112 protein-coding genes and 3 rRNA genes (2 of these 115 only partly in view) are annotated in these 113,754 nt (G+C 49.3%); 74 read left to right on the top strand and 41 right to left on the bottom strand.

Translation table 11 applies throughout. The annotated features are described in order from the left end of the window. From DYD62_RS14065 to DYD62_RS14040, 6 genes are all read left to right on the top strand, one after another. On the top strand, positions 1-247 hold the 3' portion of the coding sequence (locus DYD62_RS14065) for a head decoration protein (RefSeq protein WP_115227919.1). The gene continues 101 nt to the left of window position 1, outside the view; only the last 247 of its 348 coding nucleotides appear in the window; the start codon falls outside the window, past its left edge; it ends in the stop codon at positions 245-247. Between the two features lie 64 nt (positions 248-311). Continuing rightward, positions 312-1,307, top strand: a complete 996-nt coding sequence (locus DYD62_RS14060; RefSeq protein ID WP_115227918.1) for a major capsid protein — start codon at positions 312-314, stop codon at positions 1,305-1,307. Positions 1,308-1,310: 3 nt separating this feature from the next. After that, the gene (locus DYD62_RS14055) at positions 1,311-1,610 is read left to right on the top strand and encodes a head-tail joining protein (protein WP_115227917.1); all 300 of its coding nucleotides are present in this window, start codon (positions 1,311-1,313) and stop codon (positions 1,608-1,610) included. After that, complete coding sequence (locus tag DYD62_RS14050) at positions 1,603-2,154, top strand: hypothetical protein (protein ID WP_115227916.1); 552 nt, start codon at positions 1,603-1,605, stop codon at positions 2,152-2,154. Before DYD62_RS14055 ends, DYD62_RS14050 begins: the two co-directional genes overlap by 8 nt. Then, positions 2,154-2,654: a hypothetical protein gene (locus DYD62_RS14045; protein ID WP_115227915.1), complete on the top strand. Its 501-nt coding sequence runs from the start codon at positions 2,154-2,156 to the stop codon at positions 2,652-2,654. The genes DYD62_RS14050 and DYD62_RS14045 overlap by 1 nt, the downstream gene beginning before the upstream one ends. A gap of 11 nt (positions 2,655-2,665) precedes the next feature. Continuing rightward, complete coding sequence (locus tag DYD62_RS14040; protein ID WP_115227914.1) at positions 2,666-3,283, top strand: phage baseplate assembly protein V; 618 nt, start codon at positions 2,666-2,668, stop codon at positions 3,281-3,283. 77 nt (positions 3,284-3,360) lie between these two features. Here DYD62_RS14040 and DYD62_RS14035 read toward each other — a convergent pair whose 3' ends face one another. Both DYD62_RS14035 and DYD62_RS14030 read right to left on the bottom strand, forming a co-directional pair. Beyond that, a complete protein-coding gene (locus DYD62_RS14035; protein WP_207916829.1) occupies positions 3,361-3,633 on the bottom strand; it encodes a HigA family addiction module antitoxin in 273 nt (90 codons plus the stop codon). A 12-nt stretch (positions 3,634-3,645) separates the two neighbouring features. Beyond that, on the bottom strand, positions 3,646-3,927 hold the full coding sequence (locus DYD62_RS14030) for a type II toxin-antitoxin system RelE/ParE family toxin (protein ID WP_115227912.1): 282 nt from the start codon (positions 3,925-3,927) through the stop codon (positions 3,646-3,648). 138 nt (positions 3,928-4,065) lie between these two features. Between DYD62_RS14030 and DYD62_RS14025 the strand changes: the two genes are divergently transcribed. The 26 genes from DYD62_RS14025 (at position 4,066) to DYD62_RS13900 (ending at position 28,294) form a co-directional block, all read left to right on the top strand. Next, on the top strand, positions 4,066-4,269 hold the full coding sequence (locus tag DYD62_RS14025) for a hypothetical protein (protein WP_115227911.1): 204 nt from the start codon (positions 4,066-4,068) through the stop codon (positions 4,267-4,269). A 37-nt stretch (positions 4,270-4,306) separates the two neighbouring features. After that, the gene (locus DYD62_RS14020) at positions 4,307-4,600 is read left to right on the top strand and encodes a GPW/gp25 family protein (RefSeq protein ID WP_207916827.1); all 294 of its coding nucleotides are present in this window, start codon (positions 4,307-4,309) and stop codon (positions 4,598-4,600) included. After that, positions 4,597-5,562 carry a baseplate assembly protein gene (locus DYD62_RS14015; protein ID WP_115227909.1) on the top strand — a complete coding sequence of 322 codons (966 nt, stop codon included), beginning with the start codon at positions 4,597-4,599 and terminating at the stop codon, positions 5,560-5,562. The genes DYD62_RS14020 and DYD62_RS14015 overlap by 4 nt, the downstream gene beginning before the upstream one ends. After that, entirely contained in the window at positions 5,559-6,188 is a 630-nt protein-coding gene (locus DYD62_RS14010; RefSeq protein WP_115227908.1) for a phage tail protein I, read from the top strand. The genes DYD62_RS14015 and DYD62_RS14010 overlap by 4 nt, the downstream gene beginning before the upstream one ends. Then, positions 6,185-6,709, top strand: a complete 525-nt coding sequence (locus DYD62_RS14005; RefSeq protein WP_115227907.1) for a phage tail-collar fiber domain-containing protein — start codon at positions 6,185-6,187, stop codon at positions 6,707-6,709. Before DYD62_RS14010 ends, DYD62_RS14005 begins: the two co-directional genes overlap by 4 nt. Continuing rightward, on the top strand, positions 6,699-7,802 hold the full coding sequence (locus tag DYD62_RS14000) for a carbohydrate binding domain-containing protein (RefSeq protein WP_115227906.1): 1,104 nt from the start codon (positions 6,699-6,701) through the stop codon (positions 7,800-7,802). Before DYD62_RS14005 ends, DYD62_RS14000 begins: the two co-directional genes overlap by 11 nt. A gap of 30 nt (positions 7,803-7,832) precedes the next feature. After that, a complete protein-coding gene (locus DYD62_RS13995) occupies positions 7,833-8,306 on the top strand; it encodes a DUF4376 domain-containing protein (RefSeq protein WP_165928799.1) in 474 nt (157 codons plus the stop codon). Between the two features lie 117 nt (positions 8,307-8,423). Continuing rightward, a complete protein-coding gene (locus DYD62_RS13990) occupies positions 8,424-9,599 on the top strand; it encodes a phage tail sheath subtilisin-like domain-containing protein (RefSeq protein WP_115227904.1) in 1,176 nt (391 codons plus the stop codon). 12 nt (positions 9,600-9,611) lie between these two features. Next, on the top strand, positions 9,612-10,115 hold the full coding sequence (locus tag DYD62_RS13985; RefSeq protein ID WP_115227903.1) for a phage major tail tube protein: 504 nt from the start codon (positions 9,612-9,614) through the stop codon (positions 10,113-10,115). Between the two features lie 41 nt (positions 10,116-10,156). After that, on the top strand, positions 10,157-10,414 hold the full coding sequence (locus DYD62_RS13980; RefSeq protein ID WP_115227902.1) for a phage tail assembly protein: 258 nt from the start codon (positions 10,157-10,159) through the stop codon (positions 10,412-10,414). A 144-nt stretch (positions 10,415-10,558) separates the two neighbouring features. Next, complete coding sequence (locus DYD62_RS13975; protein ID WP_115227901.1) at positions 10,559-14,017, top strand: phage tail tape measure protein; 3,459 nt, start codon at positions 10,559-10,561, stop codon at positions 14,015-14,017. Positions 14,018-14,028: 11 nt separating this feature from the next. Then, positions 14,029-14,850 (top strand): phage tail protein, encoded by an 822-nt coding sequence (locus tag DYD62_RS13970; protein WP_165928798.1) that lies wholly within the window; start codon positions 14,029-14,031, stop codon positions 14,848-14,850. Continuing rightward, positions 14,825-15,031, top strand: coding sequence for a tail protein X (locus DYD62_RS13965; protein WP_046352239.1), 207 nt, complete (start codon positions 14,825-14,827; stop codon positions 15,029-15,031). The genes DYD62_RS13970 and DYD62_RS13965 overlap by 26 nt, the downstream gene beginning before the upstream one ends. A gap of 3 nt (positions 15,032-15,034) precedes the next feature. Next, a complete protein-coding gene (locus DYD62_RS13960; RefSeq protein WP_115227899.1) occupies positions 15,035-16,099 on the top strand; it encodes a phage late control D family protein in 1,065 nt (354 codons plus the stop codon). 69 nt (positions 16,100-16,168) lie between these two features. Next, the gene (locus DYD62_RS13955; RefSeq protein WP_132038769.1) at positions 16,169-16,384 is read left to right on the top strand and encodes a hypothetical protein; all 216 of its coding nucleotides are present in this window, start codon (positions 16,169-16,171) and stop codon (positions 16,382-16,384) included. Further along, positions 16,377-16,841 (top strand): lysozyme, encoded by a 465-nt coding sequence (locus tag DYD62_RS13950; RefSeq protein WP_115227897.1) that lies wholly within the window; start codon positions 16,377-16,379, stop codon positions 16,839-16,841. The genes DYD62_RS13955 and DYD62_RS13950 overlap by 8 nt, the downstream gene beginning before the upstream one ends. After that, entirely contained in the window at positions 16,838-17,179 is a 342-nt protein-coding gene (locus DYD62_RS13945; protein ID WP_115227896.1) for a hypothetical protein, read from the top strand. The genes DYD62_RS13950 and DYD62_RS13945 overlap by 4 nt, the downstream gene beginning before the upstream one ends. A 308-nt stretch (positions 17,180-17,487) precedes the next feature. Beyond that, positions 17,488-20,115 carry a type VI secretion system Vgr family protein gene (locus DYD62_RS13940; RefSeq protein WP_115227895.1) on the top strand — a complete coding sequence of 876 codons (2,628 nt, stop codon included), beginning with the start codon at positions 17,488-17,490 and terminating at the stop codon, positions 20,113-20,115. Between the two features lie 18 nt (positions 20,116-20,133). Continuing rightward, positions 20,134-22,401, top strand: coding sequence for a M23 family metallopeptidase (locus DYD62_RS13935; RefSeq protein WP_115227894.1), 2,268 nt, complete (start codon positions 20,134-20,136; stop codon positions 22,399-22,401). 2 nt (positions 22,402-22,403) lie between these two features. Continuing rightward, positions 22,404-23,147 (top strand): hypothetical protein, encoded by a 744-nt coding sequence (locus DYD62_RS13930; protein WP_115227893.1) that lies wholly within the window; start codon positions 22,404-22,406, stop codon positions 23,145-23,147. 180 nt (positions 23,148-23,327) lie between these two features. Then, complete coding sequence (locus tag DYD62_RS13925) at positions 23,328-24,056, top strand: zinc-ribbon domain-containing protein (RefSeq protein ID WP_115227892.1); 729 nt, start codon at positions 23,328-23,330, stop codon at positions 24,054-24,056. Between the two features lie 112 nt (positions 24,057-24,168). Beyond that, a complete protein-coding gene (locus tag DYD62_RS13920) occupies positions 24,169-24,363 on the top strand; it encodes a Com family DNA-binding transcriptional regulator (RefSeq protein WP_115227891.1) in 195 nt (64 codons plus the stop codon). Continuing rightward, positions 24,326-25,126: a DNA adenine methylase gene (locus tag DYD62_RS13915; RefSeq protein ID WP_115227890.1), complete on the top strand. Its 801-nt coding sequence runs from the start codon at positions 24,326-24,328 to the stop codon at positions 25,124-25,126. The genes DYD62_RS13920 and DYD62_RS13915 overlap by 38 nt, the downstream gene beginning before the upstream one ends. Positions 25,127-25,304: 178 nt before the next feature. Further along, on the top strand, positions 25,305-26,546 hold the full coding sequence (locus tag DYD62_RS13910) for a Fic family protein (RefSeq protein ID WP_115227889.1): 1,242 nt from the start codon (positions 25,305-25,307) through the stop codon (positions 26,544-26,546). Positions 26,547-26,687: 141 nt separating this feature from the next. Beyond that, the gene (locus tag DYD62_RS13905; RefSeq protein WP_115227888.1) at positions 26,688-27,026 is read left to right on the top strand and encodes a helix-turn-helix domain-containing protein; all 339 of its coding nucleotides are present in this window, start codon (positions 26,688-26,690) and stop codon (positions 27,024-27,026) included. Further along, positions 27,026-28,294, top strand: a complete 1,269-nt coding sequence (locus tag DYD62_RS13900; protein WP_115227887.1) for a type II toxin-antitoxin system HipA family toxin — start codon at positions 27,026-27,028, stop codon at positions 28,292-28,294. The genes DYD62_RS13905 and DYD62_RS13900 overlap by 1 nt, the downstream gene beginning before the upstream one ends. A 504-nt stretch (positions 28,295-28,798) precedes the next feature. On the opposite strand, the gene DYD62_RS13895 is transcribed toward DYD62_RS13900, so the two are convergent. Next, entirely contained in the window at positions 28,799-30,268 is a 1,470-nt protein-coding gene (locus tag DYD62_RS13895) for a hypothetical protein (protein ID WP_115227886.1), read from the bottom strand. A gap of 356 nt (positions 30,269-30,624) precedes the next feature. Further along, positions 30,625-31,416, bottom strand: a complete 792-nt coding sequence (locus DYD62_RS13890) for a transporter substrate-binding domain-containing protein (RefSeq protein ID WP_115227885.1) — start codon at positions 31,414-31,416, stop codon at positions 30,625-30,627. 632 nt (positions 31,417-32,048) lie between these two features. On the opposite strand from DYD62_RS13890, the gene fliW reads away from it, so the two are divergent. The 3 genes from fliW (at position 32,049) to tilS (ending at position 35,141) form a co-directional block, all read left to right on the top strand. Continuing rightward, the gene (gene fliW / locus DYD62_RS13885) at positions 32,049-32,465 is read left to right on the top strand and encodes a flagellar assembly protein FliW (RefSeq protein ID WP_115227884.1); all 417 of its coding nucleotides are present in this window, start codon (positions 32,049-32,051) and stop codon (positions 32,463-32,465) included. Positions 32,466-32,759: 294 nt separating this feature from the next. Continuing rightward, complete coding sequence (locus DYD62_RS13880; RefSeq protein WP_115227883.1) at positions 32,760-33,728, top strand: acetyl-CoA carboxylase carboxyltransferase subunit alpha; 969 nt, start codon at positions 32,760-32,762, stop codon at positions 33,726-33,728. Between the two features lie 93 nt (positions 33,729-33,821). Next, complete coding sequence (tilS, locus tag DYD62_RS13875; RefSeq protein ID WP_115227882.1) at positions 33,822-35,141, top strand: tRNA lysidine(34) synthetase TilS; 1,320 nt, start codon at positions 33,822-33,824, stop codon at positions 35,139-35,141. Positions 35,142-35,187: 46 nt separating this feature from the next. Here the strand turns inward: tilS and DYD62_RS13870 are convergent, their stop codons facing one another. Together DYD62_RS13870 and DYD62_RS13865 are read right to left on the bottom strand one after the other, a co-directional pair. Beyond that, on the bottom strand, positions 35,188-36,456 hold the full coding sequence (locus tag DYD62_RS13870; protein ID WP_115227881.1) for a L,D-transpeptidase family protein: 1,269 nt from the start codon (positions 36,454-36,456) through the stop codon (positions 35,188-35,190). Positions 36,457-36,462: 6 nt separating this feature from the next. After that, positions 36,463-37,515: a L,D-transpeptidase Cds6 family protein gene (locus DYD62_RS13865; RefSeq protein WP_115227880.1), complete on the bottom strand. Its 1,053-nt coding sequence runs from the start codon at positions 37,513-37,515 to the stop codon at positions 36,463-36,465. 71 nt (positions 37,516-37,586) lie between these two features. Here DYD62_RS13865 and DYD62_RS13860 point away from each other — a divergent pair, with 71 nt between their 5' ends. The 3 genes from DYD62_RS13860 to DYD62_RS13850 all read left to right on the top strand — a co-directional run bounded on the left by DYD62_RS13860 (position 37,587) and on the right by DYD62_RS13850 (position 40,004). Beyond that, on the top strand, positions 37,587-37,937 hold the full coding sequence (locus DYD62_RS13860) for a DMT family protein (protein WP_115227879.1): 351 nt from the start codon (positions 37,587-37,589) through the stop codon (positions 37,935-37,937). Between the two features lie 140 nt (positions 37,938-38,077). Next, the gene (gene upp / locus DYD62_RS13855; protein WP_046352806.1) at positions 38,078-38,707 is read left to right on the top strand and encodes a uracil phosphoribosyltransferase; all 630 of its coding nucleotides are present in this window, start codon (positions 38,078-38,080) and stop codon (positions 38,705-38,707) included. 79 nt (positions 38,708-38,786) lie between these two features. Then, on the top strand, positions 38,787-40,004 hold the full coding sequence (locus tag DYD62_RS13850) for a uracil-xanthine permease family protein (protein WP_115227878.1): 1,218 nt from the start codon (positions 38,787-38,789) through the stop codon (positions 40,002-40,004). A gap of 53 nt (positions 40,005-40,057) precedes the next feature. Here the strand turns inward: DYD62_RS13850 and DYD62_RS13845 are convergent, their stop codons facing one another. Next, entirely contained in the window at positions 40,058-40,495 is a 438-nt protein-coding gene (locus tag DYD62_RS13845; protein WP_132038764.1) for a DUF6841 family protein, read from the bottom strand. A gap of 159 nt (positions 40,496-40,654) precedes the next feature. Then, complete coding sequence (locus tag DYD62_RS13840) at positions 40,655-41,713, bottom strand: ABC transporter substrate-binding protein (RefSeq protein ID WP_115227876.1); 1,059 nt, start codon at positions 41,711-41,713, stop codon at positions 40,655-40,657. Positions 41,714-41,919: 206 nt separating this feature from the next. Here DYD62_RS13840 and DYD62_RS13835 point away from each other — a divergent pair, with 206 nt between their 5' ends. The 4 genes from DYD62_RS13835 to DYD62_RS13820 all read left to right on the top strand — a co-directional run bounded on the left by DYD62_RS13835 (position 41,920) and on the right by DYD62_RS13820 (position 47,637). After that, positions 41,920-43,605 carry a glutamine--tRNA ligase/YqeY domain fusion protein gene (locus DYD62_RS13835; RefSeq protein ID WP_115227875.1) on the top strand — a complete coding sequence of 562 codons (1,686 nt, stop codon included), beginning with the start codon at positions 41,920-41,922 and terminating at the stop codon, positions 43,603-43,605. Next, positions 43,602-43,979: a hypothetical protein gene (locus DYD62_RS13830; RefSeq protein WP_115227874.1), complete on the top strand. Its 378-nt coding sequence runs from the start codon at positions 43,602-43,604 to the stop codon at positions 43,977-43,979. The genes DYD62_RS13835 and DYD62_RS13830 overlap by 4 nt, the downstream gene beginning before the upstream one ends. Positions 43,980-44,085: 106 nt before the next feature. Beyond that, positions 44,086-45,159 (top strand): uroporphyrinogen decarboxylase, encoded by a 1,074-nt coding sequence (gene hemE, locus DYD62_RS13825; RefSeq protein ID WP_115228311.1) that lies wholly within the window; start codon positions 44,086-44,088, stop codon positions 45,157-45,159. A gap of 291 nt (positions 45,160-45,450) precedes the next feature. Continuing rightward, the gene (locus DYD62_RS13820) at positions 45,451-47,637 is read left to right on the top strand and encodes a primosomal protein N' (protein ID WP_115227873.1); all 2,187 of its coding nucleotides are present in this window, start codon (positions 45,451-45,453) and stop codon (positions 47,635-47,637) included. Between the two features lie 81 nt (positions 47,638-47,718). Here the strand turns inward: DYD62_RS13820 and DYD62_RS13815 are convergent, their stop codons facing one another. The 6 genes from DYD62_RS13815 to radC form a co-directional block, all read right to left on the bottom strand. Further along, positions 47,719-48,492, bottom strand: a complete 774-nt coding sequence (locus DYD62_RS13815; RefSeq protein WP_479686912.1) for an amino acid ABC transporter permease — start codon at positions 48,490-48,492, stop codon at positions 47,719-47,721. A 120-nt stretch (positions 48,493-48,612) separates the two neighbouring features. Beyond that, positions 48,613-49,359 carry a basic amino acid ABC transporter substrate-binding protein gene (locus DYD62_RS13810; RefSeq protein ID WP_166829569.1) on the bottom strand — a complete coding sequence of 249 codons (747 nt, stop codon included), beginning with the start codon at positions 49,357-49,359 and terminating at the stop codon, positions 48,613-48,615. A 252-nt stretch (positions 49,360-49,611) separates the two neighbouring features. Continuing rightward, the gene (locus DYD62_RS13805; RefSeq protein ID WP_165928797.1) at positions 49,612-50,439 is read right to left on the bottom strand and encodes an HDOD domain-containing protein; all 828 of its coding nucleotides are present in this window, start codon (positions 50,437-50,439) and stop codon (positions 49,612-49,614) included. Between the two features lie 150 nt (positions 50,440-50,589). Next, positions 50,590-51,798 carry a branched-chain amino acid ABC transporter substrate-binding protein gene (locus tag DYD62_RS13800; RefSeq protein WP_115227870.1) on the bottom strand — a complete coding sequence of 403 codons (1,209 nt, stop codon included), beginning with the start codon at positions 51,796-51,798 and terminating at the stop codon, positions 50,590-50,592. Positions 51,799-51,961: 163 nt separating this feature from the next. Then, positions 51,962-52,918 (bottom strand): SPM autocatalytic domain-containing protein, encoded by a 957-nt coding sequence (locus DYD62_RS13795; protein ID WP_115227869.1) that lies wholly within the window; start codon positions 52,916-52,918, stop codon positions 51,962-51,964. Positions 52,919-52,967: 49 nt separating this feature from the next. Then, positions 52,968-53,642 (bottom strand): RadC family protein, encoded by a 675-nt coding sequence (gene radC, locus DYD62_RS13790; protein ID WP_115227868.1) that lies wholly within the window; start codon positions 53,640-53,642, stop codon positions 52,968-52,970. A gap of 357 nt (positions 53,643-53,999) precedes the next feature. Between radC and leuB the strand changes: the two genes are divergently transcribed. The 3 genes from leuB (at position 54,000) to DYD62_RS13775 (ending at position 57,508) form a co-directional block, all read left to right on the top strand. Further along, a complete protein-coding gene (gene leuB / locus DYD62_RS13785) occupies positions 54,000-55,064 on the top strand; it encodes a 3-isopropylmalate dehydrogenase (protein ID WP_115227867.1) in 1,065 nt (354 codons plus the stop codon). Positions 55,065-55,271: 207 nt separating this feature from the next. Further along, positions 55,272-56,234 carry an Asd/ArgC dimerization domain-containing protein gene (locus tag DYD62_RS13780; protein WP_132038766.1) on the top strand — a complete coding sequence of 321 codons (963 nt, stop codon included), beginning with the start codon at positions 55,272-55,274 and terminating at the stop codon, positions 56,232-56,234. Positions 56,235-56,428: 194 nt separating this feature from the next. Further along, the gene (locus tag DYD62_RS13775) at positions 56,429-57,508 is read left to right on the top strand and encodes a metallophosphoesterase family protein (protein WP_115227865.1); all 1,080 of its coding nucleotides are present in this window, start codon (positions 56,429-56,431) and stop codon (positions 57,506-57,508) included. A gap of 91 nt (positions 57,509-57,599) precedes the next feature. Here DYD62_RS13775 and DYD62_RS13770 read toward each other — a convergent pair whose 3' ends face one another. Then, positions 57,600-59,918 carry an extracellular solute-binding protein gene (locus DYD62_RS13770; protein WP_115227864.1) on the bottom strand — a complete coding sequence of 773 codons (2,319 nt, stop codon included), beginning with the start codon at positions 59,916-59,918 and terminating at the stop codon, positions 57,600-57,602. Positions 59,919-60,497: 579 nt separating this feature from the next. Here DYD62_RS13770 and DYD62_RS13765 point away from each other — a divergent pair. From DYD62_RS13765 to DYD62_RS13715, 11 genes are all read left to right on the top strand, one after another. Next, positions 60,498-62,031, top strand: a 16S ribosomal RNA gene (locus tag DYD62_RS13765). A 304-nt stretch (positions 62,032-62,335) separates the two neighbouring features. Beyond that, positions 62,336-65,225, top strand: a 23S ribosomal RNA gene (locus tag DYD62_RS13760). A 148-nt stretch (positions 65,226-65,373) separates the two neighbouring features. Next, positions 65,374-65,487, top strand: a 5S ribosomal RNA gene (gene rrf / locus DYD62_RS13755). The 16S, 23S and 5S rRNA genes sit together here, the layout of an rRNA operon. A gap of 301 nt (positions 65,488-65,788) precedes the next feature. Then, positions 65,789-66,889 carry a chorismate synthase gene (aroC, locus tag DYD62_RS13750; RefSeq protein WP_115227863.1) on the top strand — a complete coding sequence of 367 codons (1,101 nt, stop codon included), beginning with the start codon at positions 65,789-65,791 and terminating at the stop codon, positions 66,887-66,889. Beyond that, complete coding sequence (locus DYD62_RS13745) at positions 66,889-67,524, top strand: DUF4136 domain-containing protein (protein ID WP_115227862.1); 636 nt, start codon at positions 66,889-66,891, stop codon at positions 67,522-67,524. The genes aroC and DYD62_RS13745 overlap by 1 nt, the downstream gene beginning before the upstream one ends. A gap of 92 nt (positions 67,525-67,616) precedes the next feature. Further along, positions 67,617-68,453 carry a presqualene diphosphate synthase HpnD gene (hpnD, locus tag DYD62_RS13740; protein ID WP_115227861.1) on the top strand — a complete coding sequence of 279 codons (837 nt, stop codon included), beginning with the start codon at positions 67,617-67,619 and terminating at the stop codon, positions 68,451-68,453. Further along, positions 68,429-69,760: a hydroxysqualene dehydroxylase HpnE gene (gene hpnE, locus DYD62_RS13735; protein ID WP_267896119.1), complete on the top strand. Its 1,332-nt coding sequence runs from the start codon at positions 68,429-68,431 to the stop codon at positions 69,758-69,760. The genes hpnD and hpnE overlap by 25 nt, the downstream gene beginning before the upstream one ends. A 14-nt stretch (positions 69,761-69,774) precedes the next feature. Then, positions 69,775-70,584, top strand: a complete 810-nt coding sequence (locus tag DYD62_RS13730; RefSeq protein ID WP_233702916.1) for an SDR family NAD(P)-dependent oxidoreductase — start codon at positions 69,775-69,777, stop codon at positions 70,582-70,584. 156 nt (positions 70,585-70,740) lie between these two features. Further along, on the top strand, positions 70,741-72,729 hold the full coding sequence (gene yoaA / locus DYD62_RS13725; protein ID WP_115227859.1) for a DNA repair helicase YoaA: 1,989 nt from the start codon (positions 70,741-70,743) through the stop codon (positions 72,727-72,729). A gap of 67 nt (positions 72,730-72,796) precedes the next feature. Then, on the top strand, positions 72,797-73,813 hold the full coding sequence (gene mltG / locus DYD62_RS13720; RefSeq protein WP_115227858.1) for an endolytic transglycosylase MltG: 1,017 nt from the start codon (positions 72,797-72,799) through the stop codon (positions 73,811-73,813). Between the two features lie 271 nt (positions 73,814-74,084). Further along, the gene (locus DYD62_RS13715) at positions 74,085-75,320 is read left to right on the top strand and encodes a hypothetical protein (RefSeq protein ID WP_115227857.1); all 1,236 of its coding nucleotides are present in this window, start codon (positions 74,085-74,087) and stop codon (positions 75,318-75,320) included. Positions 75,321-75,413: 93 nt separating this feature from the next. Here DYD62_RS13715 and DYD62_RS13710 read toward each other — a convergent pair whose 3' ends face one another. From DYD62_RS13710 to DYD62_RS13690, 5 genes are all read right to left on the bottom strand, one after another. Further along, on the bottom strand, positions 75,414-76,592 hold the full coding sequence (locus DYD62_RS13710) for a porin (RefSeq protein WP_115227856.1): 1,179 nt from the start codon (positions 76,590-76,592) through the stop codon (positions 75,414-75,416). Positions 76,593-76,895: 303 nt separating this feature from the next. Then, on the bottom strand, positions 76,896-77,711 hold the full coding sequence (gene trpC / locus DYD62_RS13705; RefSeq protein ID WP_115227855.1) for an indole-3-glycerol phosphate synthase TrpC: 816 nt from the start codon (positions 77,709-77,711) through the stop codon (positions 76,896-76,898). A 104-nt stretch (positions 77,712-77,815) separates the two neighbouring features. Further along, positions 77,816-78,838, bottom strand: a complete 1,023-nt coding sequence (gene trpD / locus DYD62_RS13700) for an anthranilate phosphoribosyltransferase (protein WP_115227854.1) — start codon at positions 78,836-78,838, stop codon at positions 77,816-77,818. A gap of 269 nt (positions 78,839-79,107) precedes the next feature. Next, positions 79,108-79,503 carry a lysozyme inhibitor LprI family protein gene (locus DYD62_RS13695; protein WP_115227853.1) on the bottom strand — a complete coding sequence of 132 codons (396 nt, stop codon included), beginning with the start codon at positions 79,501-79,503 and terminating at the stop codon, positions 79,108-79,110. Positions 79,504-79,583: 80 nt separating this feature from the next. Further along, positions 79,584-80,153, bottom strand: a complete 570-nt coding sequence (locus DYD62_RS13690; RefSeq protein ID WP_115227852.1) for an aminodeoxychorismate/anthranilate synthase component II — start codon at positions 80,151-80,153, stop codon at positions 79,584-79,586. 493 nt (positions 80,154-80,646) lie between these two features. Between DYD62_RS13690 and DYD62_RS13680 the strand changes: the two genes are divergently transcribed. Then, positions 80,647-80,898 (top strand): hypothetical protein, encoded by a 252-nt coding sequence (locus DYD62_RS13680; RefSeq protein WP_115227850.1) that lies wholly within the window; start codon positions 80,647-80,649, stop codon positions 80,896-80,898. Between the two features lie 11 nt (positions 80,899-80,909). On the opposite strand, the gene DYD62_RS13675 is transcribed toward DYD62_RS13680, so the two are convergent. The 6 genes from DYD62_RS13675 to DYD62_RS13655 form a co-directional block, all read right to left on the bottom strand. Then, complete coding sequence (locus tag DYD62_RS13675; protein ID WP_115227849.1) at positions 80,910-81,224, bottom strand: hypothetical protein; 315 nt, start codon at positions 81,222-81,224, stop codon at positions 80,910-80,912. A gap of 108 nt (positions 81,225-81,332) precedes the next feature. Further along, positions 81,333-81,998, bottom strand: coding sequence for a hypothetical protein (locus DYD62_RS13670; RefSeq protein ID WP_115227848.1), 666 nt, complete (start codon positions 81,996-81,998; stop codon positions 81,333-81,335). Positions 81,999-82,357: 359 nt separating this feature from the next. After that, on the bottom strand, positions 82,358-82,732 hold the full coding sequence (locus DYD62_RS13665; RefSeq protein WP_132038731.1) for a hypothetical protein: 375 nt from the start codon (positions 82,730-82,732) through the stop codon (positions 82,358-82,360). A 243-nt stretch (positions 82,733-82,975) separates the two neighbouring features. Further along, positions 82,976-83,197: a hypothetical protein gene (locus DYD62_RS13660; protein ID WP_115227846.1), complete on the bottom strand. Its 222-nt coding sequence runs from the start codon at positions 83,195-83,197 to the stop codon at positions 82,976-82,978. 168 nt (positions 83,198-83,365) lie between these two features. Next, complete coding sequence (locus DYD62_RS23450; RefSeq protein ID WP_132038730.1) at positions 83,366-83,821, bottom strand: hypothetical protein; 456 nt, start codon at positions 83,819-83,821, stop codon at positions 83,366-83,368. Between the two features lie 464 nt (positions 83,822-84,285). Continuing rightward, positions 84,286-84,585, bottom strand: coding sequence for a hypothetical protein (locus tag DYD62_RS13655; RefSeq protein WP_115227845.1), 300 nt, complete (start codon positions 84,583-84,585; stop codon positions 84,286-84,288). 363 nt (positions 84,586-84,948) lie between these two features. Here DYD62_RS13655 and DYD62_RS13645 point away from each other — a divergent pair, with 363 nt between their 5' ends. Together DYD62_RS13645 and DYD62_RS13640 are read left to right on the top strand one after the other, a co-directional pair. Then, positions 84,949-85,374 carry a hypothetical protein gene (locus tag DYD62_RS13645; protein WP_115227843.1) on the top strand — a complete coding sequence of 142 codons (426 nt, stop codon included), beginning with the start codon at positions 84,949-84,951 and terminating at the stop codon, positions 85,372-85,374. Between the two features lie 320 nt (positions 85,375-85,694). After that, positions 85,695-86,756, top strand: coding sequence for a substrate-binding domain-containing protein (locus tag DYD62_RS13640; protein WP_115227842.1), 1,062 nt, complete (start codon positions 85,695-85,697; stop codon positions 86,754-86,756). A 180-nt stretch (positions 86,757-86,936) separates the two neighbouring features. Here DYD62_RS13640 and DYD62_RS13635 read toward each other — a convergent pair whose 3' ends face one another. The 4 genes from DYD62_RS13635 to DYD62_RS13620 all read right to left on the bottom strand — a co-directional run bounded on the left by DYD62_RS13635 (position 86,937) and on the right by DYD62_RS13620 (position 90,759). Then, positions 86,937-87,134 carry a hypothetical protein gene (locus tag DYD62_RS13635; RefSeq protein ID WP_115227841.1) on the bottom strand — a complete coding sequence of 66 codons (198 nt, stop codon included), beginning with the start codon at positions 87,132-87,134 and terminating at the stop codon, positions 86,937-86,939. Positions 87,135-87,447: 313 nt separating this feature from the next. Then, positions 87,448-88,155 carry a glycine-rich domain-containing protein gene (locus tag DYD62_RS13630; RefSeq protein WP_115227840.1) on the bottom strand — a complete coding sequence of 236 codons (708 nt, stop codon included), beginning with the start codon at positions 88,153-88,155 and terminating at the stop codon, positions 87,448-87,450. A gap of 79 nt (positions 88,156-88,234) precedes the next feature. Continuing rightward, the gene (gene trpE, locus DYD62_RS13625; RefSeq protein WP_115227839.1) at positions 88,235-89,704 is read right to left on the bottom strand and encodes an anthranilate synthase component I; all 1,470 of its coding nucleotides are present in this window, start codon (positions 89,702-89,704) and stop codon (positions 88,235-88,237) included. A 317-nt stretch (positions 89,705-90,021) separates the two neighbouring features. After that, positions 90,022-90,759: a flagellar brake protein gene (locus tag DYD62_RS13620; protein ID WP_115227838.1), complete on the bottom strand. Its 738-nt coding sequence runs from the start codon at positions 90,757-90,759 to the stop codon at positions 90,022-90,024. Between the two features lie 241 nt (positions 90,760-91,000). Here DYD62_RS13620 and DYD62_RS13615 point away from each other — a divergent pair, with 241 nt between their 5' ends. The 13 genes from DYD62_RS13615 to rpoS all read left to right on the top strand — a co-directional run bounded on the left by DYD62_RS13615 (position 91,001) and on the right by rpoS (position 103,821). Continuing rightward, positions 91,001-91,720, top strand: coding sequence for an ABC transporter ATP-binding protein (locus DYD62_RS13615; RefSeq protein ID WP_115227837.1), 720 nt, complete (start codon positions 91,001-91,003; stop codon positions 91,718-91,720). Further along, entirely contained in the window at positions 91,717-93,093 is a 1,377-nt protein-coding gene (locus tag DYD62_RS13610; RefSeq protein WP_115227836.1) for an ABC transporter permease, read from the top strand. The genes DYD62_RS13615 and DYD62_RS13610 overlap by 4 nt, the downstream gene beginning before the upstream one ends. Positions 93,094-93,105: 12 nt before the next feature. Beyond that, positions 93,106-93,357, top strand: coding sequence for a hypothetical protein (locus DYD62_RS13605; RefSeq protein WP_115227835.1), 252 nt, complete (start codon positions 93,106-93,108; stop codon positions 93,355-93,357). An 87-nt stretch (positions 93,358-93,444) separates the two neighbouring features. Continuing rightward, entirely contained in the window at positions 93,445-94,200 is a 756-nt protein-coding gene (locus DYD62_RS13600) for an outer membrane lipoprotein-sorting protein (RefSeq protein WP_115227834.1), read from the top strand. A gap of 3 nt (positions 94,201-94,203) precedes the next feature. After that, positions 94,204-95,382, top strand: coding sequence for a hypothetical protein (locus tag DYD62_RS13595; RefSeq protein WP_115227833.1), 1,179 nt, complete (start codon positions 94,204-94,206; stop codon positions 95,380-95,382). Between the two features lie 139 nt (positions 95,383-95,521). Further along, the gene (locus tag DYD62_RS13590; RefSeq protein WP_115227832.1) at positions 95,522-96,562 is read left to right on the top strand and encodes a sensor histidine kinase; all 1,041 of its coding nucleotides are present in this window, start codon (positions 95,522-95,524) and stop codon (positions 96,560-96,562) included. Between the two features lie 13 nt (positions 96,563-96,575). Continuing rightward, entirely contained in the window at positions 96,576-97,304 is a 729-nt protein-coding gene (locus DYD62_RS13585; RefSeq protein WP_115227831.1) for a LytR/AlgR family response regulator transcription factor, read from the top strand. 404 nt (positions 97,305-97,708) lie between these two features. Then, positions 97,709-99,325, top strand: a complete 1,617-nt coding sequence (locus DYD62_RS13580; protein WP_115227830.1) for a methyl-accepting chemotaxis protein — start codon at positions 97,709-97,711, stop codon at positions 99,323-99,325. A gap of 69 nt (positions 99,326-99,394) precedes the next feature. Then, positions 99,395-100,273, top strand: a complete 879-nt coding sequence (locus DYD62_RS13575) for a DMT family transporter (RefSeq protein WP_233702915.1) — start codon at positions 99,395-99,397, stop codon at positions 100,271-100,273. Positions 100,274-100,368: 95 nt separating this feature from the next. Beyond that, entirely contained in the window at positions 100,369-101,112 is a 744-nt protein-coding gene (surE, locus tag DYD62_RS13570; protein WP_115227829.1) for a 5'/3'-nucleotidase SurE, read from the top strand. Continuing rightward, positions 101,097-101,768: a protein-L-isoaspartate(D-aspartate) O-methyltransferase gene (locus DYD62_RS13565; protein WP_115227828.1), complete on the top strand. Its 672-nt coding sequence runs from the start codon at positions 101,097-101,099 to the stop codon at positions 101,766-101,768. Before surE ends, DYD62_RS13565 begins: the two co-directional genes overlap by 16 nt. Before the next feature lie 83 nt (positions 101,769-101,851). Continuing rightward, on the top strand, positions 101,852-102,859 hold the full coding sequence (locus DYD62_RS13560; protein WP_207916761.1) for a peptidoglycan DD-metalloendopeptidase family protein: 1,008 nt from the start codon (positions 101,852-101,854) through the stop codon (positions 102,857-102,859). Then, a complete protein-coding gene (gene rpoS, locus DYD62_RS13555; RefSeq protein WP_115227827.1) occupies positions 102,856-103,821 on the top strand; it encodes an RNA polymerase sigma factor RpoS in 966 nt (321 codons plus the stop codon). The genes DYD62_RS13560 and rpoS overlap by 4 nt, the downstream gene beginning before the upstream one ends. A gap of 82 nt (positions 103,822-103,903) precedes the next feature. On the opposite strand, the gene DYD62_RS13550 is transcribed toward rpoS, so the two are convergent. From DYD62_RS13550 to DYD62_RS13510, 9 genes are all read right to left on the bottom strand, one after another. Then, entirely contained in the window at positions 103,904-104,323 is a 420-nt protein-coding gene (locus tag DYD62_RS13550) for a DUF3224 domain-containing protein (RefSeq protein ID WP_115227826.1), read from the bottom strand. A 9-nt stretch (positions 104,324-104,332) separates the two neighbouring features. After that, the gene (locus DYD62_RS13545; RefSeq protein WP_165928769.1) at positions 104,333-104,758 is read right to left on the bottom strand and encodes a GNAT family N-acetyltransferase; all 426 of its coding nucleotides are present in this window, start codon (positions 104,756-104,758) and stop codon (positions 104,333-104,335) included. Positions 104,759-104,785: 27 nt separating this feature from the next. Then, the gene (locus DYD62_RS13540; RefSeq protein ID WP_115227824.1) at positions 104,786-105,241 is read right to left on the bottom strand and encodes a GNAT family N-acetyltransferase; all 456 of its coding nucleotides are present in this window, start codon (positions 105,239-105,241) and stop codon (positions 104,786-104,788) included. A 9-nt stretch (positions 105,242-105,250) separates the two neighbouring features. Next, complete coding sequence (locus tag DYD62_RS13535; RefSeq protein WP_115227823.1) at positions 105,251-105,721, bottom strand: GNAT family N-acetyltransferase; 471 nt, start codon at positions 105,719-105,721, stop codon at positions 105,251-105,253. A gap of 212 nt (positions 105,722-105,933) precedes the next feature. Further along, the gene (dapD, locus tag DYD62_RS13530) at positions 105,934-106,755 is read right to left on the bottom strand and encodes a 2,3,4,5-tetrahydropyridine-2,6-dicarboxylate N-succinyltransferase (protein WP_115227822.1); all 822 of its coding nucleotides are present in this window, start codon (positions 106,753-106,755) and stop codon (positions 105,934-105,936) included. 70 nt (positions 106,756-106,825) lie between these two features. Further along, complete coding sequence (gene dapC / locus DYD62_RS13525; RefSeq protein ID WP_115227821.1) at positions 106,826-108,025, bottom strand: succinyldiaminopimelate transaminase; 1,200 nt, start codon at positions 108,023-108,025, stop codon at positions 106,826-106,828. Positions 108,026-108,239: 214 nt separating this feature from the next. Next, positions 108,240-108,764: a peptide-methionine (S)-S-oxide reductase MsrA gene (gene msrA / locus DYD62_RS13520; protein WP_115227820.1), complete on the bottom strand. Its 525-nt coding sequence runs from the start codon at positions 108,762-108,764 to the stop codon at positions 108,240-108,242. A 36-nt stretch (positions 108,765-108,800) separates the two neighbouring features. Next, entirely contained in the window at positions 108,801-109,628 is an 828-nt protein-coding gene (gene queF / locus DYD62_RS13515; RefSeq protein ID WP_115227819.1) for an NADPH-dependent 7-cyano-7-deazaguanine reductase QueF, read from the bottom strand. 109 nt (positions 109,629-109,737) lie between these two features. Beyond that, positions 109,738-110,325, bottom strand: coding sequence for a LexA family protein (locus DYD62_RS13510; protein WP_115227818.1), 588 nt, complete (start codon positions 110,323-110,325; stop codon positions 109,738-109,740). 191 nt (positions 110,326-110,516) lie between these two features. On the opposite strand from DYD62_RS13510, the gene DYD62_RS13505 reads away from it, so the two are divergent. Together DYD62_RS13505 and DYD62_RS13500 are read left to right on the top strand one after the other, a co-directional pair. Then, the gene (locus DYD62_RS13505; protein ID WP_207916759.1) at positions 110,517-111,449 is read left to right on the top strand and encodes a tRNA-dihydrouridine synthase; all 933 of its coding nucleotides are present in this window, start codon (positions 110,517-110,519) and stop codon (positions 111,447-111,449) included. 15 nt (positions 111,450-111,464) lie between these two features. Further along, positions 111,465-112,346, top strand: coding sequence for a mechanosensitive ion channel family protein (locus tag DYD62_RS13500; RefSeq protein WP_115227817.1), 882 nt, complete (start codon positions 111,465-111,467; stop codon positions 112,344-112,346). Between the two features lie 85 nt (positions 112,347-112,431). Here DYD62_RS13500 and DYD62_RS13495 read toward each other — a convergent pair whose 3' ends face one another. Both DYD62_RS13495 and DYD62_RS13490 read right to left on the bottom strand, forming a co-directional pair. Then, entirely contained in the window at positions 112,432-113,232 is an 801-nt protein-coding gene (locus DYD62_RS13495) for a substrate-binding periplasmic protein (RefSeq protein WP_115227816.1), read from the bottom strand. A gap of 236 nt (positions 113,233-113,468) precedes the next feature. After that, positions 113,469-113,754, bottom strand: the 3' portion of a protein-coding gene (locus DYD62_RS13490) for a substrate-binding periplasmic protein (RefSeq protein ID WP_115227815.1). The gene runs 539 nt beyond the window's last position; the window shows 286 of its 825 coding nt (coding positions 540-825); its start codon lies off the right edge, out of view; its stop codon occupies positions 113,469-113,471.

Genomic DNA, 113,754 nt, shown 5'->3' with positions numbered 1-113,754 from the left:
GCCTTCTGGGCAGATTCTTTCTTTTGATGAAAAAACTCAGCTCTATTCGGCCTATGCCACACCGGCTGAAGGCAGTAAGGCGGTGGTTAAAGCCACCGCCATCTTGTATGCGCCGGCAGGAGAACGCGAAGCGCCTTTGCAAGTGACGATTACGGCCCGGCTGGCCGAGGTCAGTGCGGCCGAATTGACCGGCTTAGATGCGCAGGTCACGGCGCAACTGGCTGAACTGCACATTATCGTCCGCTAAGGCCGATATCCCTCTCTACCCATAACCCAGCGCTGCTGGGTTTTTTCATTTAAGGAAGCCGCTCATGGCTAGCATCGATATTTTTAATGATGGCGCCTTTTCAATGTCCAACCTGACCTTGGCCATTAACAATATGCCGCATGTCCCTGGGCGGATTGGTGCGCTGGGTTTGTTTGAAGAAGAAGGCATCACGACGATCACTGTTCAGATTGAAAAAGACGGCGATAAGATCGCGCTGGTATCGGCGGGCGAGCGTGGATCCTCCGGCCAGACCGTGGGTGGCACCCGGCGTGAGCTGATCCCGTTTAATACGGTCCATTTGCCACAGCGTTCCGCTATCCGCGCCGATGAAGTGCAAGGATTGCGCGCGTTTGGCAGTGAAACAGAACTGGAAACCGTGCAAAACCTTGTTTCCAAACGCCTGGCTAAACATCGCCGCCAGTTGGATGCCACGATTGAGTTTCACCGCATTGGCGCCATCAAGGGCGTGATTCTGGATGCGGATGGTAAGACGCCGCTGCTTAATTTATATGACCGGTTTGGTATTAAACAGGTTGTGATTACGATGGATCTGGCTAAGCCGGATATGCATTTACGCAGTAAGTGTCTGGAAATCCATGAGGCGATCGAAGATGCGCTGGGCGCCCTGACGCATACAGGGGTGCGAGTGTTTTGCGGTAAGAATTTCTGGTCAGCCTTGCTCTCCAATGATTCGTTTGAAGCCACTTATTTAAATAGTGAGCTGGCTGCCGCATTGCGTGGCGAGCCGCGGGAAGTCATTGAATTTGGCGGCTGCGTCTTTGAGCGTTATCGCGGCAAAGTGGGGGGTGTTGCTTTTGTCGGTGATGACGAAGCCTATGCCGTGCCGGAAGGCGTACCGGAGTTATTTGTGACGCATTTCGCTCCGGCCGATCATATCGAAACCGTGAATACCAATGGCCTGCCGTATTACACCTCGCAAGAAATCATGCAGCATGGCAAGGGCATTGATCTCGAATCGCAATCTAATCCGCTCAATCTCTGCTCCCGGCCAGGTGCGGTGATTAAACTCAAGGTGTAAGCCATGTTTCGCGATCTGATTGCAGAAATGGATACGGCTGTTTTTGATTCGTTGGGGGATCAGGCGCTGATCGACGGGCAGCCGGCGCAAGGCATGTTTGCTGCACCTTGGCTGCAGCCCATGATTGGCAAATTAAATACCGGCCTGCGTGAGCCGCACTTTGTGGTGCGAGACGAGCGAGCCCGTGGCGTGATTAAAAACAGCCGTGTCAGTGTGGCGGGCCAGGGGGAATACAGCGTTGTGAATCTGGAGCCCGATGGCAGTGGGCTGACGGTACTGGTGCTAAGGGGGATTTATGATTGATATCAAGATCGACTTTGATGATGCATCACTTAAGGCACTAGCCTCCGGACTCAGCATTCATGCGCTGGAGCGAGCGGCAAAACGTGCAGTCCGAAAAACGGCCTTGTGGACGCGCACGCATTTGCTGCGGGAGCTGAAAGATAGCGGGATCCGCCGCAAAATGATTGTGCATCGCGTCCGGATCTACGACAAACAATGGCGGGAAGGCAGCGATGGCGGGCCAGCGGTCAAAATCTGGTTTGGGATTTCAGCCCTGAATGCGGATGAGCTGGGTAAACCCATCAAAACCGCCAGAGGTTATCGGGTGAAGTCGTGGCATTTTGAAGCCGCGTTTACGCCCTCTAAAAACTCACGTTATAACGGCAAGCTTTATCAGCGCACCTCAAAGGCCCGCTTGCCGATCAAGCGGGCCAAGGTAGAGGTGGATCTGATGGCCAATACGGCTTTTTCCAGCGTTTCGGGTTTGATACCCGGCCGCCTGCAGACCCTGATGCAGCAGGAATTAAATTATGAGCTGCATAAGTTGGCCGGTAGGGCGCGCTGATGGATATTGCTGATTTGCACCGGGCCATAGAGCAGCAGCTACAGGGCGTTTTTCCGAAGATGGAAGTGCTGACCTATCCGGATTTAGAAGGGCGGGTCAGCTTACCTTTACTGCTGATCGAGCTGGCTGAATTTAGCGATGGCACTCAGCCAGGGAATGGCGAGCTATCTTTAATTGCCCGCTTTGAAGCGCGGCTGGTGATGGATCCAACCCGCGCCGATGCCGAGTTACATATCCGGCAGTTAGTTTGCCGCCTGGCCGCCGCCATCCATTTTAAAACTTGGGGCCAGCCAGTGGGTTTGGCACGGATTCAAAGCGTTGCCCCTGATGGATTTAAAGGTGAGCTGGAAGGATATCTGGTTTGGTGCGTGACCTTTGAGCACGAGCTGCATGTAGGGGACGTAGAAGAATGGCCGATGCCTGAGTTGGGCGAGTTGTCACCTTATGATGACAACAGACCTGAACCCGCTGATGCCTATTTGAAACCGCAAGATCTATAAGGCAGGATGCGATGCGTTACGAGATATCAGAATTAGATCGCATGCTGTCCGGCTTGCTTATTCCTGGCGTGGTGTCTGCTGTTGATGCGGGCAAGGCCAGAGTGCGAATTGCCTCAGATGGCTGGGTATCGAGTTGGATTCCTTGGCTGGGCTTAGCAGCAGGCACAGCACGGCATTGGCGCCTGCCTTCGGTAGGCGAGCAAGCATTAATGCTGAATCCATCCGGCGAGCCAGACAACGGCTTTGCGCTGGTGGGTTTTTACACCGACGCGCTGGGTCATGATGGGCGAGCCAATGTGGTGGCGTGGCAGATGCCCGATGGTTGCAAAATTGAGTATGACTTTACCGCGGGCACCGCCCTGATCGATGGTTGTAAAACCGTGACCGTGAATGCGGCAGAGAGCGTCACGGTTAAGTCCACCACCATTACCCTGGATGCCGATGATGTCCTCGTGACTAAGAATCTGACGGTAGGCGCGGCCATCAATCACTTAGCCAATGGCGGCTCGAAAGCCAGCTTTGGTGGTGCAATTGAAGCCAAAGGTGACGTATGCGCGGGAGATATTAGCCTGATGAAACACGCGCACAGGGAACAGGGGGACGGGCAGATGACGGGTGAGGCGATTTGATTGATTGTGGGCAGGGCCGTGTTTTAATCATGGGGTCTTGATCTTTCACGTCCCTGCTGTGCCATTTGGCTTGGGGCTTAGGCAGCTAAGCGTTCGATGGGCGGTAAAGGCCGCTGTTCTGCCTGCCATAAGTCGTAATTCATTTGCATTTGCAGCCAGCTTTCTGGCGAAGTATTTAAGCAGGCGGCAAGGCGCAATGCCATTTCGGCACTGATGCCGGCATGGCCATTTAGAATCCGCGACAGATGGGCACGGGTAATTCCAAGCTTGGAAGCGGCCGTGGTTATGCTGACCTCGGCAAACCACTCTTTTAGAACTTCGCCTGGGTGAGGCGGGTTATGCATACGCATTATTTGGTACTCCTAGTGATAGTCTTGATAATTGACTAATTCCACGTTGCCATCCGGCAGGAAGCGGAAGGTTAAGCGCCAATTGCCATTTACCGTGACGGCCCAATGTGTCGTCAGATCCCCTTTTAAGGGGTGTAAGCGCCAGCTGGGAACGTTCATATCTGGTGCACCGCTAGCCGTGTCAAGTCGTGCTAGTAATAATCGCAGCTTACTTGCGTGGTCTGGGCGAATCCCTGCTTTGCTACCAGTTAGGAAAAACGCTTCGAGCCCTTTGTGGTTGAACGTTTTAATCATCTGTGTAGTGTATACGCACACAACACGAAATGCGAGGGGGAAAAGTTTGTACTTTTAATGCGTTCTCACCCTTTTATCTTTACTTACGCCCCAGCGCTTCACTGCTCCGGGGCGTTTTTACATCTGCAGGAGGTCAATATGGCTAAGCCAAGCAATACACCGATTCAGCCCGTTTCCTTTTCGGATAAGGCTTTTCGTTCCCGAACGATTCTTCTTGATGATGGCCGCTCGTTTGCGGTGATCAATCGCGCTATTAGCAGCGATGATGAAGTGCTGATTGCTCATCTGGATCAGCGCCCGGACTTTGAGCGTTTGATCTTGCCGCCTGCTAGCGAGGCTTAATCCGATGATGGGCATGGATCGCACAACAGGGCAGCTTATGACTGGCTCCGCGCATCTGGCGCAATCCATTGTCGATATTTTGACCACGCCCCTGGGCAGTCGTCGGGAGCGGCCAGAATATGGTAGCCATTTACCACGTATGGTGGATTTGCCGGTGAATGCGGGCTGGATTGCTGCTGCACAGGCGGAAATCGCCCGCAATCTGGTGCGCTGGGAGCCGCGGATCAAAGTCAGCAAGGTCACGATTATTTCTGTGATCGATGGCAGGGTGAATATGAAAATTTCAGGGATTTATCTGGGCGACAGCATGTTGCTGGAGGTGACCGCATGATCGATTTAAGCCAACTCCCGCCGCCACAGTTGCTGGAAGCGCTGGATTTTGAAGCGATCTACGCCCGTAAGCTTGAGCAGTTTAAGGCGATTTATCCTGATTGGAGCGCCGTGCTGGAAAGCGATCCGGTAGTCAAACTGCTGGAATTATCGGCCTATCAGGAGCTGATGCTGCGAGCCTGGGTGAATGATGCGGCTGTGTCCACCATGCTGGCCTATGCGCGGGGCACTGATTTGGACAATAAGGCCGCCGATTATGGCGTTAGTCGGCTGTTGATGACGCCCGCCAACCCAGATGCAGAGCCGCCACTTGGGGCAGTTTATGAAGAAGACGAGCGTCTGCGTTATCGCTGCCAGATGGCGCTGGAAGGCTTATCGGTGGCCGGTTCACGCGGAGCTTATTTATTTCATAGTTTGAGCGCGTCGGGACAGATTGCGGATGTATCCATTGATGCTCCCGTGTTTATTGCAGTAGCGATCAGCGATGAGCTGCGCCATCAGTTGCCGGCGAATAGCCTTGTTTTGGCATGTACTTATGATGCGGGTTTGTTGTTGCCTTTGCCGGGGGATGTTTCGGTCACGGTTTTACCGCATGCACCCGATATCGATGGCTCTGTTTTAACGGCCGCCGTGCAAAGTGCACTCTCTGCTGATGATGTAAGGCCGCTGACTGACCGACCCAGAGTGCAGCCGGGAAGCATGATCGGGTTTAAGGTGGCTGCACAGATTGAGCTGGAAAATGGCCCTGCATCACAGTCTGTGCTGGCAGAGGCAAAAGACAGGCTGGAAATCGCGCTGAAGAGCGCCAGAAAACTGGGCGGCACATTGTCACGCTCGGCCATTTTTGCTGCCTTGCATATTGCAGGGGTTCGTCGTGTCACGCTGGCTGCGCCGGGGGCCGATATCACTTGTGACGCACGGCATTTTCCTCAGTGTGAGGGCATTACGCTGGAGGCGATATGAGCTTACTGCCTCCCAATGCCACATTGCTTGAGTTGGCCTTATCAAGTGCTTGTTGTTTAGAGCTGGACCCTTCACCCATGGCCTGCCTGGGGGCGGCTAAATCCTGCCCCGTGCCCTTTTTGCCCTTACTTGCGTGGGGTGCTTCTGTTGAAGGTTGGGAGCTGGCCACTACCGAACAAATGCAGCGTGATTTGATTGCTAATTCGCTGCCAACGCATCGGATTAAGGGCACTGTTGGCGCGGTAAAAGGGGCGCTGGCGGCGCTTAATATCAATGTGGATTTGATCGAGTGGTGGCAAACATCGCCCAAAGGGAGCCCGCATAGTTTTTCGCTCATGGCATGGGCCAATGAAAACCGTGATGGTGGTGCGCCGCTGAGCCCCGAAACGTTTCAGCAGATTAAAACGCTGGTCGATGAGCTTAAGCCTGTTCGTAGTTATTACGAGCTGATCACGGGTTCACAATTTAATCAGTCGCTGGCCTTGGCCAGCACAGCCGATCTCACAACCCTCAGCCGTTTTGGCGCTGATATGAAGGCGGCACCGCTCGCTTTTACGCAGGAAATGGCGCTTGCCAGTGCCTCCTGTTTTTTTACCCTGACTCGCATCGCGATGGAGATTCAATGAGTGCGCTTATTCCGCTGATGACGGATGCGGGGCTGGCTGCTTGTTTTAATGCCAGCAGCACCGGCCTTGATATAAAGATCGCGGCCATTGCCGTAGGCGATGCGGCTTATCGCCCTGACCGCACACAAATAGCCTTAAAAAGCGAACGTGCCCGCCGCACGCTCACAGGGGGCGAGAAAGTCGGCCCGACGCAAATTCATGTCAACACCCTGCTCGACAGCAACGAGGACTTCTGGATTCGGGAGGTGGGGTTTATTTCGGATACGGGTATTTTGATCGCGGTATGGAGCCATCCGGATACCCCTTTGGTTTACAACAAAGCAGGGCAAAAACACCTGCTTGCTTATGACTTAGCGCTGAGTGCTGTGCCAGCGGACAGTATCAATATCATTTCAATGAATGCGCCAATCAATCTGACTCTGGCCACAGAGTTTGCCCTGTTATCAACGGCGATTGTGCGTACCCAGCACATGCTCATTTTGCCAAAACTTAAACTACAGGGATCTCGCTATGACGCTTGAATCTGCTATTGCCGACCAAACAACGGCAGTGACTGCATTAACCCAAGCCGTGAACAACAAAATGGAGGCGATCGATTTATTAGTCGCCAATAAAGTCAGTTCATTGGGGAGTGGCACATTTAAAAATAAGCTAATAAATGGAAATTTTGATATTTGGCAGCGAGGGACTAGCAAGGATTGGACGATTAATGGCGGCTATGGATCCGCGGACCGCTGGTGTTTTGGTTCAGGTATGGGGCCAGCAACGGTTTCTTTTAGCCAGACAACGGGGCCTATTGAGAAGGTGCCTTCTGCACGCTATGGCTTACGAGTACAGATTAAAAATCCGGATGTGTCTGCTCCTACGCCTTGGTTGAAACAAAATATCGAATCCGTGGCTTCATTTGCTGGGTGCAAGGTGACGTTATCGTTTTATATGCGTGCGGATGTTGCCCGCACGATTTATTTGAGTCTGGAGCAGGTGTTTGGTTCTGGAGGCGTGACTTCCGAGTTAAGTGCCACAGCAATACAGCCTGTTCAAATTACGAGTGAATGGAAAAAGTACAGTGCCACGTTTGATCTGCCGGCTATTGTGGGGAAAAAATTAGGTAGCAACGGAGATGATCGACTGGGGGTTTGTTTTAATTTTCCTGTCGCAGCAAGCACTTATTTCATTGATATCGCCCAAGTCCAGCTGGAAGAAGGGGCGATTGCTACTGCTTTTGAGCAAAGGCCGATAGGCTTGGAATTATTTCTATGTCAGCGGTACTTTGAGAAAAGTTTTGTCTCAGGAGTGCCAATTCAAGCAGGAAATGGATTGCCAAGCGGTGGGTTTTGTTTTCCGGCATTGGTTCCTGCAGGCCAATCATGCCTACATCAAGTTAAATATGCAGTGCAAAAAAGAAATAACAACACTGCAGTAACATTTTTCAGCCCTGGTGTGGCTGCCGTTTCAAGCGTCTCTAACTGGTCAAAAGGTACCCATGCAGCAACAGGCACTATTTCCACCCTATCTAAAACTGAAATGTATTTTTCATTTAATTTTATAGCTCCTCCTTTAACTGTTCTTGGGGATAATCTGACAGTTGAGTGGACTGCGGATTGTGAGTTGTAAATGGCAGTTTCGATAAAAGGTGAAGGCAAAATGTATCAACTATCAACCGATCCCAATGTTGTCATCCGACTTAATGACTATGCCAATATCCCCCGCGGTCACCGCTGGTGGGCAGACTATGAGGCATGGCGAGCTGAGGGGCATGAGGCTGCACCCGCTGTCCTGGATTATCTTGAACAAAAGCGTATAGAAATTAACGCTTGGTCAGACCAAGAGATGGCGGCTGGTTTTGAATATGAAGGTCATCGTTATCAATCTGATATTGAATCCCGTGAGGCGCTGATGCGAACACTGATTGCGGGAACCGGGCCTGTAACGGGTTATTGGATTGACGAAGATAATCAGCGAGTGGAAGTTAAAAACCATGCTGCGATTGAAGGTATGTATGCCGCGTTGCAAACACATAGCAATCAGATTTTTGCCCGCATGCAGCTTATGAAAGAAGAAGTGATTGCTTTATCACAACAAGAGTTAGCGCTGTACTCTGTGGGCTGGCCAGAATGAGTCTCTTCCAAGACAAATTACGGTTCTAGGTTCATCAGTATTCTTGATTTATATCCGTATTTATTTCAATCAACCCGCCCTAAGGCGGTTTTTTTTCGCCTATTTTCAGGAGGCCCTATGGCCGGAACAGGTGGTTTTTTCCATGGCGTGACGGTGACGCTGGTGGATACAGGGCCGCGCGTCATTGCGCTGCCGTCTTCATCGATTATTGGCATTGTCGATACATTTACACCGGGTGCGGGCTTGGCTGCGGCAGATACCCCCATTTTGATTACCAATTTACGGGAAGGTGTGGCTCAGTTTGGCGAAGAGAGCGCCATGGCCAAGCGCCTGAAAGAAATCTATGCCCAGGCTGCTGCCGTAGTGGTTGCTGTTGGCGTGAGCCAAACCGCTGAAACGCCCGCACAGCTGACCAGCGCCATTATTGGTGGCGTCGATGCCAAGGGTAAGCGCACTGGTTTACAAGCTTTGCTGGATGCAAAATCTAAAACCAATCAATCCCCTCGGCTGATTATTGCACCGGGCCACAGCAGCAGTGCAGCCGTGGCTTCGGCCATGGTGTCGCTGGCCGATAAGCTTCGGGCGATCGCCATCATTGATGGTCCTAATACGGACGATGAAGCCGCGTTGGCTTTTGTTAAGAACCTAGGCAGTAAGCGCGCTTATGTGGTTGATCCGGGCTTACGGGTTTGGGATAGCAAACTGAGCGCCGAAGCCGATGCACCCGCATCGGCGGCCACGGCAGGTTTGTTTGCCCGTCAGGATGCCAGTGTCGGTTTCTGGGCCAGCCCGTCTAATACCGAATTCAGCGAAGTGCTGGGGACCAAGCGCCCGATTGAATATCTCTATGGCGATGCCACCTGCCGCGCCAATCTGCTGAATGAAGCGCATATCACCACCATTATCCGCGAAGGCGGTTTTCGCCTCTGGGGTAACCGTACCTTGTCGGCGGATCCGAAGTGGAGCTTTGTCACCCGGGTGCGCACCGTGGATATGGTGATGGATGCGATTCTCAAAGGCCATCAATGGGCGGTGGATCGCGGGATTACCAAAACCTATGTCAAAGATGTGACCGATGGCTTGGATGCTTTTATGCGCGACCTTAAAGCGCTGGGGGCGGTGATTAATTTTGAAGTGTTTCCAGACCCGGATAAAAACACCGCCAGCGCGATCGAGCAAGGGCGTATTTATTGGACGATCCGCTTTACCGATGTACCGCCCGCTGAAAACCCCGTCTTCCAGGTAGAAGTGACCAATCAATGGATCACCGAAGTCCTCGACTTCGGCCGCTAAGGAGCGCACACGATGATTCCTCAAGTTCTAACTAACTTAAATATGTTTCTCGATGGCCGTGGCTTTGCCGCCAGAGTGATGGAAATTACGTTGCCCAAATTAAAACGTAAAACCGATGCCTATCGGGCTGGCGGGATGGATGCCGAAGTCGACATGCCCATGGGCCTAGAAAAATTGGAGTGCGGTTTTACCCTGGCTGGCGTCAGCCCAGAAGCGCTGGCTTTCTTCGGGATTGCCGACAGCACCTTGTTTGCCGGCAATTTTCGCGGGGCATTCACGGATCAGAAAGGCGCAGTGATGGCGGTGATCGTGACCTGGCGAGGACTGCTAACCGAAGTGGATTCGGGCAGCTGGAAGCCGGGGGACAAAAGCGAAACCAAGTACAGCGCCAGCTTGAGCTATTACAAGCTGGAAGTGGATAACCGGGTGATCTTTGAAATTGATCCGGTGAACGCAATCCGCATTATCAATGGCAATGATGAGCTGGCCGCAGAGCGCGCCGCAATCGGCCTTTAATCACAGAGGCCCGCACACAGCGGGCCAATCAGGAAACCATCATGCAAGAAACGATTAAGTTAAGTACCGCGATTAAATTAAACGATGTGCTGGTGAATCAGCTGCAGTTACGTGAGCCGACGGTGGGCGATCAACTCGATGTGCAGGTCTTGGGCAAAAGCGATGCGGAGCGGGAGCAACTGATGTTTGCGCGGCTGTGTGATTGTGCACCTAATGATCTGCGGCAGCTGACTTTGCGCGATTACAAAAAGCTGCAGGACGCTTATTTTCGTTTACTTAGCGATGATAGGGAGCCATGAATGGTGGCCGTTAGCCAGAAGGCTGGCGCGTGAGCTGGGCTGGTCGCGTGAGACGGTACGCAGTGTGCCGGTCAGCGAGATCGGGCACTGGTTGAATCGTGATGAAGCGGGCTGAGGCCCGCTCTTTTTTTACAGGAGGCTGTTATGTCCAGAGATCTGGCCATTGGCATTGTGATCGGCGGCGCTGTCTCGTCGACCTTTGGCTCTGCGATCAATAAAACCCAGCGCTCGGTCGAGGGTTTACAGGGCAAGCTCGCCAATACCAAGGGCTTACAATCGCTGGTGGGTGAGACTCAGCGCCTGCAGCGCAGTATGGAGCAGGCCGATCGCGCCTCTCGCCGGATTGGCCTAGATGGTGTTCGTACCTTACGCTCAGAAGTCACCGGCCTTGAAAAAGACTGGAAAGGCGCGACCGATCGGGTCGGTGGCATGGCGAAACAGCTGGCGACGATGCGTAAGAGCACGGCGGGCAAGGCGGATGTGTCAGCCCTTGAGGCAGAACACACCGCGCTGAGCCGCTCGCTGAAGTTGACTCAGTCGGCTGCAGAAGCAAAGAAAAACGCCTGGCTACACGCCCGCAAAGACAAAACCGGCCCAAGTGGAGAAGTGCTGGCACTGAAAGCGGAGTACCAGGCCGCACTGCTGGCGGCTAAAGGGCAAAAAGCACTGCTTGCTGAAAAACGGGCGCAGATTGCAGCGAGTAAAGAGGCAACCGCCGCAGAAAGTAAGCTATCCCGTGAGCTGGAAAAAACCCAGCAAGAAGCAAAACGGGCCAAGCAAGCGTTTGAAGCGAAACGTGCGGCTTTGCATGCCACTAAAAATGAATTAAAGCAGCAGACTCAAGCTTTAGGCGGCGCAAGGCAAGCGAGTACCGCGCTGGGTTCCAGTATGCGGGATGTGGCGACTTCTCAGCGTGCCGTTGCAGATGGCGGCCTGCGTCGTCGCTTAGATACGCATATTGGGCAGCTCAGACAAGCGGGCATTGCGGTTGATAAGTTGGACCGTGAATACATTCGCCTTGGCCGTACCAGCCGTGGTTTAGCCCTGCAGGAAGCAGGCAAAACGCAAATGGATTCGGGCATGAAGCTGGGCCGAACCGCGGGATTGGGTCTGGCTACGGCGGCGATTCCAACCAAAATATCTGGTGACTATCAGGCCGAAATCCGTGATATCGCCATTAAGGCCGGCATTGCCGGGCAAGGCGGAGAAAAAGAGCTGGACGGGGCGATTCGTGCCGCAGCCAAACGGCAAAAAATGGCTCAGAGTGATCTGGCCGCTTCTGTGAATGGCCTTGTCACTCAAGGCATGGACTGGCGTGAAGCGGTGGGCTATAGCGATTTGCTGGGCAAGCTCACCATCGGTCAAAAGATGGAATCCGGCGATGCTGCGCAACTGATTTACTCATTACAGCAAAACGGTGTGAATCAGGCTGAGATGGAAAAAGTCATGGGCCAGATTGCGGTGGCCGGTGATATCGGGGCTTTTGAATCCGACAAGATGGCCAAGTTTATGCCCGAGCTGCTGGCGACCGTAGGCAGCATGGGCATGCAAGGGCCAGAGGCCGTGCGCTATATCGCCGCCAGCTTGCAAGCGCAGATTAAGCTGACGGGGAATGCCGACAGCGCGGCCAATAACTTTAAAAACTTACTCTCTAAAATCATCGCGCCGGATTCCAATAAGAAATTTGCAGATGCAGGGATCGATCTGCAGGGCTCGATGGAAGCCACCATGCGCGCGCATGGCGACGGACCAGTCGCGGCCTTTATGCGTCTGACCGAAAACCTAGCCACTAGCGGCGATGCGACCCGGGCTAAAAAGCTGGCAGATATCAAAGCGCGGATCAAAAACGCCAGCGGGGATAAAAAAGCCGAAGAAGAAGCACTCTCCGCCTATATGCAGGCAGCAGGGCTGGGGGAAGTGCTCAGCGATATGCAGGCGCGTTCTGCCGCGCTGGCACAGATCAAATATGGTCAGCAAATTAAAGATGACCTGATCAAAATTCAAAATACCGACGGGATTAAAAAACTCGATACCGATAAATCCAAACGGGATGAAACCTCAAACCGTAAATGGGATGTGGTCGCCAGTGAATTTACGGCGGCCATGGTGACGATTGGCGATGCGATTCGCCCGGTGACTGACTTTGTGGCGGATACGGCTGCGCAAGTACTGAAATTTGGCACAACGATCACCGCGAATAATCCGGCGATTGCACTGACGGCCTTAGCGGCTGGCATCGGTGTGGGGCTGGTTGCACTCAAACGGGTCGCAGCAGGGGCGGGGACTTGGCTGGTCGGTAAGTCGCTGGAAAAAATGGGCTTGCGTTTACCCGGCGCAAGTAGCGAGGGCAGCGCCGCAGGCGGGGCTGGCCCTGCTGAGGCGGGTGTACAGCAAGTCTTTGTCACCAATTGGCCGACTGGGCCCTTGGGTGGATCAAGCCGCAGGCCGTCAGTAGGTGGTACTGCATCGCCAGCCAGCCATGAAACCCCACAGGCAGAAGGGCCAGTCCGGCCAGGAAAACGGGCCAAAATCGGCCGCGCATTCAAGGCGGGCGGGCGTTTGGTGAGCCGCTTTGGCGGATCAGTCATGGCGCTGGGGTCCTTAGGCGCATCCGCTTATGGCAACTACAAAAATGGAGAACACGTCCCCGAATTTGCACTGCCTGCAGGTGAGCAAAAAGCGCAGGCAAGTGATCCGCCCGATGGCATCAAAATCGGCGCCACCCTTGGCGAAATGATTGCGCCAGGTATTGGTTCGGCGGTGGGTGGCTTTTTAGATGATGCCGTAGGTGTCTTGCGGGACGGCCAGGGCGAGGAAGGCGGGCAGGGTGCGGATGCAGGCGGTGTGCAAGAAGTCTTTGTCACTAATCTGCCGGCAGGGGGCGGTCTTGATCTTTCAGGGGAAGGCGCCGATCGATCTGGAGGAGGCCGCGAGCGATCAAGCCGCAGGCGTGGGCGCGGAGCAGGCCGGGTAAGGCCTGCGCTGGGGCCGCTGCCTGCCGTGGAGCGGGTTGGCAAATTTGCCAAAATAGGCCAAGCATTTAAAGTGGGTGGCAAAGTCTTGGGCAAGGTGGGTGGCGCCGCTTTGTCGGTGGCCAGTGCGGGTTTTACCGCTTATGACACTTACAAAAATGCTAAAACCGCGCCGGAGAAAGGCAAAGGTTACGGCGGTGCTGCAGGCTCATTAGGGGGAGGGCTGGCAGGAGCCAAAATGGGGGCCGTGATTGGCACCATGATTGCGCCAGGTATAGGCACTGCGATTGGGGGCTTGCTGGGCGGGGCCATTGGCGCTTTGGGTGGTGAAAAAATCGGCGCGCTGATTGGCAAGGCGATTGCGGGTAAAGAGGAAGCAAAACCGCCTGCTCCTGCTGCCCCTGCGCCACCTGCTGCACCGCCGGTCGTTGTTCCTCCGGCTGTGAAGCCTGAGCCTAAAATCATTCCCAGTCAGGTCTTCACCTTTCAGCCAACGATTCAGGTCACGGTAAAGGGCGACGTTAAAAACCCGCAGCAGATTGCCACTGAAATCGCCCCGCATTTGAAGCGCATTTTTGATGGCTGGCAGCAACAGGCCAGCCGCTCTGCCATGTATGACCCAATAGGCTGATTATGGATTTTATGCCCTTACTTCAGGCGGCCACCCAAGTGGCCAGCCGGTCTGCTGCTGTCGCCAATATGCGGATATTGCCGCGGGATATCTCTGTGGCAATCAAAGACACCAGAACTGCGGCCGAGCTCACTCAAAAAGCAGCAGGGCTGATTGCCAGTGCGGGAGAAATGCTGGATGGCCCCAGTGCCCGTGCGGTGAGTCGTTCTGCTGGCGTGCTTCAGCTCGCTGTGCGGGATATTAGCCGCAGTAGCAGTCAGGCATTGCGTGAAGCCGGTGCATGGCTGGATTTAAGTCATGGCGCCTTAAAGAAATCGATGGGGGGTGTACTGGATATGCGTTCTGCCGGCGTTAATGGCGCTATTCGTGCGCGTGATGTTTTATTTGATGAAGGGCTTCGTCGGGATGAGACCCCGATTGCTAAAGGCTTTTTATTAGAAATTGCCGCTGAAAAAGGCCGGATCTTTCGTTTCGCGCTGGGGCAGGCCGCATTTGATCGCCTGAGCCGGTCCAGCCAGTACGGTATTCAGTCACAAGAGCGGTTGACCCGCACGCCGGCTGAGCAGGCGGTTTCTAAAGGCGGTGAAACCATCAAGATTAATGGCGTGATTTATTTGGCGCAGCAGGGAACTGGGCATCTCGATACCTTGCGTGAGATCGCCAGCGCATTGAAACCCGTCACGCTAACAACGGGCTATGGGCAATCATTCGGGCGCTGGTACATCACCCACATTGAAGAGGATCAGGAGTTTCTCTTTACCGATGGCGCACCGCGTAAACAGACTTTTAATATGGAGTTCAAACGCTATGGCGAAGACTATCAGAACGTGTGATGGCGACCTGCTCGATCGCCTGTGCTATGCCGTTTACGGCCATGTGAAAGGCACGGTCGAAGCGGTGCTGGCACGTAATCACGGGCTGGCTGCGATTAAACAACCGTATCCCTCAGGCGTCATGATCCATTTTCCTGATTTAGCTGCGCCGATGCGCGAAACCATTACGCTTTGGGAGTAGAGCATGCAACCCATTTTTAAAATTGTGGCCACGGCTGCTGGCCAGGCTGCCGGGCGTGATATTACGGCGCTGTTGTCGGATCGGTTGCTTAGTATCCGGATTACGGATAAAGCAGGCATGGATAGTGATGAAGCGGAGATCTCGCTCGATGACCGGGATGGCGCAGTGGCGTTGCCGGCACGAGGTGCACGGCTGCAGATTTCGCTGGGCTATCAGGAAACAGGGCTGACGATGCTGGGCAGCTATCGGATTGATGAAGTGGAATCCAGCGGCCCGCCACAACAAATCACCCTGTGTGGCCGGCCTGCGGATTTATCTGGCACGGTGAAAGCGGTACGCCGCCATGCATGGGAAAACGTCAGCCTCGCTCAGGTGGTCAAAGAGATCGCGCAGCGTAATAAGCTGACACCGGTTTGCACGATGAAGGCCAGGGTAGAGCGGCTGGATCAGGTGAATGAATCGGATATTCACTTTATAACCCGCATTGCCCGCCAGTACGACGCCACCGCCTCCGTCAAAGCCGGAAAATTGCTCGTGGTTCCGCGGGGCGGGCAGGCTAAAAGCGTGAGTGGTAAAGCGATTCCGCTGCTGGTGTTGCGCAGGGCTGATATTAAAAGCTGGCGCTATACCCTTTCAGACCGGAATGAGTCGGGTGGCGTGGCTGTTAAAAGCCATAACAAAAAGACCGGTAAAACGCTGGAAATCATTGTGCCGGATAAAGACAACCCCTCTGCCCCTGTACGGGCCGCTCGCCATTCTGTGCCGAGTGCAGGTCGGGCGGGGGCAAGCGCAAAAGGGACGTTAGAGCGCAATAACCGCTCCACCGGCACCTTAACGCTGGATTTGGCAGGCAGGGCCGATATCGTGGCCGAACGTAAAATCAGCCTGTCAGGCGTGAAGCTGGGGGTCGATGGCCAGTGGGTGGTGGATACGATTACCCATGATTTTAGTGCCAATGGCTGGTCCAGCAGCCTCGAGCTGGTGATCAGCAAAGCCCAGCTTAAGAAATCCAGAAAACCCGCGAAAAAGAAAAAGCCCGCTAAGAAACTGGTCTCAATCACCGCATAAAAAAGCCGTTTACGCGCATAAAGCCCCTTTTATTGAAGAAACCACACCCGCCTCGAGCGGGTTTTTTTTATGGATCAAAACATGTTGAAAGACGATATCGGCAGCGTCGGCATTAAAACAGGATTCACCCTCAGTATTTCGGCGGTGGGCTCATGGAGCATGGATGAACTGATCCAGCTGGTGACCTTGCTTTATCTCGTATTGCAGATTGGTTTACTCGCGCTCAAATACTGGCGCGTACTGCGTAAACGCTGGAATAAAGAGGAGGAAGCGAACGATGAATAAGAAAATCATCAGTGCTGCGGTGGCGGCGGCCATCGGGCTGGCCACGCCGGTGGTGATGCACTTTGAAGGGCTGCGCACCGCGGCGTACCAGGATCCGGTTGGCATTCCAACCATCTGCTGGGGGCATACCGGGGCAGAGGTCAAGCTGGGGCAAAAAAACAGCGTTGAGGCGTGTAAAGACTTGCTGGCCGCGGATCTGCTGACGGCCAACCGAGCGATCGATGCTTGCGTCACCATGCCGCTGACCGCCAATCAACGCGGCGCTTTTGCCTCTTTTACCTTTAACGTTGGGGGAGGGAAGTTCTGCCGCTCCAGCCTGCTTAAAAAACTTAATGCCGGCGATACCGCGGGCGCATGTGCTGAGCTGAGTAAATGGGTCTACGCCGGAGGAGAAAAACTCCCCGGCTTGGTTCGCCGCCGCGCTGCAGAGCGGGCCTTGTGCGAGGAAACCTCATGATCCGGGCCACGATTATTGCAGCCGCGCTGGGCTTTGGCGCGGGCTGGCTGGTGAATGGCTGGTGGCAGGATGCGCTGGAATTAGTCGCTCAAAAAGCCGCCATCAGTGCGGCAGTTAAAACACAGGCAAAAAGCGAGGCCATTGCTTCAGCAGTAGAAGAGCGCCTGGCTGCCCTGAAAATCACAGAACGCATTATCGAACGGGGAGTCATCCGTGAAGTTAAAACCAATAGCACGATCTATAGCCGCGAGTGCCTGCCTGCTGCTGGGCGCTTGCTCATCAATGCCGCCGCCAAGGGCCATGCCGCAAGCCAGCCTGTTGGTGCGCTGCCCCGCTGAACTGCCCGCTTTGGCTGATGGCTCTGCCGGGGATGTCCTGCACACCATGACCGAATGGGCAACAATTTATCATGATTGCCGGATTAGGCATGATGGGCTGGTTGATTGGGCTTCATGAAGGGGTAAAAAACGATCCGATATCCTGCTTTGTTTGAAGCTCTACATACTTCTTAATTAGTGCGTACATTGTTTTGCTTACATTGCGAAGCTAGTAAATTAGTAAATATACACAAATAGGGTAAATTATAAAACAGGCAGCTTAAAGCTTCGTGTAATATTTTACGGTCGCCATACATCGTTGATTTATTATGAATCTTAGTGATCTGCTTGCTTCATTTGCCTCTGCGTTTAGTCAAGAGCAGCGTCTTATCTCTCTCCAACTGGGCGATGGCGTAGCGTGGGGCGAGCAGCTTTTACCTCAGCGTGTAACAGGCAGCGAGGGGATTAATCAGGCCTATCGCTATCAGATAGATTGCCTGTCATCCGATGCGGCCTTAGAGCTTAAATCGCTGCTTGGCCTGCCGGTTGTTCTGGCCGTGGCCGATGCCAATGGTGATGCGATCGAGCGCTGTGGCGTCATCTCGCAGGCGCAGCTTTTAGGCTCAGATGGTGGCTTTGCTAAATATTCTATTACCGTAGAGCCGCCATTCGCGCTGCTCAGATACCGCCGCACTTCCCGTGTATTTCAGGATTTATCTATTCCAGATCTGATTAAGCAGGTACTGGCAGAGCATCAGGCCAAAAATCCTGTCTTTGCCTCGGTACAAACGCTGGATTTCAAACTATCGGCAGAATACCCGCCGCGCTCTTACTGCCTGCAATACCGTGAAGATGACTACGCCTTTTTATGCCGCTTAATGAAAGAAAGTGGCTTGGCATGGCGCTTTGAGCATTTGGCCGGAGACACACCTCAGGTTCAGCTTATTGTATTTGATGATGCTTTTGGCCTGCCCGAAGCGGCAGAATCTGCGGTGAGATTCCATCGTGCGGACGCCACAGAAGAAAGCGATTCGCTTACCGCATGGAATACCCAACGGCAAATTGGCAGCAGCTCGGTGGCCCTTGCCAGCTTTGATTACAAAGCCGCCAATACCAGCCACAGCTTAAGCGACAGCGCCATTGATCAGGGCGATGGCGGGCAACAAATCCAGACCAGCCTCGAATATTACGACCCGCAAACACATTATTACGCCAGCGATTCGGATCAGCTCAGCAATGATGCCAAGCTGCGTCAGGATGCTTTAGACGGGCAAAAGAAATCATTTACCGGCTCTGGCACATTACGCAGCCTGCAGGCTGGGCAATGGTTCCGTTTAGAAGACCACCCCGCGCACGAATGGGATAGCGCAGAGCAGCGCGAATTTGCCATTACCGGGCTGACATTCACCGCCAACAATAATTTACCTGCAGATTTAAGCCAGCAACTTGGCTTAGTTGCGCCCAGCCTACTTGCCACTCCTGCCAAAGATAACGCGCCTTACCAAGCGGACTTTACCGCGCAAAGACGCGGCCAGCCTGTGCTCAGCCATCTGGGCGAGCAAGAATTTACTAAGCCCACCAGCCCAGGCCTGCAAACCGCCACGGTAGTTGGCCCTGCCGGGTCAGAAGTCCACACCGATGAGCAGGGGAGAATAAAAGTACAATTTCACTGGCAGCGTGCCGCCGAGCACCCTGAGTTTGGCGCCAATCTGGATGACAAATCATCTTGCTGGATACGCGTCGCCGCGCCATCGGCGGGGGCAGGCTGGGGGCATCAATTCATCCCGCGTATCGGTCAGGAAGTGACCATCAGCTTTGTTGAAGGCGATATCGACCGCCCTGTAGTCACTGGTGTTGTTTATAACGGCAGCCACCCCGTGCCAGCGTTCAGCGGCACAGGCGCATTGCCAGCGAATAAAACGCTGTCTGGCATCAAAACCAAAGAGCATGAAGGCGGCCAGTATGGCGAGCTGCTGTTTGATGATACTAAGGGCGAAGTTCGTACCAAATTATCCAGCGAGCACGGCAAAACCCAGCTCAACCTAGGTTATCTGATCCACCCAAGAACCGATGGTAAGGGTGAGCCACGCGGCGAAGGCTTCGAGCTGCGCACGGATAACCAAGGCGCAATCCGCGCCAATGGCCTGCTGATCAGCACCGAAGCCAAAGGCGGCGCCAGCGGTAAACAACTCGACCATAGCCCCGCACAAAGCCAGCTGGAATCAGCTTTAGCGTTGGCTCAAAGCCTAGGTGAAACCGCCACCAACCAGCTTGCGGACACCATAGAAACTGGCGACGAAGGCAAAACCGTAGAGGCAGACAACAGTGCAGGCAGCAAGGCCAGCACGGGTCATTTGTATCACCACGTGCATGCCAGCAAAAGCTTGGAAGCGGGCAGCAACACCGATAAAGACGGCAAGAGCAAATCTCAAAGTCAGGCAGGTCAACAAAAAATCATCCTGCTGCACGGTGAGGACGGCGTAGCCATCACCAGCCCGCAAAGCCAGACGCTCTCCGCAGGTACCAACCTGGATCTGGTTGCTCAAAGAGACACCAACCAAACCTCCGGCCGCCGCTGGATACATAATGCAGGATCACACATCAGCCTGTTTGTGGCCGGGGTAAAAGACAAAGTCGCGCTAAAGCTAATCGCAGCCAAAGGCAAAATCCAGCTGCAGGCGCAAAGCGATGATATTGAAATCACTGGCGACAAAAACGTCAAAATCACTGCCTGCAAAGAAAGCATCACCGTCGTCGCACAAGACGAAATTCTGATGACCGCTGGCGGGGCATACATCCGCATCAAAGGCGGCAATATTGAAATCCACTGCCCGGGGAAGGTGAGTATTAAGGGGGCGAATCATGAGATAAGCGGGCCAGCCAGCTTGAAACTGGCTCTGCCAAACATGCCTAAGAGTAAATTCACTTCGCCTAATTCATTCCCATTTTCTGAATAATAATACTGGCAAACATCTATGATCATTAGTCCTCCTTTACTTAAAACAGCTCAGGGCAATCACTCCGACGAGGATTGGTTGAAAGATCTGATGCCCTTTGAAGCCAAAGGTAATTATCCAATAAGCAGCTTGCTGGCTTGGCATGGTGGCCAACATATTAAACACAACGATACAGGGACACGAGGTGAGCCTGTACGTGCAATTGCAGATGGTATTGTTATATATGCCCGCCCGTCTTCCCCTTTAACGGGAGAAAAAGCAAAGCCTGATCTTGCGATTAATGGTGGTAGTAATGATGGTTGCGTGATTATTAAACACAAGACCGAAATTGGGGAAGGCCCTGACGGAAACGTGGAGTATTACTCCATTTATATGCATCTGAAACAGGTTTTTGTTCAAAAAAATCAACCTGTTTATCGTAAAGCTGAATTAGGTTCAGTCGGCCTGTGCAATGGTGACAATGCCATGCATATGGAAATCATTTGTGATGACCCTAATTTAAAAAAATTAGTTGGTCGTGAAAAAGGAAACTTAGATTTAAGTAAAGATGGCCGTATGGATGTTGTTTATGGGGATATACATTTTTATCTTCCTGTGGGAGCAACATTTTATGGGGCACAGCCTAGTGCAAACTCACAAACAGGGACTGGTACTCCCGCCTATACCTCTGTGGCACCACTATTTATCTCAATGCGTTTTGAAAAAGGCAATTGTAAAATGTCAACGCGGGAAGAAAATCCAGAAATTTTGGGTGAATATGTCTGTGTTGGCAATGAAATAATTGAGACCGATTACGAATACAATTTATATAAAAGCGCAACAACTCTAGCCAATCAAAATCAGCTCGCGCCGAGTGCAATATATGAGTTACTGCGCTTTGGTCGAGTGATTAATATTAACAATGAAACAGTAATTCTTGCTGGTGCAGCTCCACATTGGCGAAAAGTTAACTTTCCAGGTGGGCAGGGCTGGGTTAATTTAAATGCAGTTGGCGTTACAAAATATAGTGATGCTGATTTTCCTCAATGGATGGGCTGGAATTTAATTGCTGATGATGCAACACCAGATAGTCAATGTAATTCGCCAACTCTTTTAGCATGGCTGGATAGTGATGGAGATGAAAAATATACCAGCAGAGAGTTAGTGCAAGCTGTAGGTCAGGATAAAATAAAAGAAAGACTTTCACGTGCAATTTGCAAATTCCCTACAGAATGGGCATTAGCAACGTTAAATACAAGGTATGAATGGATAAAAACAAAAAGTGATTTATTGGAAGTTCCCTTAGATCCAGCTCAGTATGACAATCTTATAAAGCTAGCAACTGCTTTATGTTTTTGGGCCGAGGCTGATTTAGGAATTGCAGATGAGCATTGGCACTTTCATCCAAGAGAGTTTATTGGGCATTTTAGAAAGTGTGGTTGGTTGAGTGCAGATGAGCTAGAAAGAATTTATCAGCCTTTAGCAGTGGGTTCAACAAATGATCAAGATAAAATATTAGCTTATAAAAAAATTATAAATCATAATGTTTCTGAACTAAATAGAATGACGAGAAAGTATGGTCTTAATACAAAAAAAAGGTTACCACATATCCTCGGTCAGGGAGCTATTGAGTCAACATATATGAAGGAAATGCAGGAGAGCGCTATGCCGGGAACTGCCGTTAATGGCGCCGTTCGCCCTCCTAGAGGATCGAGGATAATGCAACAGTCAAAGGTAAACGAAAGTCAGCTCGGCCATTGGTGGGGAAGAGAGGCGGGTGAGCGAGTCGATTGGTTCGGCTCAACAAAATATAACAGCAGTGGTGGCTATATTGCGAGCTCATATAATTGGAGAGGTGGCAGTCTTGGAGATCCTGATGCTCAGAAGTTTCGTGGTCGAGGATTTAAACAATTAACTGGTCGTACTAATTATGTCCAATATTGGGTTTATCGCAGTTGGCTATCTACAAGTAGCTTTGATGATTATTGGTGGGATGATCCACAGTATCTGGCTCATAATGAAGCTGGTATGAGGAGAAGAGCAGGTATAGTTAATAATCCAGAAGTCGTTACTGCAATACCCTATAACTGTATGGATAGTGGTGGTTGGTATATGACTTTTCAGCGCCCTGCAGTAAATAAAAAAATGGATAGTGATTTTAAATTTTTAGCATCTTCAGCACAAGATATTCAAAGGGAGCAATTAATTTCAAAGGCAGTAACATATGCAATCAATGGGGGCTATATCGACTGGGAAGGCCGGCTAAAAGCGACTCGTGCAGCAAAAAGCATTTTATTGGACTTTTAAATATGATGAAAAAAATTTACATATCACTTGCTTTGGTGGCTATATTTAACTATGCGAGTGCTGAAACCATTGTAGCTTCTAGGGTTTCGGAAAGCTCTTTATCTTTTTCAAAGGAAGGTAAGTCTTTTTTATGCAAGACGAAATTTAGATATAAAAATTTTAATTATTCAAATGATGGGCAGTTTTTAATTTTTTACTCTCTTGAGGCAGACTATAAAAACATTATTCAATCAGGTTTTGTTGATTTATTGTCGGCATATGAAAATTGTAGTAATGGACTTAAAGTTGGGATGAATCCTGCACCAAAGTATGAATTAATAGTTGATGTAAATAAAAAATCAAATATTTTGATCACAAAAAGCTATTATTTGTATAAAACAGGTGCTGTAAATAATATTGATGGGAGATGGCTTATTAGTGTGTGGAGATATAAAGATTTGCAGCCAATAATCTTTCCTTTTAGCCCTCTCAAAAATGAGTATAAATACATTTACCGCTCCGAATTGAATTCCGGATTGTTGAATAAGGGGTTTGCTCCACCAACTCCAATGGATAATAGAGAAGATGGGGTATCTACGTTAAAGGTTAATTTTATTTCTGATGATGGGAAGTATATAGCACCAGTTGGAGTGACCTGTAGCCCTTTTTTAGGTGAAGTTTGGGATGTTGAAAGAAAAGAAAAAGTATCTTTTGATGGGCTAGATGAAAATACTCGTGCTTTGAAATGTAGTGATATTTTTAAGTGATGTGGCAATATGGATTATGGTAATCATTTTCGAGGATTTTGATCATGGGTGTGTTTTTTAATTTAAGAATAAATTTTAAAAACGATTCGTATCCGTCCAATAAATCAATCTAAGAAAAAAGCAACATTGGTTACTTCTGATATTTGGCATCATATTTCATATGAATAAAGCGAGATTTTTGTGATTGGTGGCAATAGCAGGAAGCGTAAACCTGCGTTTTCTACTCTTGCGCCTGAGGTGCAAGAGGCGATTTTACAATTTAACTCTGGCCCTGCAGGCGTTCATCCCGGCCCTGAGCTGCGAGAAATTCAGTTACTCATGATGCATCGTATTGCTCATGCATGGGGTGGAGCGTGCTTATCTGCTGAGTATTTGGGCATCCAGACGCATCTATCGTTTAGTTGTAGCAAAGGGCATCAATGGGAAAAAACGCCAGCGATGATTTTATCCGGGCATTTTTGCTCCGTTTGTAATAGTCGCAGCAAAAAAGCACTTAAGGCCATGCAGACATTGGCTGCAGAGCGCGGCTGGACGTGTTTGTCCGATGAGTTTCTCCATAGCCGAAGTCATTTACGCTGGCGCTGCGGTAAAGGGCATGAGTGGCAGAGTACGCCTTCAGCGATTCGGATGAATAAAGGAGGGTGCCCTCAGTGCTATCGTGAATTGCATTATTACACTCTGGAAAATATGCAGGCTTTTGCTAAAACGCGTGGTGGGCTTTGCCTGTCGGAGAGTTTCCGCAATGTTAATTACAAGCTGACCTGGCAGTGCCATCGCGGGCATATTTGGCAGGCTCCGCCAAGCCGGGTGTTGCATAGAAGTTGGTGTCCTCAGTGTGCACACTTGAACAGGATTACCAAGCCAGGGAGTACGGCCCGTGCTAAATATGAACCTAGTTATGGTGGTTAACCCTTTTCTCAGCCTCTGGGGATAAAAGATGGCCAGTTTAGTGTTTATTGTTTGAGGCTAAATTAAGTATTTAAAATATGGATCATGCAGAACGATCGTTCTATAATGGGCCATGCAAAATATTCGTTGTGCCCAATGCCATAAAAAGCTCGCAGAGGGTCGGTATTTAGAGCTATCCATCAAATGCCCGCGCTGCGGTGCATTCAATCATCTGAAGGCCCCGAGCCTCCAATCAGACCCGCTCAGCGGGTCTTTGGCCGGAGCTTCATATGTCAACATCCCCAATCATTCCTTGGATGGGCGGTAAACGCCGCCTTGCAGATAAACTGCTTGCGCTGTTTCCACCTCACGAGTGCTATGTAGAAGTATTTTGTGGCGGCGGGGCGCTGTATTTCTTAAGGCCGGTGCCTGCGTCGGTTGAAATCATTAATGATATTAACGGTGACTTGGTCAATCTTTACCGCGTGGTGCAAAACCATATGGAAGAGTTTGTTCGGCAATTTAAATGGGCGCTATCATCGCGCCAGGTCTTTAAATGGCTGCAAGATACCCGTTCAGAAACGCTGACCGATATTCAGCGCGCCGCGCGGTTCTTTTATCTGCAGCAGCATGCATTTGGCGGCAAGGTCAATGGCCAATCATTTGGCACAGCCACTACGGCCCCGATCGTGAACCTGTGCCGCATCGAAGAAAACATCTCTTCCGCCCACCTGCGTCTGGCCGGTACCACGGTAGAAAACCTCAGCTGGCTGGATTGCATGCGCCGCTACGATCGCGCCCACACCTTCTTTTATTGCGATCCGCCGTACTGGCAAACCGAAGGCTACGGTGTGCCTTTCGAGTTTGATCAATACCTGGCCATGGCCGACTTTATGCGCAATTGCCAGGGCAGGGTGATGGTCAGCATCAACGACCATCCCGACATCCGGCAAGCCTTTGAAGGGCTGACTATGCAGGGGCTGAGTATTAAATACAGTAACGGTAATAACGGTAAGCAGGGCCAGATTGCAAGCAGTAAGGAGCTGGTGATTACTAATTGGGATGCGGGGGATTTGGGAGGACTATTTTGAATAACTAAAAGAGTATTTTGCTTAAGGCACCAAGGCAATTATTTTAGCCAAAGTTTTCGCCAATACTTAGCTATTCTGTGATGTTTTTAGTATTAGTTTATGTTATAAAACCTATGGTTAGACGCTTTTTTTGGTCGGCCAAAGTTTACGCCAAAGATCATCGCAGGATTGTTGCCTTATGCCGAGTATGTATACCTCCCCGTTTTCAATGTCTCCCTTGCTGCCACGCCAGGGCACGCCTCAGATGGAGGCTCTGTCAGAGAAGGCTTCGGCGCTGATTTATTCGTCCTATCAGCAGCATTGCCCGCAGGGGATTGCGGAGATTCTTCGCGAGGCGCTACGGCCGATGAATTCTTATTACACCAATAAGATCGAGGGGCAGCACACAACTCCGTTACTAATTGCGCAGGCCATGAGTAAGGATTTCTCTGCCAAGCCGGATGAGGCGCAGAAGCAGCGCGCGGCTTTGGCTTGTATGCAGGCTGAAGTGTGGGCAGAGGGCACGATTGGCTCCCCGGGCATTCTGCCTGCCGGGGGGCTTTATTTTGGTTCTGAATTTATTTGTTCTTTGCATCACGCGATGTATCAGCATCTGAGCATGGAAGATCGCATGGCGCATGGAGTTCATCAGGATGGCTCTGCCTGGGATGAGGAGGTGGTCCCCGGCCAGCTGCGCAAGCATGATGTTCAGGTGGGTTTGCATATCCCGCCCAGCAAGGATTACCTGCCGGCATTTATGGACGAGTTCCATAATGGCTATCGCTTTGAGCTGAGGGGAGAGCGCGCTGTGATTGCTATTCTGGCAGCGCATCACCGGTTGGCTTGGATTCACCCCTTTGGTGATGGGAATGGCCGCACAATTCGTCTGCATACCCACTCTGGCCTTCATGCTTTGGGGCTGACCAAGGGGATCTGGTCGCCGATGAGAGGGCTGGCACGAAGTCACGCCCGTTATAACGAGGTACTTGCACGGGCCGATTTACCGCGGGAGGGGGATCAGGACGGGCGGGGCAATTTATCCGAAAAGCACTTTATTCAATTTATCGACTTTATGCTCGATACCTGCCTTGATCAGGTGAGCTTTATGAATCAAATGCTGGAAATGACGGGCTTTGAAGAGCGGTTGCATAAAATGCTGATGGCAGAATCTGTTTCGCCGGAAACACCCAATCTGCTCAAATTAAATAGTCTGCTGCCATTAAAATATCTGCTGCATGCTGGCCAGATGCCTAAGCAAGATTTTAAAGCCATGCTGGGCGGTGATTCTGATCGTACCCAATCCAGAGTAATTAAAGATCTGACCACGCTGGGTATTCTGAAATCAGAATCGCTGCATGCCCCTTATAAGCTGGCTTTTCCCATTAAGCTATTCAGGTACCTGTTTCCGGGGCTTTGGGTTGAGGCGGAGAGTGGGCAGTAAAGTTTGCAAGCGCTCTCTGTTCGGGATTGATCGTATCAGCGTCCGGTCAGAGTCAGTTACGTTTTAAATGAGTGACTAAGTCTATTTCGGTAATCAATACGTACTATAATAGTTTTTATCTGACTTAAAAACTGCTATAGCATGATTAGAAAACTATCCCCTGTTGATGAAGCTGGCAAAAAGGCTCTTGCAGAGCTGGGTAACCGGCTTCGAACACTGCGCATTATGCGTAGTGATACGATGGCGCAAATGGCGCAGCGGCTTCAGTGTTCATTGTCCACCTACACGGCGCTGGAAAAGGGTGTGGCTACCACTCAGCTTGGGTTGTTGGTTAACGCCCTGAGCATTTTGGGTGCGCTGGATAGTCTCTCTGCCGTGGCACCGGTGCCTGTGGAGTCATTGGTTAATAACGATGCTATGCGCAAACGCGTGCGCAAAATGAATCCGACGATCCCAACGGATAAGGAAATCGATTTCTGATGGAATCTTCCAGCCTTTATCGCCTGCAGTTGGGGGTTTATTTGCCCGGAGCAATACAGCCGACGCCTGCCGCCTTATTAAAGGTAGAGCGGCATGGCGTCAGTGAACACGGTACGCTGAGTTATGGGCGACAGTACCAGAATAACCATGATTTTCGCTTCCATCCTGATCCTGCTTTGGCGCTGCCTATTAATCATCTGCCATCCAAGCGGCTGCGGGATGGTGGAGCACTCCCTCCGTATCTGAAAGACTCGCTGCCTGATGCTTGGGGGCGCTTAGTGCTGGCGGCTGCAAATCAGGGGGCGGCGCTTGATGATTATGCGATGTTGTCTTGCACTAATCAGAACCGTATTGGCGCTTTGGTCGTTATGGATCAAGACTCACAACCTCAGTCAGAAACAGCACCGCTGTCATTAACGGCGCTTTATGAGATGGCCATGGCGATCCAATATGGGCTGGACGTGCCTTTGGATATACGCCGGCTACTGACCCAGGGCGGCTCATTGGGTGGTGCGCGGCCTAAGGCCAGCATCAGTGATCAAGGCGCGCTCTGGCTGGCCAAGTTTCCGCTGCGGGAAGATCCTTTTAATATAGAGCTGGCCGAGGCCGGCTCGATGGCGCTGGCGCAGCGATGCCATATCCAAACCGCTGAGTTCCGGTGCGAGGATATTAATCAGTCCAAAGTATTTATGATTAAAAGGTTTGATCGGGCAACAGGGCCTGAAGGCGAGCAGCGAATCCATTTCTTGTCGGCTGCGGGCTTATTGAATGTTGCCTATGAATCAGGTCTTGGCAGCTATGTCGAATTGGCTCAGGCATTAACGCGCTTTGGAATAGATCCCAAACAAGATTGCCAGGAATTATTCCGGCGAATGATATTTAATATTTTAATCGACAATACCGATGATCATATTAAGAATCATGGTTTTCTATATGTCGCGGATAATAAATACCGGTTGGCCCCTGTTTATGATGTCCATCCCCAGGGAACGCATTTGCAATATATGGGGATGCCATTAGTTAATGATAATACCTCGCCTAGTCTGGACCAATTGCTGGCAGAGGTGCATCATTTCCACTATTCGGTGAATGAAGCCAGAAGCGTGGTGCATGAGCTTTTCACCACAGTGAGCCAGGAATGGCGGGCTAAATTTATCGATGTCGGTGTGAGCGATGCAGATATCCGGTATTTGGGCGCACACTTAGATCGTCTGCATGCTCGGTGGCGGACGATGGATCAAGGTTATGATTTAAGCAGCAGTGGATAATGCGGAAGGCATGAAAGCGTTAAATAGCCATGTTTTTAGATGAAAAACCGGAGCTGGTTTTGGAAATTAGGACGAAATTTGTGCTAATCCATAATAATGAATTCGATAGTTCATTGTATTTATTGGTTTATTTCTGGTGCTCGTTAATATAAAGCTTTTAACGTAAAAGAAGGCGATGGCATGTATAAACCGGCCAAAGAGCGGATCCGTATCTGGTAAGAGTGGCTTTAAATAAGGCGTTGAGTGAGATCAGCGCCTTATTTTTGTCCGGATTTTTCGGTGGACATCATTAAGATACATCCGGTGTTGTTACGGAAAAAGGTGCTGAAATTTAGATTATGCATTACGCAAGTATTGCGATGTATTTATGGTTTTTGCTGTTTTTTTATTTACATTCAGAGCGTGTAAAAAAATAGTGAAAGGCCATATTTAGTGCTGTGAGGTAAGGAAATGAGATGTTTACATACCCAGACTGCGGGCCACCACAGTCTGAGTATGTTGTCTTTATTTTGCAGTGCCTTGAATAGACCAGAGGAAGTCGAGCAGTAAATAGCCTTTGTAGCTGGGGTTGTCACGTGAAACATAAAAATTGCTTAAATAGGGCAAGGCGTTTGTTTGCTGATTTGGATCAGATGGAACAATAGTCGCTGAGCTGTGGCAAGTCATACAATTGCTTTGTACGCCCGTCGTTGCTTTAAATGTTTTATTTGTTGCGGGATTATATATGCCGATGTTTTCAGGTGGTGCATCAAAAACATTGGCACTGAAATCTGATTCTAAATAAGGGTTATAAACGGTTACAGGGCGGCCAACGCTTTTTCCGCCAGTAATGGCTTGATTGGGAGCAACCATTTGATATCCGATTGCCATTGCATAATGGGCCGCTGCCCCTTTGAGTTTTGCCGGGCGGGATTGTGCGATGGTAGAGCTGCTTGGCAAAGGCGGGTGAGCAGGGTTTGGTGTCCAGAAATAAGTTTGCCAAGTCCATTCATCTATTTCCCTTGATGTCACATGCATGGCCATCAGCACAACGATATCGCCTGCTGCAAGCGCTTTGTCTTTGGTCAGAAGCTGGAATTGGGTCTGGTTGGCCGTCGTGATTGGGTAGTAAATAAAGTCGCCTAAGCCATAGGTGTTCCCTGGTTTGGGGCCTACTTTACAATTTGCATCGATACTGCTGTTTTGAGTTGCTCCTAGGTTGCGGGTGTTGATATAGACACAACCTGGCCAGTCGGATTCCGGAAAACCGTTTTTTTGGATGGCGGGGGTTACCGCCGGGGTGCCTGGCCAAGCTGGCATGGCATAGACAGAGCCCTTGAGTAAGCTGGCCTGCCGGATGACTTTGTAAGTGGGCTTGGTGGCTACGGCATTAATTGGAAATGTAGGAATTGAGCGAATATCTCCTGTGCCTTCGTCGTAAAATTTTTGTAAGGCGGCGAGTGAAAATAAATTGTTTGCAGTGGCAAATGCTTGTGCTGCAGGGTTATACCCCATCGTGACATAGATATTGGTGTCGGGTTTTTCTGAGCTGTCGGCAATGCTTATTTTGGATGGGGCAGGTGCTGCAGGAGGGGTGTTTTCTTTAAATCTGTGAGTGTGTTGTCTTGCCCGGTCAATTGCAAAGGTGCGTACAGGCTGTGCCCCATTTTCAAGTCCTTGAACTACCTTGGGCAGATCTCTTATTTCACTTGGGCTTAGCCAGGTTAAATAAACGGGCACATTGGCTAAGCCAAACTCTGTTTCGCCGCTGGCAGTCGTGAGAGAGGTCCAGAGACCCCAGCCATGCAAATGGATGGAGCGGGTGTTTTTGAATGTGGGTGCGTTAATCCAATGCATCAGCGTATTTTTTTTTTCTGGGAAACGGTAACCCTGAATGCCCGGATCGGGCAGCGGTACTGGCTTGGAGTAAGCAAGAGTGGATAGGGTCATTGCCATGAGTGACCAGGCAAACTTGGTTTTATACTTACAAAGCATGAGAAGTTTCCTCTTTATCCTTTAAGAAAATAAACTATAGGAGAAAGAAAAAATCATTGCATATGTTGTCTTTGCGTAAGATATTTGCTTTTGTTAGGTTTTCTGAGAAAAAAAATGCATCAAAAATCTTGGAATGCAGCTTTAGGTTTGGCTGAAACTCGCTTGAAAAAAGGGTTTTTCAAAGTCCGGTGCGATTAAAAATCGGTACAAAAGATTGTAAGGATGTGGGGCGATGAATAAGGCGGAGCTTATGCCGTTTGTCGGGTAGTTACTGCAGATTGATCTTAGTTAAGCATGCAAAACGGGGCAGATCACAATCCGTTTGTTTTGTGATTTGCGTCCGTTTTGCAGTCTGACTAATTTTGAATGCGGAATGTGCGTGGGAATGGTGTATTTGTTTGTGGCCCAAACCAGCGATTAAAGATTTGTACTGCTTCACCGCTTTGTTCTGATTCAACTAATGATTCGTTGATAAGTCCCATCAGGCGTTTTTCGCCTAATTTAGTCGCGACAGCCAGAATTTCAGTGGTGTTGGAATAGTTTGATATTTCATATTGTGCTTTGTTTGGCATTTTATTTAATGCGGCTGCCAAAGTTGGCTCATCATTCATGACCGCATCGATTGTGCCTTGTTCAAGGGCGCGTGTGGCATCGGGAATGTCGGCAAAGGTCGTCATGCTGGCTTTAGGATAAAGCTTACGGGATACGGTTTCGCCTGTTGTTCCTTTTGATGCGCCTAAACGTGCATTTGCAAGTGATTCAGATGAAGTAAAACGGCCTTTGCGTGTTAAGGCTTTTTGTGCGGCTACAAAATAACCCAAGCTGCAGCTGACTTCGCGCTCACGCTCTGGTGTTTTAGTGAAGGCGGCAACCAAGATATCAACCTTGCCTGATTTCAGGCTGGTAATGCGCTCACCTGGATCGAGATCTTGTACTTTAAGTTTAACGCCCATTTTTTTTGCAATCAGTGAGGCATAGTCAATGTCGTAGCCAGAAAAGGTCTGATTGTCATTGCGTCTGGCAAAGGGTGGGTTGTCAGGCAAAATACCTACAACTAAAACGCCGCGCGTTTTGATGGTGTCGACTAAATCAGCGTGGGCCATCAGGCTGAGAGCACTTAATAAGCTTGCGATAAATATACGTAGCATAAAGAACCTTGATCACCATTGATTAAACCGGCGATGATAATTTTCAAGAGATGAATGGGCAGACTGCAAATATGCGGCTTTTATCTTTGTAAAGTATAAAGGCCGTGTTCCGCTCAGAAAAAGACTTGCTTATTTGTTGGAACATCGTTCATTTTATACTTTAATTGCTGAAGAAATGAAGGTTTATATTGTTCTTGCGACAAGCGTTTGATTGTTTACGATTTAAGGGGGAGTTCTCCGTGTAGCAAATAAGAGTGATTACGTTTATTAATCATTTGCTTACCCGTTTTCCTAAGGTTAATAATGTAGGGTGATTGCGGTGTTATGGCTGCATTGATTGCTGCGGCTATTGAAATGCATTCAATCTTTGGATATGCCTTTGGAATTATAAGCATGCGGAGTGTTCATTCAAATGCAGCTGGTCAGGATTGGATTTTTTAATTTTTTTTGATCGGCATCAATAGGCCTCTTCTGCAAAGAGCAATAGAAAAATAAGCGCTTAACTCATCTATACTGTGTGGCTATTTGCTTTGTCTTGTAAGGTAACCGGCCGCTGATTGCGTTAGCTTACGGTGCGTATGGCTCAGACTGTATTTCTTTTGATTGTTTTTAACTTTTCCCGGGAATAGATCATGCAAACATTAAATACGCGCTTTGGTGAGATAGAGATTGATCCGGAAACGGTGCTGACATTTCCTATGGGGATGCCGGGATTTGAGGATTGCACCCGCTATAAATTACTACATGAAGAGCAGCCTAATCCGCGTGTGCGCTGGCTGCAGTCTCTGGATGATGCAGATTTGAGTTTTAGCTTGGTGCAGGTAGAGCATCTGGGTTTGACATATGAAGTGTCGCTCAGTGATGAAGAGTGTGCTTTGATTGAACTTGAGCACGCCGAAGACGCGGTTTTATTGTTGCTATTGTCCCGTCCGTTTGAAGAAGGGCGAGAAATCACGGCCAATACTCAGGCGCCGGTGGTGCTAAATCTTAAGAGCCGCAAGGCATTGCAAAAAGTTGGAATTCGGGCTGATATTGTGTTTCGGAGCTGATTTTTGCGTGCGCTGCGCGCGTTTAGGTAGAGGCCCTGATTGTTCTTGCCTGCCTCTATTATCTATTAGGGCTTTGATTTGTAGAGGGATTTTGTGAAGGGCGGCTGTGTTATTCGCGCTTTGCTCTGAATAAAGTTTCTATATGAAACAAAGGACTAGCGAGGGCGTCTTGAATTCAGGAAATATTCGGTGCGCGCGCATCTTGGGTGCTTGCTCTGCTTGCTGTATGATCCACGAATTTTTCGGGCAGCCTATATTTAGGGTTGCTTTAGTCGCGCGCAGCAGGAGAGCAGCATGAAAACGACCTTTCTCGATTTCGAGCAGCCAATCGCGGAGCTTGAGAACAAGATCGAAGAATTGCGCTTCGTTCAAGACGATTCCGCCGTTGATATTTCTGTAGAGATTGGCCATCTCGAAAAAAAGAGCCAGGAATTAACAAAAACGATCTATTCAAAATTAGCATCGTGGCAAATTTCACAGGTGGCCCGCCACCCGCAACGTCCTTACACCCTTGATTATATTAAGGCGCTGTGTACTGATTTTGAAGAACTGCATGGCGATCGCAGCTATGCAGATGATGCGGCGATTATCGGTGGCTTGGCTCGTTTTAATGGCCAGTCGGTGATGGTAATCGGACATCAGAAGGGTCGGGATACCAAAGACCGGCAGTACCGCAATTTTGGTATGCCGCGCCCTGAAGGCTATCGTAAGGCTTTGCGCCTGATGAAGCTGGCGGAGAAATTTAACATTCCGCTGATTACCTTTATTGATACGCCAGGTGCATATCCGGGGATCGGTGCGGAGGAGCGCGGGCAGTCAGAGGCGATTGGCCGCAACCTGTTTGAGATGGCTAAGCTCAGGATACCGGTGATTTGCACGGTGATTGGCGAGGGTGGCTCAGGCGGTGCTTTGGCAATTGCAGTGGGTGATGTGGTGCAGATGCTGCAGTACTCTACTTATTCGGTGATCTCGCCTGAGGGTTGTGCGTCTATTTTGTGGAAAACCGCAGAAAAAGCGCCAGATGCAGCCGAGGCATTGGGAATTACCGCAAATCGCTTAAAAACGCTGGGGATTATCGATAAGGTAATTTCCGAGCCCTTAGGCGGTGCGCATCGTGATTATCAGCAGATGATGGTCACGATGAAAAAAAATCTGACTGATACTTTGAAAACGCTGCAGTCTAAAACGATTGATGAGCTGCTTGATGCGCGTTTTGAGCGAATGATGAGCTATGGCAAGTTTAAGGAAGAAGCGGTTTCCTGATATGCCTTGCCGATTGAGGCCGAGTGACAATGGTTGTGCTTAGAAAAACAAGCTTGCATGTCTTTGACGGATTTATTTTTGCAAGCCTGAACAATGCATAAGCCATTATCACTTAAGTCTGGTTCTTTGCTGGAGCGGGTAGAGCAAAAGCTCTCCCGCTTTTTGCCTCATTCCACCCTGTGTGTGGCTTTGTCGGGTGGGCTTGATTCCGTTGTGTTACTACATTTGCTGGCTGCCATAAGGCAACGTCGGCCTTTTGTCCTGCGCGCCATTCATGTGCATCATGGTTTATCGCCCAATGCGGATGCTTGGGCGCAGTTTGCTTTTGATTATGCAGCAAGCCTTGGTGTGGAATGCGCCGTGGAGCGGGTCTCTCTTGCCCCTTATCTAAAGCAGGGCGTTGAGGGCGCTGCCCGTTCAGCTCGTTATGCGGTGTTTGCCCGGCAGAATTGTGATGTCATGCTATTAGCGCAGCATTGCGATGATCAGGCTGAAACGGTATTACTCAATATGCTGCGGGGTAGCGGTTTGCGTGGTTTGGCAGCGATGCCGGAATACCGCCCTTTAAATCAGCATATGGGGGTCTTGCGCCCTTTGCTTGGTATGGCCCGGGCTGAACTTGCCCGCTATGCAGCAGGGCAGGGTCTGGCTTGGGTTGAGGATGAGAGCAATTTTGACTCAAAGTACGATCGAAACTTTCTGCGAAATGAAGTTTTCCCCCGCTTAAATACCGTTTGGCCAAGTGCCGGTGCTACTCTGGCTAGGGTGGCACAGCATGCGTCAGAGGCTGATGCCTTGCTGCTTGAAGTCGCAATGGCTGATTTTGCTGTGTGTGTGCAGGACAATGTGTTTGATGTCTCGGTTGCTTTGTCTGAATTACGTCTGCGCAATGTGCTGCGCTACTGGCTGGTTCAGGGGGGGGTGCAGCTGGATGCCCGTGCTTTTGAGGAATTAATCAGAACGGCACTTTTTTCTGCAGTCGATGCTCAGCCGGTGCTGGTTTGGCGTCAGCGCGCGGTGCGGCGTTATCGGCAACGTCTGTATATTACGCAGGCAAAAGTCGGGTTGATTGAGCCCGTGGCTTTGCCTTGGCAGGCAGAGATGAATTTAAAATCCGGGTGTTTGAGCTGGTGTGGTGCTGAAGAGGGGATTGATCTTGAGCGGCTCAGGCGCGGGCGGTTGGAGCTGCGGCCACGTATCGGGGGGGAGTGCATGCGGCTTACGGCACATGGCCCGCGAAAGACATTAAAGCAGCTTTATCAGGAGGCGGGCATTCCGCCTTGGATGAGGTTAAGCACCCCGCTGATTTATCTGGACGGTGAGTTGGCGGCAGTGCCGGGTTTAGGTGTGGATGCGGGGTTCAGAGCCGCGGGCGGACAGGGGCTTGTGCCTTGCTGGCGGCCTGCGGTTTAAGTGATTTGGGTATCGGCCAGATTTCATAGCCAATACCCTTATGCTTTTAAGCGGCAGCACCTTCAAAAATAATTTTCCAGATGCCATCTTCCTGCTGCCAGTACTGACGTTTATTCATCTGGTTATCTAAGTTATTACTGCGATAATCCTGTTTAAAGCTGGTGGTTAGGCGTGGATTGGGGCCGCCACTGGCGTATATGCTCAGATTGTCCAAGCGAATCTTGCTCCAGCTTTTGCCTGCGCTTACGCTGATTTTCTGGCTGCTCCAGCGGGCCAGATCCTGGCCATCATCACTTTTAAATTGTTTGGCGTAGCGGTTAAGATAAGGTTGGGTTTTGAGCGATTCCCATTCTTCACGCCAGCCATCCACAAGGCTTAATGCAGCATCACGTCTTGACTGCCACTCAACTTTAGTCACCCATTCGGCCTTGGGAACAATCACAACAGGTGTTTGGCCTACCTGAATATACTGAGCAATATCGAGCATTTCTTCATTGCTCATTGCCACGCAACCATTTGATGCCCAAGGGGCGCGGGCATAGGTATTGGCAGGAACACCGTGTAGCCAGATGCCCGAGCCAGTACGGCCTTCGCTTTTATCTATTTCATTGGGAAATGAAATGGGCCAAGCGCCCACACCGTACAGATCGGCCTGAGCACCGCGTGTTTTATCCAGATAGGGTCTGGATAAATGACCATTTACAAAATAAACCCCCAGCGGGGTGCGCTGATCGCCTTCTCTGAACTTGTCTGATCCCAGTTTGCCGATGGTTGCGTAATGATCCGTGACATAGGTGGGGACGCCATCTACATTCTTGAATACGTAAATGCGGGATGCTTCGGCATCCACCAGAATGGCATATTGCTGCTGTGGCGCAAAAACCAGCAAATGCGCGGGTAGCCGTGTCTGAGGGGCCTGAGTCATGCGGCTGCTGATGCGTGCCAGTGCTTCTTTTCGCAAGTCTGCGATTCGTTCTGCTGCTGCCGTGCTGCCTGCACCCGCGCCCATTGTGTTGAGCGGCATCGCACGCATGGCGTAGAGATCACCCGATAATAAATAGGCAAGCCGGTAATTGGGTTGTTCTTTGAGCAGGGCATCGACTGTGGCGCGTGCGTCGGCCAAATTGCCGTTACGAATGTGATCAATTGCCGACAAAATTCTTTGTTCGGGCGTGCCTTTGCTCGCTATGCCTGCTTTTTCTTCAAGAAAGCGAGGTTTAGCGGGGTCAGAGATAATAGGCCGGGCGGGTGGTGCAAGCATCAAAAGAGCAAGCAGGCAAGCACCGCGCTTGCCCCAGAGAAACAAACTACTCATACGTGATCAGGAGCCTGTTCGTTCTTCTCGGATCAGCCAGCGGCTACCCGATTTTTCTAAAATTAAAGTTTTGCCTGTGCTGCTGGACAAATGGCTTGCCTTGTAGTGCTGGCGAAAGCGGACTTTGGCCGAGCCATCATCCGCAACATCAATTTTCATATCCGATATTTTTACGTCAATTGATTTAGGTGCGCTGATTCGCTGACGACGCTCTTCGCTCCATGCGCTGAATTTTTGGCCGCTAGGTGTTTTGAAGCTGCTGCTGTAAGCGCCGAGATAGCCATTTACATTTTGCTTGCTCCAAGCCTGTGCCCAGTTTTCTACCGAGCTGGCGATCTGCTGTTTATCGGCATCGCGTGCATCAGGTTTAGGGGCGGGTGTTGGGGTGGGCTTTGTCGTAACCGGGGCCGCAGTCGGGATGGCCACAGGCTTAGCTGTCGGTGCAGGGCTTGGCGTGGCGACAGGCTTGGGCTCTGGTGTGGCAACAGGTACGGGCTTGGCGCTGGGTGTGATCTGTGCGGTTTTAACTGGGGTGGCGTTAGTTCTTACTGCCGCAGATGGATTGCCAAAGAGGCTGCCCACCATTTTTAGCTTGCCCTGTACGGCCGGATTACTGCCTTCTAATTGCAGCGCTTTATCGTAGGCTTGTGACGCTAGCCGTGCGTACAAATCACCGAGGTTTTCGTGGGCTGTTGCATAAGACGGATTGGTTTGTATCGCCATCAGCAGGGCCGCGCGTGCTTTGTCCAGCTGATTTTGCTGTGCATAAAGTACTGCGAGGTTGTTATATGGCTCAGGAAGCTGAGGGTTGTCGGCGGATAATTGGGTAAATGCTTTGATACCCTCATCTGTTCTGCCCATTTCGGTCAGAATAATGCCGCGTAAAAAACGGATTGATGGCTCTTTGGGCGATTTTGCTAAGAATTTATCCGCACGATCAAGCGCCTGTGGCAATTGTTTGGATTTAAGCAGCTGTTGAATATCTTCTGCATCCCCGGCATAAACGCCAAAGGATAAGAAGAGGGGCACTAGGGCTAAGGCAATGCGACGCAGTGTCATATGTATATCCGAAACAGTTGGTCAGGCGCTAAACTGCGCGAGTTTAACAAATAACAGGCCTTCTTGTCGCAATGAACATCCCTGCTTCCATGTTATCCATCCTGCTTTTAGTGGCTTCTAATGTTTTTATGACCGTTGCGTGGTATGGGCATCTGAAATTTGCACATAGTAAGCCATGGTTATTGGCCGCTTTGCTGAGTTGGGTTATCGCATTATTGGAATATCTTTTGCAAGTGCCGGCCAATCGGATTGGCTTTACTGTCTTTACCCTGCCGCAGCTTAAGATCATTCAAGAGGTTATTAGCCTGACGGTGTTTATTCCTTTTGCGATGCTATATATGAATCAGCCTTTTAAGCTTGATTTTTTATGGGCGGGGCTCTGTTTGCTGGGGGCGGTCTATTTTATGTTCAGAGGAGGGTAAGTGAGCGTCTTCACTTGCTTTATAGCAAAGAGAATCGGGAAAAATTCGGGCATGATTCAGAAAAGTCGTATTTTCACCGATGCGCTTTTGTGTAAGGAGCGCTACACTGAAATGTTTATCTTAGTTTTTTGGGCCTCGCCATGCAGATTACCGTCGTAAAACACCCTCTCGTTCAACATAAACTTGCGCTATTGCGTGCAGAAAATGTTAGCACCAATAAATTTCGTTTACTCACCGAAGAATTAGCGCGCTTACTGGCTTATGAAGCAACGCGTGATTTGCCATTAGAAACCACCATGATCGCCGGTTGGTGTGGTCCTGTTGAAGTACAGCAGGTTAAGGGTAAAAAACTGACTGTGGTGCCTATTTTACGTGCAGGAATTGGCATGTTAAATGGCGTGCTTGATTTGGTGCCTTCTGCAAAAATCAGCGTGGTCGGTTTGGCGCGCAATGAAGAAACGCTGCAGCCCGAGCCTTATTTCGAAAAATTTGTAGGCAATCTGGAAGATCGTCTTGCCCTGATTATTGATCCTATGCTGGCAACGGGTGGCTCTTTGGTTGCGACCATCGATATGTTAAAGCGTAATGGCTGTAAAGATATTAAAGCGATTGTGATGGTGGCTGCGCCTGAAGGCGTGAAATTAGTGAATGATGCGCATCCTGATGTTGAGATCGTAGCGGCATCCCTGGATAGTCATTTAAATGAGCAGGGTTATATTATTCCGGGCTTAGGCGATGCCGGCGATAAGATTTTTGGTACGACAAAGTAATCTGAATTATAAGCGGTACAACATCCCCCTCAAAGAAGGGGGATTTTTATATCTGAATGATGTCAGGGGAGAGGTTTATATGTGGTTTGCTTTAAAGCAGTTTGTGTCTGGGGCGCAGATCTTGTTTGTGGCTTTTGGGGCTTTGGTTCTGGTGCCCTTGCTAACAGGATTAAATCCCGCAATGGCTTTGCTTGGGGCGGGTGTTGGGACCTTGGTTTTTCAATGGATTACCGGCCGTAAGGTGCCTATTTTTCTGGGCTCGTCTTTTGCCTTTATTGGCCCGATTATTTTTGCCATGCACACATGGGGCCAGGCGGCTACGCAGTTTGGTTTGTTTGCAGCGGGCTTTATGTATTTTGTGATTGCAGGCCTGATTAAATGGCGCGGCATGGGGTTTATCCATAAATTGCTGCCGCCTGTCGTAATTGGTCCTGTGATTATGGTGATTGGTCTTTCTGTTGCGGTAGCCGCGTCCGGTATGGCGATGGGGCAAGGCGGCGGTAAGCAGTTGGTCGCTTACAATACTTCATTGTTGCTGGCCGCCATTTCACTAGGAACAACCATCCTGGTTTCTGTTTTTGCCGGAGGGATGTTGCGTCTAGTGCCTATCCTGTCGGGCGTGATCGTGGGGTATGTTACTGCCATATTTATGGGGGTGATCGATTTTACTGCAATTGCTGCGGCACCCTGGTTTGCCATGCCGCACTTTGTAACGCCCGAAGTGAACTGGGCTGCGGCTTTGTTTATGTTGCCGGTCGCGATTGCACCCACGATTGAGCATATCGGTGCGGTGATGGCTGTAGGGCAGGTGACCGGGGATGACTACACTAAATCGCCTGGTTTACACCGCACTCTGGCAGGGGACGGTTTTGGTGTGTGCTTTGCCGGCTTAATTGGCGGCCCACCGATTACAACTTACTCGGAGGTAACGGGGGCGCTGATGATTACCCGTAACTTTAATCCGGTGATTATGAGTTGGGCGGCCGTACTGGCGGTTATTCTGGCTTTCTTTGGTAAGTTTAATGCCTTGCTTCAGTCGATTCCGCTGCCCGTTATGGGCGGGATTATGGTGCTGCTGTTTGGTACGATTGCCAGTATTGGTCTGAAAACGCTGATCGACGCTAAAGTCAATCTGATGGCCCCGCGCAATCTGGTGATTGTTTCTGTGGTGCTGACCTGCGGGATTGGCGGCTTGATGCTGAAGATTGGTGATTTTAACTTGGCGGGTGTAGGTTTGGTGAGTGTGCTGGCGATTGCAATTAACTTGCTGCTACCTGCAGAGCAGGCGGCAGCGTAAAAATATTGCCTGAAGTTGCAAAGAGGGCTGGCCACGAATGAGCCAGCCCTTTTTTACAGGCCAGGTGAGGTGTGTTTATGCCTGAGCGCAGCATCTATACCCTCTTCAATCTCGGGTACGGCGTCAAACTGTACTACACCGTAGATTTTCCAGTCATCTGCGTCTCGTTTGAGGTGGTAACAAGTGCCATATTGCCATGGGTCTGATTCCAGCCGTGTAACCGACCAAATAAGGTTGACGGTCGCAAAGTGGGTATCAATTTGTAGGATGTCTTTAATTTTATAAGTTGCATTAAGAAACCCCTGCTGCTCAAACCAGCCCAGCAAGCTTGCTGTTGCAGGCAGGAGCAAGTCCATGGTTTCCCAGACCGTTCCCTGGCCTTGATGGATGGTCATAAAGGGTAAAGCAAACATGGAGGACGTTGCGTTTGCGTCTAAGGCAGAATAAGCCTCACCATATCGTTCAAAAAACGCTTCTAATCCTTGATTCACTTTGTGCACTCCATTATTCAACGCATCTTGTTTTATACATGTCGTGCAAAGGCAATACAACAATTCGCTTATATGTTTATTTATACACTTTGTAAATTCATTAAACAGAAAGTTCAGCGTTGCTGATTGTTTCAGTAACGCTGAATCGCTCATGAAGGCTTATTGCACCTTAATGCCTGTCCAGTAGCGGCTTAGCAGGCGTCGCTCTTTTGCATCATAAGCCCGTAATAAAGTCCATTTGGAAAAGTCTTGCGGCTTAGGGTTCAGTACCGGGTGCTGGCTGAGCTCCGGGTCTAAAAAGGGTGCTGCCGTGCTGACCGGGCTGATGCCGCCGCTGGCCTTGGCCTGAGCAGCGGCTGTTTTTCCTTCAAGTAAGAAATCAATGAACTGATGGGCAAGATCAGGTCTTGGTGCATCTCGCATCATGGTGACGGTATCCATCCACCATTCATTGCCTTCTTTTTGCGCTGTAAATTCTAGGTGGAATTTACGTTTAGTGTCTTTGACTTCGCGGCTTGCCTGAAATAAATCCGAGCTATTGCCCATTGCCAGCCAGATATTGCCGCTGGCAAGCTGGCGGCTGTAGCTGTCGTTATTAAAAGCCGCCCAATATGGCTTGGCTTTGCGGATGACCTCACTGGCGGCAGCCAGGTCTTCTTGCTTGCCAGAATTGGGGTCCTTGCCGAGATACATCAGCGCTGCGGCAAATAATTCGCGAGAGCTGTCTAAAACGGTGACTTTATTTTTTATTTTTTTGAGCTGTTCCGGGTCAAAAATAGCGGCCCAGCTTCTAGGATCAACACCTACTTCTTTTAGTTTTTCTGCGTTATAGCCCAGCAGGGTTACACCAATCATAAAAGGCTGGTGATAGGCGTTATTGCTGTCATAGGGTACGCGTAAAAAGGCAGGCAGAATGTCTTTGCTGTGCGGGAGTTTGCTTTTGTCGAGGGCCATAAGTTTATTAGGGCCGATCAGCGCAGGCAGGACAAACGTTGAAGGGAAAATCAGATCGTAACCCCTAGCACCCGCCGCCAGCTTGGCCAGCAGCTCTTCATTGTCGCCATAATAACTTTGCTCAACACGGCAATGGCAGCGAGCTTCAAAGGCCTTGATGGTGCTGGCGGGCATGGAGTTGCTCCATACATAGATGGATAATTTGTCGGTCGCATTTGCCCAGGATACATGAAGTAAAAAGCCTAAAAATAACCATTTCCACATTGTGTTCTCTTCCTTATTAGTCAGCTTGTATGGCGTGGTTTAGAGCCTGAATTGCTGCTCCGTTAACCGGCCATTTTTAAAAAAGGCGCAAAGATATCACGCAAGTGCTTATTGCCGCATTGCTGTAATGCATGGCCAGACCCCAATCTGCACTTGGTTACGGTAGAATAGACGGTATCTAAGTATCTACAGAACCCTATTCAGACATGAGCAATGAAGCCCCGATTGTAAGCAATTTTATTCGTAGCACGATTGAAAGCGATCTTGCCAGCGGCAAGCATGCCAGCATTCAAACGCGCTTTCCGCCTGAGCCCAATGGCTATTTGCACGTTGGCCATGCTAAATCGATCTGCCTGAACTTTGGGGTCGCGCAAGATTACCAGGGCCTGTGTAATTTGCGCATGGATGACACCAATCCTGAGAAAGAAAATGAAGAATTCGCGCAAGCCATTGCCAGTGATGTGAAATGGCTGGGTTTTGAATGGGCGGGCGAGATTCGCCATGCCGCTGATTACTTTGATCAGCTTTATGCTTACGCAGAAGAGCTTATCCTGGCAGGTAAGGCCTTCGTATGTGAGCTGGATGCCGAGCAAATGCGTGAATACCGTGGCAATTTTGAAGTGCCGGGTAAAAACAGCCCTTTCCGTGATCGCTCTGTTGAAGAGAATCTGGATTTATTCCGTCGCATGAAAGCGGGCGAGTTTGCCGATGGCAGCAAAACACTGCGTCTTAAAATTGATATGGCCGCGCCAAATCTGAATTTGCGTGATCCGGTGATCTACCGCATCAAGCGTGCGCATCATATTCGTACCGGTGATAAATGGTGCATCTACCCGATGTACGACTACACCCATTGTATTTCTGATGCACTGGAAGGGATTACGCACAGTCTGTGTACGCTCGAATTTGCTGATCACCGCCCGCTTTATGATTGGGTGCTGGATAACATCACCATTGATTGCCATCCTCAGCAGATTGAATTCTCGCGTCTTGAGCTGCTCTACACCATGACCTCTAAGCGTAAGCTGGCGGCACTGGTGAATGAAGGGCTGGTATCCGGTTGGGATGATCCGCGTATGCCGACCGTGATCGGGATGCGCCGCCGTGGTTATACGCCTGAGGGGATTAAATTATTTGCTCAGCGCGTGGGCGTTTCCAAATCAGAAAATGTGGTGGATTTAAGTATCTTGGAAGGCGCAGTACGTGAGCAATTAGAAAGTAGTTGCCCGCGCATTATGGCCGTGGTTCGCCCCTTGAAAGTGACACTGACCAATTATGAAGAAGGCGTAACCGCCTCGCGTACTGCGCCTTATCATCCACAGCACCCGGAATTTGGCGAACGTAATGTGCCAATCGCGCGTGAGATTTGGGTAGAGCAGGATGATTTTGCTGAGGTGCCGCCCGCTGGCTGGCAACGCCTGACCTTAGGCAGCGAAGTACGTTTGCGTTATTCCTATGTAATGAAATGCGATGAAGTCGTCAAAGACGCAGCGGGCAATGTAATCGAGCTTAAATGCAGCTTGGATATGGCAACGCTGGGGCAAAACCCGGTTGGCCGTAAGGTAAAAGGCGTGATTCATTGGTTGTCTGCCGAGCACGCTGTGCCTGCCGAAGTGCGCTTGTACGACCGCTTATTTACTGAGGCCCGCCCAGATGCTGTGCGCGGCGCAGATGGTGAATACCTTGATTTCCGCCAGTTTATTAATCCGGAATCGCTGGAAGTGGTCACGGCTTATGTTGAAGCCGTAGCAGGTGGTTTAGCACCGGAAACACGTTATCAGTTTGAGCGTTTGGGCTATTTTGTTACCGATCGTAAAGATCATGTCGCAGGCGAAAAGATTGTGTTTAATCGCGCGGTTACATTAAAAGACACTTGGAAAAGCGCATCTTGAAAAAGTGGCTGACACTGGTTTTGCTGGCAGGCAGTGGCGCAGTTTTTGCGGCTGCGCCTGCCGTGGTTTATCAGGGAGAGGCAGGCCAGCATCCGGTGCAAGTGGCTTTGGCTTATCTGAAAAATAAAATCAGCACCCCCGGCGGGCAGTTTGAATATCAGCGTCTGGATATTCAACAGCGCTCTCAAGGCGAAGACTTTTTGCATGCTCAGGTGAATGTAGAAATAAAAGGGCTGATGGATGACAGCGTGGCCAGCGAGCGTTATCGCTTGAAAATGGCTTTTGTCGATGCAGCTTGGGTGATTGCTGAGCAGCAGCAGGATCATACCTGCCGTCGTGGTGCTAAGGGTTATACCAAACAGCTTTGCCGTTAAGCAGGTGGATGGTATGCGTTACTTCCGGGGAGAGCGGTGTTCTCCCCGTTTTTAAGCAAGTCGCCCTTTAAAAACGGGTGTGCTGCTTTAAATGGAAAGCTACTTAATGAGTCAATTACAAAACGATACTTTTTTGCGCGCCCTTTGTCGTGAGCCTGTGGAATACACCCCGGTGTGGCTAATGCGTCAGGCGGGGCGGTATTTGCCTGAGTACTGTGCTACTCGCAAAGAAGCCGGTTCTTTCTTGCAGCTTTGTAAAAATACAGCGCTTGCCACCGAAGTGACCTTGCAGCCGCTTGAGCGCTACCCATTAGATGCGGCAATTTTATTCAGCGATATCCTGACCGTGCCCGATGCAATGGGCTTGGGGCTGTATTTTGCAGAAGGTGAGGGCCCTAAGTTTGAGCGGCCTCTGCGGGACGAGCGGGATATCTTGGCGCTGACTGTGCCTGATGTGGGCACAGAGCTGCGCTATGTAACCGATGCTGTGTCATCCATCCGCAAGGCTTTAAATGGCAGGGTGCCCCTGATTGGCTTTTCTGGCAGCCCGTTCACCCTTGCTTGCTACATGATTGAAGGCCAGGGCTCGGCGACGTTCAGTCGTGTGAAAACCATGCTTTACGATCGGCCTGAGCTTTTGCACCACATCCTGAATGTGAATGCCCTTACCGTGATTGATTACCTGAACGCGCAAATTGAAGCGGGTGCGCAGGCCGTGCAGATTTTTGATACATGGGGCGGTGCTTTGGCTTATGGCAAGTATCAGGAATTCTCGCTGAACTATATGAAGCAGGTCATTGCGGGCCTCAAGCGTACGCATGACGGCCGTAAAGTACCGGTCATTGTGTTTACCAAGGGCGGTGGACTGTGGCTAGAAGATATCGCCAATAGCGGCTGCGATGCGGTGGGGTTGGACTGGACGGTGGACCTGGCCGATGCTCGTCGCCGTATCGGCGATAAAGTGGCTTTGCAGGGTAATTTCGACCCTAATGCATTGTTTGCCAACCCCGCTGCAATTGAATCTGAAGTGGATCGCTTACTGGCAAGCTTTGGTGAGGGTGAGGGGCATGTGTTTAACTTGGGGCATGGTATCTCGCAATTCACCCATCCTGATCATGTCACCACCTTGGTTGAAAGTGTACACAATCTGTCACGAAAGTATCATCAATTTCATAAGTAAAACAAGGGCTTATGGCCTCATTCCATTTGGTTTTTCTGATATAAGCCTGAGTTATGCACAGTGTTTATGTATGCTAAATGCGACTTGTCAAGCATTAAGGAAAAATTAATTGTTTGTTACGCATTTTTGTAACTCTTTGATTTTAAACGAAGTATTTTAGAGTTCAAAAAATAGGCAAGCTAAGCACAGCCCCGATTCTATTGGGGTTTGTGCACTTATCTTCAGTTAATCCACAAAGTTATCCACAAAATCTGTGGGTAGTCTTGTTTTGCACCTATTTGCAGGGCGTTTATGACCGGAGTATTAAAAAACTGCTGCTATGTTTCGGTGGCGCTCGATGTTCCGCTTACACGTCTTTTTGAATATAGCTGCCCTGCTGAGTATGCCCCTGTGATCGGTGCGCGGGTGATCATTCCATTTGGTCCGCGCCGCCTGGCGGGGGTTATTCTGAGTGTTGCAACTGAAACAGCATTTGATCAGACAAAAATACGCCCTGTTGTTGCCCTGCCCGATGATATGCCGCCGCTGGCTGAAGATGTGCTGGCACTGAGTCGTTTTTGTGCCGACTATTATGGCCATCCGCTGGGGCAGGTTCTGGCAACCGCGCTGCCCGTTGCGTTACGCCAGCCCAAGGCCTTTGTGCCGCCAGAGCCTGGCGGTGTTTACCAGGCTGGTAATCTGGATGCGCTTTTGCAAAGCTTGTCTCCGCGCGCTACAGCGCAAAAGCAACTAGCCCTGATGCTGGCTCAGCCTATGGCACGTGCCGAGCTGGCGGCGGTGTCGCCCAGTGCAAATAAATGGCTGAAAAACTGGATAGAAGCGGGCTGGGTGTTTTTTACCGAAACACTGCCCGATGCGATTCCTCTGCCCGTTGGGGCTGCCGGGGCTAATGCTGAGCAAGCCGCAGCGATTGCTTTGATTGATGGCCAGCATGCCTCGTTTGCTGCGTTTTTATTGTTTGGTATTACCGGTAGCGGCAAAACCGAAGTTTATTTGCAAACGATTGCAGCTTGTCTTGCTCGGGGGAAACAAGCCTTAGTGCTGGTGCCGGAGATAAACCTGACGCCGCAGCTGGAGGCGCGCTTCAGGGCGCGTTTTCCCAGTGCCCGTATTGTGGCGCTGCATAGCGGCTTAAGCGATAAGGAAAGGGTGCTCAATTGGCTGTCTGCCAGCCGTGGTGAGGCACATATTGTGCTCGGCACGCGTCTGGCCGTGTTTACGCCTATGCCTCGCCTGGGAATGATTGTGGTGGACGAGGAGCACGACGCCTCGTTTAAGCAGCAGGAGGGCCTGCGCTATTCGGCCCGGGATGCCGCGGTTTATCGGGCACATCAGCGGCAGGTGCCCATTGTGCTGGGCTCGGCAACCCCCGCGCTGGAGACATGGCATAACGCCCGTCAGGGGCGCTATCGCCTGATTACCTTACAACACCGCGCGGTGGGGGGGGCAATGCCGCCGCAAATCGAAATTATCCCCATGCATCGCGCTAAGGTGGTGGAAGGCCTGCATCAGGCCACTTTAAATATCATGCGTGAGCACCTGGCGGGTGGCCAGCAGGTGCTGGTGTTTATTAACCGCCGTGGTTATGCACCAGTACTCTCTTGTGGCGAATGCGGCTGGCTGGGCGAATGTAAGCGTTGCTCGGCCAAACTGGTGCTGCATTTAAATGAGCGCCGTTTACGCTGCCATCATTGCGGCTACGAGGAAGTGATTCCTTCAGCCTGCCCGGATTGCGGTAATCAGGACATACGCCCGCTAGGCCAGGGTACGCAACGGATTGAAGCGGCTTTAGAAACACTTTTCCCTGACGCCAAAATCTTACGTATTGACCGGGATAACACACGGCGCAAAGGCAGCTTGCAGGAAATGCTGCGCCAAGTGAGCGCGGGCGAGGCCAATTTGCTGGTTGGCACGCAAATGATGGCCAAGGGACACGATTTCCCTGCGCTGAATTTAGTGGTGGTTTTAAATGCCGATGCGGGGCTCTTTAGCGTGGATTTTCGCGGTGAAGAGCGCATGTATGCTCAGCTATTACAGGTGGCTGGCAGAGCCGGGCGGGCAGGCACGCAGGGCAGGGTGCTAATCCAGACTGGGTATCACGATCATCCCTTTTATGGTCAGCTGCTGGCTCAGGATTACGCAGCGTTTGCTGATGCGCAGCTGGACGAGCGCCGCAGTATGCAGTTGCCGCCGTTTGCGGCTTATGCGCTATTGCGGGCCGAAGCCGAAGAAGGTGCGCTGGCTAAGGCGTTTTTACTGCAATTACAGGCCGTGCTCGCCGATGCACCAGGTGTGCAGATGTTTGACCCGATTGCCGCCACCATGCAGCGCAAAGCGGGCATGGAGCGCTGGCAGCTGCTGGTGATGAGCGACACCCGTCATCCCTTGGTCAACGCCTTAAAACGCATCGCGCTTATGCTGGAAGCACGCAACAATAAAGTGCGCTGTATTTTGGATGTGGACCCGATTGAGATGTAGTGCTGAGCGTATTTGTGCTGCGTTTTATAGGTAAAAAAAAGCCTTCCATCGCTGGAAGGCTTTTTTGTATTGGACTAGGCATTAGTGAATGCCACCGCTAGACTGGAAGTGTTTCTCAAGCTTATTTACACCCGCAGCCATCAGCAAGGTTACGATAAGGTAGAGGAAGGAGATGGTGAGGTAGGGCTCCCAGTAGCGGGAATAAGCACCCGCTACTGTTCTGGCCGCATAGGCCAGCTCAGCAAGGCCAATGGCAGAAACCAGCGAGCTGTCTTTAAGCAGCATGATGGCTTCGTTACCCAAGGGTGGCAGCATGCGGCGGAAGGCTTGCGGGATAATCACAAAACGCATGGTTTGCCAGTAATTCATCCCCAGGGAGCGTGAGGCTTCAAACTGGCCTTTGGCAATGGACTGAATCCCCGCACGGAAAATCTCAGTGATATAAGCACCGGCATTCAGGGTGAGCGCCACAAGACCCGACATAAAGGCGCCATAGTCTTGTCTGAGTGTAGAGGCTAAATCGCCACTAATCAGTAAACCATCCGTTGGGTGAACCAACATGGGCATGACGGCAAAGTGGGTTAGCAAAATTTGCACAAATAAAGGCGTGCCACGGAAAAAAGTGACATAGGCCGAAGAAGGCCAGCGAACCAGAAAACGAACTGGGTATTTCCACAAGCCGTGTTTTACATCTGCTAGGCGGGCCATCCCTGCAAACAAGCCGATCAGCGTACCAAAAACGACCGCAATCAGGGTAATGCCGATGGTCATCTTCATGCCATCGATAAAGAGTGAGCGATATTCCCAAACAATCTGTAATTGAAAATTAGAAAGAATGGGAACGGCGGTTTGCATCTGTTGCCAAAAGGTAATGAAATCCATTGTCATGCCATATTCTGATTGCGGAATAAAAAAGCGCAAGCCCAGCAGGATTGCGCTTCTGAAAGAGATAGCTTCGATTTTAAAGGATTAAGCTTAATTACCGAAGTATTTCTTGTGGATTTTGTCGTAAGTACCATCGGCTTTAATTGCGGCAATGCCTTTGTTTAACTTCTCCAGCAGTTCTTTATTACCTTTCTTTACAGCAAAGCCATAGAATTCTTTTGCGAAAGTTGCATCGTCGATGGTTTTTAGGCTGGAAGACTTGTTATTGGCGATAAAGTTAATGACTACGCCATTATCAGCCACAACAGCATCTACACCACCATTGAGTAATTCTTTAATGGCAAGAGGGGTTGATTCAAAGCGTTTGATGTTGGGGCTGGTCTTGCCCAGCAGTTTTTGCACAATTTCATCACCGGTTGTGCCTGTTTGAACGCCTACTTTTTTGCCTTTCAGAGCGGAGAAGTTATTGATATTACTTTTTTTACCAACTGCAATAAGTTGTTTGGCTTCAAAGTAAGGGTCTGAAAAATCCATGCTCTGTTTGCGCTCTGGCGTAATAGTTACTGCAGAGGCAACTAAATCGCGATCGCCAGAGCTAAGCGTCGCAAAAATACCTTCCCAAGGCGTGTTGTGCAACTGAACTTCTATGCCCGCCTTAAGCGCAACAGCTTTAATCACATCCATATCGAAGCCGACAATTTCTTTTTTATCATTTACGGATTCAAACGGTGCATAAGCTGCGTCAGTTGCAACTTGATAAACTTTTGCAGCATATACAGGAGTAACAAACAGCGTGGCACTGGCGAGCAATAGAATTATATTTTTTTTGCTGAACATGTTAAATCTCCGCTTTGGGTGGTTTTCCGATTCTCTGCTTTTAAGCATCCGGCAAGACAAGACTAAGTGCTGCCTTATGATTTGAATATCAGGCTTATCCCGCATTTTAAACGCAAAGTTTTCTTGATTAAAAAGAAGCATGTAGCTGTGAATTAAATGATTCAATCCATTATCAGCGCGCTGCAAATGGCATTAAAAAACCGGCGAATTGGCCGGCTTTTTAATGCTGAATAAATACTTTACTGTGTGCTCTCAGCCTATCATTTCTTCCATACCTGATGCGAGGTCTTTAATCTCTGTCAGGTGGACACCAAGGGCATCCGTATCAAGGGCAAGTACATCAAGAGATGAGACAGGCAGACTAGCCGCAAGTGCCTTTGCATCTTCGCAGCTTTCTTCATTTTTGGTCAGATTCAGGGCCAAGTGCAGGATATGGCTTAATTTGGATGCGGGCTGTTGATCATCCGGTGTGTTTTGGTATTTAACGGCCATTTGAATTTCAACCGGAAAATTCCAGCGGCGGGCTAATTCTTCACCCACCATGACATAATCAAAACCAATATTGTTGGTTTCTAAAGCAACCCGGTCTGCTGCACCATTATCGACATACTGATCAATTTTTGCGGCCAGCTCGGGGGCCACAATATGTATCAGCATTTCACCGATGCTATGAATCATGCCGGTGGTAAAAGCAATTTCACCATTATATTTGGCGTGTTTGGACAGCCATTTGGCCAGTGTAGCCACGCGCAGGCTGTGTTTCCAGAACCGCTTACGATCAAAGCCTGGTGTTGTAATAAAAGCACCGGTAACCCCTGAGGCAACCACTAAGGTGCGAACCGTGTTAAACCCAAGGACAACCACGGCCTCGTTGACGGATGCAATTTGTCTGGAAGCGCCAAAATGAGCGGAATTAGCTAAGCGCAGCACTTTAGCGGTAATAACCTGATCGAGTGCAATTTTTTTAGCGATGGTCTCGATGTCGATATCATCTTTACTAAAGCTATCAATGAGCTCTTGAACAACCTTGGGTATGGTCGGCAGCTTGTGCGTTTGTTCGAAGACTTCTTCAAGTTTCATGGTCTTGCTCTCCCGTATTGCATGCATTTCTATGTGAATGCCGTCTTTATCCTAGTTCAAGGCAGGGCTATTCGCTAGCGAATCCAAGGCTGTCGTTTTAAAAAAAAGGCGACGCAAGGGTCGCCTTTTTAGATTACGCCATTATGACTCTTACTTTGCTTCGCCTGCAACGACTTCGATTACTTCCCACTTCCCACCTTTAACCTGGTAGACCGTAATCGGGCCGTTTTTGATGTCACCTTTTTCATCAAAGCTGATGATGCCTGTAACGCCTTTGTATTCGATTTTTTGCAGCTCAGGCAGGTATTTGGCAGGGTCAACCGAGCCTGCTTTTTTCATGGCTTCAATCATGACTTTAGTGGCGTCATAGTTGTAAGGCGCATAAAGGTTAACATCCACACCAAACTTTGCTTTGAATTTGGTTAAAAATTCAGCGCCGCCAGGCATGCTTTCTTTAGATTGACCAGGGCTTGAAGACACCATGCCCTCAGAATCAGCCCCCGCCAGCTTAATAAATTCTGGAGTCTGTGTGCCATCGCCCCCCATGATTTTTGCCGCAATGCCTAATTTTTTGGCTTGCTTTTTCAGGGGAGCAGCCTGTGCATCCATACCGCCATAAAAGACCAGATCAGGTTTTGCACCCTTAATGCTGGTCAGAATGGCATTAAAGTCGGTTTCCTGATTGGTTGTGAATTCGCGTTTAACCACTTCAGCGCCAGCGGCTTTTGCTGCTTTTTCAAACTCATCTGCTAAGCCCTGGCCGTAAGCTGTACGGTCATCGATAATGGCGACTTTCTTTGCAGCTAGTTTTTTAACCGCAAAGTCACCCAGCACTTTTCCCTGCTGAGCATCATTACTCATGACGCGGAAAGCTGATTTAAATCCTTGGGCGGTGTAAGCCACAGCGGTCGCTGAAGGGGAGATTTGCGGAATACCGGCATCAGCATAAATTTTGGATGCTGGAATGGTGGTGCCGGAATTCATGTGGCCAATAATGCCGGCTACTTTCATATCAACAAAACGTTGAGCCACTGTTGTGGCTGTTTTAGGGTCGGCCTGATCGTCTTCTGAAACCAGCTCAAATTTAACTTTCTTACCGCCAATATCTGCGCCGCCTTCCGCATTGACTTCGTCGATGGCCATGCGCGTGCCATTTTCGTTGTCTTTACCAAAGTGAGCGTTATTGCCGGTAAGCGGGGCGGAGTGAGCTATTTTAACGGTGTCTCCGCTATTACTTGCGGCGGGCTGAGCGGTTTCAGCTGCGGCCTGACTGGCCACGTCTTTGGGGGCTTCTTGTTTTCCACAGGCGCCAAGAGTCAGAATGGCAGCCGCGATAAGGCTGTAACGTGCAATAGTCATGTCTCTATTCCTTGGTGTGAATTATTGCTTCAGCAGGCCGATGCCTGCCTTATTAGAGGCTATTCACTATTACCGTCGCAATCGAATTTCCGCAAACTGTGATGAGCTGTATCAACTGCGCAACAGAACAGTTTGCGCCATTTTGTTTAAGATCTTGTTACGCTTAAACGGCAAGATCGATTTGCTGCATGCTGCCGCCGCTGCCATCTTCGCGCAGATAAATGCCTGAAGAGCAGATCTGCCCCAGCGTCTCATTGCTTGAATTGTTTAAGTTAAAGCGGGCTTGGGCATGGCCTAGAAAAAGTGCGCCTATTCCCTTGTCGCTCAGCGGGACAAGCTGATCCTTGCCGCTATCGTCTTTTATCCATAGTTTTAAATGTGCAAAAACGGCATCCCCTTCATCGATCCAGCCGTTTTGATCATTGTCATATTGAGCTAAATCAGCAAAGCCATCACCGCTTTGTGCTCCAAATAGCTCGCTTCCTTGGTTTATTTTTCCGTCTTCATTCCGATCCAGAGCAAGAAAGGCGCTGCCTTGTCTGAGCAGGCTGATTTCTTGCGGCTTGCCGTCACTGCTGAGGTCAAAGTTAAATTTCTGATCAGAGAGTGTTGCTGCTGCCGTGGCGTAATTAAGAATAAGCGGATCTTTTTTGGGCCTCGCCATGCTGCCCGAGTAGATTTCTGTCTGGCTAGAAAACTGGTAGCTGCGGCTTAAAGAGAGCTCGGCAGAAAATTGGATTTCCATGCCCGCGGCGGTTTTTACTTTTCCTTTGGCTTGAAATTGGGCGTTTTCAGTTTCTGCGTAGCTATATTTTGTTTCTAATGAAAAGCCTGCTGATTCAGCTTGCGGGGATGAAGATTGAGTCTCCGGTGGTGTCAGCTCTCCGTCAAAACCCCAGAATTTTATTTCATAGCCCAAAATACTTTCCAGTAAGCTTTTAATCAGTGAGACACGCTGGTCCATGTTGTTGAAGGAGCGTGGCTGATGCGCTGCCGGAGAGAGGGTGACTTCTGTGCTGGGGACTGGGGCGTTCTGCAAGTGGAGCGTTGATGATTGCTGTTGCTCTGCAGAAAACTGGCGCTCAGCGCTGAGGCTGACTTGGCTTTGAGTGATACGCATGGTGGCGGCTCCGGAGTATGCCGCTGTATCGGTTTGCACAGGCGCTTTTTTAGACTAGCCCGAGTTCTGCCATCGAGATGACCTGATGTGCGGCAATAATGCAGTGATCCAGTAAGCTTACGTCGATGATTTCCAGTGTGTTGCGTAATTGCCGGGTGATATGAATGTCAGCGTCTGATGGCTGCGGGCTGCCTGAAGGGTGGTTGTGCGCCACGATGACTGCCGCGGCATTCAGGGCCAAAGCGCGCCTTGCCACTTCGCGAGGATATATTCGCGTTTCCGACAGCGAGCCTTTAAATAAGGTTTCTGCACTAATGAGCTGATGGGCTGTGTTTAAAAACAGGGCATGAAATTCCTCGTGGTCTAAGCCACGAAGCCGTAATTTTAAAAAAGCTTTGACGGAAGCGGGCGAGGTAAACGCATCTGCTTTGCGCAGCTCTTCTTGCAGTGCGCGCTTTGACATCTCTAATACGGCTTGTAATTGACAGTATTTAGCTGAGCCCATGCCGTGAACCTGGCAAAGCGCATTGTGCGGCGCCTGAAAGAGTTGTTCTAAAGAGCCAAAATAAAGCAGCAGATCCCGTGCCAGATCGACTGCGCTTTTGCCTTTGACGCCCACACGCAAGAAAAGCGCCAGAAGTTCAGCATCGCTAAGATGTTCTGCGCCATGGGCCAGTAGTTTTTCTCTGGGGCGCTCGTCTTCGGGCCAGTCGGTGATTGCCATTTTTTACTGCTTTGGGGTTGCCGTGTTCCAGTTTAGCCAGCATAAATTGGCTTACTGGTCTGTCTGTTATTTGCTGGTATAAATGGCAGTGGAGGGTGTTTTTTGTGTTGGTATCGTGCGGATATCTGTAAAAGCCTGCCCGCTTGCGTTGGCGTCCTTGCCGATAGCAGGTAAGATCCAGAGCGAATCTTTACTCGCATTGTGTCTGTTCAATAAGACTTTATAAGGCTTTCGCAAAAGTAAACCCGTGTGTTTTCCTAGGCCGCAAGCATGGGCTTCAGAAATCACTGGTGCTTTGTGTGTAAATGTCCGCTGCGCTTGTATTTCTATTTAAAGACTAGCAAAAGGTTGATTGGTATGAAGATTGCAGTATTGCCAGGTGATGGCATTGGCCCGGAAATTATCAGAGAAGCCCGTAAAGTATTGGAAGTGCTGCAAAAAGAAGGCTTGGCGATAACGCTTGAAGAAGCGCCTTTGGGTGGTGCTGCTTACGATCAGTATGGCTCGCCTTATCCGGAAGTCACGCAAAAATTAGCGCGTGAGGCCGATGCGGTGTTGCTGGGCGCGGTAGGCGGCCCTGCTTACGATAATCTGGATCGCCCGCTACGCCCGGAGCGTGGTTTGCTGGCAATTCGTAAAGATTTAAACCTGTTTGCTAACTTACGCCCCGCCATTCTTTACCCTGAGTTGGCGAATGCTTCCACATTGAAACCGGAAGTCGTGAGTGGTTTGGATATTATGATTGTGCGTGAGCTGACGGGGGATATTTACTTTGGTCAGCCGCGCGGTATTCGCATCAATGCTGCGGGTGAGCGTGAAGGCTTTAACACGATGCTCTACGCCGAATCAGAAGTGCGCCGTATTGCTCATGTGGCTTTCGGTATTGCGATGAAGCGCAATAAAAAATTGTGTTCGGTGGATAAGGCTAATGTGCTGGAAACCACCGAGTTTTGGAAAGAAATCATGATCGATGTGGCTAAGGAATATCCTGAGGTCACACTCAGCCATATGTATGTGGATAACGCCGCCATGCAATTGGTGCGTAATCCTAAGCAATTTGATGTGATGGTCACCGGCAATATCTTTGGCGATATTCTGAGTGATGAAGCATCAATGTTGACCGGCTCTATCGGCATGCTGCCATCTGCGTCGCTCGATGCGAATAATAAAGGCTTGTACGAACCTAGCCACGGTTCTGCGCCGGATATTGCCGGTAAAAATCTGGCTAATCCGCTAGCAACGATTCTTTCTGTGGCGATGATGATGCGCTACAGCTTTAACTTAGAAGCGGTTGCACAGCGGATTGAAAGCGCGGTCAAAAAAGTACTGGCTGATGGTTTACGTACCGCCGATATTTTTGAGGAAGGTACACGCAAAGTAAGTTGCTCAGAAATGGGCGATGCGGTGGTTGCAGCTTTGTAAAATATTAGGCTGGACGCATGGATAAGCAGGGCGCATATTGCGCCCTGTTTGTTTTATGACAGCACCGCTTATCAAACGCAGATTTTCTGCGCCATTCTGCGATGGAATGAGTGCATTTCTTGTGGTTTACCCTCTGTATTTTTTACCGTGCGTGTTGTGTCTGCAGATTTTGGTTTTTGTATTTTTATATTTTCAAAGGATTTGATCATGGCTGTAAAACCGCTTTCTCTGGCTGTTGTCGGGGCAAACAGTACTTCGGGTGAGACTTTATTAGAGGTGCTGGGTGCAACATCGCAGTCTTTCTCCACCTTTTTTCCTTTGGCGGTGACAGATGAAGGCGAGATGGTCGAGTTTCGTGGCCAGGATTTCCCTATCCTAGGTGTGGATGAATTTAATTGGGAAGTGCCTGATTTAGTGGTGTTCTGCGGAGAAGATCCGGCGTGCGCTATTCGCTACGCCAAAATTGCCGCAGAGGCTGGCGCGGCCGTGGTTGATTTAAGTGGCGGTGCTGATGTGCCTTTGGCTGAGCCGGATACACGCCTTAAGCGCGGTGGCGTTGCACGTATGCCGCACGAAGTAACAACTATTCTATTGCCGGTGCTCAAAGCGCTGGCTAAAGCAGCACCTTTCTCGGGCTTAACCGTAACGGCTATGTTGTCGGTTTCGCAAGATGGTAAGCCGGGTATTGATGAGTTGTCAGAGCAAACACGCGCTTTGTTTGCACAAAGTGAAGTGCAGATCGGCCATTACGCAAAGCGGATGGCGTTTAATTTGCATCCTTCAATGGGCGCGGTGGATGAATATGGTGCCACGGTTGAAGAGATGCGCATCATTACAGAGGTTGGCAGCGTATGTGTGGATGTGCCAATGTCGCTGACTTGCACGCGCGTGCCGATGTTCTTTGGTCATGGCATTAGCCTGAATGTGCGTTTTGCTGAAGATGTCACATTAAATACATTGAAAGCGGCATTAACAGATGCAGAAGGTGTATATCTGCTAGAAGCACAAGGCGCAGCTGGCTTGGTTACGCCGCAAGATGTAATCGGTGGCGATAAGGTTTGGGTGAGTCGCGTGCGTGCTAGTGGCCAAGGTGTGTCACTTTGGCTGGCTGGGGACAATACCCGTCTGGGTGCTATGGCTGTGTTGCGTTTGTTGGGCGCGGCAGCTTAAGGCGCGAGGGTTGAATTACGCTCGCTTAAATAAGCAAATATAAGTTTTTTCAGGAGCGGCTTTGCTGGCTAAAGCCGCTCCCGCAGCGCTTTTCCTTATCCCGGTAAGATCAGATCTGCATGGCACTGCGCTTGGCTGTCACCGCAGTGTCATTCGTAGTGGTTAGCATCTGAAGCTTACAAGGAAAATCACTAATGAAACTATCTGCTGTTTTTGCGGGCTTATTGTTCTGCTTGCCACTGGCAAGCTTTTCGGCTGAGGCCGATCCGGTTGTGGCTTCGTTTGCAACGGTAGGGGATTCCCGTGCTGAGCCTTCCAATATTCTGAATGGCCAGGATCGTATCTGGCTACAAAATACCAAAGCATGGTCGCGGATACTGCGTGAAATTCAGCAGCAAAAGCCGCATGCGCTGTTTTTTAATGGCGATATGATCATGGGCTACACCACCAATAAGGCGGAGTTAAACCGCCAGTATGCTTATTGGCGGGGGATGGTGACCGGCTTGCAGGAGAGCGGTACTTATGTCGTGCCGGTGCCGGGTAATCATGAAGTGCAGGAAAAATTCAAAGAAGACGGCAAGACCAAGAAAATTGCCCGCCAGAGTAATGAAGAAAGCTGGCGAGAAAATATGGGCGATTTGATCGTGGATGCCGCACGTTGGAAAAACACCGTTGGCAGCCATTTCAGTGCATTTAATCCCAAAAATGCACCGCAAATTGGCAGTGCAGACAAGATCAGTACCGATCAATCACAGCTCTCTTATTCTTTTGATTTTGCAGGCGTGCACTTTGCCGTGATCAATACGGATCCTGTGGGTAATGATGGTCATGCGCCAGTGGCCTGGTTAAAGGATGATCTGGCCCAGGCTAAGGCGCGCGGCGCAAAGCGCCAATTTGTGTTTGGACACAAACCGGCTTACACCTATTTTTATAAAGCAGGCATAGAGCTGGAAGGTCTGGATAAATATCCTGAGCATCAGCAGGCGTTTTGGCAGGTGATTGAAGACGCGGATGCCAGCTATTTCTGCGGACACGAGCATATATATAATGCAGTGCAGCCCACAAAAAATAAGGGCGGCAAGGCGTGGCAAGTGATGGTGGGCTCTGGCGGCTCCCCGTTTAGTGCGGATGTGGGCGAAACCAGTCTGCCTGAGGATCGTTTTTATGCGTGGGCACTGGTCAAGGTGCATGCCAGTGGCAAAGTTGAAGTCGATAGCTATGGTTTTGATGATCAATACGGCCCAACTAAATTAATTAAGCATATTGATATGTAAGCTTTGCCATTATCTTTGCGGGAATGGTTGTTGGTAAAAGGCCCCAATGGATCTTTGTCCATCGGGGCTTTTTTGCGGGTTTCAAATTTGCTTAGCGCCGGATGGCTGCAGCTAGTTTGTTGGCCGTGGTGCTGGCGTTGATACTGTCGTTATTCCAGTATTCAAACACAATTTCAATCCATGCCTTTTTCAGGTCATCCTGCACTGCCATATTATGTGCCCACGAAGGAACGAGGGTGTTTTTGCCGGAGGATTGAGAGAAGTCCTGTGCGGAAGCCTTGCCGTAAGCATCCAGTTTTTGCACGTCAATATCAGTGCGGGCGGGGATGCTGCCCTTGTGTTTGTTGTAGGCAATTTGGGCTTCGGCGCTCATCAGCAGCGTAGCAAAATCATTTTGAGCCTGCCGTCTGCCGGGGTCATCCTGGCGGAAAAAGGTGAGGGTGTCGGCCGCAAAGCTGTATTCGCCATTTTGCGTGGGTGATGCCCAGAATAGATAATCAGTATTGGGTTGTTTATTGGCTGTATCGAACTCACCTTTTACCCAGTCGCCCATTAATTGCATCGCGGCCTTGCCGTTAATGACATCCGCCGTGGCTAGGTTCCACTCGCGCCCGGCAGGGTCGGGAGAGCAGTAGGGTTTTAAGCGGCGGAAGGTTTCAAGGGCTTTTATTGTTTGAGCGCCAGTAAGGGCGGCTCGGTCTAATTTGCTGAATGCATTCAGATAATGGGCCGCTCCGCACACGCCCAGAGTGACCGCTTCAAATAAGGTGGCTACCTGCCATTTTACTTCGCTATGGGCCAGAGGCGTAATCCCTTCTGCTTTCAGTCGGTCACACAAATGAAAAAATTCATCCCAAGTGGCAGGGGCCCGGTTTTGATTCATTCTGCGCATAATGCTGGCATTGGCCCAAAGTACATTGACGCGGGCTACCCCTAGGGGTACAGCAACATAATGGCCTTCTGCCTGCATTTGATCATTCAGTACTTTGGGTAAAATCTGCGCCCAGCGCTGCTCATTCGCCTGCGTGTCAAGATTGGCTAGCAGCCCCCGGCCGGTCCAGTTTTGAATTTTGACCCCGCCAATAGCAACTGCAGTTGGAAGCTTGCCCTCATCAACCGCTTTTTTAAGCATGCCTGGAACATCTTTGCCGCTATGGTTGTCTGCCCAGTGATGATTGATTTGATTGAGTCTGGCCTTGATATCCGCTACGGCACGAAACCCGCTGGCTGCAAACCAGCTGTGTAAAACTTCAATATCGCCCAGTTGGAACTGCCCGACGGTTTTCATTAGGTCACGGGCGCGGTTATCTAATTGCACCAGCGCGCGTTTTGCCTGTTGTAAGCCAGAATCACTGGACTGGCTCATATTATTGATTTGTTCGATGGAGCGCGCCATTGAATTACTGGCGGCCGTTTGTTCGCGCGTTGATTCGGCTATTTCTTTGACGACACTTACAACGTGCGCCATTTTTTCGCCAATCGCCAGCATTTGCCTGCGCGCATCCTCGGCGCGATCGGCACTGCCTGCAATACGCCCAGCGGTATCGCTCATGGTGCCCACTACATTTTGCGTTTCACGATCAACCGCTTCGATGCGATTGGTGATTTCTACCGTGGCATTGGCGCTGCGCTCTGCGAGTTTACGAACTTCGTCGGCTACGACAGCAAAGCCCCGGCCTTGCTCTCCGGCGCGTGCGGCTTCAATTGCAGCGTTTAATGCTAAGAGGTTGGTTTGTTGGGCGATGTCTTTGATGACGCCAACAATACTGCCAATTTCTTGCGAGTTTTGGCTGAGTGTATGCATGGTTGCGCCCAGCGCCTGAAATGAATGGCTCATTTGGCTGACTTCGTCGGCGACACCTTGTACTGCAATGGCGCTGGTATTGGAGAGCGACTGAGTTTCTTCAACAGTCTGATCAACACTGTGGGCATTGTTGGCAATTAAGCCAATGTTAACCGTGATTTCTTCAACGCCTGCGGCGGATGAGGCCGCGTAGTCTGATTGTGCGTGACTATCGTTAACTAGCTGGCCGGTTACGCTGCTCAGCTCCCGCAGCCCTAGTGAGAGGCCTTCCATGTCGCGCTGTACTTCCCGGAATGTACTTTGCAGTTTCTCGCTAAAGAGATTAAAGCTTTTTGCGATTTCACCAAATTCATCCTGGGATTGAATCTCAATGCGGGTGTTCAGATTGCCGCCATTCATACTTAATTGCTGCATAGACTGGCTGAGGGATGTCAGCGGGCGCAGTAGATAGCGCAGGGCAAAATATTGCAGTGCGGCGGATAGCGGAATAAAAAGTAAGCAAGAGAGTAGGGCGGAGTTAAAGACAGGGGTTGTCACCGCAATGGCTAAAGCACAAAAGGCATTAATGGTGACGGCAAGGGCCAATAGCCGCGTACTGACAGTCATGGGTAGCTCCTGGGTGTATCAGGATTTAGGGCCGGATAGTGGGTTGATCATTTTTGCTGGTGTTTTACAAAAAAAGCAAAGCTGCATTTCAAACAGGTATTGTATGAAAGTAATAATATTCTGATGTGTTTTTTATCAGATGACTATCTTATACGGAACCTTCTGCTGTATTGGGGTTTTTTAGCTATATTCTTCGCTGCTGGCAGCGTTCTATGGGTTTAACCTTGGCGCTTTTTTTACTGTAATGGCTTCTTTCCCATTAAACATAATATGCGGTGAGCTTTAACACGACACGTTGATGAAAGTTACCTTTTAATTAAATCAATTACTTAGGTTATTTCTACAATTTTATTGCATGCTAGTGGTTGACGTCACAGGCCTAGGGCCGTATATTTCGGCCTCTCGCTGCAGCACACACGGAAACGGAGTGATGCAGATAGCGAGAACGATCTTTAAAAAAATACAGTCGATGAGTGTGAGTGCTTGATTCGGAAGCGAAACAAGTGCTTACATGAGTAAGGTGCATTCAGCGATGGATGTGCCGAATAAAGTAAGCCAGTAAGTACTAGCTTAGTGATTAAACTAAAGAGTTTGATCCTGGCTCAGATTGAACGCTGGCGGCATGCTTTACACATGCAAGTCGAACGGTAACAGGGTGCTTGCACCGCTGACGAGTGGCGAACGGGTGAGTAATATATCGGAACGTACCTAGTAATGGGGGATAACTATCCGAAAGGATAGCTAATACCGCATACGCCCTGAGGGGGAAAGAGGGGGATCGCAAGACCTCTCGTTATTAGAGCGGCCGATATCAGATTAGCTAGTTGGTGAGGTAAAGGCTCACCAAGGCAACGATCTGTAGCGGGTCTTAGAGGACGATCCGCCACACTGGAACTGAGACACGGTCCAGACTCCTACGGGAGGCAGCAGTGGGGAATCTTGGACAATGGGCGCAAGCCTGATCCAGCAATGCCGCGTGCGTGAAGAAGGCCTTCGGGTTGTAAAGCGCTTTTGTTCGGGAGGAAATCCTAGTGGCTAATATCCATTGGGGATGACAGTACCGGAAGAATAAGGACCGGCTAACTACGTGCCAGCAGCCGCGGTAATACGTAGGGTCCAAGCGTTAATCGGAATTACTGGGCGTAAAGGGTGCGCAGGTGGTTGATTAAGTGTGATGTGAAAGCCCCGGGCTCAACCTGGGAATTGCATTGCAAACTGGTCAACTAGAGTATGGCAGAGGGGGGTGGAATTCCGCGTGTAGCAGTGAAATGCGTAGAGATGCGGAGGAACACCGATGGCGAAGGCAACCCCCTGGGCTAATACTGACACTCATGCACGAAAGCGTGGGGAGCAAACAGGATTAGATACCCTGGTAGTCCACGCCCTAAACGATGTCTACTAGTTGTTGGGGAATTCGTTCCTTAGTAACGCAGCTAACGCGTGAAGTAGACCGCCTGGGGAGTACGGCCGCAAGGCTAAAACTCAAAGGAATTGACGGGGGCCCGCACAAGCGGTGGATGATGTGGATTAATTCGATGCAACGCGAAAAACCTTACCTAGCCTTGACATGGTTGGAATCCCTGAGAGATTGGGGAGTGCCGCAAGGAACCAATACACAGGTGCTGCATGGCTGTCGTCAGCTCGTGTCGTGAGATGTTGGGTTAAGTCCCGCAACGAGCGCAACCCTTGTCCTTAGTTGCTACCATTTAGTTGGGCACTTTAAGGAGACTGCCGGTGACAAACCGGAGGAAGGTGGGGATGACGTCAAGTCCTCATGGCCCTTATGGCTAGGGCTTCACACGTCATACAATGGTCGGTACAGAGGGTTGCCAAGCCGCGAGGTGGAGCTAATCTCATAAAACCGATCGTAGTCCGGATTGGAGTCTGCAACTCGACTCCATGAAGTCGGAATCGCTAGTAATCGCGGATCAGCATGTCGCGGTGAATACGTTCCCGGGCCTTGTACACACCGCCCGTCACACCATGGGAATGGGTTTCACCAGAAGTAGGTAGGCTAACCGTAAGGAGGCCGCTTACCACGGTGGGATTCATGACTGGGGTGAAGTCGTAACAAGGTAGCCGTAGGGGAACCTGCGGCTGGATCACCTCCTTTCAAGAGAAGACTTTTGGATTGAGTACTCACACTCATCGACTGTAGGTTTAGGGATTGTTGATTAGGATTCAGAATTGATGTGATTTAATAAAGTCACATTTATTCTGGTTTCTAAAATCAGCAAGACAGTAACTTGATCTTTAAAAAAATAGAAGAAGTAATACTCAAATTTAGAAATAAATAAGGGTAGATTGTATCAAAATCGATTGTTCGAAGTCAGAACTGAATAATCGATGTCGCAAACAAAGCGAAATCAGATACTTCGAATTGTATTAACTTTGTTGATACGTGTTTGAGGTTATAGGATCAAGCGACTAAGTGCATCTGGTGGATGCCTTGGCGATGATAGGCGAAGAAGGACGCGTTAGCCTGCGAAAAGCACGGGGGAGCTGGCAAATAAGCATTGATCCCGTGATATCCGAATGGGGAAACCCGGCCCTTTTGGGTCATCCATGACTGAATACATAGGTCATGAGAAGCGAACTCGGCGAACTGAAACATCTAAGTAGCCGAAGGAAAAGAAATCAACCGAGATTCCCAAAGTAGTGGCGAGCGAAATGGGAAGAGCCTGCATGTGATAAATCAAACTTTAGTGGAACAGTCTGGAAAGTCTGGCGACAGTGGGTGATAGCCCCGTACACGAAAAAGATTGGTTGGTACTAAGCATGCGACAAGTAGGGCGGGACACGAGAAATCCTGTTTGAAGATGGGGGGACCATCCTCCAAGGCTAAATACTCATCATCGACCGATAGTGAACCAGTACCGTGAGGGAAAGGCGAAAAGAACCCCGGGAGGGGAGTGAAATAGAACCTGAAACCGGATGCATACAAACAGTGGGAGCCCTTGCAAAATGGGGTGACTGCGTACCTTTTGTATAATGGGTCAGCGACTTACGTTCAGTAGCAAGCTTAACCGAGTAGGGGAGGCGTAGGGAAACCGAGTCCGAATAGGGCGCATAGTTGCTGGGCGTAGACCCGAAACCAAGTGATCTATCCATGGCCAGGATGAAGGTGCGGTAACACGCACTGGAGGTCCGAACCCACTAATGTTGCAAAATTAGGGGATGAGCTGTGGATAGGGGTGAAAGGCTAAACAAACTTGGAAATAGCTGGTTCTCCTCGAAAACTATTTAGGTAGTGCCTCATGTATCACTGACGGGGGTAAAGCACTGTTATGGCTAGGGGGTCATCGCGACTTACCAAACCATGGCAAACTCTGAATACCGTCAAGTGCGAGCATGGGAGACAGACTGTGGGTGCTAACGTCCATGGTCAAGAGGGAAACAACCCAGATCGCCGTCTAAGGTCCCAAATAATCAGTTAAGTGGAAAACGAGGTGGGAAGGCATAGACAGCCAGGATGTTGGCTTAGAAGCAGCCATCATTTAAAGAAAGCGTAATAGCTCACTGGTCGAGTCGTCCTGCGCGGAAGATGTAACGGGGCTCAAACTGATAACCGAAGACGCGAATATGCACGATGTGCATATGGTAGAGGAGCGTTCCGTAGGCCTGCGAAGGTGTCTTGAGAAGGATGCTGGAGGTATCGGAAGTGCGAATGCTGACATGAGTAGCGATAATGCGGGTGAAAAGCCCGCACACCGAAAACCCAAGGTTTCCTGCGCAACGTTCATCGGCGCAGGGTGAGTCGGCCCCTAAGGCGAGGCAGAAATGCGTAGTCGATGGACAACGGGTTAATATTCCCGTACCGATATAAAGTGCGATGGGGGACGGAGAAAGGTAGGTCAGCCCACTGTTGGAATAGTGGGTTTAAGCGAGTAGGCGTGTGGCTTAGGCAAATCCGGGCTGCTTTAACGCTGAGACGTGACGACGAAGTCTTCGGACTGAAGTGATTGATCCTATGCTTCCAAGAAAAGCCTCTAAGCTTCAGCTTTATATTGACCGTACCGCAAACCGACACAGGTGGGTAGGAAGAGAATTCTAAGGTGCTTGAGAGAACTCAGGAGAAGGAACTCGGCAAATTATCACCGTAACTTCGGGAGAAGGTGAGCCCATATTAGGTGAAGGCCCTTGCGGCTGGAGCTGACATGGGTCGCAGAGAAATGGGGGCTGCGACTGTTTATCAAAAACACAGCACTCTGCAAAGTCGAAAGACGACGTATAGGGTGTGACGCCTGCCCGGTGCTGGAAGATTAAATGATGGGGTGCAAGCTCTTGACTGAAGTCCCAGTAAACGGCGGCCGTAACTATAACGGTCCTAAGGTAGCGAAATTCCTTGTCGGGTAAGTTCCGACCCGCACGAATGGCGTAACGATGGCCCTACTGTCTCCTCCTGAGACTCAGCGAAGTTGAAATGTTTGTGAAGATGCAATCTCCCCGCTGCTAGACGGAAAGACCCCGTGAACCTTTACTGTAGCTTTGCATTGGACTTTGAAGTGGTTTGTGTAGGATAGGTGGGAGACATTGAAGCATGGACGCTAGTCTGTGTGGAGTCGTCCTTGAAATACCACCCTGACCCCTTTGAGGTTCTAACCTTGGTCCGTTATCCGGATCGGGGACCGTGCATGGTAGGCAGTTTGACTGGGGCGGTCTCCTCCCAAATTGTAACGGAGGAGCTCGAAGGTCGCCTAGGTACGGTCGGACATCGTACTGATAGTGTAATGGCATAAGGCGGCTTAACTGCGAGACAGACAAGTCGAGCAGGTGCGAAAGCAGGACATAGTGATCCGGTGGTTCTGAATGGAAGGGCCATCGCTCAACGGATAAAAGGTACTCCGGGGATAACAGGCTGATTCCGCCCAAGAGTTCACATCGACGGCGGAGTTTGGCACCTCGATGTCGGCTCATCACATCCTGGGGCTGTAGCCGGTCCCAAGGGTATGGCTGTTCGCCATTTAAAGTGGTACGTGAGCTGGGTTCAAAACGTCGTGAGACAGTTTGGTCCCTATCTGCAGTGGGCGTTGGAAATTTGAGGGGGGCTGCTCCTAGTACGAGAGGACCGGAGTGGACAGATCTCTGGTGTACCGGTTGTCACGCCAGTGGCATCGCCGGGTAGCTAAATCTGGAAGAGATAAGCGCTGAAAGCATCTAAGCGCGAAACTCGCCTCAAGATGAGATTTCCCCAAGGCTTTAAGCCTTTTAAAGGGTCGTTCGAGACCAGGACGTTGATAGGTCGGGTGTGGAAGCGCAGTAATGCGTTAAGCTAACCGATACTAATTGCCCGTAAGGCTTGATCCTATAACCTGAAGCGCGTGTGTGCGACGGTATAATCTACCCAAGATTAGAACTGAATTTGAGAAACAAGCAGTACAAAGCAATATATTACTTCTTCTATTGAACTGAACGCGTTGCAGAGCAGCATGTGCAACGAGTTAACCCGTTAAAGTCTGGCGACCATAGCGAGGTGGTCCCACTCCTTCCCATCCCGAACAGGACAGTGAAACACCTTAGCGCCGATGATAGTGCAGATTACCTGTGTGAAAGTAGGTCATTGCCAGACACCCTAAGCCGTACCAAGACCCCCGTACTCGAAAGAGGCGGGGGTTTTGCTTTGCGCGGAAGAAATGCGCGCTGTAGCGTAGCGATAAGCACCAGCGGTTTGCATGTTGGGTTACGCGATAAGGCTGCTAACCCAACCTACTATTTTGCGTATGCTCAATCACACCTGCAAAGCGCGCGTCGCTTGATAAGTTAATGGCAGTAAAAAATACACGAGCTCATGTTTACTTGTAAGCCTAGATAGATGGCTGTCCATGTTAGAATTCAGACTATCTGTCTGCCACTGGCTTTGAGGATTTGGAATGTCTGGAAACACGCTTGGTTTATTGTTTACGGTAACTTCATTTGGCGAAAGCCATGGGGCAGGGATTGGTTGTGTGGTGGATGGATGCCCGCCCGGAATGGATTTGAGTGTTGAAGATATTCAGGCTGAGTTAGATCGTCGTAAACCCGGTACTTCCCGCCATGTGACTCAGCGCAAAGAGCCGGATACAGTAGAGATTCTGTCGGGCATTTATGAAGGCAAAACCACCGGTACGCCGATTGCGCTGCTGATTCGCAATCAAGACCAGCGTAGCCAAGATTACGGCAAAATTGTTGAAACATTTCGCCCGGGGCATGCTGATTACACTTATTGGCATAAATATGGCATTCGTGATCCGCGAGGTGGTGGACGATCTTCTGCGCGTGAAACGGCGGTGCGTGTGGCGGCGGGGGCTATTGCTAAAAAATGGCTGCGTGAGAAGTATGGTATTGAGATTCGCGGCTATATGAGCCAGCTGGGTGAAATCGCGATTCCATTTAAGAGTTGGGATGACGTTAGCGGAAATGCTTTTTTTGCACCTAATGCGGAAATCGTACCGCAGCTTGAAGACTATATGGATGCTGTTCGTAAAGAGCGTGATTCGGTAGGTGCACAAATTACTGTGGTGGCTGAAAATGTGCCGGTTGGTCTGGGCGAGCCTGTGTATGATCGCCTCGATGCCGAAATTGCCTATGCCATGATGAATATTAATGCGGTAAAAGGCGTTGAGATTGGCGCTGGCTTTGAAAGCATTGCACAAAAAGGCTCGGTGCATTGCGATGAGCTGACCCCAACGGGTTTCGCAAGCAATCACGCAGGCGGTATTTTAGGTGGCATTTCTACTGGCCAAGATATTGTAGTGAATTTGGCGGTCAAACCGACTTCCAGCATTGCACAAGAGCGTCATTCCATTGATAAAGAAGGCAATCCGGTGTTGATGGCAACAACCGGGCGCCATGATCCCTGCGTGGGGATTCGGGCTACGCCGATCGCTGAAGCCATGCTGGCATTAGTGTTGATTGATCACGCCTTGCGTCATCGTGCTCAGTGCGGTGATGTCAAAGTAGATACGCCACGCATTCCTGCAAAAAGGATTTAATGATGCTTAAGTTGATGGCCCTTGTGGCGGTATTTCTGACTGGGTGCGCCGCGCCGCAATTTGCAGCAACAGTAAGCGTAAGGCACAACCTGGCAAGCAGCCCCGCTGCTCAGCGTTTTGCGTTTGAGCGTAATGCTTCGCAAGTACAAAGCCTAGCGCAGCGTGATTTTGAAGAAGATGTCAGTGCCGAGCTGATGCGTAAAGGCTATGTTTACGAGCCAAATATGAGCGCTGCAGACTGGCTAGTGCGCTTGCAGTATCAGGTTGATGGCGGCAAAACAGTGACAAGCCAGGAGCCGATTTGGGGAACGGTTGGTTTTAGTACCTACTATCGCCGGGTTTCCACTGCAAATGGCGTGGTTTTAGTCCCGTATACCCGCACTGAAAGTGGTGTTGTAGGCAGCAGGCCCGTAAGCGACACAGTTTATAGCCGTCAGCTGACACTGGATATATTGGACAGAAAAGATTTGGCTGCCGGGCGTTTTGCAAAATTATTTGAAGGTAAAGCGGTGAATCGCAGTTCTGATGATGCGATTGAGCCTGCCGTGCCATGGTTGATTCGTGCCTTATTTGAGCAGTTTCCCGGCGTTTCCGGATCAAGCCGTGAAGTGAAAATTATTTTACCTGAGCAATGAGGCTGAACGCCGTGGTTTGTTCCTTATTAGCTATACGGAAAATACCACGCTGTTAATGCTGTTTTACGCTAATTATTTAAACGGAAAAACCCGTGACCCCTGAGCAATATTGTGAAGATAAAGCCGCCAAAAGTGGCTCTAGTTTTTATTACAGTTTTCGTTTTTTGCCTTTAGAGCAAAGAAAAGCGATTACTGCCTTATATGCATTTTGCCGTGAAGTAGATGATGTGGTGGATGAATGCCACGAAGAAAGTGTGGCAAGAACTAAATTAGCTTGGTGGCGTGATGAAATTGATCAGCTCTTTGCGGGGACGCCTCAACATCCGGTGACGCAGGCTTTAATGCCCGCTATTAAGAAATATGATTTGCAACAAACGCTGTTTCTAGAAATCATCGATGGTATGGAGATGGATCTGGATATGGCCCGGTATAATAGCTTTAAAGATTTGCAATTGTATTGCTATCGGGTGGCGTCTGTTGTTGGGCAAATGGCCGCGCAAATTTTTGGATATACAGATCGTGGTACGCTTAAATATGCCCATGATTTGGGATTGGCGTTTCAATTAACCAATATTATTCGTGATGTGGGTGAAGATGCTCGTCGAGGTCGGATCTATTTGCCCGTGACTGAATTGCAGCAATTTAATGTTCCTGCTGCCGATATACTGGCTTGCCGTGAAACACCAGAATTTCGGGCATTAATGGATTTTCAAATAGAGCGGGCCGAGCAATATTATGCGCAAGCTTTGGCGCAATTACCGGCCGTTGATAAAAAGCCGCAACGCACAGGGCTGGTGATGGCGGCGATTTATCGCGCTACATTACAAGAAATTAAAAAAGATGGTGTAGGTAAGGTCCTTAATCAAAGGCTTTCATTAACCCCGATTCGCAAATTATGGCTGGCATGGAAAACGTGGTGGCTGTGTTAAAGCAATACTCTGTTGCGGTGCTGGGCGCTGGTTATGCTGGTATGACGGCAGCCACAGAGCTTGCTGCGGCTGGCGTTCATGTCAGCGTGTTTGAGGCGGGCAAAGTGCTTGGCGGGCGTGCCAGAAAAGTAGGCCTGGAAGGCAAGTCGCTCGATAATGGTCAGCACCTTGTGATTGGTGCGTATACCGGCTTGCTGGAAATGATGACAAAAGTAGGCGCAGACAGCCAGGCCGGCTTTTTGCGTCGCCCGATGGAGCTGCAAGTAGAGCCTGGCTTTCGGCTGGCCTGCCCCAAATTACCCGCGCCTTTGCATCTTGCTTTTGGCTTGCTGTTTGCTAAAGGCTTATCCTGGTCAGAGCGATTTGCATTAGTGCGCACGATTCGTGTGGCTCAGGCGGCAAAATGGCGGCTGGCTGAGGATTTAACCGTGAGCGCTTGGCTAAAGGAGCAGCGTCAGCCTGATGTATTAATCAGCCGGTTTTGGCAGCCGCTGACCGTCGCTGCATTAAATACACCGCTGGAGCAGGCGTCTGCACAGGTTTTATTAAATGTATTGCGGGATAGTTTGGGGGGCGCGCGTGCGGCCTCAGATTTGCTGCTGCCAAGGCTGGATTTTTCGGCTTTATACCCTGATGCGGCGGCCCGGTTTATTGAGCAAAAAGGCGGGCATGTTTACCGCTCGCGCCGGGTTCGGCGTGTGGAGAAAGTTGCTCAGGGCTGGCAGCTTAATGGTGAGAACGAGGTTTTTGATGCAGTGATCTGTGCGCTGCCACCGCATGGTTTATCCGCTTTGCAAGTATCTGTACCCAATGTGTTGCCCTTGCAAGTGCGGGGCTGGACTTACCAACCGATAGTCACGGTTTATTTGCAATACGCCCCTGATGTGCAGCTGCCCAAACCCATGCTGGGTCTGAGTGATTCAATGGCGCAGTGGGTTTTTGACCGTGGATATACGCACAATACTGCAGGACTGATTGCGGTTGTGATCTCGGCAGAGGGGCAGCATCAGGCGCTGGCTCAGAATGAGCTAGCAAGGTTGCTGATACAGGAGTTACATCAGCGTTTGGCTTTGCCTAAGGATGCGCTCTGGTATCGGGTGATTACTGAAAAGCGGGCTACTTTTGCTTGCACGCCTGATTTGCAGCGCCCGGGCAATCAAACCTGTGCTGCTGGCTTTTGGCTGGCTGGCGATTACACAGCCGGGCTGGCAGGAAAAGGTGATTATCCGGCCACGCTGGAAGGTGCGGTAAGAAGTGGTAAGGCGGCTGCAGAGGGTCTGCTGCAAGAGTTAACTAATAAGCTCTGATAAAAGGGATAAAAATGAGTGAAGTAATGGGCGATTGGAAAAATTATCAGGCACCGGCAGGTGCATTTCGCAGCCGCGTGATTTTAGTCACCGGGGCGGGGCAGGGCATCGGTGAGGCGGCGGCAATGGCGCTGGCTGAGCATGGTGCAACGGTGATTTTACTGGGGCGCAACGAGAAAAAACTTGCCAAAGTATATGACGCGATTGAAGCTGCAGGTTATCCGCAGCCCGCAGCGATTCCTTTTGATCTGGCAAAATCCGGCGAGGCAGAGATTGCACAAATGGCGGTGCTGATTCAAAAAGAATTTGGTCGTCTGGATGGTATTTTGCATTGTGCGAATGGTTTTACCCATTTGTCGCCGCTGGCCAATCAAAAAATGGATGAGTGGGTGGAGATGTTCAAAGTCAACGTTGCTGCGCCCTTTGTGCTCAACCGTGCTTTATTTCCACTTTTAAAAGACGCACCAGACGCTAGCATTCTGCTGCTGGGCGAGCATCATGCCTTTGCACCAAATGCATATTGGGGTGGCTATAGCGTCAGCAAAGTAGGGCAAAAAAATCTGGTCGAGATTGCGGCTGCCGAGTGGGAAAGCATGGAACATATGCGGATTAATCTCTTAGTTCCTGGCCCGATTCAATCACCATTCCGCCTGAAAACGCATCCGGGTGAAACGCGTGAAAGCCTGCCGCCAACCCGCTCGATTGTGCCGGCTATTTTGTACTGGATGGGCGATGCCAGCCGTGGTCAGAGCGGCAAAACATTAGTAGCTGACAGTGTTGTAAATAAAAATGCCGGGGATGGGAACTTGTCTGCAGAGGCATGATCATAGCTTGAGTGCTAATGAATGTTAGTGCTTGCTTCGTCCCCTTATGGCCCCACCGCTGGTGGGGCTTTTTTTTGTGCATTTTATTCAACAATCATTTAGAGAGAAGTGCTGTCATCTTGTTACAATCCTGTCTTTGCTTTTTGGCCTGAGTTTATGACACTTGATGCGGTTTTTGCCGACGACGGCCCCTTTGCCGATGCGTTTCCTGGCTATAAATTGCGCGTGCAGCAATTAGAAATGGCGCAGGCCGTTGAAATTGCAATCAAGAACCAGGGCCAGCTGATTGCTGAGGCCGGCACGGGCACGGGTAAAACCTTTGCCTATCTGGTGCCCGCTCTCTTGTCTGGCGGCAAAGTGATTGTTTCCACTGGTACCAAAACATTGCAGGATCAGTTGTTTGCCCGCGATATTCCAACTGTACGCAAAGTATTGCAGGTGCCGGTGACCATTGCACTGCTCAAGGGTCGCTCAAATTATGTCTGCCATTATCATCTGGCACGCACCGAGCAGGAAGGGCGCTTTATGCGCAAAGAAGACGTTGCCGATTTAGTCAAAGTGCAGCGTTATGCCAAAACAACAATATCAGGGGATAAAGCCGCCTGCCCCGGCGTGCCGGAAAACGCGCCCATCTGGGGGCAGGTTACCTCTACCCGTGATAATTGCCTTGGCCAGGATTGCCCGAGTCATCAGGATTGCTTTGTGTTGAAAGCACGCAAAGACGCACAAGATGCCGATGTGGTGGTGGTAAACCATCATTTATTTTTTGCAGATGTCTGGCTGCGGGATGAAGGCGCGGGTGAATTGTTGCCCGCCTGTAATACCGTTATTTTTGACGAGGCGCATCAGCTGCCCGAAGTGGCCAGCCTCTTTTTTGGTGAAACGCTGACGTCTGGTCAGCTGATCGATCTGGCGCATGATTCACGCGCCGAAGCACTGGTTGCGGCCAAAGATTTTATTATGTTGCCCGCAGCGGCTGAGGCATTAGAAAAAGCGGTGAAGGATTTGCGGCTGGTGTTTAAATCGGATGCCACGCGTTTTCCGCTGCACCAGCTTGAGCAGCAAAACCCGGAGTTTATCCCTGCACTGGATGTGGTCGCCGAAAAACTGGGTACGCTGTGTGATTTACTGGGTAAGCAGGCAGAGCGGGCAGAGGGGCTGGAAAATTGCCAGATTCGCGCGTTGGAATGCGTGGATATCCTAAAACGCTGGAAAGCCGGAGATGATGAAGAAAGCGTGCACTGGGTGGATGTGTTATCACACGGGCTGATTCTGCACGCCACGCCGCTGAATATTGCCCAGCTGTTTCAAAAGCAATTGAAATCACACCCGCGCGCATGGGTGTTTGCTTCTGCCACCTTAGCCGTGAATGGTCATTTCAACCACTTTAAGCACGAACTTGGCCTGTGGGATGCGGTTGAAGCCACTTGGGAAAGCCCTTTCGATTACAAGCAACAAGCGGCGCTGTATGTGCCGCAAGATATGCCCGAGCCCAATGCGCCAGACTTTACCAAGCAAGTGATGGAAAAAGCCTGGCCGCTGCTGCAAACCACGCAAGGCCATGCTTTTTTACTGTTTACCAGCTTGCGAGCAATGCGTGAAGCGCATGAATTGGTACTGGAAAAACTGAAAGCCGCAGGGCTGGAATGGCCGGTGTTTCTGCAGGGGCAAGGTTCGCGTACCGAATTATTAGATAAGTTTCGCCAGGCACCGAACGCTATTCTTGTGGCCAGCCAAACCTTCTGGGAAGGGATTGATGTGAAGGGTGAGCAGCTATCTCTGGTGGTGATTGATAAGCTGCCTTTCAGCCCGCCGGATGATCCGGTTTTATCGGCGCGTATTGAGCAAATTAATAAATCGGGGCGCAGTGCATTTATGGATTACCAAGTACCGCATGCCGCGATTACCTTAAAGCAAGGTGCAGGGCGCTTGATTCGGGACGAGACCGATATTGGTATTCTGATGATTGCCGACAAGCGTTTAGTTGAAAAACAATATGGAAAAATGATCTGGAAAAGCCTGCCGCCCATGTTCAGATCAAGAGAGCTAGCTACGGTGCAGCGCTTCTTTGAGGTAAAACGGCAGCAGCAGTCGGATGCAAATGCGGTTCCTGATCAAACGAGTGACGAACAGGCTGAGCCTTAGCACTCGCCCTCATGGGCAAAGCAAAGCGTTTGCAATACTAACGATTATTTGAAGGTAAGTTGCCCGTATGGCAAAAAAACGACAAAACCAATCGACTTTAGGGCGCACGCTGGGGCGCTTTTTCTTGCTGCTTATTGTACTGTTGGTTGCCTGTGCGGCATGGCTTTATCAATATGCCACCACGCCTCAGGGGTATGCTACATCCGATTTTGTAGTGGAGTCAGGTGGCGTGAAAAAAGTGGCAGATCAGCTCGTCAAACAGGGGGTGATTGATCAGTCTCTGCCGTTTTTAGTACTGGCACGGGTAACGGGCAAAGACAAGTTATTGAAAGCAGGCAGCTATAGCATGAGTGCGCCACTCAGCCCATGGCAGCTTTTAGAAAAACTCAGTAATGGCGACACCACCACCCTGACTTTCACTTTGATTGAAGGCTGGAAGTGGAGCGATTTTCGCAAGGCCTTAAATACCAACCCTCATTTACGCCACGACAGTGCTTTGATGTCGGATGCCGAGCTGTTGGCTGAGCTGGGCATCAGTGCGCTGAGCCCGGAAGGCTTGTTTTTTCCTGACACCTATCATGTGGATAAAGGCAGTTCAGATTTAAAACTATTGGCACGAGCCAATCAGCGAATGCAAAGTAAGCTGGATAAGGCATGGGCTGGGCGCTCACAAAATGTGCAGTTAAAAACGCCCTACGAGGCGCTGATTCTGGCCTCTTTGGTTGAAAAAGAAACCGGCCTTGCGGCTGATCGTCCGATGATTGCAGGTGTATTTGCAAACCGCTTACGGATTGGCATGCGCTTGCAGACCGATCCCGCTGTGATGTACGGGGCTGGGGAATCACTTGACGGGCGTTTGCGGAAAATCGATTTGCTGACTGATACGCCTTATAACACCTATACCCGCAGTGGCTTACCACCTACACCCATTGCCATGGTGGGGGATGCGGCATTAAAGGCGGTGATGCACCCTTCATCTACGACAGCGCTATATTTTGTGGCGAAAGGGGATGGCAGCTCGGTGTTTTCCAATAATCTGGATGAGCACAATAGTGCGGTACGTAAGTATATTTTAAGAAAATAAGGCGTTTGTATTTGTAAAAAAGCCAACCCTCCATATGTGAGGGTTTTTTCTCGCCTAGCGATGGGGCTGGCCCCATTCACTGCATGTGCTTAAATCCTTATTTCCTTCGTCGCATACCGGGTGTTAGCTGTTTTCCTGCTCTACTCATTGTGGATGAAGCGTCAAACGCCCCTAAAGTCTTACACTTCATTTATCTTCTTTTGCCTGAGCGATCGCTTGATTTTTGCGATGCACCATCTAGAACGGATACATATCGTTTTGGAGTGCTCTGATGCTTGCTCGTTCTCGTGGATGTCTGGTGGTTTTCTGTTCAGCATGGCTTGTTAACAGCCATGCTGGTGTGTTTGATTTTACTGCAACGATGAATGGTCAGTTCGGGCAAGGGAGTTTTACGACTGCCGAGGAAGCCGCTAATACCTATTATGAAGACAAGTTAAAAGTCATTTTCCCGACTTATAGTGGTGTAGAGGCGATTAATAGCGAGCTTAATTTTCGCGGTATGCCAATTCAATTGGCTTTTCCGCAGCAGGGCTCAACGCTGCTGACTTTTCAAATCCCTATTTTAGAAATTAGCGAATCATTCAGGGGAGCAACCCGGAATGAAAGCCGCGATTTATTAAAAGAATATTTAAAAAATCACACCGATTTGTTAGAAAAAATGGCGAGGTATTTAGTTTCTGTTTCACCTGTTGATCCTATCGCAGGTAATCCAAACAGCTTAATGTCACGCGCAGTGAGTAATGATGCCAAATTGCTTTGGTTTGGAGCCAGAAATACCACGGCTACGGTGGGGCAAAGCAGTGATGGTCGGCATCGTTTTGGTATTGGCGCTAATTTTAAGCATATGAAAAGTGATGCCGTGGGCAGCGCTAAAGAAATGGAAAGCGATACTTATAATTTACCGCTTTCCTATTCTTATCAGTTTTCTGAACCCAATCACGAATTAATTGTGGATCTGCCGCTAGGCTATACCTCAAGCGATGGGGCTAAAGGCTACGATGGCAGCTTGGGTGTTTTTTATCGTCGGCCAATTTTTGAAAATTGGGTGCTCAGTGTTACGGGCTCAGGGCGGGGCACTTATTCCAGTGATTTAGCAGGTGCTGCGGCCATGGGGTCGGGCGCGATTGCATCCAGCTATGTCTGGCGTGGCGATGCATATTCAATTACCTTGGGTAATATGCTGGGCTACTATAAGGCGCTGAGTTTAACTGTAGATGGCAAATCGTTTGATCCGGGAATTGCGAATACGGTGTTTCATAATGGCTTGCTTTATTCCAGAGACAGCCCTTGGAAACTGGGGGCAGATCCTCTAACCTGGGAAGTTTATTTAGTTGATAGTCGTTATACCGGTACAGAATTATTCAGCAATTATCAAACCGAGATTGGCATGACATTAGGCACGATTCGCCCTGCTCATTCTAAAGAAGCAGATTTACGTTTTGGTTTCAGTTTTACCAAGGGCGAAAATGTGCAGGGCTGGCAGGCTAATTTTGGTGCCTGGTTTTAATTCAGCAGCGTTGAAGGGTTAAATAAAAAAAGGCCTCCCGCAATGGGAGGCCTTTCAATTATCAGCTAGCCAGGAGGCTGGAAATAATGTGTCTTAGAACTTACCAACCAGACCGAATGCAAACTGGTTCATGTCATTGCCTTTTGCTAAAGCAAAACCAGATGCGGTTGTGAAGTTAGAGTTCTTTTGGTTGTCTACTTTGGAGAAAGAAGCAACGGCTTGAACATACTTATGGAACTGATAGCCTACAGCGATGGTAGCTTGTTGGCCGCCAGTATCTGTCAGTGTTGTGCCATCTACATCATTTGCTTTTGCGTATTGAACTTGTACTTCAAGAGCATCTTTTTTGTAGCCAGCGATCAGACCATAAACATTTTGTTGTTGATCGAAGTTCTTAGCAGCAGCAAGACCGCTTACGCTTGAAGAAGTGCGTTCAAACACTGCACCTGCGCTGAAGTCCATGTAATTAACTTGGCCGCCCAGTTGGTAAGCTTCAAGTTTTTGTGTTGCAGTGAAGTTTGCTGCTTTTGCACCGCTGCTGCCATCCAGTTTCCAAGCTGCATTGTTTACTGTTGTGTAACCAAAGCCAACATTAAACATGCTGTGTTTGTAGCCTAAAGAAACCGAAGTTTGGCCCATCAAATCTGTTGCAGGTGTGTTGCTTGGTGTACCAGCAGCACCGGCAGAAATGGAGTTGGTAGAATCTTTACCAAAGTTGTGGCTTAAGTTAGCGCTGAAACCTGCCCAATCTGGTGTCTCGTAAGCAACCATATCACCTTGGCGTGCGCCAAGACGGTTCAGAATTTGCTTGGAGCCGTAGGTAGAAGACGCATCGTTCAGGTTGCCGTACAGAGTAGGAACGATTTGTTTCAGTGATAATTTATAAGCATTGTCATAACGACCAAGGCGCAAAGTACCTGCTTGCTTGCTGCCTACGCCGACGAATGTATTGCGGCTACCAATTTCAGCTTTGTCATCGGTGTTGTCACCGTTGTTACCAAGGTAGAAACGGCTTTCAACTTGAGCAAGAGCGAAGAAGTCATTGCCCAGGTCGTATTTGGCTTTGAAACCCAGTTTGGATGTTTGGTCCATCAGGCGGGTCTGGCTGTCTGCAGTGTTAGCAATTGCCGCGCCGCTGTTGTTGGTTACGGAAATCACTTCAACAGCAGAACCCAATGTGCCGTAAATGCTGAATGGGCCAAGTTCTACATCTGCGAATGCTACAGGTGCAGCAAATGCAGCAGAGATAGCAAGGGCGATAAGCTTTTTCATAATCTGTACTACTCCCAAAAAACGAGTGGATGAAGTGGCAAGGGGTTTGCCACTTCTGCATTGGTAAAGATCACGGCACTTTTGTTATAAGAAGCCATTTTATATTCTTTTGCGGCATTATGACATTTATTGTGCTTTCTGGTTGGCTAAGTTTTTTCAAAGTCAGCTCACAAAAAAGCCAAGTTTCATGAATTACTAATGCACGCATTTAGAAAGCAGTTGTATGCTTGCTGCAACAAATTGCTTTCGAACAATGCCAAGTCTAGGGGAGTTTTATTAAAAGTATATGACAAAAATATAGGTTTAAGCCCGTACAAACCCTTTGTAAGCTGGGCCAAACGTAGCATCTATGCAGCTTCCGGGAGATTCCGCCCGCATAAAGGTTTCACCGACCAGAAAGTTGTTAACGTCATTTTGTTGCATCAGAACAACATCATCTGGGGTGACAATCCCGCTTTCTGTGATCACGATACGATCGCTTGTAATCATTGGAAGCAGTTTCAGAGTGTTTTGTAGCGAAACCTCAAAGCTGCGTAAATCGCGATTGTTAATTCCCAGTAATGGCGTCTTAAGCTGTAATGCCAGCTCTAATTCAGCCTCGTTATGTACTTCTACTAAGGCCGCCATGCCCAAGCTGTGCGTGATCGCTTCAAAGTCTTGCAATTGACTTAAGCTTAACTCTGCGGCAATGAGCAGGATGCAATCCGCACTAGAGGCGCGGGCTTCAAAAATTTGATATTCATCCACCATAAAATCTTTACGCAGAACAGGCAGATTGCATGCGGATCTGGCCGCTTTCAGGTAATCAAGGTGCCCTTGAAAGTAAGGTACATCGGTGAGAACCGATAGGCAGGCGGCACCATGTGCGGCGTAATCCTGTGCATGCACAGCCGGTTGAAAATCAGCGCGAATCACACCTTTGGACGGGCTGGCTTTTTTGATCTCCGCAATAATGCCTGGATGGCCAAGTGCATTTTTACTGCGCAATGATTCCGTAAAGTCACGTAAGTCTGTATTACCTTCGGCTTGAGCACGAATTTCATGCAATGGAATCAATTTGCTGGCCGCAGCTACTTCTTCGTATTTGGTGGCCCAGATTTTTTTTAAGATGTCAGACATATTTGGCTCTTTTGTTAAGGCATGGCAAGCCGCGGTGCAGATTGCAGCTTGCCAGCGCTTTAAAAAAGGCGGGGTTCAGCCGCCTTGCAAAGTGAATTTGTGATTTAAATACTTTGAGTGAATTGCACCAGCGCATCCAGCCTGGCTCGGGCGCTGCCATCTGCCAGTGCCTGGCCAGCCCGCTTAATCCCTGCCGCCAGTGATTCGGCTTTGCCCGCAGCGTAAATCGCAGCTCCGGCGTTTAGCTGCACAATATCGCGGCATGGGCTGGCCTGATTGGCCAGAACCTGCTCAATCATGTGTTTGGATTGCTGTGCATCATTTGCGTGCAGTGTTTTGATATCAGCCAGCTCAAAGCCATAATCACGCGGATCAAATTCAAACTCATTAATTTGGCCATCTTTCAGCTCGGCGATTAGGGTAGGGCCTGAAATGGAGATCTCATCCATGCCATCTTTGCCATGCACGATCAGTACATGCTTGCTGCCCAGCTGTTTGAGTACGCGTACTTGAATCCCGACTAAATCAGGGTGGAAAACACCCATTAGCTGGTTTTCTGCGCCTGCCGGATTGGTTAGCGGGCCCAGAATATTAAAAATAGTACGCACGCCCAGCTCACGGCGGATAGGCGCAACATATTTCATGGCACTGTGATGATTGGGGGCGAACATAAAGCCTAGGCCACACTCATCAATAGAGCGGCCCACCTGCTCTGCGCTGAGGTTTAAGTTGATACCAAAGGCTTCCAGCACATCCGCTGAACCGGAGCTAGATGAAACAGACCGGCCACCATGTTTGGCAACTTTAGCGCCAGCGGCGGCAACGACAAAAGCGGCGCAAGTTGAGATATTAAAGGTGTGAGCACCATCGCCCCCTGTGCCGCAAGTATCAATCAGATGGCTGCGGTCTTCTACCTTCACTTTGGTGGACAACTCACGCATCACCGTGGCCGATGCGGCAATTTCAGACACGCTTTCAACTTTGGTGCGTAAGCCAATCAAGAGGGCCGCGGTCTGAACAGGGGACATTTCACCTGTCATGATTTGCCGCATGAGATATAGCATTTCGTCATAAAACAATTCGTTGTTATCGATCAGGCGATTAAGTGCGGCTTGAATGGTAATCATGGATGCTCCTTGGCTTGGGGCGGGTGATTTGGCGGCAAATAAGTAGTGGTCTGGCAAAAACGCTGCAAACAGGCAGGTATGAAATCATGAAGCGATTAAGCGGGCCATCTCAGGCTGCTGAAATTAAATGCAGGTGCTAAACATGGGATACGGCGACTTATATCAGTGCTTTGAAAACACTATTTTGTGAAGTTTTTTTGTTTTGCACTGAGGATCAGTGTGCGGTTTCTGATTCTGAACTCAAATTATTAAGCTAAAGCTGCACAGGGCTATTGCACATAAAAGCGTGATAGTTCATCGCTGCGTGCCCGGTCTGAATCAATGCGGCAAGAGAGCTCGGCAATCCCTGCGCCACTGCCTCCTGCAAAACTTTTACCAACCCAAGCACAATGAGCCTGCCGGTACGCTTCATAGGCCCGGGTGCTTTGTTTGAAGGCGGGCAATGCTTCGGGGCGGCCGGTGGCGCGGTCTAGGTTTTTCATCATTGCACGGGTTGCGGCTTCTGCATTTTTTCGATCTTGCTCGGCCTGCGGGGCCAGCTTGGCTAAACAGGTTTTAATCAGAATTTGATTTGCGCCATCGCATTCTACCTGGGCCGGAGGCGATGTTTGGGCTTGCGCGCTGAAAGCAAGTAAGGCGCATGAGAGGGTAAAGATAAGACGCATAATCTATCCTGGGTAAAAAAAAGGGGCTGGTGCCTGCGGCAGGCAGGCACAGCAGAGGCCTTAAAGCGGCTTAGACTCTGTCAGGCCCATTCTTTTAAAAACTGATCCAGCATGGCGTGACCGTGCTCGGTAAGGATCGATTCAGGATGAAACTGCACCCCTTCGATCGGCAGTGTTTTATGCCGCACGCCCATGATCTCGCCATCTTCTGTCCATGCAGTGATTTCCAGACAGTCTGGCAGGCTGGAGCGCTCAATCGCTAGGGAATGATAACGGGTCACCGTAAAAGGAGAGGGCAGGTTTTTAAACACACCCGTATTGCTGTGCTCTATTTGCGATACCTTGCCGTGCATCAGCGTTTGCGCGTGAATGACTTTACCGCCAAAAGCCTGGCCAATGGCCTGATGCCCAAGGCAAACGCCTAAAATAGGCAGCTTGCCAGCAAAGTGATGAATCGCCGCCAAAGAAATACCTGCTTCGGAAGGAGAACAGGGGCCGGGGGACACCACCAGATATTTAGGCTTTAAAGCTTCAATTTCTTCGATGGTGATTTCATCATTGCGATGTACTTGGACTTCTTGCCCCAGCTCACCAAAGTACTGGACTAAGTTGTATGTAAAGGAGTCGTAATTATCGAGCATAAGCAGCATGGTTTTGTTAAGTCCTTGATTTTATAGGGTTGAATGTGGATGCTGCTTATCTGTTGTCCGGTATATTAACCGGTTATTTTTTTGCGTTATCACGGAGGCTGCGATAAACGCCCTTATTCTGTAAATTATCGCAGTACAGGCGCAGGGCGTCTAGCGCATAGGAAAATAGACTTCTTTTATTGAGCCTGTATTACGCTAAGTATTGATTTGCTTATAAATGCAATCTGTTGTTTCAGCCTCAAGCCAGCCGCTGACACGCTCCAGCTTAATCGATTTGGGGAATATCCCCTTGTTGATTTTATTGTAAAAGCCGCAAGGCAGTAAGTAAGCCGCAGGGGGATATATAAAACTTGCCAGCCCTGCTTGGGGTGAGCCCGCCACCAGTCGTGGCCGCTCTCACTTAACTCTGCTATCTGTCTTATTCCCATTTTTCCGCCTGCAAAGCGCTGGGCTTTTTGTTGATCAGCTCAGCGCCCACTGCGCACCAGCACAATTGCTGGGCATCACCCCCAACAACACTGGCGGCTTAGGTGACTTAGAAAAAGCCGCCACCGTGTTTGTGTATAAGGAGATTGAACCCCTGCTGCAGGAGTGGATCAAGGCGTTGAATGATGGGCTGGGGGTGGAGGTGATGCTTCAAACCTTACGAGTTGGCGTAAACGAACCCAAGGAGGCAGCAAAGCCCGCACGTGCGGGCTTTTTTGTAAGAGTGTATTTAGCTATTCGCATTTCAACAGTGGGTTAGGTCTTTTAAGTCTATTCAAGAACATAAAAAGCCACATGGTTGTCAATATTTTTGGGCATTCCGTAGTAAAAATTTAACGTGCCGTTAATTAATACATTTCCATTACTTTGGGTAATTTTTATATTTGTAATATTTTTCAATGAGTCTGCATTACTTTGAAACCAAATTATTTTTGATGGATGACTTCCTTTAGAGGTTAGCTCATCTACGCTTTGCATAATAGTATCGTTTTCGTGGGTGATTTCTATTTCTTGTGCATTGAGTGTTTTTTGAAAGTTGCCAGTAGCTGAATTTTCTATAAGTGATATGTTTACTGTGATTCGCATTTTTGCATCCTAAAAATAAATAATAGAAAGCTGGAGTCAGGTCTTGCAATAACACAGCTTATGTTTGAAATTATGTTAATGCAAGGCCTGAACCCATTCCTGCTTTTGCTATGATTCTTTTGAGGGGGGATTACCAGCCAAAGCAGAAATGACTTCAATAACAGATTTTTCAATGCCGGATCGGCGCAAATAATTGGGGTGGTATGTTCTGAATGATTTGGCGGGTAACAAATTAGAATTTAAGCGGCACAATTGCCGTTCGCTAAAACCATCAACTGCTTGTGTAATACAGGGGGGGGGGTGAAATAAACGATTATCATAACTTGGGCCGGTGAAGAAAATGACAACATCAGGCGAAATGATTTTTAACTCTTTAAATAAAATAAAATCTAACTTGGAGAGTGTTTGCTTATTTTCGTTCGAGGGCGGCCCCCTCTCTTGATCAAATCGATTAACATTCAACCAAGCAGAAGAAAATTGTGAATTTGTAAGAGAGCGCTCAAGTTTTCTGATCACGCTCCAGAACGGGCTGGCGTAGTATTCCTCTCCGAGGTTGAAATCAGCATATTCTTGCATTTGATCTCGGATGTCTTCGGCACTTGGCCATCCATGCGTTTCTTGCCCGACGAATGCAACTTTTACCACTGAAGACCAATACGAATCACTAGGTGCTATGAGAAAAGGGCCTTCCATCGCCGCTGTGCATTGAGCTTTGACTTCATGAATTGCTAATTCATTGGCTTTATATAATTCAAATAGTTTATCGTTTCCCATAATTCGCTTTTGTGTAAGATTACATTGCCTATTGAATGAGTTTGAAGATCTCATCTTTGCTTGCGACCAGAGCGACAATTGTGGCGATGATTACTAATAACTGGAATTAATAACTGGGGGTCAGAACAAAATTAAATCCTACTATGCTTAATGCTCTTAGAGCTAAAGAAGGTGGATTTAATAACCAGGTTCAGAGTAAACCTAAATTCTATTATGTTTCATACACTCAGAGCCGAAACAAGCAGGCTTAACTTTACTCGGACCCCAGTTATTCTTTATTCTTTGTCTTAATGTCTTAACATGTTTTCAAACTTAGGCTGAGTTTACTATGTGCAGATGTAAGATCTGACTTTATTTTTTTAATTTTCATCCGCTTGATATGAAACACCTTGGATACGAGAGTCACGTGCAGCCAATGCAATAATATCATCAATGGCGAGAGCGCCCTTTGTGTGTTTGTCCAAAAATTCCGAAAAAGTCGGCTGACTTCGCTCAGGATGGTAAATAAGTAGTAAGTTTATCCATTTGTTGCGCTCCTCATATTTTGAGGTGCCTACGAAATAAATGCAATTAACGTAGATTTCGTGAAGTTTTTCACGAAGCCAAGCTTCTTCAGAGGCGAGTTTTGCATTTCTCATTGACCTAGCTTGTTGCCATATTGAAATGAGATTTGCAATCAAAGTAACACCTCCGCCGATCGCCGCACCAATTAAACCTGAAGTTGCTGCATCCACGCACATCCTCCTATTTAAGAAATATTGACACACAAATTGCAGCTTGGTCGGGTCTTGTACTAACATATTTTCAAATCTAGGCCGAGTCTACTATGTGCTAATGCAAGACCTTCCCCCGTTTCCCTTTATGTATTACTTCAGATAGCTAGGGACGGCTTCGACGTTGTCGTAGTGGGCCTAACGCTTAGCTTTAGCCCCCGATATCTTGGCCACGTTGGCTTGAATAGCTGGTTGGACCTAACTCTAAAGCGGCGTGGCTGTGGAACCAGGAAAATGTGGCTTCGAAGCAGGAACTAATTTCTGCAACTTAGTAAGGAGTTCACGCAGCTGATCTTGCTGCTCTGGCGGTGCAGTTTGCTCCTTGATGGCGTTTCCAGTGCTGATAATTAGCCCTTCTGTATGGCCATCTAGCAGCCCAGCGCTAATGTGGCTTTGAACTGTTTGAATTAAACTCGAATAGTCCATGGCAAAACCTCTTTGAAATGAAACCTTATGAGACCGTCACGACTTGCTGCTGTCAAGAGACCGTAGGGTCAGGTCTTGCATTAACATATTTTCAAACCTTGGACGAGTTTACTGTGTGCTGATTCAAGACCCGACTCCCATTTACTTAACGCTGTGTTTATATAATGCCTATAAGACACACTCGCCCCTTACGTCGGCCCCAACTAATTTAATAGTTAATACTGAGCTGCAAGGGACAGATTGACCATTCTGAGAACATTGATAAACATAGACTTCATTGCAATTGTCATAACCAGGGTTTGGATCCCTATATTTAGAGCAATGCGGCAAAGTAGTATTAGGGTTAAGCGTATATGCTTTATCAAAGGTAAGATCGCCAGGTCGTCCACAAACACTAGCCCAATTTGAAATTTTAAAATCAACGGATTGCGAAGAATTTGATTTTAGTGAGTATTCAATAACCCCCATAGATGAATAGTATTTTGTATTACAACGATATACCCAACCATTTTGGGTTTGGTCGCATGCTTCTGGATGAACGTATTGCGCTGAAACTGTTGCACTATAAAACATTAGTATGCTAATTGACGAACGTAAAAATAGACTAATAAATAACTCTTTCATATTTATCTTCTTAGCGATTAATGATCATTAAATAAGAGAATCCAAAAGGCTATTTTCGTTTCGCTTCCAAATATAGGACAGTTTCGGTGATTGTCAAACCAGTTGTTGCCTTCGTCGTTAAATTTGACGCAGTCTTTCAGTTCTCTATTTTTCTTACAGGCTCTCTCTATGCAGGGGGCGGGTTTAAGGCGCTCTATTTTTGTCATTTACCAATTGTGGTTTTCTCTTGTCCATCGCTGTGGATGGAAAGGGCCTTGGGTATTAATATATTTCCAAATCTAGGCTGAGTTTGCTATGCACTAATGTAAGACCTGCCTTTTTTTGATAAATATATAAAGAGGGGGTATATATTTATCAAAAAAACATAACCGGTCCTAAATATTGAAAAATATTATTTATATAATGCTGGTTTAATCTCTAAGGGTCATATTTTTCGCCAATCTTCATGGTCAATAAACTCGGGATCACCGCAGCCACCACTTGTCAATGGCAATAAACCAATTTTGTGTTTGTAGCGGTGGCCGGCCAATCAGTCCAACCACTGATGCGGCATACAACGCACAGATTGCCATAAGCCCGGCAATGATCAAGGTGTTGACCGGGGCCAGCCAAGTACCGGCCCGGGCAGATGCAATCACGGAAGGCGGGGCATTGAAAAAGGCGTACCAGGACGGGCCTGCAATGACGGCGCCTGCGTGAATGACCACGCCTGCAATGGCGATCAGTAAGGCGAGGTAAACCAACAAACTGTTCGATTGTTTCATTACGGGGCCTGACGTTAAAATGGAGCAACTTGCTTACGCTGCAGTTGGATAAAAAGCCGCACGTTCCCGCTAGCCTGCTTGAATGCCATGTCAGGCGGTTCTATCGTTAAGCTTCTCATTTGGCTCAGCCCAATTGGGCCGACGCTTAAGCTGAAATTCTTGGCGCCCTTTTTTAAGTGTTGGGGCATCCCCCATTTGGGCTTCTGTCTCGCCTACACTGCCGCTGTTAATAGCATAGTGGATCACTGTTTTCCCGGGGGCGAGTGAAATCAATCCGTGTAATTTCACTGCTGTCATTATGTATCTTGTCTCTGATCTTTAAATAACAGAAGCTTTGTTTATTTATGAAGAAAGGAATACGGCGTGATAAAACTTAATGTCTTTTGCCTGCTTATGCTGGCGTCAGCAGGCGCAATGGCCAGTGAGGCCAATCTGCCTGAGGAAATGCTGCGGGGAAGAAATCAGCAATATCAGGAAGGCTTTCGTGATGGCTTTCGCGAAGCGATGCGGATGATGAATGGCAATCAGGGAAGCCAGAGTAGTGACTGGCGAAAAATTCAGATTTTGAATGCGACTTATGGCTCAGCAAGAGGGCGGTGTGATTTTACCCAGCGGCTGGCCCGCTCTGCCAACGATAAATCATCTTATCGTTTTAAATCAGGCAATCAGTGGTGTGGAGATCCCTCTGATGGTTATCAAAAAATGTCGACGGTTGAATACGCATGCCGTGGCAAGCCAAGAAGAGCTTATGTTCGGGAGGGGCAATCGGAAACGCTGCGATGTAATTGATTTTTGCTGTGCAATAGCATAGCAAGCTGTTTTACATGGAAGAATAGGTATGAGTATTTATACTAAATATTGAGCATGGGGTTTATTTAAGGGTGACTTCTTTATTGATTCCATAAATAAAAGGAGACAAAAGAGTGTGTCATCTGACTTTAGGCCACTGCACAATGCGTTTATTCAGCTGATCATTGACTAGAATGCATAACAATGCAGGGCTTAACTCGGTCAAAATTGGCTGCTTTTATGTTTGTTAACAAGGCGTGCATGGCTTTTTTTGAATAAGCCTTGCTTTCATCGATAAATTTTAAATAAAGGTGGATTGCATGCAAAAAAAATTCTGCCTGTCCAATTTTTTTATTGGAATAATTTTAAATTTATGGATGTTTGTTTTTGCCGTTGCTGCTGAGCCATGGGGCGGACCGATTACCGGGCCGCCTGCCCAAACAGGAAAGATGGTTGTTTTTATTGCTTCAGACCTTAAAAATGGCGGAGTAGCCAATGTGTATCGCGGTTTGGAAAAAGCCTGCCAAAAATTAGGCTGGAGGCTTATTTTGCTGAATGGCGAGGGCAAAAATGACAAACTGCAAACGTTATTTGTGCAGAGTATTGCCCGGCAAGCGGATGGCATTGTGTTTGGGGGCTTTCAGCCGGATGATTTTCCGGAGCAACTAAAAATAGCCAAACAAAATAAAATAAAGCTGGTTGGCTGGCATGCAGCAAAAAATCCAGGCGCGACGCCTGATCTGTTTGTTAATGTGGCAACGGATGCGATTGAGGTAGCCGAAATGGCCGCTCATTTTGTGCTGGCGGATGCGATAAAAAATAAACGCCCACTGGGCGTGATTATATTCAATGATAATCAATTTGCTATTGCCAATAATAAAACAAATAAAATGAAACAGGTTGTTGAATTGTGCAGTGCTTACAAAAACTGCAGAGTGCTTTCAATTGAAAACGTGAAGATATCTGATTCTTCGCTTCTTATTCCAGAATTGGTTCCAAAACTTTTAAAGCGCTATGGAGAGAGCTGGACTTATAGTCTGGCCATTAATGATATTTATTTTGACAGTATGAGTTATCCACTGATTCAGGCAGGGGCTAAAGAGTTGATGCTTGTTGCAGCTGGCGATGGCTCTGCTCTGGCGTTAAGCCGGATTGCTTCATGCCGCTCTCAGCAAGCAGCAACGATTGCTGAGCCGCTGACCATGCAGGGCTATCAATTAGCTGATGAGTTAAATCGTGCTTTTGCAGGCAGCCCACCCAGCGGTTATATATCTAGGCCAATCTTAGTCACGTGTGATTTGCTTAAGAAAATAGGCAATCTTAGTATTGATCATGAGTTGGGGTTTGAGAGTGCCTACAACAGGATTTGGCACAAGAGATAGAAAGGCAGTTAAAAAGACGATGTTTTGATGGCTTTTCAAAGGTGCCAGACTCTTTTTATTTGCCGGTCTTTGTTGTACTTGAGGATTCAGGTGGGCTGAGATATGCCATTCAATAGCGAGCTGCAGAATTGAAAAAGGCAAACACGCTGTGCTTGCCTTTGATTCAAGAAACAGCGGATATTATTTTGCCATTTCTTCTTTAGGTGCATCTTTTTTCATTTCTGCTGCGTGTTTCTTAGCGTCTTTCCGTGCTTTATGTTTCTTTGTTTCTTTCTTTTGTAAGGTCATGCCGTCTTTGTTCATCAGCCCTTCAGCAAATGAGGCGACAGAAGTTAAAGCAATACACGATGCTGCAATTGCGATAATAAGCTTTTTCATAAATGGAGCTCCTTGGATGAAACGGCTGAATGTAGATTAAAGCTGCAATTTAGCCCATGTCAGCATGTCTGATATTTCAGTGGCATTACATGCTCTTGTGAGCAATGAGCGTCCTTATTCATAAACTACATAAGGTGTTTTTTCCAGGAGGAAAAACGGTAATATTGTCGCTGGCTTTCGATTACATTGGGTTTGTGCTTTAAAAAGCTTTTAAGTTTTGCTGTGAAAACAAGCTTTCAGGCTGATTGTGTAATTACAGTGGGTTTAATGTTTCTTATGTTGCCGGCCACTTTTATCGGGACGGTCATTGTATTTAATCACCGCCACCACCACCCCCGCATCCGCCGCTACACCCCCCGCTGCATCCGCCACTATCCCCGCTGCTGTCTGATCCACCTGAAGAATCCGAGCTGTTGCCAAAATCGCTGCTGCTAGTGAATTCACTGCTGAGATCGGATGAATAAAACCCTGCGCCGCAATGCACGGTGCCGATGCTGCTTGCGGCAAGCTGGCTGCAGTCGGGCGTGTAATAAAAGCCATTGGCTAAGTTCCATTTAGCATCTAAGGCAAAGAGCAAAGGTAGGCGGGTTGGGTGTTTGGGGTTGATGTTTTCTTCAAGGCAGGCATAGCGCCAGCAAGTACGTAAGCCATCGTTATTTCGCAGCAGAGGGCTGAGCGCGCTGGCGGGGGTGTGATGCAAATAGCGGCCAAAGGCTTTCTTGCAAAAGGCCTGATAGTTTTTGGTGTAAAGAATAAATTCATGCCAGAGATCGTCGACTACTTGCGATGGCATGGCGATGTGGCGATAGCCGCTTTGATGATAAACCTGAAAAAACTGCCTGAGGGCGTGTGCCACCAGCTGCCGGTCTTTGAGATTAAGCTCTGGCCTGACTTTGTGCAGCTTATCGAGTAGGCCGGGCGGGAACATATAGCTGCGAATATAATCCGCACGGGCTGCTTTTCTGAGTCGGTGCCACATTAAAAGCAGGACCATGCTCAGGGCGAAAAGGATGAAGTACATATTACTCGCTTGTTTGGATGAGGGATGAATACGCCATGATGCCCCAGGCCTATTTCTAAGCTTCGGGGGGGGGGCTTGATTACGCGTCCAAACCATCCTGTACTAACTCTGCCGCACGTAAGACTGCGCGCGCTTTGTTTAAGGTTTCCTGCCATTCGCTCTCTGGTACCGAGTCAGCCACGATGCCGGCTCCGGCTTGCATATACAGTACTTTGTCTTTCACAACCGCAGTACGCAGGGCGATGGCGACATCCATATCGCCATTAAAGCCCAAATAGCCAACAGCGCCGGAGTAAATGCCGCGCTTTACCGGCTCCAGCTCGGCAATGATTTCCATCGCTCGTACCTTGGGTGCGCCGGAAACGGTGCCCGCAGGGAAGGTGGCTTTGAGAACATCAATATTGCTCATGCCGGGTTTAAGTTTGGCTTCCACGCTGGACACAATATGCATGACGTGAGAATAACGCTCGATCACCATTTTATCAGTTACCGCTACGCTGCCGGTTTGTGCCACACGGCCCGCATCGTTGCGGCCTAAATCCATCAGCATAATATGCTCGGCAATTTCTTTTGGATCGGCTAAAAGTTCGGCGGCGAGTGCTTCGTCTTCCAAGCGGGTTTTGCCGCGTGGCCGTGTGCCTGCAATCGGGCGTACTGTGACGGTATCGTCTTCAAGGCGCACCAAGATCTCTGGTGATGCGCCCACAATATGAAAGTCACCAAAATGGTAGAAAAACATATATGGCGATGGGTTTAAGGAGCGCAGCGCGCGGTAAAGCGAAATCGGTGATTCTTCAAAGGGCAGGCTCATTCGCTGCGAAAGCACCACCTGCATGATGTCGCCATCAATAATGTAATCTTTGGCTTTAAGTACTGCGGCTTTAAACGCATCCTCACCAAAGCCTGATGTCATCTGGCTAATGCTGGGTGCCCGGCCTTGTAGGGGAATTTTGGCAGGTTCGCGTAATGCCATACGCAGGGTATGAATGCGGTCGGCGGCGGTCTGGTAAGCATTGTTTTGTTCGGTATTGGCGTAAACCACCAGGAACAACTTGCCTGACAAATTATCGACTACGACTAATTCTTCAGAGAGTAAAAGCTGAATATCAGGCGCACCAATTTCATCCGGCTTGGGGTGATTGGCGAGTTTTTTCTCGATGTAAGCGATGGTTTCATAGCCAAAATAGCCGACTAAGCCGCCCAAAAAGCGCGGCAGCATTTTATTGGCTGGGGCACGGTAGCGCTGTTGAAAGCTTTCAATAAAATCCAGCGGATTGCCCTGATGGGTTTCAATCACCTCGTTATTACAGATAACTTCGGTCAGATTGCCTTGCACTTTTAAGCGGGTGCGGGCGGGCAAGCCAATAAAGGAATATCGGCCAAACCGCTCGCCACCTACAACAGATTCTAAAAGATAGGTGTAAGGCTGGTTGGCCAGTTTCAGATACACAGATAAGGGCGTATCTAAATCGGCAAACAGCTCGAGTGTCAGCGGAATGCGGTTATAGCCTTGCTCTTTGAGGGTATTAAATTCGGTAATCGACAACATGGATAGACTCCAAACTGGGTTTCGGTGACATGACGCAGAAATTTGTAAGCAAAAGGGCGGGCAGCTGGCTCTGCAGGCTGCTTGTGCAAATTAAGAGCGACGCCATCGCTGTGGGTTGGAGTAAAAGCCCATATTGCTCCGTGAGGTGAGGGATCTACCCCGATTTTTGCCGATCTTAGCTAGGATGGTCAACCTTCTTGATGGGCCAAATGGGGCGGCTTTGCTGATTTCTTCGGTTTACAGCGGAATATACCTTTGCAAGTGCTGTTTGAAAGGTGTTTGGGCATCCGTTTTCTCCGTGGCTGCAGTGCTTTAGCTTAGCGCACCGTGCGTTGCGCCATTTCGAGCTGGGAAAGCAGTTTTTGTAATTTGGCTTCGAGCGGGTGATCAAGGGCAATAAAGTGCATGCCCAGCAGCAAAACATTGTGGTGGGCTGATATTTCTTCAAATTGGCGCAGGCTGCAAACCTCAACCAAGGTGCTGGCGGAGCCAGTATGGCCAAGTTCTATGATGATTTTATGTTGCTGAGCTATTTGTAGCTCTTGTGCAAAATCAGCCGGAACCCAGCAAGAGAGCCCGCCTATGGATAAATCACAGATCACAAAGCGTGAGGCTTTGCTGCCCGTGGTTTGAAACTGGCAATAGAAGGGCTGATTCTCAGGAATTTTGGTGCGAAAGTGTTCTCGCCGTTGCAGCTTAATAATGGAATCGGGTATGGCAATGCGAAATGCAGCCTGTCCCTTGAAGCGCCACGGGTTCAGATCGCAGTTGAATTTAACTAAAGAGCCACCGCCAGGTGTTGCAATGGCGATGGCTTCGCAAACAGGAATATCAGCCTGAGGGTTGAGCAAGCAGCAGGTGTTTTCCGCCTGATTGATTTCTAAAAGGTGGCTAAGAATCAGCTCGTCACCGTTGTTCAGAAATAAATTAAGGGCATCTCCGTGTTTTTGGAGCATGGAAAAAATCGATAAGATTTCACGCCGGTCTGCCTTTCTGAATGATTCCAGCTCGTCGACTTCATTCATTAGCGATTTGAGTGTGGTTTTAAAGTTCATACGCCCTTCGCACTTGTTTGTGGGTGCTGGCTTACGCTCCTTTTAATAATTTAGGCGATAAATCTATTGCTGGCCTGTCGTGGCGTGTTTGTTTTGGGCGAATGGTATTTTTTGCATCCTGCTCTGCATTTCGTCGCGCTTTTATACGTCTTATCTGCCTGAGTTGCGCTTTATCTCATCGTCTTAAACCTTGCGTTAAGGCCGCATATATTGGATGCATTCTTCTGATGAGGACTGCTCAATGTATCCCGTTATCTTAAAACAGGTTAGCAAGCACTATCGTATGGGCTCGGTCGATGTGCCTGCTTTGCAAGAAGTTAATCTGGTCATTTATCCCAACCGCTTTACGGTCATTGCTGGCCAGTCAGGCAGCGGTAAAAGCACTTTGCTTAATTTAATCGGCTGCATTGACCGTGCCGATAAGGGCGAGGTGATTGTGGCGGGGCAATATATTGCGCAGCTTCCTGATGATGCGCTGGCCGATTTCAGAGCGCGGCATTTAGGGTTTATTTTTCAGAATTTTAATTTGCTGCCTGTATTGTCCGCCTTTGAGAATATTGAATACCCGCTGCGCATGCTGAATATGCCTGCCACAAAACGTAAAGCCCGCGTGATGGATTTGCTTGATGCGGTAGGGCTGGCCGATAAAGCCCAGCATCGCCCAGGGCAATTGTCCGGCGGGCAAAGGCAGCGGGTGGCCATTGCCCGCGCACTGGCTCCCGCGCCGCAATTGGTGCTGGCCGATGAGCCAACGGCCAATCTGGACAGCCAGACTGGTAAGGCCATTTTGCAATTGATGCGCCGTATGCAGCTGGAGCATCAGGTGAGCTTTGTGTTCTCTTCCCATGATCCGCAGGTACTGGCCGAGGCCGATGATGCCATCATGATTCGTGACGGGCGGGTGGTCTCTATAGAGCAATTTGATCGGTCGGCCGCCAGAAAACAGGAGGTGCTGGCATGAATATTTTCTCTTTAGCCATGCGTAATCTTTTGCGCAACTATCGCCGCTCTCTGGCGACCTTACTGGCGATGCTAGTGGGGGCGGTGACTATCTTATTATTTGGCGGCTACAGCCAGGATCTGAATTTAGGGCTGCAAACCGGCTTTGTGCAAAGCAGCGGCCATTTGCAAATTCAGCATAAAGATTATTTTTTATATGGCAACGGGAATCCGGCCGCTTACGGTATCGCCGATTATCCTAGGCTGCTGGAGGTCTTGCAAAAAGACCCTGTGCTGGCCCCCATGCTGAATGTCATGACCCCCACGCTGAGCCTTGGCGGTATTGCAGGAAATTTTTCGGCGGGCGTATCTCGCACGGTGCTTGGGCGCGGTGCGGTGGTGGAAGACCAAAATAAACTGGGGCAGTGGAATGATTATGATTTTCCAATTAAGCCCAAAAAATCAGCGCTGACAGGCACTGCAGAAGATGCGGTGGTGATTGGCTCGGGCGTGGCGCGGGTATTGGCTTTGTGCGGCGTTTTGCAAGTAAAGAATTGCCCGCAACCCAGTGTGGAAGCCGCCAGTGGCGCGGATGCGCCCGCCGATGTACTGGCCTTGTCAGAAGGCACAGCGGGCACACCAAACACAGGCCGGATTGAAATGCTGGCGGCTAATTCGCATGGTGCGCCCAATGTGGCCGCCCTGACGGTGGTGAAGGCTGAAACCATTGGGGTGAAAGAGCTGGATGATATGTTTGTGGGCCTGCATTTATCTCAGGCGCAAAAGTTGATTTATGGTGCGGGTACGCCGCAGGTCACGGCGATTGTGCTGCAGCTGAAGCACAGCAGCCAGATGGCTGCGGCCAGAGCGCGGCTGGCGGAATTGTTGGCGGGGCCACTTAAGAACCATCCGCTTGAAGTGTTGGATTACACCACGATTAATCCGCAATACGGCCAAATCACCGGCATGTTTACGGCCATCTTTGGGTTTATCTCCCTGCTGATTGGCTCGATTGTGCTGTTTACCGTGAGCAACACCATGAGCATGGCCGTGGTGGAGCGAACCGTGGAAATCGGCACCTTGCGCGCTATCGGCTTGCGCCAGTCTGGCATCCGTCGCTTATTTGTCTGCGAAGGTGTGTTGCTCGGTTTATTGGGTGCGGTGGCTGGGTTGCTGACGGCATTGGCACTGGCGTGGATTGTGAACCACAGCGGCCTGACCTGGACTCCGCCGGGGAATGTTGATCCTATCCCGCTGACTGTACGGGTGTGGGGCGAGAGCAGGATGCTGCTGACGACGGCACTGGGTCTGGTGTTTGTGGCGTTATTGTCGGCATGGTGGCCGGCAAGGCGGGCTGCGCAGCTCAATATTGTGGATGCCTTACGGCATACATAGGCATGCACAGACATGGTCTCCATTATTTATTTACTTTTTATTTTTGCACTGGCGGCTTTGTTCATGGAAGCCACTGTTTTATGTCTGCCCAAAGGATCGGCCCGGCTTCGCTTTAAGAACAGAATTTGGATGATATGGATGGTGGCAATCGTCATTTCCACTTTTTTGCTCTGGAGTATTTGGAAAATTCCTCGTTTCGCTGTTGTGCTGTGGATGTGGATTATGGCTGTAGCTTATGCCGCAGTAAGCGGGCAACGGCGGTAAAGGATTTCTCCGCGTTAACAGGCGGACCTGTCGGTAAGTTTGATGTATTTGCTTTACTTTGGCGCTTAAGCCGTTTGGGAGAGGTGAATGAAACTACTGTTTGTGATGAGTCTTTTACTCAGCAGCGCCAGTTTTGCGGCGGTGGATGCACAGGCATTACTGGTGGCTAGCGATGCCATTCGTAATCCGGATAAATCGTTCGGGCTAAATTCAACGCTGATCGAATATCGCAAAGGCAAAGAGAGCGACAGAAATACGCTGGCGATATATTCCCGGCCTGATAATGGGCGTTTTCGTAATTTGATCCGCTTTGTGGCGCCGATTCGCGATGCGGGTAAATTGCTGCTCAAAGATGGCAATGATTTATGGTTTTATGATCCAGCCAGTAAGGCCAGCGTGCGGATCTCCCCTCAGCAGCGTTTGCTGGGGCAGGCCGCTAATGGGGATGTGTTAACCGTGAATCTAGCGCTGGACTACCGTGCGGTATTGTCGGGTGAAGAAGAAATTCAGGATGGCGAGCGTAAAAAGCGTGCGTGTTACAAGCTGACGCTTAAGGCTGTTTCTCCGGATGTAACCTACCACGGCATTGAGCTTTGGATCGACAGCAGCAGCAAACAGCCGGTTAAATCTTTGTTTTATACCGAAAGCGGTCGTTTGTTAAAAACAGCGTACTTCCGCCATTATCAAACCCTGCTCGGGGCGGAGCGCCCAAGTGAAACGGTGATTATCGATGGCCTTGATCCAACTTGGGTGACGGTGATTAAAAACAGCGATTACGCATGGCGTGATGTACCGGAAAGCTGGTTGCAGAGGGATTATCTGCCCCGCTTTAAGCCGGAGTAAGCGATGAAATGGCTTATCGCTTTGCTGTGCTCAGCAGCAATCGCCAGTGATCAGGATGCGCTCTTGCTGGCGGATCAAACCTCGACAGAGAAGGTGGCGAATAGTGATTGGTATTTATCTGTCGAGGGGGCATGGGGTAAAGCACGTTCAGATAAAGGCAGCGAAAATACCCAGCGCCGCTCACTGGATTTTCGTCTGGATACCGCGCTGACGGCAGATTGGCGCGTGGTGCTGGCAGACAGGCTGGATGGTTTTGGGCCTGGCTGGCAAGAGCCGGAAAGCAAGGTGAATACTTTAAAAGAAGCTTATTTGAGCTGGCAGCCCGCCGCCGATATGGTGTTTGATTTTGGCCGGATTAATACCCGCTATGGGGTAGGGCTGGGTTACAACCCGAGTGATTTTTTTAAAGAAGGAGCGGTCAGATCGGTGGTTTCGGTCGCCCCTGCCAGCTTGCGTGAAAATCGTCAGGGCAGCGTAATGCTGCGCGGGCAAAAGCTCTGGTCTGGTGGCGCGCTGACGGCTTTGTACTCTCCTAAATTGGCGAATGATCCGGATAGCGATGCATTTAGCCCAGACTGGGGGGGCAGTAATCCGCGCCACCGTTATTTGCTAGCACTGAGCCGTAATGATGAGATTACATCGCAATTTATATTATTTGGCGATACGGATGCCACAGTGCAACTGGGGCTTAATTTAACTGGCCTACTGAATGATGCAACCGTGCTGCATGCCGAAGTCAGTACGGCCAGCGAAGGGGGCAGGGTATATCGGCTTGCCAGTGGGCTGACATGGACGTCTGAATCCAAGCTTTCGTTAAGCTTTGAATATCAGTACGATGGCGGAGCCAAAAATGCCACAGACTGGGAGGCCTTGCAAAAAGGGCCTCTGCAGGATTACTGGCGCTATCGCACGGAGTCGCAGTCGCGCCAGACTTTGCTGACCCGGCAAGCCACGATGGTCAGTGCGCGCTGGCCCGATTTAATTCCCCAGCTGGAGCTGACGGCACTGTGGCGGCATGATTTAATCGATCGCAGTGATATGGCATGGGCTGAAGCGCGTTACCACTTTAAAACAGTCGATATTGCATGGGAATTTCAGCTAAATCGCGGGGATGCACTTTCTCAATATGGCGCTTTGCCAGAAAAACGCTCAAGCACTCTGTTATTAAAATATTTCTTTTGATTTATTTGTGCATAGCACCGTTGTTACTTAAGAAAAATTTGTCTGAATCATGCCGCTCAAACAGCGGCTTGGTTTTGTGTATTTTCCTTAAAATCCTGCTTGCCATGCCCTATTTTTAATCAGTTTAAATAAGAGCTATATGATTAATACTTCTGAGTTTCTAGCACGTTGGCGGCGCGATTTTCCTATTTTGTTGCTGGTTAATACCCTTATTGCTGTTTTATGCACTTTATCGAGTAAGCCTGAATATTTTTGGGATAATTTGCTGATTTCGCATTCGATCGGCTTTAGTATTTCTGTGCTTAATACGCTCGCTTTTTGTTCGGGCAGCGGCATGGGGGGGCAGCGTTTATGGCGTTTAATTTTGGTGCTGCCGCTAGGGCTCTTCTTTGGTTTTAAGCTGGCCTATTTTTTGGGTGCGCCGGATGTGATCAGCTATTTCTGGCTTAATCCGCAGTATCAATGGCGCTGGATAGCGCTGGCTTTTTTGGTGGCAGTCGCGGCCACAGGGTTCTTTTTTGTCCTTTATCGCTCACAAACTTACCGTGCACAGCTGGCGATTGAGCAACAACGCCTAGCCGAAGTGCAGCAATCAGAAATTGCCGCACAACTGGCCATGTTGCAGGCGCAAATAGAGCCGCATTTTTTATTTAATACGCTGGCCAATATGCGTAGCCTGATCAGCCGCGATGCACCACTGGCACAAACAATGCTTGATCACTTAAATGATTATTTGCGTGCCAGCTTGAGCCGCACGCGTAAAAAGCAGGTTACTTTGGCGGAAGAGCTGGATTTGGTGACTGCGCTTTTGGCGATTAGTAAAATTCGCCTTGGTGATCGCTTGCAATACCGGATCGATGTGCCAGCTGATTTGCAAGCCGCGCTGCTGCCGCCGCTGCTTTTGCAACCGCTGGTAGAAAACGCTTTAGAGCATGGCATTGAGCCCGCTATTGCCGGGGGTGAGCTGCATATTGTGGCGGATGTTGTTGAAAAACTGCTACGCTTACGGGTTTATGACAGTGGCTTGGGTTTGCAAAGTGCGGGGGAAGAGGGCGTGGGCCTGCCGAATGTGCGTAAGCGTTTAGAAAACCTGTATGGCAAAGAAGGCCGTCTAGCGCTTTATCCCAATGTGCCCTGTGGTGTGATTGCCGAATTAACACTGCCTTTGAATAAAATCTGAGGAAAGGAAAACCATGCCTACCGCTTTAATTGCCGATGATGAGCCTTTATTGGCCAGTAGTCTGGCTGAGCGCTTACAAGTCCTTTGGCCGGATTTAAATATTGTGGCTGTTGTTAAAAATGGGTTGGAAGCCGTGAATGAGCTGAATCGCCTTTCACCGGATTTTGCTTTTTTAGATATTCGCATGCCCGGCTTAAGTGGTCTGCAGGTGGCCAGCACCTTGCGCGATACCCGCGTGGTGTTTGTGACCGCTTTTGATGAGTATGCTATTTCGGCTTTTGATAATGCGGCCCTCGATTACTTATTAAAGCCAGTCAGCGATGATCGCTTATTGCAATGTGTGACGCGTTTGCAAAGAGAGCGTAAACCACAATTCGATTTTAACGCTTTGCTCAGCAGCATCCATAAAGAAGCAGCGCCTCTGACTTGGCTTACTGTGGGACTTGGCGATATCACTCGTTTAGTGGCGGTGGATGAGGTTTTGTTTTTTCAATCGGCAGATAAATACACAGAAGTTGTAACTGCTCATGAGCGGCATTTAATCCGCACCTCGCTTAAAGATTTATTACCACAATTACACCCTAAAAGCTTCGCTCAGGTACACCGCTCTTATATTGTGAATTTGCATGTGGTGGCACGCATCGAGCGGGATATTCTTGGGCGGCAGCGTATTGAGATTAAAAATACATCGCATACATTGCCACTAAGCCGTAGTTTTGCCGGGCAGTTCAGACAGATGTAGCCTCCGATAGTTTTGATAAAGGATATTCAAAATCCACATGCTGAATGGGGTTTAGTGTTTTGTTTTATATGGATTATTTTTGAAATGATTCATGGTGGTCGGATTGTTTTTGACTTATGTTTTTGCTTTATAGCCCGGAGATTGGGGCAGATTAAAGCTGGTCTGCTGATTTGCTAAAGTGGCAGATTATGTTTTTATTTGTATAAAAAATGATTTTTTCGCAACAGCGAATTCTTATGTACCCTGATGGGGCGTTCTGGCATAGAATCTGAGCTCTGAAAAAAATATTAAGTATGCTTTACCAAGGTGTGGGAATGTGCCGCATGCTTATGGGCAAAATCCTAATTTTTGGGTTTTGTCTGGTAAAGCAATCTTAAGTCCGATAGGCTGCCAGGGGCTCGATAATGAATATTTCACAACGCCTCACCGCGTTAATTGCTGTTGCACTACTTTCTTTATTGTCTGTGATGCTGCTGGGCGTATCACGCCTGAATGATCAAGCCTCCCGTTTAAAGTATATTTCTGAGCATTCAATGCAAAGCGCTTTATTGGCTAATCGGATTGCTAATGATCTAAATCAAAACCGTATTGTTTTGTTTGTGCATATTTTGTCGTCTAAAGACCAAGAAAAAGCAGAAATTATAAAATTTGTATCGGGTAATCGCGATACGCTGATGAAAAACATTAATGCATATAGCCAGTTAGTTGCAGGTCAGGAAGACGGCGATTTATATAAAAAGCTGCAGGCTGCATATAATGATTATGATCGTTTGTATATGGATGCAATTAAATTATCTGACGACCGGGATTTTACCGGTGCTTTTGAGTTAGCCAATGTCAGTGGCTTTGCCAAATTTATGGCTGTTATTCAGCCTGTTAATGGCCTAGTTAAATTTAATGATGATTATGCCAAGCGTCTTATTGTAGATGCGGATGAAGCAAACTCAAAATCAATTACTTTGTTTTGGGTGATTTCTGGCTTAGGTATTGTCCTTGTTTTATTTATTGGCATATTGATTTACCGTGCAATTAAAAAGCCAATGGCTGATAGTCTGACGGCTTTGTCGCATATTGAAAAAAACCTGGATTTCACCGGCCGTATTCCGGTAACGGGTAATGATGAAATCAGTCATTTAGTTAAAGCAGTCAATCATATTTTAAGCACTGTACAAAACAGCTTTATCAGTATTGAGCAGTCGATTACACAAATGGCAGGTTCTGCCGTACAGGTTTCGGCCAATACTCAGCAGCTTTCAAAAATTTCTGCTGTATCGAGCGAATCAGCCGCACATATGGCTGCAACAGTGGAAGAAGTTACGGTAAGTATTAATCATGTGGCAGAGCGCGCGCGGGATACCAAAGTGCATACCCAAGACTCTGGGCGCCTTGCCAGCGATGGCGAGCGCGTCATTAATGCGACGGTGACCGAGATCGATGCGATTGCCGGCACGGTACGTGAAGCTTCGGCGGAAATGAGTGATTTGCAGTCTAGGAGCAATCAGATCAGAACGGTGGTCAATGAGATTAAAGAAATCGCCGATCAGACTAATTTACTTGCGCTCAATGCTGCAATTGAAGCGGCCAGAGCGGGCGAGCTGGGGCGTGGTTTTGCGGTGGTGGCCGATGAAGTACGTAAGCTTGCCGAGCGCACCAGCCGATCTACCCAAGAAATTGCCAATACAGTGAGTGCTATTCAGGAAGGATCAGACCGGGCGGTAGCGCGGATGCGGCAGGTGGTATTGCAGGTGGAAGAAGGTGTGGCGCATGCGCGTGATGCGGGCTCGGCTATTGCCAATATTCGTGTGGCTTCAGGTTTAGTGGTGAATTATGTGGTGGATATTTCTGAGGCTCTGGTCGAGCAAAGCAGTGCCAGCACTGCTATGGCGCAGCAGGTGGAAAAAATCGCCCATATGTCAGAGCAGACCAATGATGCTGCGGTGCATTCTGCAGCGTCGGCAGACCAGCTGCAGCAGCTGATAGAAACGGTAAAGAAGACCATTTCGGGTTACCGATTGCGTTAACTGATGCGGTATTGCATGAAATAGGCCCCGTTCTAACGGGGCTTATTGCTATTTGATTTAGGAGTGAAAATGTTAGAGCGGCTTAAGCAATCGAGTTCTTTTTGGATGATTCTGGCTTGTTTTTGTTTTGCAATTATGGGGGTGTTTGTTAAATTAGGCAGTCAGCAATTTTCAGTGGCTGAATTGGTCTTTTATCGCTGCATAGCAGGGCTGGCAGGTATTTTTGTGGTGGTTTTATTGCAGGGTAAAACACTGAAAGTTAATTTGCCCATGTTTAAACTCCATATGTCACGTTGTGTGGCGGGCTTTATTGCTTTGTTATTATATTTTTATGCGATTGTTCATCTGGCATTACCTACGGCCGTTACGCTTAGTTATACCTCGCCGCTGTTTTTAACGCTGATTACTATTTTTTATTTAAAGAATAAACTTCAGCCACGCCAGACTCTGGCTATTCTGATTGGCTTTGTGGGGGTGGTTATTTTATTAAAACCCACTTTTGAAAGCGCGCAGTGGCTGGCGGGTTTAATGGGCCTCGGCTCTGGGCTTTTATCGGGTGTGGCCTATTTTAATGTCAATAAATTAGGTCAGGCTGGCGAGCCCGAATGGCGTACTGTTTTTTATTTTTCCCTTGTTTCAACAACAGGGGCTGCCATCTTAATGAGCCTGCAGGATGCGCCATTAACCTTTTTGAATCTTAATAATATTTGGATTGTTGCTGGCTTGGGTGTTTCGGCAACGATTGCGCAATTGGGAATGACGCGTGCATACAGCAGGGGTAAAACATTGACGGTTGCAAGCCTTGCTTATTTAACCGTGCTCTTTGCTACTGTATTTGCCGCTCTGCTTTGGGATGAGCAGCTAAGCTGGGCTAGTTATATTGCCATGGCTCTGATTGCGGCTTGTGGCATATTATCAAGTGCTTTTAAAAAAAGTGTTAGGCTCTGATGCATTTGCATCTTTGCTCATGTTTTTGCGTTTTCTTGTGAATGATTAATGGCCGGTGGCGTCTGTGATGATGTGCTGAGTTTGAGGAGAAATTGATGCGATTTTTATTGTCAAATGATGATGGTTATTTTGCCCCGGGTATTTTGGCTCTAGCAGAAGCATTACGTGAAGAAGGTGAGGTCACTGTCTGTGCGCCGGAGCGGGATCGCAGCGGGGCGAGCAATTCACTGACGCTGGATCGCCCTTTAAGTGTGCGTAAAGCACCCAGTGGCTTTATGTATGTCAATGGTACGCCAACCGATTGCGTGCACCTTGCTGCAACAGGTTTGATGGATTCCTTGCCGGATATGGTTGTTTCGGGCATTAATCATGGTGCCAATATGGGCGATGATACGATTTATTCGGGTACGGTGGCTGCCGCTACGGAGGGGCATTTGTTTGGTGTTCCCGCGATGGCTGTTTCACTGGCTTCACGCAACCCGCGGCATTTTGACAGCGCCGCACAGGTAGCTAGAGATTTGGTGCGACGGTTTATCCGCCAGCCTTTTGCCTCGCCCGTATTGCTTAATGTAAACGTACCGGATTTACCTTATGCAGAGATAAAAGGGGTGTTAATGACGCGTTTGGGGCGTCGACATAAATCTTCCGGCGTGATTCAATCCAAAAATCCGCGCGGTGAAACCATCTGGTGGGTAGGGCCGGTAGGGGAAGTTTCTCATGCCGGTGAAGGAACTGATTTTCATGCCGTAGCAAATGGCTATGTATCAGTGACGCCCCTGTCGGTTGACTTAACCGCTAAATCTCAACTTGATCTTGTCTCAACATGGCTATCCGATTAAATATTGCCGCCCTAGGCGGTACAGGCATGACATCCGCTAGAACGCGGGCGAGGCTGGTAGAGCGCTTAAAGACGCAGGGCATCACCCATGCCGGTGTTCTGGCCGCGATGGCCGAGGTGCCCCGCCATGGTTTTATGGATGAAGCGCTGGCGCATAAGGCCTATGACGATGTGTCTTTGCCTATTGGTTTTGGGCAGACTATTTCTCAGCCGTATATCGTTGCAAGAATGACCGAGCTGGCGATGGGGGCTGCCCGGCATGAAAAAGTGCTGGAAATTGGTACTGGCTGTGGTTATCAGACCACAGTATTAGCGTTGTTATTTAAAACGGTTTATTCGGTCGAAAGGATTGGTGGCTTATATAAAGCCACGCGGGATCGCCTGAGTGTGCTGGGCGTGCATAATGCACGCTTACGCCATGCTGATGGCAGTAAGGGGCTTGCGGAAGCGGCGCCATACGATGTCATTATTATTACGGCGGCTGCGCCTATTTTGCCGGAAGATATGCTCCCTCAGCTGCAGGTAGGCGGGCGACTGATTTATCCTGTGGGTGAAACAGATCAGGAATTACGTCAGATAGAGCGTACTGCCGAGGGTTTTATTGAAACCCGGCTTGAAAAAGTTAATTTTGTGCCGCTGTTACCGGGTGTTGTGTAAGTTATTTTGTAATGTGATTGCGGGCTGGATAGTGCTAGGTGTGTGATTGCGTTATTTATATTGAAAAGTAAGGAGATTAACCCGTGAATTGGCAACGCTTGTGTGCCCCTCTGGCCTTGATGCTTGGTGCTTGCGCCAGTCAGCCAACACCACCAGCACCGATTGTAGATCGCAGTGCTCAGATCGTTGTTCCTTCAGCGCCTCGCGTTAATACACCTGCCGTGCCTGTTGCGAGCGTAGATCCTCGCCCGGCAACTTACATTGTAAAGAAAGGCGATACGCTGTACCGAGTTGCATTGGATCATGGTCTTGCTTATCGAGATTTGGCAGCATGGAATAATTTGGGTGATGTAAATGGAATTAAGGTGGATCAAACCTTACGGCTCACGCCGCCTGATGGCGCGGTTGAAATTCGCCCTTTAAAAACAGATGAAGTGCAAAAAACAGACACTAAATCTGAACTGAAACAAGAAACGAAAAACTATCCCAAAGCTGTAAAAGTGCCCTATGGAGCACAGTCTGCCAGTGCCGTAGCGGCCCTTGCTGAAGGCCCGATTGTTGTGTCTAAATCACAATCTGACAGCGCAAAACTACCGTCTGTCACCGCTTCTGGCGGATCGGTGGCAAAAACAGCCTCTGAGGTGCGTGCAGCTTCTGCAGTGAAAATAGCCGAAAAACCAAGTAATAATGCCTCTTCTGCCCCAATGAACAGCGATGAAAAGCCAGGCGATTGGGCTTGGCCAACAGCAGGCAAAACCGTGAAGGCTTTCTCTGAAGAAAATCGCGGTATTGATATCTCAGGGAAAATAGGCCAGTCTGTAATTGCATCAGCTAATGGTAAGGTTGTTTACGCAGGCTCCGGCTTACGTGGCTATGGAAAGATGATTATCCTTAAGCATAATCAAGAATTTCTGACGGCATATGCAAATAACAGTAAACTGTTTGTCAAGGAGGGCGGTGAAGTTAGGAAGGGGGAGAAAATTGCTGAGATGGGCAATAGCGATAGTGATCAGGTCAAACTGCACTTTGAAATGCGCAGATTTGGGAAGCCGGTAGACCCTGCAAAATACATCCAAGCGGAAAAAAAATGAACGATCAGCTTGATATTCTGGAAGAGGAATTACTCGAGGAGGCCGACGATCTCGAGAAGGCCGAGCAGGAAGATGGTTCGGAGATTGAGGCCGAGCCTGCTGCGGATGAAGCGGAAGCCCACGTTCATGAAAGCACGGGCGACGTGACGCAGATTTACCTGAATGAAATCGGCCAGAGTAAATTACTGACCCCTGATGAAGAGCGGGCCCTGTCACGTAAAGTGGTGCAGGGTGATTTTCAGGCTCGGCAAAAAATGATTGAGCATAATTTGCGCTTGGTCGTGAATATCGCCAAGCATTATATTAATCGTGGTATGACCTTGCTTGATTTAATTGAAGAAGGAAATATCGGATTAATGCATGCATTAGAAAAATTTGACCCCGAACGGGGTTTTCGTTTTTCTACTTATGCCACTTGGTGGATTCGGCAAAGTGTAGAGCGCGCAATTATGAACCAGTCGCGCACTATTCGATTGCCCGTGCATGTGATTAAAGAATTAAATGTGTATTTACGTGCTCAGCGCCATTTGGAAGCACAATTAGGGCACGAACCGGTGATTGAAGATATTGCCCATTTGGTGGGCAAATCGGTGGAAGATGTACGCCGGGTAATGAGCTTAAATGAAAGAGTCGCATCACTTGATGCGCCGCTGGATATTGATCCCATGTTGACCATTGGAGAATCAATTCCGGATGACCAGCACGATGGACCTGAAGCCATTTTGCAAAATGCTGAAGTAGAGCGTTATGTGCGTGAATGGCTGAAACAACTTAATGAGAAACAACGCATTGTGATTGAGCGCCGTTATGGCCTCAACGGCTATGAAGTCTGTACCCTCGAAGACTTAGCCGCCAATTTGAATTTAACCCGCGAGCGCGTGCGCCAGATTCAAATTGAAGCACTGGAACAATTACGTCGTATCTTACGTCGCTATGGCGTAACGAGTGATGTCTTGCTCTGATCGAGCCCTTGCTCTGCAAATAAAAAAACCAGTGCGATCCACTGGTTTTTTGCTTTTTAAAATGCAGGTACAGGGCAAGGATTTATTTTTCCATCGGAACGCTTGAGAGTTGCAAGGTGTAAATTCCGCCATGCTCCCCTGCTTTGGCCTGAATTTTTCCATTTCCTGTTAGGCCGGAAAAGTCAGCTGTGCCGCTACCGGCTTCAATGCTTAATGTGCCACTGACGCCCTCTGTGCTGGAAAACACACCATCGTGCCTGAGTACAAAGCTGCCTTCATAGCCTGCAATTTTGCCCATAATACGCTCATACCCCATAAAAGCCACATCGCGGTCGTTGGTGTAAGACAGTAAATATTCGAGTACGCCCTCGCCAGTTAGCTCGCCGCTCAGGGTGTTGCTGATGCTGGCACGGCTGAGTTTGCCTGCGTCAGCATGCTCGTGAAAGGCCACTTCGGACCAGTTGCTGGCAGTAAATTGAATGCTTATCTTACTTGGAATCATTGTATTTCCTTAAAGGGTTGAATCAAGCATCTGTATTTCAAAAGCATAACTGGCCCTTTTCTTACTAAAGCCAATGGCCTCGTAAAAAAGGTGAGCGTTTTCTCTGTGTAGGCCAGATCGTAAGCGTACGCGTTCATAGCCATGTGATTGGGCCCATTTTTTTGCATCAGCAACTAAAGCCTTGCCTATTCCGCTGCGCTGTAAGGCGGTTTGGACGACCAGCGCACTAATCTCTGCATAGCCATCACTCGCAATTAAGCGCACACCCTGGATATGGCAAAGTCCTGCCAGTTGCTTATTGTGAAATGCTAGGAAAACAACGTGATCTGGCTGAGCAGAGAGCGCTGCAAAGCGCCTTTCCACCTCGCAAGGGCTGCCAGTGTAATCCAGCGCAGGCAGCAGGGCAGAGACGGCTGCTGCATCATGAATGATCATTGGGCGTATGTTTATCTGAGGCATGATTTAGCTGGAGGATGGGTTGAGTACATAGAGCACATCCGGGCAGCCTTCTTCATTGCCTGAGCCATCGTTAAATTCCTGGGCAATAAAGCCATATCGCTCATAAAAACGACGGGCACCGGTATTCGCCTGAAAGGTATAGAGATACACAGGGCGGGGCATGTGGGCTAAAGCATATTCAAGCAAGGCAGAGCCTATGCCTGATCCGGTGTGCCGGGGGTGGATATAGAGATGATTAATCCATTGCCTGCCTTCATCGCTTGCCATAGCAATAAAGCCAAGCAACTCTCCATCTTTTGATGCGGCAATAATACGGTTGGTTTTAATTAGTACGTCAGCCGCCCAGCTGTAAATGGCTTTGTCGCTATGCGCTAATGGTGCGTAAGGAAGGTGTGCTTTGCGCGAAGCTAAATAGAGGCTGGCTATTGAATGACTATCTGAACTCTCCGCTAATTGCATGGTTTTTTCCTATAGCTTTTTAAGCATATTCATTCCAGTTACCTCGTAACCCAGCTGGCGATATAAAGCTTGTGCGCCGGTGTTGTGGCCAAATACATGCAGTCCAATGCTGGACAGGCCAAGATCGCTCACCAGTGTTTCAATGGCTTTAAAAGCCTGTGTTGCATACCCCTGACGTTGATAGGGGGCTTTGATTTCTAAATCATAAACAAAAGCAAGGCGTACGCCCTTGTCTGAAACTACGGCAAACCAGATAAAACCAACGGTGCTTTGATTATCTTTACCAATGATTTCAAATAAGTATTGATCGGGCGTGTCAACGCCCTGTGGCAGTAGTTTGTGAAATTCAATACGTGATTGTTCAATCGCGTTTTCTTCACGCCAGCGGCCAGACTGAATATTTTCTTTGGCATAGCTAAGAATAGAATGCTCAAGATAAGATTCGTAAACCGCAGTACGCATTGGCAATAGTGTAGTCATGAGCGGGTTGCCTGATATGGGCTGAAATAGTTGATCAGCATATCGAACTTCATGACTTTTTTGGTGATTTATTTCTATATGATTGTATTTATTTTATTGAATAAATGGGTGGGGCAGGTCGGGGTGTTGTTTGAATATTTGCATCGATTAAATTAAATAAAAGCCCGGGTAAATTATTTTACACCGGGCTTTTATTTTGTTAATTACTCAGATTAAATGCCGCGCAGCAAATCATTAATGCTGGTTTTTGCACGGGTTTTTGCGTCTACTTTTTTAACAATCACAGCGCAGTACAAGCTGTATTTGCCGTCCGCTGATGGTAAATTGCCAGAAACCACCACAGAGCCAGCCGGAATGCGGCCGTAAGTGACTTCGCCAGTTTCACGGTCGTAAATCTTGGTGCTTTGGCCGATATAAACGCCCATTGAAATCACCGAGCCTTCTTCAACAATCACGCCTTCAACCACTTCGGAGCGCGCGCCGATAAAGCAGTTGTCTTCGATGATGGTTGGGTTGGCTTGCAGTGGCTCAAGTACGCCACCGATGCCGACGCCGCCGGATAAATGCACGTTTTTACCGATTTGCGCGCAGCTGCCTACGGTAGCCCAAGTGTCAACCATGGTGCCTTCGTCTACATAGGCGCCGATATTTACGTATGAAGGCATCAATACCACGTTTTTACCGATAAAGGAGCCACGACGCGCCATGGCATTAGGCACCACACGGAAACCGCCTTCGCGGAAGTCGTTTTCGCTGTAATCGGCAAATTTTGACGGTACTTTGTCAAAATATTGAGTGCAACCGCCATCCATTGGCACGTTGTCGTTAATGCGGAAAGACAGCAGTACGGCTTTTTTAAGCCACTGATGGGTGTGCCACTGGCCATCAATTTTTTCTGCAACGCGATATTCGCCCTTGTCCAGACCCAAAATCACGCTATTAATCGTATCACGCAGCTCGGATGGCACATTGGCAGGTGTGATCTCTGCGCGGTTTTCAAAAGCAGTTTCGATGATTTGCTGAAGTTGGCTCATGGTGCTTCCTCGGTTAGGTCAATAGGGCGGGTGAACCCCGCCAAAGTGGTCGTGCGGTATTCGATATGGCTTAAAAGTGAGTATGGCGCTGGCAAAAGCGTACGATACGCTCAGCCGCCGTAATACAATCATTGAGCGGTGCCACTAAGGCAATGCGGATATAAGCAACGCCTGGGTTGATGCCGTGGGCGCTGCGCGCCAGATAGCTGCCGGGTAACACAGTAACGTGCTCTTCTTCAAATAGCTTCCGGGCAAAAACGGTATCGTCCCCTTGAATTTTTGCCCACAGATAAAAAGCGGCATCGGGCATGTTTACGCTTAAAACGCTTTGCAGCAAGGGGGTCACGGCAGCAAATTTTTGGCTATAGAGTGAGCGGTTTTCTCGTACATGCGCTTCATCATTCCACGCTGCCGCGCTTGCGGCCTGCACCATAGGGCTCATCGCACAGCCATGGTAGGTACGGTAGAGCAGAAATTGCGCTAAAAGTTTCGCATCACCCGCCACAAAGCCAGAGCGTAAGCCGGGCACATTCGAGCGTTTTGACAAGGACGAGAAAATCACCAGATTATGGTAATCACGCCCTAGCTTAGCCGCGGCTTCGAGGGCGCCTAGTGGTTTATCTTCGCCAAAATAGATTTCTGAATAACATTCATCAGATGCAATCACAAAGCCGTATTGATCAGACAGGGCAAACAGCTTTTGCCAGTCGGCCAGCGAGGCGACTGCGCCAGTCGGGTTGCCCGGCGAGCAGGCAAAAACCAGTTGGGTGCGTTGCCAGACGCTATCTGGTACGGCGTCCCAATCGGGCTGAAAGCGGTTTTCTGCCATGCAGTTTACAAAATAGGGCTCGGCTCCCGCCAAGAGGGCCGCGCCTTCATAAATTTGGTAAAAGGGATTGGGCGATAGGACTACGGGTGGCTGCCCAAGACGGGTGTCGATGATGGTCTGGGCAAAAGCAAACAATGCTTCGCGGCTGCCATTCACGGGAATGATTTCGGTCGCCGGATTGGGCGCTGCAATACCGTAGCGATTGCTCAGCCAAGTACTGATGCTTTGCCTCAGTTCATCTGAGCCCAGTGTGGCCGGATAGGCAGACAGGCCATCAAAGTGTGCGATCAGTGCATCGGTGACCAGCTTGGGCGTGGCGTGTTTGGGCTCGCCAATAGATAAATTGATATGTGTTAATGCTGGATTAGGGCTAAGACCCGCAAAAAGCTGCTTAAGTTTTTGAAACGGATAGGGCTGAAGCAAGGAGAGTTGCGGCGTCATGGCGTTCCGAAAGCACTGGGGAAAACCCCGATTATAGCGGCAGAGCGCCGTCAGGTCTTGTGGTGAGTGATGGTAAGGGGAAACCTAAATATTTAAGCGCGCAGATTTGGAGAGCACGGCGCTGCACGGAGAAAAGCCGGGTCAGTAAGGCTTGCTCCATGAGCCTCCGTGCTATCCGGGGACTTAGTCTTTTGTGTTTGTTTTTTACTTACACTTACTTGAGTAAGTCGCCGTATTCCTGCATTAGCTTGCGTACTTTTCCTGCCACCACAGCCGAGCAGTAAGGCTGCTCAGGGTTTTGATCGAAGTAATCCTGATGGTAGGTTTCAGCAGGCCAGAATGTGACGGCAGGTGTGACGGTTGTGACGATAGGATCGGCGTACTGATCCGCCAATGCTTTGATCATTGCTTTTGCGGCAGTCTCTTGCGCTTCGTTATGGAAAAACAGGCTGGAGCGGTATTGAGTGCCAACATCCTCGCCCTGGCGATTCAGTGTGGTGGGGTTGTGTAGGGCGAAAAATAATTTAAGTATGGTGCTGTAGCTGATGATGGCTGGATCAAAAGTCAGCTGAATCACTTCGGCATGGCCGGTATCGCCCGTACATACTGCTTTGTAAGTAGGCGCTTCAATACGGCCACCCATATAGCCACAATCCACTTGAGATACGCCACGCAGGCGGGCAAAAGTGGCGTCGAGACACCAAAAGCAGCCGCCGGCTAGGGTTGCGATTTCGCTCATAATTTGTATACCTGTTTAATGGTTCGGGTTAATGGCTTATTGCCTCGCACCGCGCAGATTGCTGGGGAGCGGGCCGCTAAAATTACAGCGGTAGGGGTTGATATCCAGACCGCCGCGGCGGGTGTAGCGGGCATAAACCGAGAGCTTCATGGGCGCGCAATCACGCATGATATCGACAAAAATGCGTTCTACGCATTGCTCATGAAATTCATTGTGATTACGAAATGAGATTAAATAGCGCAGCAGTGATTCACGATTAATCGGTTTGCCGGTATAGCTGATTTGGATGCTGGCCCAATCAGGCTGGCCGGTTACAAGGCAATTTGATTTGAGCAAATTGGATGTTAAAGACTCGGTAATGGTGGTGTCGCCGCCGTCACACTTTAACAGGCCCACTTGCGGGGCATACTGATCGACTTCGATATCTAGATTATCAATGCAATAACCATCTAGCTCTGCAAGGCGCTGCTGATGAAATTGCTCAGGGCCAATCAGTTGTACGCCAATGTTTGCACCTGCGGCTGCGGATAGGTCGGCTTGCAGCAGGTTTTGTAAGGCTTCGCGTGTTTCAAGTTTGGTCTGATTAAAGCTATTCAGGTAAAGCTTAAATGATTTTGATTCGATGATATTGGGGCTGCTTGCTGGGATATTAAATATTGCAATCGCCACCTGTGGCTTGCCCCGGCTATTGAGCCAGGACAGCTCGTAGCCGTTCCAGATATCCATGCCCATAAAGGGCAGCGTTTCACCCACGCCAATTTCCTCGCGCTTGCCCGTGCGTGAAATGGGGAAGAGCAGGCTGGGCTCGTATTCGGTGATATAACTAACTGTTTTTCCCAGAGGGGAGTGTTCAACGTCGCTCACGAGCGCTCCTTAATGTGGATTGGATCTGATAGATGCAATTTAGCCGCGTCTTCTGATCGATTTACGCCGTATTTTATCTTTAACACTGGGCTCTGGGGTGAAATAAGCCTTATTTATACTTTCTGATGAGTCCTACCATTACACCAAAAATTTCTAAGCCTTCCTTGGGACGGATAGGCTCATAGGCGGGGTTGTGTGGCATCAGCACATAGCCTTGTTTGTCGCGGCTCAGTGTTTTGAGTGTGTATTCGCCATCTACGATGGCCACGACGACATCACCTAAATTAGCACCATGGCGTTTTTCTACCACGGCGATATCGCCATCGTGAATGCCGGCGTCAATCATGGAATCCCCTTTGACCCTTACCATGACCGATGCAGAGGGGCGCTCGATCAGGTAATCATCGATACTGATGGCTTCACTCATGGCGTCGTTTGCGGCAGCAGGCAGGCCTGCAGGTACGGGAAAATCGGCCAGCTCGCGTTCAAAAAAGCGTTTGGTGGGGGCGAGGCGTTTGTCGGGGGTGGTATCCACATAGCCCGCAAGCATGAGCCGTTTAACAAGGGCGGATACGGCGGATTTGGAAGCCAGCCCGAGTAAATCACCGATCACCGAATAAGACGGCAGATTACGGTAATCAGCGTAATAGTCTTGCAGCTTGCCAAGATATTCGGCGTCGCGATTGGGGTGTGCCATGGGTTTTGACCTGTGCAGAACAAACGTTCTACTCTAGCGTAGTGAACGTTCGTTCTGCTGTCAAGCCTGAATGACCCGCCTGTTGTATCTGTATGCGATTGATCTTTTGTGTCTGCCCGGACTTTTACCGCACGCCCGGGCGCGGGCTGTTTTACAATAAGCGCCTTTCTGCATTGCTTTGGCTGTATATCTTGAAGATTTTACTTGCCCCTATGGAGGGGCTGCTTGATTTTGTGCTGCGTGATGTGCTGACGCGAGTGGGTGGCATTGATATGTGCGTCACCGAGTTTATTCGTGTGAGCGGCTCTTTATTGCCCAATAAAACATTCCTACGGATTGCGCCAGAGCTGCTTAATGGCAGTAAAACCGTAGCGGGTGTGCCAGTGAGCGTGCAACTATTGGGCTCAGATCCTGTGTGTATGGCTGAAAACGCGGCACGTCTGGCTGAGCTGGGCCCGTATGAAATTGATTTAAATTTTGGCTGCCCTGCAAAAAGTGTGAATCGCCATCGTGGCGGTGCGGTGTTACTGCAAGAGCCAGAATTAATTTATGAGATTGTGGGGGCTGTGCGCCGTGCTGTGCCTGCGCATATTCCGGTGACGGCCAAAATGCGGCTTGGTTATAACGATCACAGCCAGACGATTGAATGCGCTCAGGCGATGGCCAGCGCGGGCGCTGCGCGCGTGGTAGTGCATGCACGTACTAAGCTGGATGGCTATAAGCCGCCTGCTTACTGGGAGCTCATTCCTGCTGTACGTGAGGCTTTGGCGGTTCCGGTGGTGGCCAATGGCGAAATATGGACGGTGGAAGAGTTTCATCGCTGTGCGGCCGTGTCAGGCTGTGATCAGATTATGCTGGGGCGGGGGATTGTTTCTAATCCGGGGCTGGCGCTCATGGCTAAAAATGACCAGCCACAATTGCCGTGGGCAGATTTGCAGCCCTTATTTATTTGTTTCTGGCAGCTGATTCAGGCGCAGCACATTATGCCTAAGCACCGCGCCGGTCGGATGAAGCAGTGGCTGACTTATTTACGCCGTACTTATCCGGAGGCTGAGGCGTTGTTTGCACAGGTTCGTACTTTAACCGAGCCGGATGATGTGGCTGCTGTACTGTTGGGTAAGTAGGGACAAAGGAGAAATATGCAAGGGTATTACGAAAGATTGGCGGCGGCTTTGCTGCCGATGCTGGCAGACAGGGCATTGATTCGTGATGCGATTATTTCTGCGGTTTTCATTATTTCTTTGATGATTTGCCGCTCCCTGATTCGCAGTGCGATTTTGCGGCGGCATGATTTAGGGCCGGAGGTTCGCCGCCGTTGGGTGGTTTATTTACGTAATTGCTCTTTAGGTGTCTTTGCGCTTGGGATGATTTTTATCTGGGGGCACGAGATTCAGACCTTCGCCGTCTCGCTGGTGGCGATTGCGGCAGCGATTGTGCTGGCCACCAAAGAAATGATTCTTTGTATGCTGGGGTCTATTTTTCGCAGCAGCAGCAATGCATTTGCTGTGGGGGACAGGGTTGAAATAGGCGGAATACGCGGCCAGGTGATTGATATGAATCTGGTTTCTACCACCTTAATGGAATCGAGCCATGCCTCTCACCGCCAGGGAACTGTCGGCCGTGGTGTAACCGTACCCAATTCATTACTGCTGAGTCAGCCGGTTTTTAATGAAAGTATGTTGGGCGATTATGTATTGCAGACTATTCATGTTGCCATTTTACGCAACGATGATTGGGAGAGAGCAGAGCGGGTGCTGATGGAGGCGGGGGATGCGATTGCTGCGGAATATGCGCAAGATTTATCCCGCCATGCGCGTGAGCTGGAGCGCCGGTATGCACTGGAATCGCCGATGATGGAGCCAAGGGTCAGAATTTTTCTCGATCACTATGAGGAAATTGGCCTGCAGCTGCAAATTGCGGTACCGCTAGGGCATCGAGCCAGAATTGAGCAGCGCGTATTAAGATTGTTTTTACAGGGAATGAGTGCCAATAAGCCATTTACAAAGAGCGATGTGAAGTGACCGTGGTGTTATTGTCTTTTCTGAGGGCTTTATCAGTGGGCTGTGTTGCCAAGAGCAGGTTTTAATGGGATGAGGGTGGGTGATTCTACTGAGGTCTTAATACATTAACTTCCGGTGGCGGCACTTCATTGGGTAGCCATTTCCGATGTATTTTCTGGAATATGCCTTCTTTTTTGAGCCAGACCAGTGCCTCTTCCCAGCCTTGAATGGTGCGGGCGGGCGTCTGAGGGGAAAATGCTAAATAGAGCTCTAGGCTATCCAGCGTCATGACTTTTTCGACCTCATTTACTGAGTGGCCGATTTCTTTTAGCACGGAAGCAATCACTACGCTGCCATCGACCCAGAGATCAAATCGTTTGGCCATGAGTTTTGTGGCTGTCATTTGTGGTGTTGGGGCTAAGTCTATGTTGGTAAAGCCTTTCTTTGCGGCGGTATCCGCAAAGATGCTGCCCCGGTAGCCACCAATGGCTTGCTTGTAAATGCCATCTCCTAATGCCAATAGACGCTCAGCGTTGCCTTTACGGGTGTAAACACTGGTGCTGCTGATGGCAATGGGGCCAAGCATAATCATTAATTTTTCACGCTCGCTTGAGCGCCCTACGCTAAATAGCATGACATCTGGCCCATCAAGTAGTGCCTTATAGCCGCGTACCCACGGTACGAGCTGAATCGGATCTTTGTTTTCCAGCCTGCTTTGTAACGCTTGTACGATTTCAACGCCCATTCCCGTTAATTTATTGTCTGCCATATAACTAATGGGGGGCCAACTCTCGGTATAAATTGTGAGCGAATGGCTTGGGGGGCTTATAAAGCAAAAAGCAAGCAGGGTGATGGCTTGCTTGAGTATATAAGCAGTCAGAGAGGCGGAATGTGCGGGCCGCAGCATGGGCAAGTGCCGAAAGTTAAAGTTTTCAATTACGGTATAGCATGTTAAGCGCTTGTCGTTTGGGCTTAGCCTTCTTAATCCATCTGTATTTACATGGTGGATTGGCTCCTTAGCTGCTTAGTCTGTATCCGAATTGCTTTGATCGTTTATGTATTAAGTCGCCGATGATAGCGCCATGGGGTTGGGGTCTTTTCTGAAGGTTTTATCAGTGGGGGCAGAGCTGCTGAGGGCGGGTTTTAGGGGGAAGAGGTTGGTCGGTCTTGCTGAGGTCTTAATACATTAACCTCCGGCGGTGGCACTTCATTGGGAAGCCATTTTCGGTGTATTTTCTGAAAGTGACCTTCTTTTTTAAGCCAGCTCAGTGCTTCTTCCCATTCTTTGATCGTGCGGGCAGGCGTTTGGGTAGAAAACGCCAAATAGAGCTCTAAGCTATCCAGTGTCATGACTTTTTCGACTTCATCGGCTGAGTGGCCAATTTCTTTCAAAATAGAAGAAACCGCTACGCTGCCATCAATCCAGAGA

The organism is Iodobacter fluviatilis (assembly GCF_900451195.1).
GTDB classification, from domain to species: Bacteria; Pseudomonadota; Gammaproteobacteria; order Burkholderiales; family Chitinibacteraceae; genus Iodobacter; species Iodobacter fluviatilis.
Note: the sequence above shows the minus strand (reverse complement) of the source record. Positions and strands in the feature narration are given on the sequence as shown.

What these genes read in the sequence shown, in the direction of transcription:
- DYD62_RS13810 (WP_166829569.1), bottom strand. Translation starts at nt 49,359, where the DNA reads ATGTTCAGCAAAAAAAATATAATTCTATTGCTCGCCAGTGCCACGCTG.
- fliW (WP_115227884.1), top strand. Translation starts at nt 32,049, where the DNA reads ATGCAAACATTAAATACGCGCTTTGGTGAGATAGAGATTGATCCGGAA.
- DYD62_RS14050 (WP_115227916.1), top strand. Translation starts at nt 1,603, where the DNA reads ATGATTGATATCAAGATCGACTTTGATGATGCATCACTTAAGGCACTA.
- DYD62_RS13660 (WP_115227846.1), bottom strand. Translation starts at nt 83,197, where the DNA reads ATGGACTATTCGAGTTTAATTCAAACAGTTCAAAGCCACATTAGCGCT.
- hpnE (WP_267896119.1), top strand. Translation starts at nt 68,429, where the DNA reads ATGGAAAACGTGGTGGCTGTGTTAAAGCAATACTCTGTTGCGGTGCTG.
- DYD62_RS13945 (WP_115227896.1), top strand. Translation starts at nt 16,838, where the DNA reads ATGATCCGGGCCACGATTATTGCAGCCGCGCTGGGCTTTGGCGCGGGC.
- DYD62_RS13840 (WP_115227876.1), bottom strand. Translation starts at nt 41,713, where the DNA reads ATGTGGAAATGGTTATTTTTAGGCTTTTTACTTCATGTATCCTGGGCA.
- DYD62_RS13800 (WP_115227870.1), bottom strand. Translation starts at nt 51,798, where the DNA reads ATGACTATTGCACGTTACAGCCTTATCGCGGCTGCCATTCTGACTCTT.
- DYD62_RS13710 (WP_115227856.1), bottom strand. Translation starts at nt 76,592, where the DNA reads ATGAAAAAGCTTATCGCCCTTGCTATCTCTGCTGCATTTGCTGCACCT.
- DYD62_RS13630 (WP_115227840.1), bottom strand. Translation starts at nt 88,155, where the DNA reads ATGTACTTCATCCTTTTCGCCCTGAGCATGGTCCTGCTTTTAATGTGG.
- DYD62_RS13900 (WP_115227887.1), top strand. Translation starts at nt 27,026, where the DNA reads ATGGAATCTTCCAGCCTTTATCGCCTGCAGTTGGGGGTTTATTTGCCC.
- DYD62_RS13605 (WP_115227835.1), top strand. Translation starts at nt 93,106, where the DNA reads ATGGTCTCCATTATTTATTTACTTTTTATTTTTGCACTGGCGGCTTTG.
- DYD62_RS13495 (WP_115227816.1), bottom strand. Translation starts at nt 113,232, where the DNA reads ATGCTGCGGCCCGCACATTCCGCCTCTCTGACTGCTTATATACTCAAG.
- DYD62_RS13995 (WP_165928799.1), top strand. Translation starts at nt 7,833, where the DNA reads ATGTATCAACTATCAACCGATCCCAATGTTGTCATCCGACTTAATGAC.
- DYD62_RS13510 (WP_115227818.1), bottom strand. Translation starts at nt 110,325, where the DNA reads ATGGCACACCCCAATCGCGACGCCGAATATCTTGGCAAGCTGCAAGAC.
- DYD62_RS13910 (WP_115227889.1), top strand. Translation starts at nt 25,305, where the DNA reads ATGCCGAGTATGTATACCTCCCCGTTTTCAATGTCTCCCTTGCTGCCA.
- dapD (WP_115227822.1), bottom strand. Translation starts at nt 106,755, where the DNA reads ATGAGCCAACTTCAGCAAATCATCGAAACTGCTTTTGAAAACCGCGCA.
- DYD62_RS13795 (WP_115227869.1), bottom strand. Translation starts at nt 52,918, where the DNA reads ATGCGTATCACTCAAAGCCAAGTCAGCCTCAGCGCTGAGCGCCAGTTT.
- tilS (WP_115227882.1), top strand. Translation starts at nt 33,822, where the DNA reads ATGCATAAGCCATTATCACTTAAGTCTGGTTCTTTGCTGGAGCGGGTA.
- msrA (WP_115227820.1), bottom strand. Translation starts at nt 108,764, where the DNA reads ATGAGCGAAATCGCAACCCTAGCCGGCGGCTGCTTTTGGTGTCTCGAC.
- DYD62_RS13690 (WP_115227852.1), bottom strand. Translation starts at nt 80,153, where the DNA reads ATGCTGCTTATGCTCGATAATTACGACTCCTTTACATACAACTTAGTC.
- DYD62_RS13950 (WP_115227897.1), top strand. Translation starts at nt 16,377, where the DNA reads ATGAATAAGAAAATCATCAGTGCTGCGGTGGCGGCGGCCATCGGGCTG.
- DYD62_RS13965 (WP_046352239.1), top strand. Translation starts at nt 14,825, where the DNA reads ATGGCGAAGACTATCAGAACGTGTGATGGCGACCTGCTCGATCGCCTG.
- DYD62_RS14020 (WP_207916827.1), top strand. Translation starts at nt 4,307, where the DNA reads ATGACTGGCTCCGCGCATCTGGCGCAATCCATTGTCGATATTTTGACC.
- DYD62_RS13670 (WP_115227848.1), bottom strand. Translation starts at nt 81,998, where the DNA reads ATGGGAAACGATAAACTATTTGAATTATATAAAGCCAATGAATTAGCA.
- DYD62_RS13695 (WP_115227853.1), bottom strand. Translation starts at nt 79,503, where the DNA reads ATGCGTCTTATCTTTACCCTCTCATGCGCCTTACTTGCTTTCAGCGCG.
- DYD62_RS13890 (WP_115227885.1), bottom strand. Translation starts at nt 31,416, where the DNA reads ATGCTACGTATATTTATCGCAAGCTTATTAAGTGCTCTCAGCCTGATG.
- DYD62_RS13975 (WP_115227901.1), top strand. Translation starts at nt 10,559, where the DNA reads ATGTCCAGAGATCTGGCCATTGGCATTGTGATCGGCGGCGCTGTCTCG.
- DYD62_RS13960 (WP_115227899.1), top strand. Translation starts at nt 15,035, where the DNA reads ATGCAACCCATTTTTAAAATTGTGGCCACGGCTGCTGGCCAGGCTGCC.
- DYD62_RS13915 (WP_115227890.1), top strand. Translation starts at nt 24,326, where the DNA reads ATGTCAACATCCCCAATCATTCCTTGGATGGGCGGTAAACGCCGCCTT.
- DYD62_RS13585 (WP_115227831.1), top strand. Translation starts at nt 96,576, where the DNA reads ATGCCTACCGCTTTAATTGCCGATGATGAGCCTTTATTGGCCAGTAGT.
- DYD62_RS14045 (WP_115227915.1), top strand. Translation starts at nt 2,154, where the DNA reads ATGGATATTGCTGATTTGCACCGGGCCATAGAGCAGCAGCTACAGGGC.
- DYD62_RS13745 (WP_115227862.1), top strand. Translation starts at nt 66,889, where the DNA reads ATGATGCTTAAGTTGATGGCCCTTGTGGCGGTATTTCTGACTGGGTGC.
- DYD62_RS13805 (WP_165928797.1), bottom strand. Translation starts at nt 50,439, where the DNA reads ATGAAACTTGAAGAAGTCTTCGAACAAACGCACAAGCTGCCGACCATA.
- leuB (WP_115227867.1), top strand. Translation starts at nt 54,000, where the DNA reads ATGAAGATTGCAGTATTGCCAGGTGATGGCATTGGCCCGGAAATTATC.
- DYD62_RS14030 (WP_115227912.1), bottom strand. Translation starts at nt 3,927, where the DNA reads ATGATTAAAACGTTCAACCACAAAGGGCTCGAAGCGTTTTTCCTAACT.
- DYD62_RS14040 (WP_115227914.1), top strand. Translation starts at nt 2,666, where the DNA reads ATGCGTTACGAGATATCAGAATTAGATCGCATGCTGTCCGGCTTGCTT.
- DYD62_RS23450 (WP_132038730.1), bottom strand. Translation starts at nt 83,821, where the DNA reads ATGAAAGAGTTATTTATTAGTCTATTTTTACGTTCGTCAATTAGCATA.
- DYD62_RS14015 (WP_115227909.1), top strand. Translation starts at nt 4,597, where the DNA reads ATGATCGATTTAAGCCAACTCCCGCCGCCACAGTTGCTGGAAGCGCTG.
- DYD62_RS13565 (WP_115227828.1), top strand. Translation starts at nt 101,097, where the DNA reads ATGGCTATCCGATTAAATATTGCCGCCCTAGGCGGTACAGGCATGACA.
- aroC (WP_115227863.1), top strand. Translation starts at nt 65,789, where the DNA reads ATGTCTGGAAACACGCTTGGTTTATTGTTTACGGTAACTTCATTTGGC.
- DYD62_RS13870 (WP_115227881.1), bottom strand. Translation starts at nt 36,456, where the DNA reads ATGAGTAGTTTGTTTCTCTGGGGCAAGCGCGGTGCTTGCCTGCTTGCT.
- DYD62_RS13545 (WP_165928769.1), bottom strand. Translation starts at nt 104,758, where the DNA reads ATGATCATTCATGATGCAGCAGCCGTCTCTGCCCTGCTGCCTGCGCTG.
- mltG (WP_115227858.1), top strand. Translation starts at nt 72,797, where the DNA reads ATGGCAAAAAAACGACAAAACCAATCGACTTTAGGGCGCACGCTGGGG.
- DYD62_RS13595 (WP_115227833.1), top strand. Translation starts at nt 94,204, where the DNA reads ATGAAATGGCTTATCGCTTTGCTGTGCTCAGCAGCAATCGCCAGTGAT.
- DYD62_RS13895 (WP_115227886.1), bottom strand. Translation starts at nt 30,268, where the DNA reads ATGCTTTGTAAGTATAAAACCAAGTTTGCCTGGTCACTCATGGCAATG.
- DYD62_RS13590 (WP_115227832.1), top strand. Translation starts at nt 95,522, where the DNA reads ATGATTAATACTTCTGAGTTTCTAGCACGTTGGCGGCGCGATTTTCCT.
- hemE (WP_115228311.1), top strand. Translation starts at nt 44,086, where the DNA reads ATGAGTCAATTACAAAACGATACTTTTTTGCGCGCCCTTTGTCGTGAG.
- yoaA (WP_115227859.1), top strand. Translation starts at nt 70,741, where the DNA reads ATGACACTTGATGCGGTTTTTGCCGACGACGGCCCCTTTGCCGATGCG.
- rpoS (WP_115227827.1), top strand. Translation starts at nt 102,856, where the DNA reads ATGAACGATCAGCTTGATATTCTGGAAGAGGAATTACTCGAGGAGGCC.
- DYD62_RS13620 (WP_115227838.1), bottom strand. Translation starts at nt 90,759, where the DNA reads ATGAACTTTAAAACCACACTCAAATCGCTAATGAATGAAGTCGACGAG.
- DYD62_RS14035 (WP_207916829.1), bottom strand. Translation starts at nt 3,633, where the DNA reads ATGCGTATGCATAACCCGCCTCACCCAGGCGAAGTTCTAAAAGAGTGG.
- DYD62_RS13955 (WP_132038769.1), top strand. Translation starts at nt 16,169, where the DNA reads ATGGATCAAAACATGTTGAAAGACGATATCGGCAGCGTCGGCATTAAA.
- DYD62_RS13920 (WP_115227891.1), top strand. Translation starts at nt 24,169, where the DNA reads ATGCAAAATATTCGTTGTGCCCAATGCCATAAAAAGCTCGCAGAGGGT.
- DYD62_RS13905 (WP_115227888.1), top strand. Translation starts at nt 26,688, where the DNA reads ATGATTAGAAAACTATCCCCTGTTGATGAAGCTGGCAAAAAGGCTCTT.
- DYD62_RS13575 (WP_233702915.1), top strand. Translation starts at nt 99,395, where the DNA reads ATGTTAGAGCGGCTTAAGCAATCGAGTTCTTTTTGGATGATTCTGGCT.
- DYD62_RS13770 (WP_115227864.1), bottom strand. Translation starts at nt 59,918, where the DNA reads ATGACTGTCAGTACGCGGCTATTGGCCCTTGCCGTCACCATTAATGCC.
- DYD62_RS13550 (WP_115227826.1), bottom strand. Translation starts at nt 104,323, where the DNA reads ATGATTCCAAGTAAGATAAGCATTCAATTTACTGCCAGCAACTGGTCC.
- DYD62_RS13835 (WP_115227875.1), top strand. Translation starts at nt 41,920, where the DNA reads ATGAGCAATGAAGCCCCGATTGTAAGCAATTTTATTCGTAGCACGATT.
- DYD62_RS13535 (WP_115227823.1), bottom strand. Translation starts at nt 105,721, where the DNA reads ATGACTACACTATTGCCAATGCGTACTGCGGTTTACGAATCTTATCTT.
- DYD62_RS13675 (WP_115227849.1), bottom strand. Translation starts at nt 81,224, where the DNA reads ATGCGAATCACAGTAAACATATCACTTATAGAAAATTCAGCTACTGGC.
- DYD62_RS14055 (WP_115227917.1), top strand. Translation starts at nt 1,311, where the DNA reads ATGTTTCGCGATCTGATTGCAGAAATGGATACGGCTGTTTTTGATTCG.
- DYD62_RS13980 (WP_115227902.1), top strand. Translation starts at nt 10,157, where the DNA reads ATGCAAGAAACGATTAAGTTAAGTACCGCGATTAAATTAAACGATGTG.
- DYD62_RS13940 (WP_115227895.1), top strand. Translation starts at nt 17,488, where the DNA reads ATGAATCTTAGTGATCTGCTTGCTTCATTTGCCTCTGCGTTTAGTCAA.
- DYD62_RS13930 (WP_115227893.1), top strand. Translation starts at nt 22,404, where the DNA reads ATGATGAAAAAAATTTACATATCACTTGCTTTGGTGGCTATATTTAAC.
- DYD62_RS13540 (WP_115227824.1), bottom strand. Translation starts at nt 105,241, where the DNA reads ATGCAATTAGCGGAGAGTTCAGATAGTCATTCAATAGCCAGCCTCTAT.
- DYD62_RS14005 (WP_115227907.1), top strand. Translation starts at nt 6,185, where the DNA reads ATGAGTGCGCTTATTCCGCTGATGACGGATGCGGGGCTGGCTGCTTGT.
- DYD62_RS13935 (WP_115227894.1), top strand. Translation starts at nt 20,134, where the DNA reads ATGATCATTAGTCCTCCTTTACTTAAAACAGCTCAGGGCAATCACTCC.
- DYD62_RS13860 (WP_115227879.1), top strand. Translation starts at nt 37,587, where the DNA reads ATGAACATCCCTGCTTCCATGTTATCCATCCTGCTTTTAGTGGCTTCT.
- DYD62_RS13985 (WP_115227903.1), top strand. Translation starts at nt 9,612, where the DNA reads ATGATTCCTCAAGTTCTAACTAACTTAAATATGTTTCTCGATGGCCGT.
- DYD62_RS13850 (WP_115227878.1), top strand. Translation starts at nt 38,787, where the DNA reads ATGTGGTTTGCTTTAAAGCAGTTTGTGTCTGGGGCGCAGATCTTGTTT.
- DYD62_RS13600 (WP_115227834.1), top strand. Translation starts at nt 93,445, where the DNA reads ATGAAACTACTGTTTGTGATGAGTCTTTTACTCAGCAGCGCCAGTTTT.
- DYD62_RS13640 (WP_115227842.1), top strand. Translation starts at nt 85,695, where the DNA reads ATGCAAAAAAAATTCTGCCTGTCCAATTTTTTTATTGGAATAATTTTA.
- DYD62_RS14060 (WP_115227918.1), top strand. Translation starts at nt 312, where the DNA reads ATGGCTAGCATCGATATTTTTAATGATGGCGCCTTTTCAATGTCCAAC.
- DYD62_RS13880 (WP_115227883.1), top strand. Translation starts at nt 32,760, where the DNA reads ATGAAAACGACCTTTCTCGATTTCGAGCAGCCAATCGCGGAGCTTGAG.
- upp (WP_046352806.1), top strand. Translation starts at nt 38,078, where the DNA reads ATGCAGATTACCGTCGTAAAACACCCTCTCGTTCAACATAAACTTGCG.
- DYD62_RS13865 (WP_115227880.1), bottom strand. Translation starts at nt 37,515, where the DNA reads ATGACACTGCGTCGCATTGCCTTAGCCCTAGTGCCCCTCTTCTTATCC.
- dapC (WP_115227821.1), bottom strand. Translation starts at nt 108,025, where the DNA reads ATGACGCCGCAACTCTCCTTGCTTCAGCCCTATCCGTTTCAAAAACTT.
- DYD62_RS13775 (WP_115227865.1), top strand. Translation starts at nt 56,429, where the DNA reads ATGAAACTATCTGCTGTTTTTGCGGGCTTATTGTTCTGCTTGCCACTG.
- DYD62_RS13730 (WP_233702916.1), top strand. Translation starts at nt 69,775, where the DNA reads ATGAGTGAAGTAATGGGCGATTGGAAAAATTATCAGGCACCGGCAGGT.
- DYD62_RS14010 (WP_115227908.1), top strand. Translation starts at nt 5,559, where the DNA reads ATGAGCTTACTGCCTCCCAATGCCACATTGCTTGAGTTGGCCTTATCA.
- DYD62_RS13500 (WP_115227817.1), top strand. Translation starts at nt 111,465, where the DNA reads ATGCAAGGGTATTACGAAAGATTGGCGGCGGCTTTGCTGCCGATGCTG.
- DYD62_RS13580 (WP_115227830.1), top strand. Translation starts at nt 97,709, where the DNA reads ATGAATATTTCACAACGCCTCACCGCGTTAATTGCTGTTGCACTACTT.
- DYD62_RS13815 (WP_479686912.1), bottom strand. Translation starts at nt 48,492, where the DNA reads ATGCAAACCGCCGTTCCCATTCTTTCTAATTTTCAATTACAGATTGTT.
- trpD (WP_115227854.1), bottom strand. Translation starts at nt 78,838, where the DNA reads ATGATTACCATTCAAGCCGCACTTAATCGCCTGATCGATAACAACGAA.
- trpC (WP_115227855.1), bottom strand. Translation starts at nt 77,711, where the DNA reads ATGTCTGACATCTTAAAAAAAATCTGGGCCACCAAATACGAAGAAGTA.
- DYD62_RS13610 (WP_115227836.1), top strand. Translation starts at nt 91,717, where the DNA reads ATGAATATTTTCTCTTTAGCCATGCGTAATCTTTTGCGCAACTATCGC.
- DYD62_RS13820 (WP_115227873.1), top strand. Translation starts at nt 45,451, where the DNA reads ATGACCGGAGTATTAAAAAACTGCTGCTATGTTTCGGTGGCGCTCGAT.
- surE (WP_115227829.1), top strand. Translation starts at nt 100,369, where the DNA reads ATGCGATTTTTATTGTCAAATGATGATGGTTATTTTGCCCCGGGTATT.
- DYD62_RS14000 (WP_115227906.1), top strand. Translation starts at nt 6,699, where the DNA reads ATGACGCTTGAATCTGCTATTGCCGACCAAACAACGGCAGTGACTGCA.
- DYD62_RS13715 (WP_115227857.1), top strand. Translation starts at nt 74,085, where the DNA reads ATGCTTGCTCGTTCTCGTGGATGTCTGGTGGTTTTCTGTTCAGCATGG.
- trpE (WP_115227839.1), bottom strand. Translation starts at nt 89,704, where the DNA reads ATGTTGTCGATTACCGAATTTAATACCCTCAAAGAGCAAGGCTATAAC.
- DYD62_RS14025 (WP_115227911.1), top strand. Translation starts at nt 4,066, where the DNA reads ATGGCTAAGCCAAGCAATACACCGATTCAGCCCGTTTCCTTTTCGGAT.
- DYD62_RS13970 (WP_165928798.1), top strand. Translation starts at nt 14,029, where the DNA reads ATGCCCTTACTTCAGGCGGCCACCCAAGTGGCCAGCCGGTCTGCTGCT.
- DYD62_RS13780 (WP_132038766.1), top strand. Translation starts at nt 55,272, where the DNA reads ATGGCTGTAAAACCGCTTTCTCTGGCTGTTGTCGGGGCAAACAGTACT.
- DYD62_RS13655 (WP_115227845.1), bottom strand. Translation starts at nt 84,585, where the DNA reads ATGAAACAATCGAACAGTTTGTTGGTTTACCTCGCCTTACTGATCGCC.
- radC (WP_115227868.1), bottom strand. Translation starts at nt 53,642, where the DNA reads ATGGCAATCACCGACTGGCCCGAAGACGAGCGCCCCAGAGAAAAACTA.
- DYD62_RS13615 (WP_115227837.1), top strand. Translation starts at nt 91,001, where the DNA reads ATGTATCCCGTTATCTTAAAACAGGTTAGCAAGCACTATCGTATGGGC.
- DYD62_RS13990 (WP_115227904.1), top strand. Translation starts at nt 8,424, where the DNA reads ATGGCCGGAACAGGTGGTTTTTTCCATGGCGTGACGGTGACGCTGGTG.
- DYD62_RS13635 (WP_115227841.1), bottom strand. Translation starts at nt 87,134, where the DNA reads ATGAAAAAGCTTATTATCGCAATTGCAGCATCGTGTATTGCTTTAACT.